The organism is Kineosporia babensis, assembly GCF_021129305.1.
In the GTDB taxonomy this organism is placed as follows: domain Bacteria; phylum Actinomycetota; class Actinomycetes; order Actinomycetales; family Kineosporiaceae; genus Kineosporia; species Kineosporia babensis.
Window position 1 is genome coordinate 1 of sequence record NZ_JAJOMB010000028.1, and the last position, 115,343, is coordinate 115,343.

The following is a 115,343-nucleotide window of genomic DNA, read 5'->3' on the forward strand; positions in this document are numbered from 1 at the left end:
GGTCGCAGGTGGCTGCTGGTCGAAGGCAGTTGGGGTAGGTGCACGTCTGATATCGGGCGATGACCTGCCGGGCCAGGTCGCTACTGGGCCGATAGCGGTTGGCCTGAGGCGAGGTGTGCTCGGGGTGCTGGGCCGGGGAAACAGGCAGGAGCACGACGCTCGTGGCCTGGGATGCGATACGCCGGGCCTGATCGGCTGAGATCGCTCCGTACCCTTGGAGGTATCCGAGGGTTTCGCTGCGCCCCTTGAGCGTCTGGTCGGTGAGCGTGACCACGGCAAGTGTCTGGCGGCCGCTGCGCTGAGGCACCTTCGACAATTCCCAGAAGGCAGGGATGTGCCCCACTGGCACCGCGTTCAGCCCGAACCCGCTGAGGGAGCGTCGATCAGCCTCTTCCTGCGCCTGGGCCGCACGCTCCAGGCGGTCGATCAGATCTCGCCTTGCGCAGGAGGAACATTCGGCCTCACCGCCGCCATCGGCCAGAGAGCCGCCAGTCTCGGTGCCACGGGCCTCGGCGCCACCCGTCCTCGCGCCACCGGTCTCGGCGCCACGGACCTCGGCACCGCCAGTCTCAGCGCCGCTGGTCTCAATGCCGTCGGCCTCCGTCCTGCCGGCCTCGGTGCCGCCAGTCTCGGCGTTGCTTCTGCTGGAGCCGGGCGGCCCGCTGGCGCCAGCCGGATGCCGGGGCGGCTCGCTGGCCGGGGCGACGGAGGACACTGCGTCCGCTGAATCTGCCGAGTCGTCCTGAGCGAACTGGCGCGGGTCACGGGCCAGGGGGACGTCAATGCCCGCGGCCAAGGCGCCGAAGACCGCGATCAGTGCATCGGCCCGGCGCTGGTGCTGGGTGCGGGAATCGGATCGGCCCTCTGCTCGGGCGGCGTCGCGGTCGGCATCGGCCAGCGCGTCCAGCACCCCGTCGATGATCTGGACCTTGTCGGCAGGAAGGTTGGCCCCCAGGGCCGCCATGCCGTCGGGCAGGATTTCGGTCCAGACCCGGCGGGCGTCGTTGGCCTGCCGATGGCGCTCGTTGGTATCGGCCGGGCGCAGCCCTTCCAGTAACCGCCTGATCAGCTCTTTCAGTTGCGGGTAGGCCAGGGACGGAGCCCGCACCACGATCGCGGACTGCACGATCGCCCACTCCTCGCAGCCGGGCTTGAACCATTCCAGGCCGGGCGCCGGGTTGTGCATCCGCCGGGCGATCAGTTCGGCCCGTTCCCAGTCCAGACGACCAGACTTCACCAGCGCCATCACAGCCGGCAGGTTCTCGCTCAGGTGGCAGGCCGTGGCTACGACGTGATGCATGCGCTGCGGATTACGGGTCAGCTCCGGGGCCAGGCGATGCACCACCATGGTCCGCGAACCGATCTGCTCAGCGCCGTCCTGGTCGTCACCTGCGTTGCCTTCGCCGGCGCCGTTCTCACTGTCGCCGCCCTCGTCTGGGTCTGGAGCACCCGGATCGGTGGAACGGCCGGGACGAGGGCGACCGCGGCGGGCCGGGGCGGTTCGGGAGACCATCAGGGCAATGGCTTCGGCCTGGCGAGAGGCGACCTGCCGCAGGATCAGCTCGGACTCCAGCACCGCCTTCAGGAGGTCGGGATCCGAGAGACTCTCCAGGTTGACAGGCACCGCTGGAGGACCGTCCGGAGAGCACGACCAGGCAGACAAGCTCTGGGACCGGAAGACGCCCTCACTCAACTGACTCAAGCCAAACACCCCCGTATGGCAATGCCTTTCGCAGTCCCCCGACTGCTGAAACCAGGATAGCTCGCACCACCGACAGTCTTGGCCAACTGCCGCGGTACCGGCGAAGGGAGCAAACCGCCCGCTGGGAAAACCCTCGGTCGTCGCGAAACGAGGATGCCTCGAGACGCCGGTGCCACGAGACGCGGATTCCCCGGAAGAGGCTGCCGTGAGGGGCGGCCTGAGGAACGTTTACAGCTCTGGCCGATCCGGTGCGGCGAGCGCTGCTGGAGAGACGGGCTGCAATGCGAAAAGGCTGCAAAGCCGGCAGGTACGAACGGCCCGGCACGCACGAACGACAGCGCCGGAGGGTGAAGGTGGCGAGGGCCGAAGATGGCGATCGGACCGCCCGTACCGTGCGAGCCGTCCGGATCGGCACCGACGGGCAGGCCAGCGATGTGACGGTCGCTGCGACGAGCAAGCCAGACGCTCTCGAATGCGGCGACCACGAACCTTGACCGGTTCCACGCCAGGCCGCCCAGTCCAGCAGCGGATGAACAAAGAGCGCTGGGGCAACACCAAGTTCACCCGGTACCGGATCCGGCAGATGTCCGAAACACCGCAGCTAAGAAACATCGCAGCAAGTAGACAAACCGAAGAACTGGAACAGCGGCAGGGAAGCAATTCATCGGCTTCCGGCTGACACACCGGCAGAGCAGGGCGATCAGCAGGAGCACCAAGACGGCGAGTGCGACCTGGGCTACTGAGCGACCGCTTCGATGTTGCCTCTTCCGTGCTGATGCTGAACCTCTCCGCACCGCCCGAGGCTGTGATCGATGCTTCCGTGTGGTATTCCCTGAGGGTGCCTTTCATCGATCTTGCCGGTCACGCCACGTACCACGAGGTCACCGGAACCGGTGCGCCCCTCGTCCTTCTGCATGGCGGCTTCTGCTCGATGGAGGTCATGCGCGAGATCGGCGACGCCCTGACCGACCGCTTCGAGGTGCACGCCTGTGAACGACCGGGTCACGGGCGCACGGCCAGTGACGGCGCACCGTTCGCGTACGACGCGATGGTCCAGCACACGCTGACTTATCAGGACGCGCTGAACCTCCCGAAGGCACACCTGGTGGGCTTCAGCGACGGCGCGATCACCGGGCTTCTGCTGGCCCGCGACCATGCCGATCGGGTCGCCTCGCTGGTCTCGATCAGCGGCAATCTCGATCCTTCCGGGTTCGTCACCGGCGACGAGGTCTCGGAACCGACAAGCGCAGAACAACATCAACTGCTTGAGGACGAGTACGCGCGGCTTGCGCCGGAGGGCTCGGCTCCCGCCCAGGACGTGGTGGAGCAACTGGTTGAACTATGGAAGCAGGAGCCGCATATCGGCGCCGAATCACTGAGAACCGTTGCCGCACCGACGCTGGTGATGGCCGGTGATCGTGATTCGATCGCGTTGGAGCACACCGCACTGATTGCGCGCAGCATTCCCGGCGCCCAGTTGTGCATCGTGCCCGGCGCCGGCCATCTGCTGATCCGCCAGCGCCCCGGTTTGATCGCCCGGATCGTCGGGGAGTTCCTCGTCTAGACCGGTATTCGGCCCAAGGTTTCGCTGTGTGCTCCGCTTGTCGTCTCATGAGTGAAGCCTGCCAGAGGCCACCGACAATCTTGCGAAAATGGCCATGAGCAGGGGCGATCCGCTCTTCGACCAAACCGTCGACCAACTTTCGTGAGATGCCGGCGGCACTGGCGCACACCGTCCATACTTTGTGCCGTGGCCCTTGGTTGCCCAGAGACTGCTAGCGCCCGGCCTGGTCGGCGATCTCGTGCCACAGGTCGCGGATCGACGGGCTCGTGTCGGGCAGGCCGGCTGCTTCGGCCATCAGGAGCAGCGCGGTCGAGGCCAGATGCTTCGCCATGGCCGAGGCGGCGCGATCGGGGGCAACCGCGTGGATGGCCTCGACTATTGGCCGGTGCTCGGAGCAGATCGCCGCATGCGTCCGGTCCGTAGGTTCGCCCAGAAGACTGGTGGTCTCCCGCAGGCCGGCCACGATCCGGGCCGCCCGCCGATTGCCGCCGCCAAGCAGGATCAGCTCGTGCAACTGCCGGTCCTGCGCCCAGAACTCCTCGTCGGTCGAGGCCTGCTCCATGGCGTTCATACAGGTCATCAGCGCTTCACCGGATTCCGCGGAAGCAGCGCAACGGCGGGCGGCGGGCACTTCCAGGGCCAGCCGGACAGCGAAGATCTCGGCCAGATCGCGAGGCTGCGGCAGGAGTACCCGAAAGCCCCGATTGCGGTTGATCTCGACCAGACCGGCCTCGGCCAGTCGCAGCATCGCCTCGCGCACCGGGCTTCGGGAGAAGCCCAAGGCCTCCGACAACTGGTAGACCGAGTAGACCTCGCCCGGCACGTACCTGCGCTTACGGATTCCGTCCCGTACCTCCGCGACAACTTGGTCGGCCAGCGATGCCATGAGTAACATGTTACTCATGGCCAGCATCGCCCCTCCACCCGCCAGCCGCACCGGCCTTGAAACCGGCCTCCAAACCGGCGCAGAAACGTCCTCAAAGGAAGTTTCGGCCGCACTGCGTCAGGCCGGTCTCGAAGTTCGCGACGACGCGGGCACCAAGGCGATGTACGCCACCGACGCCTCGTTGTACCGGATCCCGCCACTGGCCGTGGTGCGTCCCCGTCATGTGGACGAGGTCGCCGCCACCCTCGACATCGCCCGGTCGCTGGGCGTTCCGCTGACCTCACGCGGGGGCGGCACGTCGATCGCCGGTAACTCGATCGGCCGCGGCATAGTGCTCGACTTCAGCCGGCACCTGAACCGGGTGCTCGATGTCGACCCGGTCGCCCGCACCGCCCGGGTCGAGCCCGGCACCGTGCACGCCGTGCTGCAGAAAGCTGTGCTGCCGCACGGCATCCGCTTCGGCCCGGACCCCTCCAGTCACCCGCGCTGCACCATCGGCGGGATGATCGGCAACAACGCCTGCGGCAACCGGGCCCTGGGCTACGGCCGTACTTCCGACAACGTGCTGGCCATGACCCACCTGCTGGCCTCGGGCGAGACCCTGCGCACCGGTTACGGCAACGAAGGCACTGCCTTCGCCGACGGCCCGGCGACGCTGCTCGACGGTCTGCGGGCGGCAGCCGGCCGGCACCTGAAGGCCGCGCGTACCGAGTTCGACCTGTTCGGCCGTCAGCTCTCCGGTTACGCCGTCCAGCACCTGCTGCCCGAGCGTTTCGACGTCGGGCAGGCGCTGATCGGCTCGGAAGGCACGCTCGGCATCCTGACCGAAGCCACGGTGCGGCTGGTGAAGGATCCGGATCACCGGGTGGTCGTGGCCATCGGCTTCACTGACATCGTGGCGGCCGGTGAAGCAGCGCCCACCGTGGTCACTTTCGGGCCGACGGCCTGCGAGGGCATGGACGAACGGCTGGTGAACGTGTTGCGCGCCCGGCGCGGCGACAGCGCGATCCCGCCGATGCCCAAGGGCGGCGCCTGGCTGTTCGTCGAGATCGCGGGCGATGACCAGGCCGAGGTGCTGGACCGGGCCCAGGCGCTGGCCAATGCCGGGCTGGGCCTGGAATCTCTGGTCGTGCAGGACAAGGCCACTCAGGCCCGGCTCTGGCGGATTCGGGAGGACGGCGCGGGTCTGGCCGGCCGGGCGCCCTCGGGCAAGCCTGCCTGGCCCGGGCTGGAGGATGCTGCCGTACCGCCTGAGAAGCTCGGCGCCTACCTGGCCCGGTTCGACGATCTGGTGTCCGAGTACGGCATGACCTCAGCGCCGTACGGACATTTCGGCGACGGCTGCATGCACGTGCGCCTGGACTACCCGCTGGACCGGCCCGACGGCCTGGTTGTGCTGCGTGAATTCCTCACTGCGGCAGCCGGTCTGGTTTCCGAGTTCGGAGGGTCGATCTCCGGTGAGCACGGTGACGGCCGGGCCCGGGGTGAACTGCTCTCACTGATGTACTCCCCCGACGCGATCAAGCTGTTCGGCGCGGTGAAGCAGGCCTTCGACCCCTCGAATCTCCTCAACCCCGGCGTTCTGGTCGATCCGGACCCGTTCGACGCCGATGTGCGGGCGGCCGGGGTCAGCTACCGCAAGGATCTGGCCTTCATCTACGAGCACGACAACGGCGACCTGTCGCAGGCTCTGCACCGCTGCACCGGCGTGGGCAAGTGCCGCGCCGACAACTCCGCCGCCGGTGGCGTGATGTGCCCGTCCTACCTGGCCACCCGTGAGGAGAAGGACTCCACCCGCGGCCGGGCCCGGGTGCTGCAGGACGTGGTGCGCGGCGACCTGGACTGGAAGCACCCGTCCGTCGCCGACTCGCTCGACCTGTGTCTGTCCTGCAAGGGCTGCGCCTCCGACTGCCCCACCGGCATCGACATGGCCACCTACAAGTCAGAAGCCCTGCACCAGAAATACAAAGGACGCTTGCGGCCCCGATCGCACTACACGCTGGGTTGGTTGCCGCGCTGGGCGCGTCTGGCCGGGCGCACCCCTCGACTGGCCAACCTGGGCATGACCCTGCCCGGCCTGAAGAAGCTGGCGCTGTTCGGCGCGGGCGTCGATTCCCGTCGCTCGGTACCAGAATTCGCCCGCACACCGTTCCGTCGTTGGTGGTCCCGTCAGAAATTTGAGACGGCCGATCAGAAACTTGGGACGGGGGGCACGCCAGTGATGCTGTTCGTGGACTCGTTCTCGGATGCGTTCTCGCCTGCTGTGGCCGAGGCCACCGTGCAAGTGCTGCGAGAGGCCGGCTACGAGCCGCGCCTGCCCTCAGCCGGAACCTGCTGCGGCCTGACCTGGATCACCACCGGCCAGCTCGACGCCGCCCGCAAGATCCTGGGCTCCACGGTCACCGAGCTCGCGGCCGCGGCCCGGGCCGGCATCCCGATCGTGGGCATCGAGCCCTCGTGCACGGCCGTGCTGCGCACCGACGCCGTGGAACTGCTGGGCACCGACGACGCCCGGCTGGTGGCCCGCAGCACCAAGACCCTGGCCGAGCTGCTCACCGAGACCGAGGGCTGGAACCCGCCCGACCTGAGCGGCACCACGATCGTGGCCCAGCCGCACTGCCACCACCACGCCGTGCTGGGCTGGAACACCGACAAGGCCCTGCTCGCCCGCACCGGCGCCGACGTTCAGACCTTGGCCGGTTGCTGCGGTCTGGCCGGCAACTTCGGCGTGGAGATCGGTCACTACGAGGTGTCCCTGGCCGTCGCCGACCAGCACCTCATGCCCGCGCTGAAGGCCAAGCCCGACGCGGTGATCCTGGCTGACGGGTTCTCCTGCCGCACCCAGGTCTCCGACCTGGCCGACCGGCCTTCGGTGCACCTGGCCGAGCTGCTGACACGTCGTGGACCGGGCCAGTCATAAGTCCTGGCCAGTATTAGATCGGGCCAGTCATAGATCGGGCCAGTTGTAGTCCTCCGGGTAGGCCGACCAGCCTCGGAAGAACCAGTCGGCCAGGTCCTGCAGCCGTTCCAGGCAGTCGGTGTAGTACGACTCGGGCTCCGGACGGGGGAAGTTGGGGTGCGCCGTCCAGTTGGCCACGTCGTGCGAGAGTTCGTAGAAGCCCTCGGCCAGCCAGCGCGGCAGTTCCTCGGCGCCCACCGATTCGGCGCACACCTCGCGCAGGGCCTGCTCCAGCCGGGTGAAGGCTGCGCGGTTCCAGGACAGGTCGGTGCGCATCGCCAGCAGGAAGCTCTCGTCCTCGGCGTCGAACTCGCTGCGCAGCACCGCCAGCACGTCGTCGGTCATCACCGGTAACGGTAATGGATCGGCCTGCTCGACGGCGTGGCGGGCAGCATTGGCGTACTGGAGCAGAACCGCCGCTCAAGGCCGGCCAAGGCTTTGCCGATGGGTCTGGGGAAGAGCGCCACCGCCACCTGGAACGGGGAGTCCAGAATGCGTATCGAACCCGCTTTCGCCGCCAGCAAGGCCACTCTGAACCTGCCCAGCAACCAGGCTGATGAAGCCGCGCAGGACTCCGACTCGGGCGTGGAGAAGCTGTCCAACGGCTCGATCGTGGTGCAGGCACCGGTGCTGAACACCACTGCAACGCTCAACTCGATCGCCGGCGACCAGGCTCTCTCGGCCGCCTTCCTGAACATTGCCGACGAACCGGCCGAAGCGACTTCCGCGGCCGAGGAACTGGCCCCGCGCGCGCTTTCCGGCGAGCGGGGGGACCCGCTGGTCGAGCACCTCACCGAGGCTCAGCGGGGCGCCTTCGACGCGCTGTACAGCGTCGAGATCGCCGAGAGCGGCGAGATCCTGTCTCCGGTCGAGATGCAGGTGAACGAGTACATGGCCGTCACCTCCGCCGCCGGGCAGCTGGCCTCTGACCAGGCCAACGACCTGATCGAGCCGGCCGATGTCACGCTCGAGGACATCGACAACCTGGTTCAGAACTTCCAGGCCCGGATCGAGCAGGACCTGCCGCTGTTCGAGGAAGCTGTCTAGTCCTGCTGTACCCCACTCACTGCTGGGCCCAGTCGTCCCGGTAGCTGGCCCAGTCCTGGTCGGTGGCGTCGAAGTCGACGTAGAGGGACACGCCGATCGGGCGGTCGCGGGGCACGCCTTCCAGCCCCTGCTGCACCCCGGCGATGTTCGCGGCCATGGTCTCGGCGCTGTCCCAGCGGTAGATCTTCTGGTCGTGGTAGGCCGGGGCACCGATCAGCAGGTCCACGTCGGCGGGCACTGCGTCGAGGGCCAGCTCGGTCTGGCGCCGGATGTAGCCCTGGTAGGCCTTTTCGCTGGGCAGGAACGTGTCGTAGGACATGATCGCGACCTGGTCGACGTGCTCGGAGACCTGGCGCAGATAGTCCTGGCTCCACAGGGCCTGCATGGGCAGCCAGTCGACGGGCAGGCGGAACCACTGCACGGGATGCAGCTTGGGTGTGGCCACGGAGAACTGGGCCTCGGCGGCCTGGGTCTTGGCGTGGGTGGCCTTGAGCAGGTCCAGGAAGGGCTGGTCGTTGTTCAGGGCCGGCTCGAAGTCGTAGTGCACCCCGTCCCAGCCCTCGGCCAGGATGTCGTCGACCCCCTCCAGCACCTTGGTCTGGGTGACGCCGGAGGTCAGGCGCATCCGGTCGTCGGCCAGGACGTTGCCCAGCCAGGCCTGTACCCGGACCTCGGGCGCAGCGGTGTGCAGAGCTTCGAGCAGCCAGGTGGCCTTGGGGCGCAGCGCCGGGTCGAGGGTGCCGTCGTCGGCGTAGGGGCCGGCGTGGATGTACAGGTCGCGAATGCCGCTGCCCTCGAGTTGGGCGGCCAGGGCATCGACGTCGGCCTGGACCTTGCGGCCGTCCACCCAGGCGTGGCCCAGCCAGTACGCGTCGTGGCCGGTGCTGCGGATCGAGCGGTCCACTCCCCCGGTGGCGTTCACCGCGAACGAGGCGACGTAGGTCACTGGGAGCGCCAGCAGGAGGACCAGCAGGGCGGCCAGTACCCAGGGCCATCTTCTGCGCCGGCGCCTCGGGGCAGCACCCGGAACCGCAGCCTGCTCATGGGAGGCCAGTTCCGGTGCGACGGTGTCGTCCATTCGATGATCATGCCCTATCCGGGCAAAAGCGGCCCGCTCAGCCTGTTGTGGGCGAATCGCTTCGCAGCGTAAGCACTCCTGGCAGACTGCAGAGGTGACCAGCTTCCAGGATGTGAATCTGAAGGACGCCCGGTTCCGGGACGTCGAGGTCCGCAACGCCAGTTTCTGGAAGGTCCGGATGCGGGGCGTCTGGATCGGCGAGGTGGAGATCGACGGCGAGGTCCAGGGTCTGCGGATCAACGGGGTCGACGTGGCGCCGCTGATCGAGGCCGAACTGGACCGGCAGGATCCGCAGCGGGTCAAGATGCGCCCGCAGGACGTGGCCGGCTACCGCGAGGCCTGGGACATCCTGGACGCCTTGTGGCGCACCACCGTCGAGAAGGCCCGGGCCCTGCCGCCGGAGCTGCTGCACGAGCGGGTGGACGGCGAGTGGTCGTTCATCGAGACCCAGCGGCACCTGATCTACGCCACCGACATCTGGGTCAGCCGCGCCATTCTCGGTGAGCCCCGCCCCTGGCACGCCCTTGCGCTGCCGTTCGACGAGATGGACCCCGAGCCGGGAGTGCCCTGGGACAAGGCGGCCCGCCCCAGCCTGGACGAGGTGCTGGCCCTGCGAGCCGAACGCAACACGACCGTCCGGCGGGTCATCGACGGTCTGACCGAGGAGAGCCTGGCCGCGCACACCGAGCCGGTCGAAGGGCCGGGTTATCCCCCGGCCGATCGATATCCGGTGGCCGAGTGCCTGCGGACGGTGCTGAACGAGGAATGGCAGCACCGGCTCTACGCCGAGCGGGATCTGGCTGTTCTCACCGCAGGGACTCTGAGCGGCCCAGGGGCAGCCGGACGGTGAAGGTGGTGCCGTGCCCCAGCCGGCTTTCCACGGTGATCGTGCCGCCGTGCAGATCTGCGATCTGACGGGCGATCGACAGTCCCAGCCCACTGCCGCCACTGGCCCGGGTGCGGGACTCGTCGGCCCGCCAGAAACGGTCGAAGACCTTGGGCAGGTCGTCCTCGGCGATGCCGGTACCGGTGTCCTCGACCTTCAGCTCCAGCCAGTTACCGATGGACGTGGTGGTCACCTTCACGACGCCGCCGCGGGGTGTGTAGCGGATTGCGTTCGAGACCAGGTTGCCGATCAGCTGGCGCAGGCGGACGGGGTCGGCGGTGATCGTGCTCTCACCCTGCACGGCGGCGCCCAGGGCCACCCCGGCGGCCTCGGCCGGACCGACGTGAGCGTCGCGCACCTGGGCCAGGACGTCGCTCAGATCAACGGGTTCCGGGTTGATGTGCAGCGTTCCGGCGTCGGCGGCGGCCAGGTCGGCGAGGTCGGCGATCACGTGCTGCAGCAGCATGGTCTCGTCGTGCAGCAGGTCCAGCAGGGCCCGGTCGGTCGGGGTCAGGCCGTCCTGCGCCGCCTCCAGCCAGCTGCGGATGTTGGTCAGCGGGTTACGCAGCTCATGAGCCACGTCGCCGACCATGGCCCGGCGCTGCGCCTCGGCCCGATCGCGGCGTTCCCGGGAGTCGTTCAGTACCTGGGCCAGATAACCGATCTCGTCGCGCGTGGAGATGTTCACCGGCTCCTGCCGGGCCGCCGCCTCGGTGAGCGCTCGCAGCGGGCGCACCAGCCGACGTCCCAAAAGCACAGTCATCAGGATCGTCAGCAAGAGGACGCCCCCGGTCACCCAGGCGATCCGGGCCACGTTGGATCCGGAGAGAGTGAAAGTGGTTCCGGCTTGGCCGGTATCCGGATCGGTGACGAAAAGCTGCACCGGCGCAGCCGGATAAGGACGCAACTGGGTGCGCCGAGCCTGCTCCAGACAGGTACGGGCCTCACGGCTGGAACCACCGGTGAACCAGCTCTTCTGGTCCTCGAGCACGCTGGAAGCCAGCGTCGACTTCGGGACCGTGACAAACGTCCGTTGCTCGCTGCCAACACATTTCGCAACCAACCGGCCCAGCTCGCGCAGCGCCCGACGCTCAGCGGGGGCGATCGGGCTGGGGTTCTTGCCCAGACAGATTGCCTCTTGGCCGGATGAGTCCTCACCCGTCACCCGGGCCATCGGACGACCGCTGGACGCCGTGACCATCTCAGCCTCGACCCCGTCGAACGTCATGCACCGCAGCGCAAGAGCCGCACTCTGCTCCAGGTCCCGGGCCTCGTCGGCCGGGATCTGATATGGCCCCAGCACCCGGCTGTCGATCTTGTCCGTGCCGCCGGTCAGAGTGAGATCCAGTTGCAGCGGATCGATCGTGGCCGAGGGCTGGGTCTCGGCCAGGTCCGGGCCGGTGGACGATTCGGCCACGATCTCAAGGTCTTCGGTGGTCAGGGTGATCCGCCGGCCCAGCTTGCCGGCGTACTCGGCCAGCAGCGGCTGCACGCCGGACCAGTCCCGCTCGGTGGCGGCGTGGTCGATCAGCGCATCGTAGAGCGCCTTTTCGTCGGACAACGAGCGGCCCTGCTCCTGCCGGATCGCCTGCGTGGCGGTTCGGGTGGCCAGCCAGGCGGTGGCCGCGACCGCGAGCACGGCGATCAGCACCGAGATCACCAGCAGCCGGGTGACCAGACTGTGGCGCAGAGCAACCCGGCTCATGCCTGATCGGCTCGGGTCTGATCAGCTCGGGCCTGATCGGCTCGGGTCTGATCGGTGGTGAGCCGGTAACCGATGCCGAAAACGGTGAGCAGGTACTCCGGTCTGCGGGGATCCTGCTCGATCTTGCGGCGCAGGTTCATCACGTGCACGTCGATGGTGCGCTCGGTCGAGCTTCGGTCCAGGCCACGGGTATGGACGAGCAACTGGGCTCGGGTGAGGACACGTCCGGGTTGCTGGGCCAGGGCTTCCAGGATGGCGAACTCACCTGGCGTGCAGTCGATCTCGGCGCCGTTCAGAGTTACCCGGTGATGGTCGGGGTCGATGGCCAGAGCGCCGACGTTGTGGGCCCGGGTCTTTGCTGCCGCGACCGCAGCCGAGCGGCGCAGCAAGGTGCGCACCCGGGCCATGAACTCGCGTGGGCTGTAGGGCTTGGTCAGGTAGTCGTCGGCGCCCATGTCCAGGCCCTGCACCAGATCGTCCATGGTGGATCGGGCGGTCAGCATCAGGATCGGCAACTGGGTCTCCTGGCGCAGCGTCCGGCAGACCGTAAGGCCACTCAGCCCGGGCATCATCACGTCCAGCACCAGCAGGTCCGGTTCGTGCTCACGGGCCTGGTCCAGGGCGCTGCGGCCGTCGTGGACGACCGTCGCCGAGTAGCCGTCCGCCTCCAGGTACCGACGCAGCACCTCGGCCTGGCGGGGGTCGTCCTCGGCGATCAGAACATGTGCAACCACTCGGCCGATGCTAGAGCCCTTCTGGGCGTCGGCGGTGCCGTGGGCCGAAACCTGACAACTTCCTAAAAACTCTTCAGCACGCTGAGCCCATGTTCAGTAGGTCCCGTGCGCCGGTTGATCCCGATGTGTTCCCTTCCACCCCGCGAGCCCGCCGGACCGCCTTGTGGACCACCGCGTCCATTGTCGTGGTCGTCGTCATCGCCGCCGGCTCGTTCCTGTTCCTGCGCCCCGACCCCGAGCCACCCGCAACGCCGAGCGCTCCGGTGGGGGCCAGCGCGCAGATCGAGCGCCGGGATCTGTCCACCGAGCAGACGCTGTCCGGCGAGGTCGGGTACGGCACCTCGACCGAGCTCAGCGGACGGGTGGAGGCGACCGTCACCTGGTTACCCAAACCCGGCCGCAAGATCCAGCTGGGCCAGCAGCTTTACCGGGCTGACGATCGTCCGGTCTCGCTGTTCTACGGAAAACTGCCGCTGTACCGGCCGATTGCGGGAAAGAAGCTCGTAGGACGTGACGTGCGGCTAGTTTCCGACAACCTCAGCGCGCTCGGTTATGACGTAGGTGCCACCTCGCTCGAGCCGGTCCGGGACGGCAAACCGTTGCGCAGCGGGGAATCTGCGCTGACCTCCGATCTGGTGAAGGCGATCAAGCGCTGGCAGGAGGACACCGGCCGCGACGTGACCGGCCGGGTCGAGATCGGGGACGTGCAGGTGCAGCAGGGTCCGGTGCGGGTGGATTCGGCGCTGGTGCAGGTCGGCGCCTCCACTGATCAGCCGTTGCTGACGGTCACCGCCAACCGCAAGGTCGTCACGGTTTCGGCCTCGATGAGCCAGGCCGGCTCGATCAGCAAGGACGATCGCGCGACGGTTTCGCTGCCCGACGGTACCGAGATCCCGGCCCGGGTGCGGTCGAAGGGCCGTACCTACTCCTCGCAGGAAGGCGTTCAGGAGGAGGAGCAGAAGCTGGCAGTGACGATCGTGGTGGACAAGGCGAAGGCGCTGAAGGGCATTGATACGGCCGAGGTTCAGGTGAAGTTCGTAGCCCGGACGGTGAAGGACGCGCTGGTGGTTCCGGTGGAGGCGCTGGTCTCGTTGCGGGAGGGCGGGTATGCGATCCAACGGACGGACGACGGCGGTTTGGTCGCGGTGGAAACCGGTATGTTCGCGGACGGTTTGGTCGAGATCACCGGGGACGGCCTGGAACCCGGGCTCTCGGTGGTGGTGGCGTCTTGAGCACGACGGTTCTCGATGTTCGCGGCGCCGGAATGGTTTATCCGGGCGGGGTTGCCGCTCTGTCCGACGTTTCGCTCCGGATTCACTCGGGCGAGTTCGTGGCCATTGTCGGGCCTTCCGGATCGGGCAAGTCAACGCTGCTGCATCTCATGGGCACGCTGGAGCGGCCGACCAGTGGTCAGGTGCTGGTGGCCGGGCAGGACGCGTCCCGGCTGGGCGATCGGGCGCTGTCCCGGCTGCGAGCGCGTTCGTTAGGGTTCGTGTTTCAGCAGTTTCACCTCACCGTCGGTCTCAGCGCCGTGGGTCAGGTCGAGACCGCGCTGCTGTACGCCGGTGTCCCCCGCCGCAGGCGCCGGGCCTTGGCTCTGGAAGCGCTCGACCGGGTGGGGTTGGCTGCCCGGGCCGGGCATCAGCCGCAGCAGCTTTCGGGCGGTGAGCGGCAGCGCGTGGCCATCGCCCGGGCTTTGGTGAACCGGCCCGCGCTGGTGCTGGCCGACGAGCCCACCGGAGCGCTGGACACCGCCAACGGCCAGGCCGTGCTGGAACTGCTGCGCGAGCTGAGCCGGGAAGGCACCACGATCGCCGTGATCACCCACGACCGTGAGATCGCCGCTGCTCTGCCTCGGCAGGTCGAGATCCGTGACGGCCGGCTGATCCACGACAGCGGAAGGGTCCCGGTATGAACCCGCTCGATGTGCTGTCTTTGGGCACCCTCGGACTACGCGTACGCAAGGCCCGGGCCGGGCTGTCGGCACTGGGTATCTCGATCGGCATCGCCACGATGATCGTGGTCACCGCCATTCCCGCCTCCAGCCAGGCCGACCTGATGCAGCAGCTCTCGGCCCTGGGCACGAACCTGCTCCAGGTCTCTCCGGTGCCCGATCAGGATCCGCCCGCGCAGATCCCGGCCGAGGCGGCTTCGATGACGGCCCGGATCAGCCCGGTCACCGAGGTCAGCGCCGTGGCCAACACCCACACCACGTTGCGCCGCAACGACCAGCTTCCGGCCAATCAGAGCCCGGATCTGGCGGTGCTGGCCGCTCAGCCCGGCCTTTTGCCGGTTGTGGGCGGTTCTCTGGCCCAGGGCCGCTGGCTCGACCCTGGCCTGCCCACCACGGTTCTGGGCTTTGAGGCGGCCGCCCGGCTGGGCATCACCAGCCTGGGCTCGTCTCCCCTGGTCGTGATCGGCGAGCAGCAGTTCACCGTGGTCGGCATCCTGGACCCGGTGTCGCTGACCCCCGACCTGGACTACGCAGCGCTCGTGGGCTGGGACATCGCCGCCTCCGCCCTGGCCTTCGACGGCCATCCCAGCGCGCTCTACATCCGTACCGACGAACCCCAGCTGGAAGCCGTGCGTTCGGTCCTGCCCGCCACGGTGGCGCCGGAAAGCCCAGGCTCGGTGGTGGTCAGCCGACCTTCCGATGCCTTGGCCGCCAAACGAGCCACCGAGGAGAACTTTTCCGTGCTCTTCCTCGGTCTGGCCGGCGTGGCACTGGTGGTCGGCGGCATCGGCGTGGCCAACACCATGGTCATCTCCGTGCTCGAACGCCGCTCCGAGATCGGCCTGCGACGAGCGCTCGGCGCCACCCGCAGCTCGATCCGCAGCCAGTTCCTGACCGAGTCGGTGGTCCTGTCCGGGCTCGGCGGCCTCTGCGGCACTGCCCTCGGCGTGGCCGCCACCGCCGGCTACGCCACGTACCACGACTGGCCCGTAGTGATCCCCGTGGAGTCTGCGCTGGCCGGAGTGGCGGGTGCTGTCGCAGTTGGCGTGCTGGCCGGTCTCTACCCCTCGGTGCGGGCATCCCGGCTCACCCCCACCACCGCCCTGGCTGCTACCTGACCGGCAAAACGAAGGTGCGGCAGCCGATCACGGCCGCCGCACCTTTCCGTGGCCAGAACTACTTGGCCGCCACGACCTCACGTTCACACTCGGGTGTCAGCTCCAGGCCCATGGTGACCGAACGCTGGTCATTGTCCTTGCCGCCGTAGGCCAGGCTGACGCCGTCCTGCGAAACCTCCACGTACTCAACCCCCTTCTCCTTCAGGCAGGCCAGCACGTCACGGGCGAAGTCCCGGGCCTCGGGGTTGCTGGAATCACGCTCCCAGGCCGGCAGCGGCAACAGGTTCTCGCACTTGGCGTTCGCCTGCTGCGCCTGGTCCGAGTCCTTGGCCGCCTGGCGATCGCCCAGCACGTCCACCCCGTTCTCCTTCATGCAGTTCAGGTAGGGCTGCTGCAGCGCCTCCAGTTCGGCGTCGGTCATGCCGAACCGCTCGCGCGGCTGGCCGGAATCCGGTTCCTGCGCCGCAACCGTCTCCGCGCTCTGCGTGGTCAGCGAGGCCACCGACGGGCCGTCCTGCGGCTGCGCGGTATCGGACGACTCGCCGGAGCAGGCAGCCAGTCCTGCGACGAGGAAGAGAGCTACGGCAGTGGATCGAAGAGCAGTGTTGCGCAAGGGAAGACGCCTCCAACACGAATGTGCCCGAGACTTTCCCGGGCATACGCAGAAGCCTTCCGAGAACTTTTGAGATTCTTGTCAGGAGCGCTTCACCCGGCTCAGCGAGCGCGTAATCCGTTCAGCATGATGTCGAGGTAGTGACGCCCGGCAGCCACCTGGGCATCCGGCGTATCGGCGGGGTGCATGCGGGCGGCGAAGGCGACGCCGCACATCAGGGGGGTCAGGTCGGCCTGGGTAACTCCGGGCGCCAGTTGACCAGTTGCTTCGATCCGGGCGAACAGCCGGCCGAACAGCGAGGTCAGGTGGCCGCGGGCCTCGGCGGTGCTGGGCAGGGCCGTCTCGGGAGCCGCGAGGACCGGAGAAAGCGAGGCGTCCCGTAGTTGCGCGTCGACGGCCGTGGTGAGGAAGTCGTGCAGGGCCGCCCAGGGGTCTTCGCAGGTCAGGGCCTGTTCGGCGGTGGCGGCCAGGGACTCCAGCGTTGCCTGGGCCACGGCTTCGGTGAGGGCCTGCGGGGTGGGGAAGTGCCGGTAGACGGTGGCCACCCCGACGCCGGCCGTGCGGGCGATGTCGTTCAGCTGGATCGGGGTGCCCTGGTCGACGCAGGCGCGGCCTGCGTCGAGGATGCGCTGCCGGTTTCGGGCTGCGTCCTTGCGCAGTGCGGGGGCCGTCATGGGCCGAGCATAACCGGATAGCGGCTCCACTTGCCCGGGGGCGTCCGGGTGGCGGCCGTTCCGGTGATCAGCGCCGCCGAAACGGATAGGTCATCCAGAGCGTGCTAACTTCAGCCAAGCGGATAGGTAATCCGTTTGATCACGAGCGCTGGAGAGAACTCAGTGAAGACCAGTACCGTCGGAACCGGCCAGGCCGGCCCGAGCACCAGTTTTGCCAACCGCGCGCTGATCGGGCTGCTGAACCTGGCCGGGGTGAAGAAGCGCCAGTTCGACCCCGCCCGGTTCACGCAGATGATCGCCAACCCGAAGCCGCCGAAGCTTCGGGGTGTGACGGTCCGGCCGGAGAGCTTCGAGGGCTGGCCGGTCTACCGTCTCTCCACCGGCCGGGCCGAAAAGTTCGCCGTCTTTGTGCACGGCGGGGGTTGGGCCGCCCCGATCACCGCGCAGCACTGGGCTCTGGCCGCCCGCATCGCCCGGGAATCCGGCCGCGAGGTCGTGGTACCGCTCTATCCAAGGATCCCCGAGGCCACGCACGACGACGTGCTGCCGGTGATGCTGCGCCTGTTCCAGCACGTGCGCAGCCAGGGGCCAACCGCCCTGATCGGCGATTCGGCCGGAGCACAGATCGTCCTGACCACACTGCAGGCCCTGGGAACCAGCGCGCCGCAACCAGACACGTCCATACTTGTTTCCCCGGCCCTGGATCTGACCTTCAGCAACCCGGACAGCGCAGCCGCCGAACCCCGCGATCCCCTGCTGAACCTGCAGCACATCACCGTGCTGGGCAGACAGTGGTCGGCCTCGAACAGCCTGGCCAGCCCGCTCAACGGACGCCTGGACCGCCTTGGCCCGGTGCACGTCTTCGCCGGCACCCGCGACCTGCTCTACCCCGACGCGCTCATCCTCGAAGCCAAGGCCGAAAAAGCCGTAGGTACCGAGCTTCACCTGCACGTCGGCGAAGGCATGCTGCACGACTGGCCGATCATGCCTACCCCCGAGGGCCGTCGCGCTGCCGCGGAAATCGTTGCCCTGCTCAGGTGAGCAGCGCGGAGATCGCGATCAGCACGGGCATGCAGCCGACCGTGGTCAGCAGAGCCACGTCGCGGGCGATGTTCTCGCCTCGGCCGAACCAGATTGCGTAGGTCTGAACGTTTTGCGCAGTAGGTAGGGCGGCCATGGCGACTACGGCGAAAAGGGCTGCGCCTTCAAGGCCGAGCATGAAAGCCACCCCGTAGGCCACCAGGGGCATGAACAGCATCTTGATCACGGTGGCGGTGAGCACGGGCGGGAGGTCGGCGTCGGCGAGCGGGCGCCGACCCCACAACGTGATGCCGAAGGCCATGAGCATGAGCGGAACGGCTGCCCCGCCAAGGATCTCCAGGGGAGCGCTGATCACGTTGGGCACGGTGACGCCGGTGACCGAGACCAGCACACCCGCGACCGTGCCGACCACGAGCGGATTGCGCAGAGGGATCGTGAGGACACCCCAAACGTCCATTCGTCCCCGCACTCCCAGTTCGAGCGCCGCGGTGACGGCGGGCGCCAGGATCACCAACTGGAGCATGATCAGTGGCGCAGCCGCGGACGTGTCCCCGACCACGTACGTCGCAACGGGCAGACCGATGTTGGCGGCGTTGGCGTACGAGGAAGCCGTTACGCCGATGGTCGTTTCGGCCAGGGGACGGCGGAAGAACAACCGGGAGAGCAGAATGAAGAACGTGGCGCTGATCGCCGCAGACGTAAGGGCCACGACCGCGGCCTTGGAGGCGAGCACCGAGGGATCGCCGTGGGACATGGTCATGAACAGCAGGGCCGGACTGGCCACCGCGTAGGCGGTCTTGCTCAGGTAGCGCGCGCCCTCGCGAGGGATCACGCCGGTCGCGGCCAGGACCATTCCGGCCAGGATGACGATCAGGATGATGGAGAAGCCGGTGACGACACCCGTCACGATGTGAAGCCTTTGCTGATTACGTGAAGAACAGGACGACGGCAACGACGCCGGCGAAGACGACAATGGTCCAGCGCAGGACCTCAGAGGGAAGCTTGCGGGCCAGCCGGGCGCCGGCGAAACCGCCGATCACCGTGGCCGGGGCCAGGATCGCCACCGTGAGCCAGTCGACCGGGCCGAAGATGCTGTAGACCAGCACGGTGGTGGTGCCGACGATGGCGGCGAAGACGTTGCGCAGGGCGGTGATCCGGCGCAGCGACTCGTCCAGCACCAGCGAGAGCCCGGCGATCGCCAGCACCCCCATCGCGGCGTTGAAGTAGCCGCCGTACAGGCCGCAGACGAAGAAGACCAGCTGCACCAGGTAGGGGTTGCCACCGCTGGGCGCGCCCTCCTTCGGGCCGCCGGCCAGGGCCTTGAGCTGCTTCTGGAAGGCCATCAGGCTGGCGGCTGCGAGCAACAGGAACGGCACCACGAACTCGAACGCCGAGCGCGGGGTGAGCAGCAGCAGAGCACTGCCGCAGAGCGTCCCGGCAATGATCGTCGGGATCACCGAGAGGATCCGGCTCTTCTGGCCGACCAGATCGGGACGGCTGGCCACCGCGCTGGAGATGTAACCGGGAGCTACCGAAAGGGCATTGGTGACGTTGGCGGCCACCCCCGGCAGCCCCATCGCCACCAGTAACGGGAACGTGATCAGCGAGCCGCCACCGGCGATCGCGTTCACTCCACCGGCCAGCAGACCGCCGCCGAACAGGGCGAAGACCTCCCACAGCTGCATTCGAGGCCACGCCTTTCAACGGCCACCGAACGATGGCAAGGATCGATGACGCCTGCGCGCCGATGCACATCCTCGGCCCTGTCATTCGCCTGAGGCAACAAAGCGTGGCGAGGCCCACCACACTTGACCCCATTGGCTAATGCCACTAGCTTTTAGCTACACGAACTAGCCAACCCCGGAAGGACGACATCATGACGCAGCATCTGGCTCTTGAGCACGGCACGATCGCCTACGAGGTGCACGGGCAGGGCCCGCTGGTGGTGCTGGCGCACGGCATGGGCGACAGCCGCCAGGCCTACCGCTTCCTGGTCCCGGAACTGGTCGCCGCCGGGTACCGGGTGGCCGCGACCGACCTGCGCGGATGCGGCGAATCGAGCGTGGGCTGGCCCAGCTACACCCGCACCGACATCGCCGGCGACCTGATCGCCCTGGTCAAGCACCTGGGAGGCCCGGCGGTGCTGGTCGGGCACTCGATCTCGGGCGGTGCGGTCACGATCGCGGCCGCCGAAGAGCCGGAACTGGTGACGTGCGTGGTCGAGTTGGCGCCCTTCACCCGTAAGCAGGAGTACGGCTTGGGTGACTTCAAGCAGGCCCGGTTCCGCAAGGGCCTCGTCCGGCTGGCCGGGGCCGCGTTCCTGGGCAGCGTCGGGTCGTGGAAGCGGTACCTGGACGTCGCCTACCCGGGGCGCAAGCCCGCGGACTGGGAGGCCCGGCAGGCGCAGGTCGAGACGATGATGCGCGAAGAGGGCCGGATGAAGGTGCTCCAGAAGATGGGCTCGAACCCGCCGGTCGACGCCGGTGAGGCGCTGGCCCAGGTGCAGTGCCCGGTGCTGGTGATCGAGGGCAGCGAGGACCCGGACTGGGGATCACCGCAGGCCGAGGGCGAAGCGGTGGTAGCCCGGCTGAAGCACGGCCGGCTGGCGATGATCGAGGGAGCGGGGCACTACCCGCACGCGCAGTACCCCGCCGAGACCCTCGCCCTGATGCTGCCGTTCCTTCAGGCCGAGGCCAGGAACTCGTCGATCTCCTGAGTGGTCGGAGCGGTGGCCGGGCCGCTGCGGGTGACCGCGATCGCCGCGGCCGCGTTGGCCCGGCGCGCAGCCTCAGCGACTTCGAGCCCGGACGCCAGCCCGGCCAAGAACACTCCGTCGTGGGCGTCGCCCGCGCCGTTGGTGTCCCGGGCCTCCACGTCGAACCCCTTGACCAGGAACGTCTCTCCCTGCGGGGAGGAAACCCAGCAGCCGGCGGAGCCGTCGCGCACCACAGCCAGGACATTCCACCGACGGGCGAACTCGGCTGCTGCCTCACCGGAAGTGAGTCCGGGTGCCATCAGCAGCGCCTCGCGGCGGTTGGTGGTGAGCACGTCGGCCCGGCCGAGCACTGCGTCCAGTACCTCAGGAGCAATGGACGTCACGAGCGGGCCGACGTCGAGAGCCACCCTTACGCCGGTAGGCAGGTTGGGCACCCACTCCGCCAGCGCGGCGGCGTTGACGGGATGCACCAGGCCGTAACCAGAGACGAAAAGCGTTTCCCCCGGCTGCAGCTGGACCCGGTTCAGCTCCTCGGTACCGAGTTGCCCCTCGGCGCCCACGTGAGTGACAAACGTCCGTTCGCCCGAATCGTCGACGATTGCGAAGCAGTGGCCCGTGTCGACGCCCGCGATCTGCGGCTGGATCGTCTCGATGCCGTTGTCCCGCAACGCCTTGCGCGCCAGGTCACCGAAGGTTCCGGTGCCGTGGGTCCCCGCGTAGGCCACCTCGGCGCCGTCCCGCCGGGCGGCGACCATGGTGTTCAGGCCGCCGCCGACCAGGATCTCCGACTTCGAGGCGATCACGTCGCTGCCCGGTTCGGGGACCGAGGGCACCCACATCACCAGGTCGACGATCACGTTGCCGACCGAGACGAACCTCGACATCAGACCTTCTCCAGCGTCTTGGACGACTTGGCCCCGCCCAGGGCGGCATAGGCGCCGGCGGCGACCAGGAAGGTGACCACCCAGCCCAGACCGTTGCTGCCGACCCAGGAGCTGGCCAGCGGACCGGTGAACACCGGGTCGTCGCCACCCACCTGGACGGTGGTGAACAGGTAACCGACGACGATCGCGGCGGCCCAGGAACCGGTGGCGCGCCAGGCGATTCCGCCGGAGTACCAGTAACGGGACGTCGGGCGCAGGTCGAGCAGGGCGTCCGGGTCGTAGTGGTGGCGGTGGATCATGTCGACGATGAAGACGCCCAGCCACGCGGTGATCGGCACCGCCAGCAGCGAGATGAAGGTGATGAAGGGCGAGTAGAAGCCGTCGGCCACCAGCATGAAGAACAGCGAGCCGACGAACGTGACCAGGACGTCCACCACGACCGCCCACACCCGCGGCACCTTCACGCCCAGGGTCAGGGTGGTCAGGCTGGCCGAGTAGACCGACAGGTGGTTCGACAGCAGCAGACCGCCGAAGGCCGCGATCAGGTACGGGATCGCCATCCAGCTGGGCAGCAGGTCCCGGATCGCCGCGACCGGGTCGCCGGCCGAGGCCAGGCCCGGGTCACCGGCGGCCAGCAGCGAGCCCAGGCCGACCAGCAGGACCAGCGGGATACCGGCACCGACCGCGCTGGCCCCGATCAGGGCGCCGGCCTTGGTGGTGGTGCGGGAGTAGCGGGCGATGTCGGCGCCGGCGCTGGCCCAGCCGATACCGGTGCCGGCCGCGATGGTCCCGATACCGATGATGACGGCGCTGACCGGGCCGGCCGGGGTGTTCAGGACCAGGTCCCAGTCCACCCGGATGACCAGGAAGATCGCCACGAAGATGTTCAGCGCACCGAAGATCCAGGTGGCCCAGCGCTGCACCGCGACGATCGCACCGTGGCCGAGGCCGGAGATCAGGATGGTGGCGGCCACGAAGATGACGATCGCGACGACGGTCAGAATCGGGTAGCCCTTGGCCGTGATGTCCGCACCGGAGACGATGGCGAACAGCGACAGCAGCACGAACGCGGCCGTGGTGGTGTTCACCGTCTCCCAGCCCAGCCGGGACAGCAGCGAGATGAACGTCGGGCCGATGTTGCCGCGCACCCCGAAGACGGCCCGCGAGAGGGTCAGGCCCGGGGCGCCACCGCGACGGCCGGCCACCGAGATGATCCCGACCACCGCGAACGAACCGGCCGAGCCGATGATCGCGACCAGCAGGGCCTGCCAGAACGCCAGGCCCTGGAACGCGACCAGGGTGGCGCCGAGCGGCAGGCCGAGGATGGAGATGTTGGCCGCGAACCAGACCCAGAACAGGGCGCCGGGTTCACCGGTGCGCTCGTTCTCCGGAACCGGCTCGATACCGCGTTGCTCGACCTGGGTGAGGGTGCCCCCACCGGCGTCATTGCTGGTCGTCATCGTGCTCTACCTCTTACGTCGTCGTTTTGGGCAGGGGTGTGGCGTGGAAGCGGCTTTTCGGGGTTCAGCCGCGCAGGGTGAGGAGCTCTTCGGAGAGTTTCCGCAGGGGAAGCTGGTTGACGTCGTGGAGCTGGCGGACGGCATCGGCGGGCCAGGCCTGCTCACCGTGGACCGCGCCGAGCACGGCCCCGGCCATGGCCGCGATGGTGTCCGTGTCACCGCCGAGACCGGCCGCGATGCAGATCGTTTCGAAAGGTTCGAGGTCCAGGGCGACCAGGGCGAGCGCGGCCACCACCGATTCCTGCGAGGCGACCGAGGTGCCGATCACCTCGACGACGGTGGCGATCTGCTGGTTCCTGGGCAGGCCAGGCAGATACTGGCGAGCCCAGAGCAGTTTGGCGGCGATGTCGGCCCCGGCGATCCAATTGCCGCGCTGGGCGCCGATTTCGGCGGCCCGCAGGGCCAGGTCCAGGGCTTCAGAGCGGCTCGCGCCGTCGAGTCCGGCGCTCACCGCGGCCGCTACCGCCGCGGCGCCGGCCACGCCCAGGCCGGTGTCGTGGGTGAGTCGGCAAGAGTCGTGCACCGCGGCGACGAAGGCTTCGAGATCGGCTGTAGTGTAGGCGATCCCGACCGGAGCGATGCGCATCGCGGCGCCGTTGGTGGTGCCGCCGGAACCCGCTTCCTCCACCGGAACGCCGTCCAGGATGCGCTGCACGGCTGCCTTGGTGCTGGGGCCGAGCAGGTCGAGCGAGCCCTTGGCCGCCATCGCCCGCTCCCACTCCAGCAGTGACTTGGCGAACCGGTCGGGGTCGATCCGGCCGTTGCCCTGGATCAGCAGTTCGGCCACCAGCACGGCCTGTTCGGTGTCGTCGGTGATGCTGCCGGCCGGCATGCCCGCGGCGATCCGCTGACGCGGCCCGGCATCGATCAGGCCGGTGATCGTGCCGTAGTCCTCGGCGATCTCGGCCGGGGACATCGACTGGGTGGGCATGCCCAGCGCGTCGCCCAGGGCCAGGCCGGTCAGTGCCGCCTCGGCCCGCTGCAGAAGGTCGCTCACAGTTCACTCCCGAAACGCATGTGAAGACGGAAACGGCCGGGAGTCAGCAGACTCTCGACGCTTTCCACGAAGTCGCCGGTCTGGGTGTGCGAGACCCGGCGTGAGTGCAGGAAAGGAGTACCGGCCGGCTGGCCCAGCAGCTCGGCGTCGGTGGCGTCCAGCGCCAGCACGTCCACCCACTGCTCGGCGCGGGCGGGCACCAGCCCGGCCCCCTCCAGCGTGGTGGTGATCGAGCCCTCGACCAGGCCGTCGTCCAGCACCGAGACCAGCACTCCGGAACAGGGAATCCGGCTGCGCTCCAACGAAAGAGCCGTACCGTCGGCGAGCTGGCGCAGCCGGTCCACGGCGATGAAGCTGGAGGCCGTCGCCCCCACCTCGGCGGCCAGTGACGCGTCCTCAATCTTCTCGATCCGCAGCACCCGGGTGCTCACCTCGACGCCGGTGGCGTGGATCGAGCGCGCCCAGCCGGCCCGCGGATCCAGGGCCGCGCCGTCGAAGGTCACGATCGAGCCGATACCGCCCCGGGTGTCGATGTACTCCAGGTCGGCCAGCTCGGCCAGCGCCGCCCGGACCGTGCCCCGGCTGACCGCGAACCGCTCGGCGAGGTCGTGCTCACCGGGCAGGCGGGAACCGGGGGCCAGGCGGCCGGTGGTGATCTCCTGACGCAGCGCGTCGACCACGAGCTGGCGCTTCGTTGAGCTGGGCACGATCAGGACAGTACCTGTACAGAACCTGTTCAATCAACGAGTTCACCCGATCGGGCCGCTCCGGCACCCTTGCGCGGTCAGGGCACCACGGTCAGCGACTTCGCCAGATCCACCAGGTTCGGGCGATGGCGGCCGGCCGCGACCAGATCGAGGTAGCTGGTGGACAGGAAGACCCCGAAGTCACCCTCGCCGTCGGACAGCCGCCAGACGAACATCTCGTGCTCCTGCACCAGCTCGTACTCCGGGTTCACCGGAACCCGGTACCGCTGGACCAGGTGAGTGGCCGGGCCACTGGCGGTCTCGAGTTCGTCCTGCTGGGCCGGTTGCTCCAGCATCTCCTCCGGCAGCCGGATCTCCTCCAGCAGATCCTCCAGAGTGATGTCGGGCGTCAGCATCTCGGCCCGCACGCTCACGCTGCAGACCGCCGGCTCGTCGGCCTCGGGCATCAGGAAGAGCACCATCAACGGCGGCACTTCTTCCTTGCGGGCCGCGGCCAGCGACACCATCAGGACCTCGGCGAGCAGGCCGGCCTGATCTTCCGGAAGCTCCGTCTCCTCCTCGTGAGCCCGGCGCCGGATCGTCTGGTGGGCCCACTGGTGGGGTTCGGCCTCCAGATCGGCCAGCACCCACTCGTCGGAGTAGTCGAGCTCAACGGACGCCATCACGCACCTCTTCTCGCCAGCGCAGCGACCCGGCGATCGCCTCGAACAGGAACAGCATGGGGTCGGCCACGACGTCGACCGGGGTGCGGAACGACAGCAGCAGGATCTGCGACCGGTCCGGGAACGGCGCGTAGACGTCCAGGCCGGAGACGGTGGCCCGAGGCTGCGGCTCGCCCGGCTTCTCGGCCGGGAAGTACTGGACCTGACTGACTTTCAGGGCCGGTACGTCCTGCCCGTCGATGCTCACCGTCCGCGGCTCGGCCTCCGGGCCCTGGACCAGGACCCGGGCCAGGATCTCGGGGTCGACGTTCGCCGGAAGCGACTCGGGCAACACCGTGACCACGCAGCTCGCCGCCAGCGGCAGACCGCGCATCACGTCGCTCAGCAGGTAGAACTCCACAGCGCCGCGGTCGTGGGCCTGGTCGGCGAGGGTCAGCAGCTCACGTTCCATCTCGCGGCGCAGACCGGCCCCCTGGTCCCGGGACACCGTGGCGAAGGCCCGGCCGATCAGGGCCGCCACCTGCTCCTGACGATCGCGGGCCAGCCGGATCCTCGACCAGGTCGTGGGCACCATCAGCGACCAGCCGGTCTGCCTGTTCTCAGCTTGCAAGGTACGCATACCTACCGAAAGTCGAGCCCTGCTTGGACGGTTTGAACATGTCGGTCTCCGGAAGGTTGCCCAGCGAGACTCCCATCGAGATCTTCGAGACCAGAGCGTCCTTGCCCGCAACCTTGTCAAGGGCCGCCATCGCCTCGTTCGCCGGGTCGTACCCGGGCTTCATCAGGTTCCGGACCCCATCGAGACCGGACTTGGTCATCACGATCTCGGAGTCCATCCCCAGGTACTTGCCGACCCGGGTGCTGCCCCACTTCTCCATCGTCGGGTTCATCCGGTTGAGCTGGGCCGAAGCTTTGTCGAGCAACGGCTGGGCGACCTTGTCGACCCGGGACTGGGCCCGGTTCAGCAAGGGCCAGTTCTCCAGGCTCGGGCTCTTGAGCTTGCCCCCGGCCGCGGCGGCGATCTTCTTGTCGGCGTAGAGGATCTGATCAGCCACGCTCTCGCCCCGCTTGCGGGCCTCACGCTTGAGGATGTCCTTGGCCGATCCCTTGAGCGCCTGCTGAGCACCCCGGATGCCGCCCGCCGCCACCCGGCCGTAGCCGAAGGTGGCCAGACCGAAGAGGTCCAGGGCGACGTCCGCGATCGAGGCGTCACCGGAGAACGTCATCAGGATGTTACAGACCAGGCTGACCAGGGTGAGCACGGCGGCCGCCGCGAACAGCACCGGGGCCAGCGCGTTGACCCCCGGGATCAGGGCGATCACCATCCCGGCGACACTCAGGGCGGTCCCGATGTAACCGGCCCACTTGGTGATCTCTTTCATCATCGGGGCCTTGCTGTGCACCCACTCGACGAACGAGTCCCAGTTCTTACCGGTCCAGTTGCTGGTCTTGTCCCACCAGGTGTCGCGCAGGCCGTCGTTGTCGATCGCCTCCCGGACCCGTGAGGCAGCCGCCCGCCCGGCGGCGTCCTTCTGGTCGATCGCCCGTTGCATCCGGCTGCGGGCACCGGCCAGCGCCTGATTCATCACGTCGGCCTGGTTCTGGTCCGAACCGTCAGCCGCGGCGCCGGGCTTGACGCCCTCGGCAGCGGCCGCGGCGTTCCGGGCCCGTTCCTTGGCCTGCTCCTCGGCCTCGATCTGCTTGGCCTGGGTGAGCGCCGCGTCGGCCTCCTGCTGGGCCGCCGTCAGACCGTTCGCGTAGGTGCTCAGCGCCGCACTGACCGACTCGTAGCGGCTCTTCGCCTTGCGGAGCTGACCAGCCAGTTCGGTGCCGGTGGAGGCGAAGACGCGACCGGCGTCGGCATCCCAGTACTCGTCGCTCGCCAGCCGGGTCAGCGTCGTGGCCTGCTGCTCGAGTTCGTCCGCGAACGCCTGGTACCGGCGGCTCATGCTCCGGATCCCGTACTCGTCGCCCGGCACCGGATCGGCTGCCGCCAGCGGTGACCAGTCGGCCGGACGGCTCACTTGGCTCCCCCCGACTCCGGCGTGATCGCCTCGGTCAGAGCCTTCTCGAGCTCCTCGTACTTCCCGACGGCGAAGGTGACGAAGCGATGTGCCCCCTCGGTCGCCCTGGTCAGGCTCTCCCGGTTGGCCTTCCAGTTGTCCGAGAACTCCCCCAGCGCCGAGGCCAGATCGGGCTGGGACACCATCCAGGCGTCGTAGTTCGCCGTGTTCCGGGCGCCTTCCAGCTGGTTCTTGACCCGCGCCAGGCCGGCTGCGCTCTCCCGCAGTCGCTCCAGCTTGATGTCCACACCGTCGGACACGTCTTACCCCCACCTCGAACTTCCAGCCACATCCCCGGCCCGGTCTCCCCCCAGGCCGCCGTCGGCCACCATACCCAGCTTCGTGGAATCACCAGAACCTCAGCACTCCAGGTAATTACGTGACTACACAGAGCACTACCTGTCCTCAGGTCTTGCGGGCCAGGCCGCTCAGACCAGCCGCCAAGAGGGTGGTTCCGGCGTAACCGAGGACGGTGGACAGGTACAGCCAGTCGCGCAGCGCCCGGTCGGCGAACGTGGTGGAGCGGGGCTGCCAGTGGTCTCGCTGGTGCAGGTTGAGGATCGGGACCACGCTCTCCAGCGAGTAGGCCAGCGGCGCCAGGCAGGGGTACTGCGGGCCGCAGTGCGACGAGGTCACGGCCGGCTGCGGGGCGATCTCGCCGGTCTGGATGAACGCGTCGGAACGGGCGCCGAGCACCACCGCGCCCAGCGTGAGGAGGTAGAGCGCGACCAGGAACCAGGCGGCGCGGGCCGGGCGGTAGCCGTGGCCCAGGCTGCGCCCGATGAACCAGTTCCAGGCCTTGGCCGCGAACCCCAGATCACCCCGGCGGCGCAGGTCGTCCTGCTGGGCCATGGCCACGGTGGTGGCCTCGGCGAGCTGGCCGTTGCGGCGGTAGACCTGCGCCAGCTGCTGGTACGGCTCGGGCATGAACCCCCGCTGGCGGCGGATCCAGCTCAGCCGCTCCCGCGGCGAGCTGGGGGCCCGGGCGCTGAGCCGGTCGTAGGTGAAGCCGTCGATCAGCAGGCCACCCCATTCCGGCCAGCTGCTCTCGTCGTCGTCGATCTGCCCGACCTGGGCCCGGCGCAGGTCCACCCGGCGTGGGCGGTGCGGGGACCGGGCCCAGCTGAAGTTGCCGGCCAGGGTCATCCCCCGGGCGCTGAGTTCTCCGTCCAGGGTGCTGGCCATGAAGCTGAAGTCGCCCTGGATCCGGCTGCGCAGCAGGCTGAGAGTGCCCTGCACGGTGGTGTTCCCGGTCATCCAGAGGTTTCCGCCGATCTGCGCGTCGGCCAGATCGAGGGCCAGGCCGTCGGGGCTGATGAACGAACCACCCACGCACACCACCGAGCCGCCGACCCGAGCGCCGGAAAGGCAGACGTCCCCCTGGGCCCGGAAGTGATCGCTGGTGGCCTCGTCGTCGAACCGGACATCGCCGCCGACCGACAGGTTCGCCGCCTGCAGGGCCGGACCGCCCGGATTGGCCAGGGTGGCGCCGTCGCCGTCCAGGCTGCCGTCGATCCGGGCGTTGTCGAGCTGGATCCGCCCGGACGAGCGGAACCGGCCGCGCATCAGGAGATCACCCTCGACCTGAATGCCGTTGGCCTGGATGGCATCCCCGCTCGCCGCGCTGTCGAAACCGCCGTGCGAGCATTCCAGGTTGCCGCCCACCCGGGCCCCCGACAGCCGGACCCGGCCCAGCGCGCTGAACCGGCCCCGCATCAGCAGCGCCCCGCCCACGCTGACCCGCTCGGCGGTGAGGGCGTCACCCTCGGCGTTGCTGAAACTGCCGCCGTCGCAGCTGAGATTGCCCTCCACCCGGGCGCGGTTGAACGCCACCCGCCCTTGCGCCTCGAACCCGTTGGTGAGGTGGACGTTTCCCTTGACCTCGGCGTCCGAGACGGTAAGGGCGCTGTTGCCGGGGTTGAGGAAGTGCCCGCCGGAACACTGCAGGCTGCCCCCGATCCGGACGCCGGAGAGGTTGACCGCGCCCTCGGCCCGGAACCGGTGCTCCAGGTTCAGCGAACCGGTGGTGCGCAGCCGGTGTGCGTCGATCGCGAATCGGGTTCGCTGGTGCCGTTGGGAGGCCTCTATCCGGGCGCCGGAGAGCACCACCTCGCCGTCCACCGATGCGTCCTTCAGCTGGATCGACCCGGTGAACACGCTTCGGCTCAGCCGCACGCTGCTGGCACTGACCAGGTGCTCGGCGGTGAATCCGGGGACCCGGCAGCGCACCAGGCTGAGGCCGGTCACCGTGGCGTGGTCCAGGTGCACAGGCGCGTCGAGCGCGCAGTCGAGCAAGTCCAGCGGAACACGCAGGTGCTGCCACTCCCAGTCGATCTCACCGACGATCCGGGCGCCGCGCAGACGAACACCCCGCGGATGGACGTCCTTGGTTGCGGTCAGTGCGGCCAGCAGGGACGCGGCGCTCACCTCTCGGTCGGACGGCCAGACGACGTCTGGTTTGCGGGCGTCGAACTGGCCCGGGCCCACAAGATCCAGCTGTTCGCCGCATTGTGCGGCTGCGAGTACTCGGTCCGGCATGCCCCTTACCCGCCGGCCCCGACGCTGTTGTCCGGGGCGTTGTCCCCGTGGATGTCGCCCCGCGTCACGGTTTCGTCGGGCGCATCTCCGGGAGTGCTTTCGGAGACGGCTTCGGGAGCGGCCGGAAGTATGGCCTCCACTTCCTCGGCCGTCGCCGGGCGGGCCTGCTCGGCGGCGGTGCGCAGCAGATCGGCGTTGGCTGCCTTCCCGCTCACCCGCACCAGGACGTCGTCATGGGCCACCGCGAATTCGTTCCGGTCCCCGGAAACCCGGCTCCAGCCTTCCCCGTCGCGGGTGCACTTCACTTCGGCGTCGAACGGTTCCGCGGCCGGGATCGGCAACGCCGCGCAGGAGCGGTCGTCGAGCGAGCGCCGTTCTACGGTGAGCCGCAGGTCGTCGCCGCTGGGTGAGGCGTAGATGGTCTGGTACCCGTCGGCGCCGTAGACCCCGCTGCCACCGGCCACCACCTGGTACCCCTCCAGCGCGCTCACGTAGACCAGGCCGACGTCAAAGCCCGCCGCCAGCGCCCGTTCCTGCTGCTCAGCCGTGGGCGGCTCGTTCGACCCGGCCGATTCACCGGCCCCCGAAACTGCCTCCGCACCGCACCCTGACAAGCCCAGCGCCAGCGCCGTCAGCACGGCCGCCTCGGCAGTCGGCCACCGTGAAACCCCTGTCCCCATGTCCACACCGTAGGGGGTGATCGCTTTCCGGTGACACTCGGTCCGTGAGCTGCTCGGCTCTGTGACCAATTACCTGCGCCTATGCACTAGCCCGGCGATGCGGGTTCGTGGGACGCTGCTGGCTGGCACCCGGGAAGAGAGACGGTGCCGGCTGGTTCCACGGAAAAGGTCAGTCGAAAAAACTTTCGATGAGAACCGAGAGGAGTCACTGCGATGAACGTATGGTCCTTCGCCATCGCGAGCCGGTACCGCCTGCTCGCCGATATCGAAGATCGTATGCGACGTCGCCGGACGGACTCCCTTTCCGGAGTCCGCCGGTATCGGTGCCGCAACATCTGAGGTGATGAACGGCCAGGACGGATCCTTTCCGTACGGGTCCTGGCCTGCACCTCACCGGATCTGAACCACTCTCACCGGGTTGAGCCTCGCACTGAAAGTCGCGGCTGGACAATCACTTCGACCGGCTGGGCCCGGTCCTCCGCGGGCACCCGCTGCCCCTGTTCCAGCATGCGCTTCTCCAGCAGCTCGACGATGTTCTCGGCCAGTTCCAGCTTGCCCGGATCAACGCTGGTCAGCGAGGGAACGGTGTACTGCGCCTCGTCGATGTCGTCGAACCCCACCACCTGAACCTGTTCCGGCACAGACATTCCCAGGTCGGCCAGGGCCCGCATCGCCCCGATCGCCACCACGTCGGTGACCGCGAAGATGCCGTCGAACTCATGGGAGGCCGCCAGTTCCAGCACAGTCCGATGTGCGCTGGGCAGATCCAGCGCGCCCGGATGCACGATCAGCTCGTCGGGAGCCCGCAGGCCCGCCGCGGTATGCGCGTCCCGCCAGCCCTGGGTGCGCAGTGTGCCCAGGTGCTGCCGCGTCCGATCGGTGCTGCCGCCGACGATGGCGATCCGCCGGGCACCGCGCTCGATCAGGTGCGCGGTGGCCAGCCGCGCGCCCTCGACGTTGTCCATCTTCACGTGGTCGAACGAACTGGGCACCGGGCGCTCGCCGACCAGCACCACCGGCGTCATGAAACTGAGTTTCTCCAGGTCGTCGATCTCCAGGCCGACCACGGTGACGATCACCCCGTCGTACATCCGCAGCCGGGCGAAAGCGGTTGCCGCCAGCTCACCTTCACGACTGGCTCCGGAGCGTTGCAGAACCAGATGACGTCCGTGGGCCTCGAAGCGGTCGGCCAGCCGGGTGGCCAGCTGGCCGAAGTAGGGCCGGTCCAGCTCGGGCACCAGCAGACCGATGGCGTCGGTCCGTCCGGAGCGCAGGTTCCGGGCCGTGGGATTGATGTTGTAACCCAGCGAATCCACCGCTGCGAGAATCCGGGTGCGGGTCTCCTCGGCCATACCGGGGCGGCCGTTCAGCGCGTTGGAAACGGTGGCGGTGGAGACGCCCGCGGCCTTGGCCACCTCCGAGATGGTCACCGCCACGCCGGCCCGAGATCCCTTGCGCCTGGCCCGACCCGCTGCGGGGCGGGTGGGCTTCACCTCGCTCTCGGCCCGGGCCCCGCCACTGCCTTCAATTCCGGCGCCACTCTCAAGCCCGGCACTGCCTTCGGTTCCGGCACTGCCTTCGGTTCCGGCACTGCTTTCGGTTCCGGCGCTCTCCCCTGGCCCGGCGCTCGGCTGCGCTGCTGCTTGCGCACCGCGCCCAGAGCTGAGCCTGGAGCCGCGCCCGGCGACCGCGTCCGTCGCCACCTCGTCCGTGCTGTCCACGTTCGCCTCCATCTTCCCGACCGACGCCCGCCAAGCATGGGTGCCCAGAGCGTCTCAAATTCACTTCTTGACAAAGACACGCCGGAGGTTAATCGTTTTAGTCGATCACGAGGACGCGATCAGCCGCTCGGCGGGCCGGCGCTCCTTACGGATGTAAATCGATTAAGGGGTGCCCGTGAGCTCCACCGAAGCCAGGATCGTCATCGACCTGGACCTGCCCGGCCCGACGATCAGCCGGCACCTCTACGGCCACTTCGCCGAGCATCTCGGCCGGTGCATCTACGGCGGCTTCTGGGTCGGTGAGGACTCCCCGCTGCCCAATGTCAACGGCATCCGCAGCGACGTGGTCGAGGCGCTGAAGACCCTGCGGATCCCCAACCTGCGCTGGCCGGGCGGCTGCTTCGCCGACGACTACCACTGGCGCGACGGCATCGGACCGCGCGCCGAGCGTCCCCGGATGGTGAACTCGCACTGGGGCGACGTGGTCGAGGACAACTCGTTCGGCACCCACGAGTTCATGGCGCTGTGCGAACTGCTCGGCGCCGACCCGTACATCAGCGGCAACGTCGGCTCCGGCACGGTGCGCGAGATGTCCGAGTGGATCGAGTACCTGACCCGCGGCGACGACTCCCCGATGGCCTCGCTGCGGCGGGAGAACGGCCGCGACGAACCGTGGAAGGTGCCCTTCTGGGGCCTCGGCAACGAGGCCTGGGGCTGCGGCGGCGGGATGCGCGGCAACGCCTTCGCCGACCTGGCCCGGCAGTATGCCACCTACGTCCGCGAGCACGGCGGCAACAAGGTCTACCGGATCGCGGCGGGCGCCAACGCCGACGACTACACCTGGACCGAGTCGCTGATGAAGTCGCTCGGCGAGATCAAGAAGTGCAGCAACCCGCCGTACCAGGCGATCTCGTTCCACTACTACACGATGAGCGGCGACTGGGCCGACAAGGGCGACGCCACCAGCTTCACCGACGAGGAGTACTACACCACGCTGGCCCAGGCCTACCGGGTCGAGGAGATGCTCACCCGGCACTCCACGGTGATGGACCAGCGCGACCCGCTGCGCCGGATCGGCCTGGTGCTGGACGAATGGGGTACCTGGTGGAACGTGGAGGAGGGCACCAACCCCGGTTTCCTGTACCAGCAGAACACCATGCGCGACGCCCTGGTCGCCAGCCTGCACTTCGACTCCTTCCACCGGCACGCGGACCGGCTGGTGATGGCCAACATCGCGCAGACCGTCAACGTGCTGCAGGCGATGGTGCTCACCGACCCGGACTCCGGTGCCCTGGTGCTCACCCCGACGTACCACGTGTTCGAGATGAACACCGGCCACCACGACGCCGCCTCGCTGACCACCCACGTCCTGGACGCCGAGCACCGCGAGGATCTGCCGCTGCTGTCCGCCTCGGCCTCAACCACCGGCGACACGGCGCTGATCAGTCTCTCGAACCTGGACGCCGGCCAGGCCCGTTCGGTGGTGCTGGACCTGCGCGGCCGTTCGCTGCAAGGGCACTCCGCCCGCATCCTCACCGCCGGCGCCCTGAACGACCACAACTCCCCCGAGCACCCGGACACCGTGCGCCCCCAGGCCTACGACGGCGTCCGTCCCCATGCCCGTGGACTCGTCGTCGATCTGCCGGCGCACTCGTACCTCACCGTCTCACTCCAGCTCGGATCCTAAAAAACCCATACTGCCAGGAGGTTTCAACGATGAAGCTGACCCAGAAACTCTCGATCCTGATCACCGCGGGTGCGGTGCTGGCCACCACCGTGGCCTGCGGCGGCGGTAACGACGCGGGCGGTGACGGCGCCACCGGCACGATCACCTTCACCTGGTGGGGCGGTGACGACCGGGCGGTGAAGTACAAGGAGGCGATCGCCCTGTTCGAGGCCGCCAACCCGGACATCAAGGTGAAGACCTCGTTCACCGACTTCCCGAACTACTGGACCGCGCGTTCCACCGAGGCGGCCGGGCGGGCGCTGCCCGACGTGATGCAGATGGACCTGTCCTACCTGCGCGAGTACGCCGAGAACGATCACCTGGCGGATCTTTCCGGGCTCTCCGACATCGACACCTCGGGCTTCGACGAGGGGCAGCTCAACGCCGGGAAGGTGGACGAGAAGCTGCTGGGCCTGTCGGCCGGCACCAACACCTTCGCCCTGTTCGTGAACCCGGCGGTGGTGGAGAAGGCCGGGGTCGAGCCGCTGGCCGAGGACTACACCTGGGAGGACTGGAACGCCTGGATCCTGGACGTCCAGAAGGCCGGGGCCGAGCAGAAGGGCCAGCCGATCACCGCCACCGCGGACTACCGCGGCACGCTCTGGATCTTCATCCAGTGGCTGGTCCAGAAGGGCGTCGACCCGTACACCGCGGACGGCAAGATCGCCTTCACCCAGGACCACATCAAGGAGTTCCTGGCCCTGGGCGACGGCCCGAACCAGGCCAAGGCGTTCTCCAGCGCCAACCGGATCACCCAGCTCAAGCCGAAGAGCCCGTTCCTGGTCTCGGAGCAGGCCAGCGAGCTGAACTGGGACAACTTCACCGCCACCTACGTCACCGACATGGACACCGAGATCCAGCTGCTGCCCCCGCCCAGCGGCGCCGACGGCACCAAGGGCATGTTCTGGAAGCCCTCGATGCTGCTGTCGGTGGCGAACAACTCCGAGCGCAAGGTGGCCGCCGCCAAGCTCACCGACTTCCTGCTCACCGACCCGGAGGTGGGCAAGATCTTCGGCAACTCGCGCGGCGTGCCCAGTAACACCGCCCAGCGCGAGGCCGTGGTCTCCGAGGAGGGCAGCCCGGACGCGCTGACCACCGCCTACGAAGAGGCGATGACCGAGCACGTGACCGCCGAGACACCGGTCCCGATCAAGGGTTTCGGCACACTCGAGGCGACCTGGCTGCGTCTGGCCGAGGACCTGTCGTACGGCAAGATCTCCAACGACGAGTTCGTCGAGCAGTGGTGGGCTGAGGCGGAGATGGCCACGCTGTGAGCGTCCTGGAGAAGCCGGCTGCCCCGGCTGCGGCGGCACCACCCCAACCGCCGAAGCGCTGGAAACGCCATGAGGTGATCGCCGGCTACGGGTTCCTGACCCCGTGGCTGATCGGGTTCTTCGGCCTGACCGCGGTGCCGATGCTGGCCTCGCTGTACCTCTCGTTCACCCGGTACAACCTGTTCGGGGCGCCGGAGTGGATCGGCCTGGACAACTACCTGCTGCTGTTCGAGGACCCGCAGTTCCGGCAGGCGGCCAAGGTCACCCTGATGTACGCGGTGATCGGAACCCCGCTGAAACTGGCGGCGGCGCTGGCGATCGCGATGCTGCTGAACAGCAAGCGGCGGGGCCAGGGCTTCTACCGCTCGGTGTTCTACGCGCCCTCGCTGATCGGGGCCTCGGTCTCGATCGCCATCGTCTGGCGGGCGCTGTTCATCGACGACGGCATCGTCGACCGGATCGGCTCCGGCGTGGGCCTGGACTGGGGCGGCTGGATCGGCAACCCCAGCCTGGTGATGCCGATGTTCGTGCTGCTGACCACCTGGCAGTTCGGCGCCCCGATGGTGATCTTCCTGGCCGGCCTGAAGCAGGTGCCCAACGAACTGTACGAGGCGGCCGCGGTGGACGGGGCCGGGCGCTGGCGCAAGTTCGTCAGCATCACCCTGCCGATGCTCTCGCCGGTGATCTTCTTCAACCTGCTGCTGGAGGCCATCCACTCGTTCCAGATCTTCAGCTCGGCCTTCATCATCTCCAACGGCACCGGGGCGCCGGCCGGGTCCAGCCTGTTCTACACGCTGTACCTGTACCTGCGCGGTTTCCAGGACTTCCGGATGGGGTACGCCTCGGCGATGGCCTGGGTGCTGGTGCTGGTGGTCGGCGCGCTGACCTTCGTGATGTTCAAGACCTCGAACGCCTGGGTTCACTACGGAGGTGACGAGCGGTGATCTCGAAGAAGACCCTGGGTTCGATCGCGTGGCACCTGGGTGCCCTGGCCATCGCCGTGGTGGTGCTGTATCCCGGTGCCTGGATGCTGCTCTCGGCGTTCAAGCCGACCAACCAGATCGTCGGTTCGGTCAGCCTGATCCCGCACGACGCGAGCTTCGACAACTTCCGCACGGCGCTGAACGGCATCGCCGGGGTCTCGTTCTGGAGGTTCTTCCTCAACAGCGTGATCCTGGCGGTCGGGGCCGTGGTGGGCACCGTGCTGTCGGCCTCGGTGACCGCCTACGCCTTCGCCCGGATCGACTTCCCCGGCCGCAAGCTGTGGTTCGCGCTGATGATCGGCACGCTGCTGCTGCCGTTCCACGTGGTGATCATTCCGCAGTACATCATCTTCAACAATCTCGGCCTGGTCGACACCATGGTGCCCTTGCTGATCGGCAAGTTCCTGGCGGCCGAGGCATTCTTCGTGTTCCTGATGGTGCAGTTCATGCGGGGCCTACCGCGCGAGCTGGACGAGGCGGCGTTCCTGGACGGCGCCGGGCACGTGCGGATCTTCCGCTCGATCACCCTGCCGCTGATGAAGCCGGTGCTGGCCACCGCGTCGATCTTCGCCTTCATCTGGAGCTGGAACGACTTCTTCGGGCCGCTGCTCTACCTGAAGAACTCGGACCTGTACCCGCTTCCGGTGGCGTTGCGGTTGTTCGTCGACCAGACCTCGACGTCGGACTACGGGGCGCAGATGGCGATGGCGGTGCTGGCCCTGGCTCCGGTGATCATCTTCTTCCTGGTGTTCCAGCGCTACCTGATCGGTGGCGTGGCCACCACGGGACTGAAGGGATGAGGCGTCCTTCGTTCTCGAGGGCCCGGCGGGACCAGACCCTCGCCGGCCCCTCCCCCGCCTTCGCCCTGCTGGGCGAGACTTTGGTGACGGGTGTGCTGGTGGCGGTCGCGAGTTTCGGGGTGGTCACGGCCGTGCCGGCCCTGGTCCTCGCGGTCCGCCAGCTGCGGGCACACCTGAACGGCGAGAGTTACAGCTTGAGGACGTCTCTGCGCGAGTTTGTTCCTGCGGTGAGGGCTTTCGGTGTGGTCGGGACGCTGGCCCCGGCGGTGCTGCTCGTGCTCTGGCTCAACCTGATGATCGTCGAGCACGTGCAGTTGCCGGGCGCGGCACTGGTTTCCACGGTGAGCTACCTGGGCCTGTTCTTCGTGACGGTGCTGATCCTGCGGATCGTGGGCTCGACCACCTCGGCCGAGTTGCCCTGGCTGGAGCAGATCCGGGTGGCCGCCCGGCGTACCGCGAACGATCCGGTCGGCACCGCGCTGCTGCTGGGCGCGGCGGCCATGGTGGTGGCCATCACGCTGATGCTGCCCGCGCTGTTCATCGTGGTGGGTGGATTGCTGGCGCTGGCCGCGCTGGCCGTGGAAGCCCGCTCATAGGCCGGTTCCCAACGGCAGCGTGAAGCCGGCGTGGTTCAGCAGGCGCGGGTCGTGGGTGGAGGTGATCACCAGCGACCCCGCCTCCACCCCGGCCAGCACCGCGTCGATCACCCGGCGGGCGTTGTCGTCGTCCTGATGCGCGGTCGGCTCGTCCAGCACCACCAGCGACGAGTCGAGCAGCAGGGCCCGGGCCACGGCCACCCGCTGCTGCTCCCCGATCGAGCCCTGCCCCACCGGACGCTCGGCCAGCACGTCCACCCCCAGCCGGTCGAGAATCTTTTCGGCCTGGGTGGTCTCGACCGCGAGCCGGGCCGCCAGCAGCAGGTTCTCCACGGCGGTGAGCTGTTCCAGCAGGGCCAGCCGCTGCGGCACCACGGCGATCTGCCGCCAGTCGGTGATCTCGGCGGTGGGCCGGCCCTCCAGCGTCACCGTGCCCTGCTCCGGGCGCTCGAAGCCGGCCAGCAGGTGGCACAGCGTGGACTTCCCGGAACCGGAGTGCCCGGTGAGGGCAACCAGCGTTCCGGAATCTGCGCTGAGTTCGACGTCTTTCAGTACGCCATGGCTAACGTCCCGGACGCTCAGCACGGATTCTCCTCCGGGGCCTTGAGAACCACTTGGCCGTCGACTATCTGCATCCGCGCCCGGCGGGCCGGGAACAACTTCAGCGCTTCGGGAGACAGCTGAATCCGGCCGGCCGAGTCGATCACCGCGTCGGCCTGCCGGGGTTCGGCCGGCTCAGAGCCGGAGCGCTCGGCCGAGAGCACGCCGTGGCGTAGGTGCAGCACCCGCGGCAACCGGCGCAGCGCGCGCGGATCGTGGCTGGACAACACGCAGGTGGTGCCCTGAGCGGCCACCTTGGTGAGCGCCTGCAGTACCCGCTCGGCATTGCCGTCGTCCAGCTCGGCGGTGGGTTCGTCCGCGACCACCAGATCGGGCGCGTGGGTCAGGGCCGCGGCCACCGCCAGACGCTGCTGCTCACCTCCCGAGAGGCGGCTCGGCGGTGCGTCGGCGCGGTGGGTCAGGCCCAGCAGGTCCAAGGCTGCGACCGGCTCCAGGCCGCCGGTGCGGCCCCGGATCTGAGCGGTCTGGTACAGGTTCTCGATCGCTGTCAGGTGCGGGAAGAGGCCGTGGGTGGGGCGCTGCGGAACCCACGCGATACTGCTGCGCCGCAGCCGTTTCAAGGTCGAGTCCCGGGCCTCGGTGACATCGGTACCGAACAGGGTGACGGTGCCGGCACTGGCCCGGTCGCGCAGGGCCAGGATCGACAGCAGCGTGCTCTTGCCACCGCCGGACGGCCCGGCGATCGCGGTGATTCCGCCGGGCGGGAAGTCGACGTCCACCCCGCGCAGGGCATGTACCTCGCCGGAGACCGCACGGTAGATCCGGACCACGTTGCGTAGGCCCGCGGTACTGGTTTCATTGGTCATCGCGCAGTACCTCCGCGGGTTTCAGGGTGGCGGAGCGACGAGCTGCCACCCGGACCGCCGCCGCGGTGACGACCGCAGCGGCCAGCACGCTGAGCAGCAAGGGGCCGATCGGGAGCTGCATGCCCAGGGCTGGGGAGAGCGTGGGACCGGGCTCCACCAGTCGCGGCAGCAGAACCATCACCAGGCCGAACGGCACGACCAGGACCGCGAGGGCGGCCAGACAGGTCAGGACGAGTTCGACGGCACGCAGCCGGATCAGCCGCGCGGGTTTGACCCCGAACCGGCGCAGCACCAGATCCACCGGGGCGGCCCGTGCCACCCGCCGGTCCACAGCCACCAGCACCGCCAGCCCGGCCAGCGCGAGCGCGGCCACGCCGAGCACCGTCTGATAGGTGGCGGCCCAGCCGCTGGAGGTGAGCGCCGGGGTGGCCTCGGCCTGCTCGATCGAGGTCACCGACAGCGGGGTGATGTGCAGCCCTTCGAGGTGGTTCTCCAGGGCGTCGGCCGGGCGGGTCGACCAGAGCCAGGTGCTGAAGGTATTCTGGTCACCGTCGAAGGTGCCCTCCACGAACAACTTCCCTTCCCGGTCGGCGGCGATCCTCGGCAGCAGTGACCGGGCGTCGAAGACGATGGCTGAACGGGTCGCCCCCGGGAACGCGGCGGCCTGCCCGTTCACAGCGAACTCGATGTTCCGGTTACCGATCGCGACGGTGCCGCCGCTACCGGGTTCCCGGCCGGGCAGGCCGACCATCAGTGCCGGGACGAATCCGACCACGGGTTCGTCGAACACCGACAACGCCTGCCGGGCCTCGGCCAGTTCGGCACCTTCTCCCCAGAGGGCCACCTCAGGAAAGGTTTCCGGGTTGATCACCAGGACATCGACATTGGCCCGGCCCGGCCGCAACAGGCCCGGGGCGCGCCAGAGCACCGACAGGTCCTCGCTCAGTTCCGGATCCAGGCCGTCTGCGCCGCCCAGGGCCCTGGAGCCCGGGATCTGGGCCGCGCTCACGGCTCCGGCCAGCACCGAAGTCTTGTCGTGCACGGAAGCGTGGACCACGCTGGCCGAGACCAGGCCGTAGGCAAGCACTCCCACCCCGATCGCCAGGATCACCACCAGGTCGGTCACCGCCACTCCGGTGTCCCGCAGCCCACGCAGGACCAGCCGGTCGACGCTACGGCCTTGGGGCCGGGCCCGGTTCAGGGCCTTCGTGACCAAGGGAGCCAGCCGCACCAGCAGCAGGCTGCCGCTGGCCAGGATCAGGATCGGCAGGACGGACGAGAGCGGGTCGGTGTAGGAGGCCCGGCGGTCCCGGGCCAGCACGTCGAGCACCGCCAGCGCCGTGGCTCCGATCAGCAACGGCAGCCAGGGCCCGCGACCTGCCGCCCGGCCGGTGAAGGATTCGCGCCCGGCCAGCCGGCGGCTGATCGAGCGGGCCTGCAGCAGCGTGACCACCGCGTTGCCGACCAGGGTGAAGGCGACGACGAGAGCGACCGCCCCGACGGTGTCGACCAGCGCCCCCAACCCCAGATTGCGCTGCGGGCCGAAGATCTCGAAGGCGAGGTAGGCCACGGCACCACCGGTAGCAGCCCCGATCACGGCCGGTAGCGTGAGCTCCAGGGCTCCGGTCAGGACCACTCGGTGCGGCGGGGTTCCCAGCCCGACCAGCAACTCGGTCTCACGGCGACGACGCTGGGCCAGCGCCCGCAGGGCCATGACCACCGCCGCCAGTCCCAGGGTCGCCCCGGCCAAGGCGATACCGCGCCCCTGCTGAGCGGCGGCGCGGGCATCGTCCTCAGCCTGGGCCTGCAACTGCGGCAGCCCGGTCTCGACCCGGGCAACTGCGCCCTGACCAGTCACCGCGACCCGCAGATCGCCCGTCGGGTCGGACGCACCACGCTGCAGATCCGCGGCCGCGGCCGCTGCGTCCCGGAGGCGCTCCGGCAGGCGCCCGGAAGGGTCGAGCCCCGCGAAGAAGGTCAGGTACTTCAGCTCGTCGGCGGCGGTGAGTGCAGCCTGCACCGTTTCCGGGTCGCCGATCATCAACAGGGCCGGGAACGGGCACCCGGTCGGATCGCTCGGCAGCCGCGAAGCAATGGACGAGAAGTATCGCCCAGCCGGCAGTCGGCCGTCCGCAGCGGTGCGGTAGGTACCGGCCAGGACGACTGCCGACGCCCGGGTGGGCGGGACACCCGGCTCATCCTCCGCCGGGATCGATTCGCAGGGGGGTACCTCGCCCGCGAACGTCTTACCGACCTTGAACTCGTCTCCTGGCTTAAGCGCGAAGTCTTCGGCCACGCTGTCGGGCAGCCACAGCCCCTTGGCCCCACGCTCGCCCTGCACCACCTCGAGCGCCTCGATCGCGCCGGTGCGATGGAAGACCATGGCCGGCCGGCGCTGGCCGTCGATTTCCAGGAAAGGAAGCGGATTACCTTCCTGGAGCTGGTAGCTCGCGGGCCACACCGAGGTGCCCGTCGGGCCCAGCCAGGGCACCTCTTCCAGAAGTCTGACGACCTCGGGCCGGGTCTCGTCCCAGATCCGGCCGGTCAGCACGATGTTCACGGCTGCCTGCCGGCCGGCCGAGGAGTTGGCCGGCACCGTCGCCAGCTTGCGCTCCAGCGAACCGGCGGCCGTCGACCGCTCGAACAACGGCCCGGCCGCGACCAGCCCGGCCAGCAGAGCCACGCTGGTGGTGATCATCAGGGCCAGGGAACCGCTGCGCAGCAGGCGCCCCGGCGCGCGGCGCAGCAAGGGCCAGTTGCGCCGCATTCGATCTTCACCTCGTCATCGGCTGTCTACGTTGCCTTTGTCGGGCAAGTAGAACAAAACGACTCGACGATCGGCATCGCTTATGCGAATCGTTACCTCTTTCAAGGGTTTACGGCACCCTTCTTCACCTTGCCGTACGTTTTTCACTCCCACCGCAAGTGCGGATACGAGCAGGAACAGTGGACGTTGGGCGCCCGTTTGTTGACAGTTGACATGCCTGGTCCGCAGCATTAGGGGTTGCCCTAGGCCAGGTGCGGTGCCCGACCACCGCCGGACGAGGATCATTTTTCCGTGAACGACACGAAGCAGGCCCGGCTCGACCGCGAGAGCACGTTCTCCCGCCGCACCGAAACGGTCCTGCGCGACATGATCCTCGACGGCCAGATGGCCCCGGGCGAGCGGATCAACGAGGTCAGCCTCTCCCAGGCACTGGGCATCAGCCGGGGCCCGCTGCGCGAGGCGATCCAGCGCCTGGCCGCCGAGGGCCTGCTCACCGTGATCAGCCACCGCGGCGCGTTCGTGCGCACCTTCGAGCAGTACCAGGTCGAGGAACTGTACGAACTACGCACCGCGCTGGAATGCCACGTGGTGCGCCTGGTCTGCGAGCGCGCCTCGGATGAGGACATCGAGGGCCTGAGCGACCTGGTGCGTGAAACCGACGAAATGCTCGCCGCCGCCCCCGACTCCGCCTACCCCGCCGATCACGACCTGCACTCGCGACTGATCGCGCTGTCCGGGAACGAGGCGATCGGCCGGGCCACGCTGGAGGCCCAGCGCCAGATCCTGCTGGCCCGCCGGATGTCGGCCAAGGCACCAGCCCGGGCCCGCGACGCCCTCCACGAGCACCGCGCCCTGGTCAAGGCCATTCAGAAGCGCGACGCCGACCAGGCCGGCAAGGCCATGGCCGCACACCTGGCCGCCGCCCGCCGGGGCGCCCTGGAGGCCCTCGGCTTCACCAGCGACTGACCTTGCCCTGACAAGCCCACCAGGCCGCCGGCCGGTTGACCCCACCGGTCGCTCGACCCCGCCGGTTGATTGGCCCCTCCGGTCGCTCGACCCCGCCGGCCTTGACGACCTGTCCGCGGATCTGCCACCCAACCTTGGCGAGACCGTGCCAGCCCAGTCCTCCCCACCCCCTGGCTGCTACCCGGGCGAGTTCACGACAACGCGTAAACAAAGTGTCTATGGCAGCACTTTGTTTACGCGTTCCCTGGAATCGCCCGCACAGGACCCGACCAACGAACCGCTCACGATGTGCCCAGGTGGTCCACCTGGTACCAGGCGTACACATCATCTGAATGTCCCCGCCCAGCAGCAGGCCTGCTCGCTTGGCCTCACCGATCGGTGGCGCACCACCCCTGGCGAGCCACCTCTGGCGAGCCACCTCTGGGCTCCGCCGTACCGAGGCACCGTTGTACCGAGATCCCCTTGTGCCAACGCTCCCTTGTACCGAGCCTTCCTTGTACCGAGACTCCGGTGCGCCCGGACTTCCGGGCCGTTTGCCCTCGTTCTCCCGTTCCTTCCAGAAATCGAGACTTGTCTCCCGCCCCAGACCATCGCCGGGCCGATCCACCCGTTCGCAAAATGTGTACACCTGGTACTGCTTGCACCGAAGCGACACCTGCGTGGGGCTATCCCCCGGCTCGGCACCCCGAATTGGGCCTGGACGGGGCTTGATCATCGGGCACGCCCTCAGGATCGCCCCCGGATCGGACGAGGTTCTTCACGCAACCGCCGTCGACCGTCACCCGAACAGAAGCACTGCCATGACTTCCTCCCGCAACAACCCCCGCGAATTGGGGGCATCCGTCCGGATTTGCCAGGCGGAAATGACCGTCGGTCGTAACGTGCGTGTTGCGCGTCACCGCAAACTGTTGACAGTTGTCAGTCGACGGTTGAGTATTGCCGCACGGCAGTGACGCCGCCCACACAGTGGGAGGCGGCTGCCACCGGATTCAGATCAGGCCGGCGCCGCGCTTGATCCAAACCGCCCGAGGCGGAACGGATCACGCGTGGCACGGGACTAAGGACGGATCGATGACGACCACACGCCGACTGCGCGATTTGCTCGGTTCCGAAGGCCCGCCGCTGATGCTTCCGGGCGCCCCCAACGCCCTGACCGCTCGCGTGGTCGAGGAGGCCGGTTTCGAGGCGGTCTACGTCTCCGGCGCCGGGCTGACCAACACCTATCTGGGCATGCCGGACCTGGGCCTGCTGACCCTCTCCGAACTCACCGCCCACGTCGCGGCGATCGCCGACACGGTGGCGATCCCACTGGTGGTGGACGCCGACACGGGTTTCGGGAACGCGCTCAACGTCCAGCGCACCATCCGGATGCTGGAACGGGCCGGAGCCGCCGGGATTCAGCTCGAGGACCAGGTAAGCCCCAAGAAGTGCGGTCATTTCGCCGGTAAAGAGGTGATCACGCAGCAGGAGATGGTGGGCAAGATCCACGCCGCCGTCGACGCCCGCAAGGACGACGACCTGGTGATTGTGGCTCGTACCGACGCGATCTCGACCGAAGGGCTGGGCCGGGCCCTGGAGCGGATCCAGGCCTACCGCGACGCCGGCGCCGATGTGCTCTTCGTCGAGGCCCCGGGCGATCACGAGCAGATGGCCGCGATCGTGCGGACGGTGCCCGGCGTCCACATGGCCAACATGGTCGAGGGCGGGCTGACCCCGATCACCTCGCGAGAAGATCTGGAGAAGCTGGGCTTCCGGGTCGCGCTCTACGCCAATGCCACCATGCGCGGCGCGGTGGCCGGGATGCGCACCGTGCTGCAGCACCTGGCCGAGCACGGCGACACCCGCGAGGCCGGCGAGCTGATGATCAGCTGGCAGGACCGGCAGGCGCTGGTGCGCAAGCCCGAGTTCGACCGTCTGGAAGCGCTTTACGCCGCTGGCGAGTCCGATACCCGAGGAGGAGCCGCATGACGATGACCTACGACCTCCGGCTGCACGGCGGCCAGGTGTTCCTGCACGGCAACGGCCTCACCAAGGTCGACCTGCTGATCCAGGACGGCCGGATCGCGGCGATCGTGGAGCCCGGCTTCGAGGCCGCGGCCCGCGAGACCGTGGAACTGAACGGCAAGCTGGTGCTGCCCGGCGCGATCGACCCGCACGTGCACCTGGGCAAGGACATCCGGGTGCCCAAGGACAGCGACGACGCCCTGCTGGAGTCCGCCTCGGCGGCGGCCGGCGGGATCACCTCGATGCTCGTCTACCTGATGAGCGGCGAGTCCTACAACGGCGTGGTGCCCGGCGCCCAGCAGGTGATGGAGAGCGACTCGCACGTCGACTTCGGCTTCCACATCTGCGTGGGCTCGCAGGACCACGTCAAGGAGATCCCCGGCTACATCACCGACTACGGCATCTCCAGCTTCAAGTTCTTCATGAACTTCCGCGGCGAGGAGGGCGCGTACCTGGGCCTGCCGGGCAACGACGACGGCTACATGTACGACGTGCTGGGGATGGCCGCCGACCACGGCGCGATGATCAACCCGCACCCGGAGAACATCGAGCTGGTCTGGAAGCTCAAGGGCCGGCCGATCGACGAGAGCCGGGGCCCGCTCGCCGCCTGGAACGCCTCGCGCCCCTCCTTCGTGGAGGCCGAGGCCGTGCAGCGGGTCGCCTACATGGCCTCGGTGACCGGCGCCTCGGTCTACGCCGTGCACACCAGCAGCACCCTGGCTCTGGAGGCGATGCGCCGCCAGCGGGAGAGCTACGGCAACCTGTTCGTCGAGACCTGCACCCACTACCTGACTCTGACCACCGACTCCCCCGCCGGTACCTACGGCAAGGTCAACCCGCCGCTGCGCGAGACCGGCGACCTCGAGAGCCTCTGGGAAGCACTCGCTTCCGGTGAGCTGGACACGGTCGGCTCGGACCACAACGCCCGGCACCGCTCCTTCAAGGAGAAGGACATCTGGAAGGCCAGCGCCGGCTTCCCCGGCACCGGCGGGGTGCTGCCGCTGACCCTGGCCGAGGGCCTGCGCCGCGGGATCCCGCTGGAGCGCCTGGTCGATGCCACCTCCACCCGCTCCGCCCAGCTGTTCGGCCTGTACCCGCGCAAGGGCACGATCCGGGTCGGTTCCGACGCCGATCTGGCCGTGGTCGACCTGGACGGCTCCTACACGATCAACGCCGAGACCCAGCATTCCGGCGCGGAATACACCCCCTGGGAAGGCACCGAGGTGCCGCTGCGCATCGTCCACACCATCGTCCGTGGCCACTTCGCCCTGCGCGACGGGGTCCTGTCCGAGACCACCACCGGCACTTACTTGCGCCGTGAGACCAGCGGGGCCACCGCACTCGCCACCATCGCGAAGGAGGACCAGCAGTGACCGAGGCGACCACACCGTCCGTAATTGATGATCTGACCAGAAAGCGCTATGAAGCGGCCGGTTTCGGACGCCCCGTAGGCCTGGGCAGGCGTCCCGGTCTGATGATCATTGACGTGCAGTACCGCACCGTGGGCACCGAGCCCCGGCCGTTCGACGAAGCGCTGCAGGAGTTCACCACCAGCTGCGGCGAAGAGGGCTGGGCCGCGGTGCCGCAGATCCAGCAGCTGCTGGAGCTGTTCCGGGCCAAGGACTGGCCGGTCTTCTACCCGCACGTGGCCCCGAAACAGAGCTACGACCAGGGCGCCCTGGGCGCCAAAGTTCCTGGCATCATGAACATCCCGGCCAAGGGCTACGAGTTCGTCGCCGAGGTGGCGCCGCGCGAGGGCGACGTGCTGCTGCCCAAGCGCCACCCCAGCGCGTTCTTCGGCACTCCGCTGGCCAGCTACCTGGTCCAGTCCGGGATCGACAGCCTGGTGGTCACCGGCTGCACCACCTCGGGCTGCGTGCGCGGCAGCGTGGTGGATGCGTTCTCGCTGAACTACAAGGTCGCCGTGCCCAGCGACGCGGTGTACGACCGCAGCCCGATCGTCCACGAGGTCAACCTCTTCGACATGGGCCAGAAGTACGCCGATGTCTGCACCACCAGCGAGCTGATCACCAAGCTGGAGGCGCTGTGAGCTACTGGGCCGCCTTCGGCGAGCTCCCCGAAAGGGAAGTGCTGCCGGGCAACTTCCGCACCGCGGTGGCCGGCCGGGAGATGAGCATCAACCAGATCCGCTGGGTGCACCCGAGCGTGCTGCCCGAGCACGACCACCCGGACAACGAGCAGGCGATGGTGGTCACCAGCGGCCGGATCTCGTTCACCGTGGCCGGTGAGGAGACGGTGCTGGAAACCGGTTCCGTGGTGATCATCCCGCGCGGTGTCCGGCACTCGGGCCGGAGCATCGAGGGTGAGGCCACCTTCGTGGAGATCTTCGCCCCCGGCCGGGTGGAGAACCTGCTCGGCTTCCTGGCCGGCCCGACCATGCCTGACCCTGAGGAGAACTGATGGCCCTGCAGCAGGTCAGCGAGCACGTGCACGTCGAGATCGCGAATCTCGGCAGCAACAACTCGATCATCGTCGGTGCCCGGGGCCTGGCCCTGGTCGACACCCCGCACCGGCCCACCGACGCGATCGCCTGGCGCCAGGTGGCGGACGGCTTCGGCCAGACCCGTTACGTGGTCAACACCGACCATCACCCCGACCACACCATCGGCAACTACTGGATGGGCGGTGAGGTGGTCTCGCACCGCGGCACCCGCGAGCGGCTGACCGTGGACGCCCCCACCGACCAGTACCTGGCCGACCTGATGGCCCGGATCGACCCGGACGCGCTGCCGCTGATGGCGCAGTACCAGGTCCGCCGGCCGGAGGTGGTTTTCGACTCGAAGCTCGAACTGCACCTGGACGACGTGCACCTGGAACTGACCTTCCAGCCCGGGCACACGTCCAACAGCCTGATCGCCTACCTGCCCCAGGACGGGGTGGTGTTCACCGGCGACATCGTCTGCGAGGCGGGTCTGCCCTCGTTCCAGGACTCCCGGCTGTGGAACTGGTTCGACGCGATCGACGCGGTGGCCGCCTACGACTTCCAGGTTCTGATCCCCGGGCACGGCGAAGTAGCCGACCGTGCCGTCCTCGAGCAGTACCGCTCCCAGGGCCGTGAAGTGGTCGGCGACGTCGCCGCCGCGATCAAGGCCGGCCACAGCCAGGAGCAGGCCTGTGACGAGATCCGGTTCCCCGACAACATCCACGTCGACACCGAGGACTACGTCGGCTACCCCGACGACCTCATCGAGATGTTCCAGCGACGCTCGATCTCCCGCATCTACGAAGACCTCCTCGAGCGTCCCGACCTGGCCTCCCGCTAGGCCGCTCCCGCACCACAGTCCCGAAACAGCTCTCTGCCCGGAGTTTTCTGCACACATCGGAGTGTCACCATGCGCATCAACAAGGCAGCTCTGGCCGTCGTCACCGCGGCCGCCCTCTCCCTCACCGCCTGCGGCGGAGGCAGCAGCGACGCCGGATCGACCGGCGGCGGCGACTCCGCCGACGGCCAGGCCAAGGTGGAGGCGGCGCAGAAGATCATCGACGCCGCCAAGGCCGTTCCGGCGACCAACGACCTCGGCGCCCCGATCGACGTCAGCGCGCTCAAGGGCAAGACGATCTACTCGATCCCGATCGACAGCAAGGCCGAGTTCTACACCGCCGGTGAGAAGGCGATGAAGGAGGTCGCGGCCGAGGCCGGGGTCAACTTCGTGACCTTCCCGTCGGACGGCAGCCAGACCTCCTACCAGCAGGGCATCGCCCAGGCGATCAACGCCAAGGCCGGCGCCATCCTGCTGAACGGCCCGCTGCCGACCACCCTGGGCCCGCAGATCGACGCCGCCAACAAGGCCGGGGTGCCGGTGATCCCGCTGCACCTGACCGACAAGGGCGACCCGTCCGCCGAGGGCGTGGAGTACGAGGCGTTCGCCCCGTTCAACGAGGCCGCCGAGCTGATGACGCTGAACGCGGTGGTCGGGGCCAAGGGCGAGCCGGTGCACGCCCTGGTGATCCAGTCCTCCGAGACCGGCCCGGCCAAGGGCATGGTCGACACGGTGGCGAACACCCTGAAGGAGAGCGCTCCTTCGGGCTCGAAGTCCACGGTGATCAACGTGGCCGTGCCGCAGTGGTCGCAGCAGATCCAGAGCCAGGTGCAGTCGGCCCTGCTGAAGGACCCGAAGATCAACGCGGTGCTGCCGATCTACGACTCGATGGCGCTGTACGCGGCCCCCGGCATCAAGCAGGCGGCCTCCAACCGTGAGGTGCCGATCTACACGTTCAACGGCACCCCCTCGATCCTGTCCATGGTCAAGGACGGCACGGTGGCGATGGACGTGGCCGAGAACCCGGACTGGGTGGCCTACGTCAACATCGACACCGCCTACCGGGCGATGCTGAAGGCCGACCCGATCGAGGCCGCCTCCGGCCCGGTGCGGGTGATCGACTCCACCAACGTGGACGAGACCGGCAACCCGCCGGCCAGCGGCAAGGGCTTCGGCGACGAGTACAAGAGCGCGTACCTCGAGCTGTGGGGACTTTCCTGATCATGACTCAAGCGGTGAACACCGCCGGCGACAGCGGGGCGGCGACGCTCGCCCCGCTGTTGCGGGTCAAGGGGCTGAAGAAGTCGTTCAACGGGGTGCCCGCCCTGCACGGCGTCGACATCGACGTCCGGCCGGGTGAGGTGCACGGGCTGCTCGGTGCCAACGGCAGCGGCAAGTCCACCCTGATCAAGATCCTGGCCGGTTTCCACGACGCCGACGGCGGCACGGTGACCGCCCACGGCAACGAGGTGAGCAGCCCGTTCGGACCGCGCGGGCTGCGTGACCAGGGCCTGGGTTTCGTGCACCAGGACCTCGGGCTGGCGCTGAGCAACACCGTGCTGGAGCACATGGCGCTGGACCGTGAGGGCACCTCTCAGGGCTGGGCCCGGGTGGACTGGAAGGCCGAGCGGGCCCGGGTGCAGGAGCTGCTGGACCGGTTCGAGATCGACGTGGATCCCTCGGCCACGATCGACATGCTCACCCCGGTGCAGCGGGCGATGGTCGCGGTGATCCGCGCCGTCGGTTCCCAGGAGCGCACCTCCAAGGACCGCAGCCCGGGCCAGATCCTGATTCTGGACGAACCGACCGTGTTCCTGCCCCGGCACGAGGTCGGCCTGCTGTTCAACGTGCTGCACCGGCTGCGCGACCGGGGCGACGCGGTGCTGCTGGTCTCGCACGACCTGGACGAGATCCTCGAGGTGACGAACCGGGTCACGGTGTTCCGCAACGGCCGCACAGCCGGCACCCGCTCCACGGAGGGCGCCACCCGGGACGACCTGGTGCAGCTGATCCTCGGCGCCCGCGACGAGCACGTGGCCAAGGGGAAGGCGGTGATCCGGGACGACAAGCCCCCGCTGCTGGCCGCCCGCAAGATCCGCGGAACCCGGGTGCAGGACCTGGATCTGGACCTGTTCTCCGGCGAGGTGGTGGGCATCACCGGTCTGGCCGGCTCCGGTTTCGAGGAGCTGCCCGACCTGCTGTTCGGCTCCAAGGCCCTGGTCTCCGGATCGCTGGAGCACGGTGGTCAGGCGGTCCGCAAGCCCTCCCCGGTGAAGTCGATGGACGCCGGCGTGGTGCTGATCCCGGCCGACCGCAAGAGCCAGGGCGGTGCGCTGGAACTGTCGGTGCTGGAGAACATGTCGGTGCCCTTCCTGGCCAAACAGGCCAAGGGCTGGCGGGTTCCGTGGGGCGCGCTGGGCAAGCAGGCGCAGGACACCTGCCACCGGCTGAACGTGGTGCCGCCCAACCCCCAGGCGATGTTCGGCCACCTCTCCGGCGGTAACCAGCAGAAGGCCCTGCTGGGCAAGTGGATGGACACCCAGCCGCTGGTGATGCTGCTGAACGAGCCCACTCAGGGCGTCGACATCGGCGCCCGGCGGGAGATCTTCAAGCTGATCCGGGCCGCGGTCGCCCAGGGCATGGCGGTGCTGTGCGCCACCTCGGACTACGAGCAACTGGTGGAGATGGCCGACCGGGTCCTGGTCGTGGACGAGGGCCGGATCCGGGCCGAACTGACCGGCGACGACATCACGAAGGACGCGCTGGCGTCCGCCGTTTACGCGGAAGAGGCATCATGAGCACCACCGAGAAGGCGCCGCCGGCCACCCGTGCGGTAGCGAAGAAGCCCGCCGAGCCGGAACGTTTCGCCCTGCTGGGTGTCTGGGCCGTGCTGATCGTGGCGTTCTGCGTGATCGTCCCGGAAACGTTCCCGACCACCGCGAACATCTCCAACATGCTCGGCTCGCAGGTCACCCTGCTGATCCTGGCGCTGGCCCTGCTGGTGCCGCTGCGGGCCGGTGACTACGACCTGTCGGTGGCCAGCACGCTGAACCTGTCCACCGTCGTGGTGGCAGTGTTGAACGTGAATCACGGCTTCAACATCTGGCTCTCGGTGCTGCTGGCGATCGGCGCCGGCGCGCTGGTCGGCGTGGTCAACGGCACCATCGTGACCAAGTTCGCGATCGACCCGTTCATCGTCACCCTGGGCATCGGCACCGTGGTGCAGGGCCTGATCTACTACCTGTCCGACTCGATGACGATCAGCGGGATCGACCGCAAGCTGTCCGACGTGGTGCTGACCCAGCCGTTCCTTTCCATCCCGATCGGCTTCTACTACGCCCTGGCCCTGTGTTTCGGGGTCTGGTACGTGTTCGACCACACCGCCTTCGGCCAGCGCCTGCTGTTCGTCGGGCAGAGCCGCGACGTGGCCCGGCTCAACGGGGTCAACGTCAACGGCCTGCGCTTCACCTCGCTGGTGATCTCCGGTGCCCTGGCCGGTCTGGCCGGTGCGGTCTACGCCGGCACCACGGCCAGTGCCGACCCGGTCTCCGGCGCGGCCTTCCTGCTGCCCGCCTTCGCCGCCTGCTTCCTCGGCTCGACCGTGCTGAAGATCGGCCGGTTCAACCCCTGGGGCACCCTGATCGCCGTCTACTTCCTGGTCACCGGCATCACCGGCCTGCAGCTGATGGGCGCCCAGCAGTACGTGCAGCAGCTGTTCTACGGCGGTGCCCTGGTGATCGCCGTCATCCTCTCGAAACTCGTCCGAGCCCGCGGTGAGCGCAAGCGCCGCGCCCAGATCGCCGCCTGAGTCCTGGCAGAAGGAGCCGTAAAGATGCGTATCCGCGGAGCAGTCATCCACGAGGTCGGCAAGCAGTGGCAGGTCCAGGACCTGGAGCTGGGTGAGCCCGGCCCGGAGGAGATCCGGGTCAAGGTGATGGCCTCGGGCCTGTGCCACTCCGACGACCACTTCGTCACCGGTGACATCCCGGTCACCCTGCCGATGGTCGGCGGCCACGAGGGCGCCGGCATCGTCGAGGCGGTCGGCGAGAAGGTCACCCGGGTCAAGGTCGGCGACCACATCGCCACCCTGTTCATCCCGGCCTGCGGGCGCTGCAAGTACTGCGCCACCGGCCGTTCGTACATCTGCGACAACGGCGCCGGGATGGAGCACGGCCGCTCGCTCGACGGCACCGCCAACTTCTTCGATCTGGACGGCAACGAGATCGGCGGCGTCACCCGGCTCGGCACCTTCGCGAACTACCTGATCTGCCACGAGAACCAGGCCGTGAAGCTGCCCGAGGACATCCCGTTCGAGCTGGCCTGCCTGGCCTCCTGCGGGGTGGCCACCGGCTGGGGCGCCGCGGTCAACGGCGGCCCGGTCCGCCCGGGTGACGTGGTGCTGGTGGTCGGCCTGGGCGGCGTGGGCGCGAATGCCGTGCAGGGCGCCAAGCACGCCGGAGCCGACCACATCATCGTGGTCGACCCCAGCCCGTACAAGCAGGAACGGGCGGCCGACTTCGGCGCCACCGCGGCCTTCGGCTCGCTGGAGGAGGCCTCGGAGCGGATCGCCCACCTGACCAACGGCCAGGGTGTGGACGTCGGCATCGTCACCGTCGGCCGGGTGGACGGCGACATCATCGGCCAGGTCTTCGAGAAGGTCGGCAAGGCCGGGCGTCTGGTGCTGGTCTCGGTCGGCTCGTACGAGAAGCAGCTGACCATCAGCCCGCAGGACCTGACCAACTTCGCCAAGTCGATCCAGGGCGTGATGTACGGCAACTGCAACCCGGTGGTCGACATCCCGCGCCTGCTGAACATGTACAAGAACGGCACGCTCAAGCTCGAGGAGCTGGTCACCCGGCGCTACCGGCTCGACGAGATCAACGACGCGGTCGCGGACATGCACGCCAGCCGCAACATTCGCGGCGTCGTGATCCACGAGCACTGAAAAGCTTTCGTACCAGAGGACGCCCGCCGCGGCGGGCGTCCTCGGCCCACCATCAGCGAGGAGCACTTTTCGATGAGCGAGATCGAGTTCACCCGCCTGCACATCGGCGGCGAGTGGGTCGACGCCCTCGACGGCGCCGAGTTCGAGACGATCAACCCGGCCACCGGTGAGGTGATCACCAAGGTCGCCGAGGCGAAGGCGGCCGACGTGGACCGCGCGGTCAAGGCCGCTCGCGAGGCGTTCGAGAACGGCCCGTGGTCGAGGATGAAGCCCAAGGAGCGCGCCGCCGCGATCTGGCGCCTGGGCGATCTGCTGGTCGCCGACCAGGACGAGATGGGCCGGATCGAGACCCTGGACCAGGGAAAGCCCTACAGCGCGGCCCGTAACGGCGACGTGCCCACCGCGGCCGGCCTCTTCCACTACATGTCCGGCTACGCCACCAAGATCGAGGGCGAGACCATCCCGATCTCGGCCCCCGGCGAGTACCACACCTTCACCCGCCGCGAGGCGCTCGGCGTGGTCGGCCTGATCGTGCCCTGGAACTTCCCGCTGACCATCGCGGCCTGGAAGGTCGCCCCGGCCCTGGCCGCCGGTAACACCATCGTCCTGAAGCCCGCCGAGGCAACGCCTTTGAGCGCACTGCGGCTGGCTCACCTGGCGCTGGAAGCCGGTATCCCGCCCGGCGTGATCAATGTGGTGCCGGGCTTCGGTTCCACCGCGGGCGCCGCGATCGCCGCGCACCCGGGCATCGACAAGGTCTCGTTCACCGGCTCCACCGCCACCGGCCGCCGCATCCTCGAAGGGGCCGGCGGCAACCTCAAGCGGGTCACCCTGGAACTGGGCGGCAAGAGCGCCAACATCATCTTCCCGAGCGCCGACATCGAGGCCGCGATCGCCGGTTCCACCAGCGGCATCTTCTACAACGCCGGTCAGGCCTGCGCGGCCGGCTCGCGGCTGTACGTGCACGAGGACGTCTACGACCAGGTGATCGCCGGGCTCAAGGCCGGCGCCGAGAAGATCGTGGTGGGCGACGGTTTCGACCCGGCCAGCGAGATCGGCCCGGTGGCCAGCAAGGAGCACTTCGAGCGGGTCAGCTCCTACCTGGAGATCGGCAAGGCCGAGGGCACCGTGGTCACCGGCGGCGGCCGGGTCGGCGACAAGGGCTACTTCATCCAGCCCACGGTGATCTCCGACCTCGCCGAGGACGCCCGGGTGATCAAGGAGGAGATCTTCGGACCGGTGGTGGTGGTCACCCGGTTCAAGGACGAGGACGACGTGATCCGCCAGGCCAACGACACCCGCTACGGCCTGGCCGCCGGGGTCTGGACCGGCAACGTGGCCCAGGCCCACCGGGTGGCGAACAAGCTGCAGGCCGGGACGGTGTGGGTGAACACCTACGGGATCTTCGACCCGAGCATGCCGTTCGGCGGCATGAAGGAGTCCGGCTGGGGCCGGGAGATGGGTCACGAGGTGCTGCACGACTACACCGACGTCAAGACGGTGTGCATCAACATCGCCGACTGAGATGTCCGGCGACCAAGGGGCCTTCGCCGGGGTGGTGCCGATCGACCGGAGCAACCTCACGCTGGCCGACCAGGTGGAGGCCCGGCTGCGCGAGCAGATCGTGCAGGGGCACCTGCCGCCCGGGTCCCGGCTGAGCGAGGGCGAGATCGCCCAGTCGCTCGGTACCAGCCGGGGCCCGGTGCGGGAGGCGCTGCGGCGGCTTTCGCACCACGGCCTGGTGACCCAGGAACCGCACCGCGGCGCCTTCGTCCGCTCGCTCGACCTGGCCGAGGTGCGTGAGCTTTTCGAGGTCCGGATCGCCCTGGAGAGCGAGGCGGCCACGCTGGCCGCCGCGCGCCTGGAGCGCTCCGGCGCCGAGCAGCTGCTGCAGCTGCAGGAGCAGGCCGACCGGGAGGTCGGCGAGCAGCAGCCGAGCCCGGTGTTCGACCGGCACGACCTGCACGTGCTGATCGTCCAGCTGGCCGGCAACCAACGGCTCGCCCAGGCGGTGAGCCAGATCAACGTGGAGCTGCGGCTGGCCCGTTCCCGCTCCGGCGCGACCGGCCTGCGGGCCCGGCACGCCACCGCGGAGCACCGCCGGCTGATCGAGCACCTGGCCGCCGGGGACAGCGCCGGCGCGGCCCTGGCGATGCGTGAGCACCTCACCGCGTCCCTGCAGAACACGATCGCGCTCCTCTACCGCGGCAATGCCCAGGAGACCTGAATGAGCAGAACTATTTTCGAGCCGTGGCCGCTCGGCCGGATCACCCTGGCCAACCGGGTGGTGATGGCCCCGATGACCCGCAACCGGGCCGACGTGGCCGGGGTCCTGCCCGCCTCCGCGATCACCTACTACGAGCAGCGGGCCGGAGCCGGGCTGATCGTCAGCGAGGCCACCCAGCCCAGCGCGGCCGGGCAGGGCTACCCGGGCACGCCCGGGATTCACGACGACGCGCAGCAGGCGGTCTGGGCCAAGGTCGCCGAGGCCGTGCACGCCCAGGGCGGGCGGATCTTCTGCCAGCTGATGCACACCGGCCGGATCGGGCACGAGAGCCTGTTGCCGCCGGGCGGCCAGGTGGTCGGCCCGAGCGCGATCCGCGCCGACCTCGAGGTGGCGACCGCCGACGGGCAGATGGTTCCGTGCCCGATGCCGGTCGAGATGACCACTGCGGTGATCAAGCAGACCATCCAGGACTTCGCAGACGCCGCGGAACGGGCCGTCGCCGCCGGGATGGACGGTGTGGAGATCCACGGCGCCAACGGATACCTGCCGCACCAGTTCCTCTCCCCCGGAACCAACCAGCGCAGCGACGAGTACGGCGGATCCCCCGAGAACCGCGCCCGTTTCGTGGTCGAGCTCGCCACCGCGATCGCCGAGCGGATCGGCGCCGACCGGGTGGGTCTGCGGATCTCGCCCGGCGGCCAGTTCAACGACATGGCCGACAAGGGCAACGACGACACCTACGTGGCCCTGATCCAGGCGCTCGCCCCGCTGAAGCTGGTCTACCTGCACACCCTGCGCCGCCGTTCCTCGGCTCTGCACGAGCACCTGCGCGAGCTGTGGCCGACCACCTACGTGATGAACACCGGCTACCTGGGCAGCAGCGAGATGGACGATCTGGAGCCGATTCTCGCCGAGGGCCAGGCCGACCTGGTCAGCGTCGGGCGGCTGTTCATCTCCAACCCCGACCTGCTGCAGCGCTGGCGCAACGACCACCCGCGGGCCACCTGGGACGAGGACACGTTCTACACCGGTGGCGACAAGGGCTACATCGACTACCCCGTTTCGCAGAATTCGAAGGAGAAGCAGCGATGACCGAACCATTTGAGGGCCGCGTCGTGGTGGTCACCGGGGCCGCCTCCGGGATCGGCACCGCCACCGTCGAGGTGTTCCGCCGGCAGGGCGCCACCGTGGTCGGCTGGGACATCGCCGGCACCCCCGAGGCCGGCCCGGTCGACCTCACCGACCCGGCCGCCGTGAAGGCCGCCGCGGCCCGGGTCAAGGAGCAGCACGGACGGGTTGACGCGCTGGTCAACTGCGCCGGGGTGATCACCGAGAACATCCAGGCCGACCAGGTCGACCCGGCCGACTTCCAGAAGTGCTTCAGCGTCAACGTGGTCGGCACCCTGAACGCCAGCCAGGCGCTGTACCCGGCGCTGGCCGAGGGCAAGGGCGCAATCGTGAACGTGGCCTCGCAGGCCGCCCTGGTCTGCCTGCCCAGCCAGTCGGCCTACTCCGCGTCCAAGGGCGCGGTGGCCGCGCTGACCCGCTCGCTGGCGATCGACTGGGCCTCGGCCGGGGTCCGGGTCAACGCCGTGTGCCCGGGCTTCACCCTGACCCCGATGGCCAAGCAGCAGATGACCCCGGAGCTGGACGCCGCGGTCTCCCGCCGGGTGCCGCTGGGCCGGATGTTCGAGCCGGACGAGATCGGCAACGTGATCGCCTTCCTGGCCTCGCCCGGTGCCTCCGCGGTGACCGGCGTGGTGATGGCGGTCGACGGTGGCTGGACCGCCGGTGAGCCCGCGCTGCCGATGGGAGGCGAGAAGTGACCGTCGCCTACGTGACCGGCGCCAGTTCCGGCATCGGTAAGGGCGCCGCGGTGCGCCTGGCCCAGGACGGCGCGAAGGTGGTGCTGCTCGGCCGTAACGAGAAGCGGCTGGCCGAGGCCGTGGCCGAGTGCGGGCCGCAGGCCGCCTACGCCGCGTTCGACGCTGCCGACCCGGCCGAGGTGAACAGCCACCTGCCGGCGCTGATCGAGCAGCACGGCAACCCGGACGTGGTGGTGCACGCCGCCGGGATCACCGTGGTGGGTGCGCTGGACCAGCTCACCCCGCAGGAGTGGCACCAGCAGATGGACGCCAACCTGAACAGCATCTACTACCTGAACAAGCACCTGTGGCCGGCGATGGCGCTCAACGGTGGATCGATCGTCCTGGTCGCCTCCACCGCCTCGTTCGCCGCCTTCCCGCAGGACGCGGCCTACGTCGCCTCCAAGGGCGCGGTGCTGGCGCTGACCAAGGCGATGGCCCTGGACGGTGCGGCGCAGGGGATCCGGGTGAACGCGGTCTGCCCGGGCTTCATCCTGACGCCCAACCTTCAGGGGTATTTCGACGCCCAGGCCGATCCGGCGGCGGCAGCCGGAGGTGCGGCCGCCGCGGCACCTCTGAACCGGATGGGCACGCCCGAGGACGTGGCCGGGGCGGTGGCGTTCTTCGCCTCGCCCGACTCGTCCTTCGTCACCGGCACCTCGATCCTGGTCGACGGCGGGCTGATGGCTCGCGTGCCGGGCTGAGCCAAGACTGTCGGACCCGGCTGGTAGAAAAGCTTTACGGCAACGCGGGAGGGAAAATGGCAACAGAGAACGATGTTGACGTGGTGATCGTCGGTGCGGGCGGCGGTGGGCTGGTGGCCGCTCTCGCGGCGGCCGACCGCGGCGCCTCCGTGGTGGTGCTGGAGAAGCTGAACGAGGCCGGCGGCAACACCGGCCTGTCGACCGGCTCGATCCCGGGCGGCGGCTCGGCCCAGCAGAAGGCCGCCGGGGTGAACGACGACCCGGAGCGGATGTTCACCGACCTGATGCGCCAGAGCGGCCCGCACGAGGCCGAGCACCTCACCCGCCGGCTGGCCGAGACCTCGGGCGCGCTGGTCGACTGGCTGGTGGACAAGCACCACGTCCGACTCAAGCTGATCCTCGACTACAAGCACGTCGGGCACTCGGTCAACCGGCTGCACGCCCCGGCCTCCCGCCGGGGTGGAGACCTGGTCGCCGACCTCCTGGCCGCCTGCGAGAAGGCCGGTGTCGACGTGATTCTCGGCAACCCGGTGGCCGGGCTGATCGTCGAGGACGGCGTGGTGCGCGGCGTCAAGGTCGAGGGCGAGCGGATCGAGCCGTACGAACTGCGCGCCGGGGCGGTGATCCTGGCCGCCAACGGCTTCGCGGCCAACCGCGACCTGGTCACCAGGTGGGCGCCGGAACTGGCCTCGCTGGAGTATTTCGGCGCGCACGGCTCCACCGGCGAGGCGATCGAATGGGGTCTGCAGGTCGGCGGGCACCTGAAAAATGCCGCTGCCTTCCAGGGCTACGCCGCGGTCGCGTACCCGCACGGCAGCATCCTGTCCTGGACCACGGTCGAGAAGGGCGGCGTGCTGATCGATTCCACCGGGTCCCGGATGGGCGACGAGATCGTCGGCTACTCCGGCTTCACCACCGAGGTCACCGGCGGCCAGCAGCCGATCTGGGCGCTGTACGACACCCGGATCCGCGACATCACCCTCCGCGAGGACGAGTACCGCGAGCTGGTCGAGATGGGCGGCGCCAAGGAGTGCGCCGACGATCAGGAGGTCGCTCAGGTCACCGGAGTTCCGCTCGACGCCCTGCGCGACACGCTGGAGCAGTACGCCAGCGCCAGCCGGGGAGATCGCCCGGATCAGCACGGCCGCACCGACTTCGGCGCCGAGCCGCTGCGCCCGCCGTACGTGGTCTCGCGGGTCACGCCCGGCCTGTTCCACACCCAGGGCGGCCTGGATGTCGATACCGAAGGACGCGTGTTGCGCGGCGACGGCTCCGAGGTTCCGGGGCTGTTCGCGGTGGGTGGCGTCGCGGCCGGTGTCAGTGGCCAGACCGGAGGGCGCGGGTACTCGTCGGGGAACGGCCTGCTCACCGCGGTGGGTCTCGGGCAACTGGCGGGAGACGCGGCGGCCGACTTCGTGGGTAGCGGAGACTGATCCGATGGTAGACGAAACTGTCTGGCAGGCCTGGCGCTCGGCCCTCATCGAGCGTCTGGACCGGCTGGCCGGAGGTCTGCCCGACGACGTGCGGCGCAAGGCCTCGCTGGTGCTGGTGGACGATCTGGCCGCGATGGTGGCCGGGCATGAGCACAGCGAGGTCGCCGCCTTCACCGGAGCTCTCCGGGGCACGGGAAGCAACGGTGAGGCAACGGTTCTCGACGGCTCGCGGGCCGCCCGGGACCGGGCGGCGGCGGCCAATGCGGTCGCCGCCGGCTGGGACGAGCTCGACGAGGGCTACCGCCCGGCCACCTGCCACGGCGGGCTCTACGCGATCCCGGCCGCCCTGGCGGAGGCCGAGGCTAACCAGGCCGGTCTGGACGAGCTGCTCACGGCCGTGGTCGCCGGGTACGAGGTGGCCACCGCCGTGGCCCGGCTGTTCCCGGCACCCCGGCCGCTGGTGCTGCACCCGCACGCCACGCTCTCGCCGATCGGCGCCGCCGCAGCCGTGGCCTGGCTGCGCACCCGTTCCGGATCCGGCGTACTCGCCGCTGCCGACGTTGCCGCCACCACCTCGATGTCCGGCCCGTTCCGCCACGCCACCGCCGGTGCTCAGGTACGTAACCTCTGGGCCGCCTCCGGGGCCATGTCCGGGTTCCTCGCCGTCGACGCCACCCACGCCGGGCTCACCGCCGACGAGTCCACCCTGCTCGACGTGTTCGCCAACGGCTACGACTACCCGCTCAACGAGGCCGAACTCACCGCCCGGCCGGAGCAGTTCGCGATCCTTGACGGCTACCACAAGCTCTACGCCACCTGCCAGTACGCGCACTCGGCCCTCGAGGCCGCCCGCGACCTGGCCACCGCCGGCGGCTGGGACGCGTCCCAGATCTCGCAGGTAACCGTGGCCACCCACCCTCTGGCCATGCCGCTCGACTCCACCGCTCCGGCCACCGCTCTGGGTGGCAAGTTCTCGCTGCCGCACGTGGTCGCCGCCGTGCTGGCCACCGGCCGGGACGACGCCGAGGTGTTCTCCGGGCGCCGCCTGAACGATCCAGCGGTTGCAGCCCTGCGCCCCAAGATCAGCCTGGTGCCCTACGAACCGCTCCCCGAAGCTCCGCACGACCGGCCGGCCCGCGTCGAGGTGTCGTTCCTGAACGGAACCAGCCGCAGCGCAACCTGTCTGAGCGCGATCGGCGGCCCCGACCGTCCGTTGTCGGAGGCTCAGGTGCTCGCCAAGGCCGGCGACCTGACCGCCGAAGCCGCCCCACGTTTCGCTGCCGTGGCCACCGCCCTGGTCGGCGGCGAGCTGGACGCAACCCGCCCCTGGGCGGACGTTCTCCACGATCTGATCGCCAAGGAGCACTGAATGACCTCGCTGTCCCAGCGGCTCGCCGACGCAGCGGTGAGCGCGGCCGCCGACATCCCCGCCGAGGTCGACCGCTCTGCCCGCCTGCACCTGCTCGACAGCCTGGCCGTCGGCAGCCTCGGCGCGGCCCGAGGACCGGTGCGAGGCCTGCGCAGCCTGCCGAAGGGCGAGACCGGCAAGGCCACCGTGATCGGCTCCTCGGCCAGCGCCAGTGCACCCGAAGCCGCGCTGCTGAACGGCTCTTTCATTCATTCGCTGGAGTACGACGACACCCACGTGGCCTCGGTCATGCACGGCAGCGCCACCCTCACGCCCGCAGCGCTCGCAGCCGCCGAGACCGCCGAGGTGGGTGGCGCGCGGATGATCGCCGCCTACGCCGTCGGCTGGGAGGTACTGATCCGGATGGGCCTGGCCAGCCCGGGAACGCTTCAGGCGCAAGGCTTTCAGACCACTTCCGCGGCCGGCCCGTTCGCGGCCGCCCTGGTCTCGGTCCTGGTGCAGGGCGACACCGAGCACGCCGTCAATGCGCTGGGCATTGCCGGTAGCCAGCCCGGGGGCACGTTCGCGTTCCTGGCCGGCGGCGACACGGTCAAGGCGGCCCAGCCGGGGTGGGCCGCTCACAGCGGGCTCTGGGCAGCCGACCTGGCCCGGCACGGCGTGACCGGCCCGAGTGGGGTGCTCGACGGCGACTACGGCTTCTACCGTCTGTACGCCGACGACGAGCGGGCTCCGCAACGGCTCGGCGCCGAACTCGACTCCCTCGGTCACACCTGGCACCTGCCCGATGCCGCGTTCAAGCTGGTGCCCTGCTGCCACTTCATCCACCCCTACGTCGAGGCCGTCCAGCAGTTGACGGCCCAGGGCCTGACCTGGGAAAACGTGGCTTCGTGGCGGGTCAGGGTGGCGCCCGGGGCGGCGCCGGTGATCGCCGAGCCGTGGAGCACCCGGCAGTTGCCGGCCAAGGCGCACGACGTGCGGTGGAGCCTGCCCTACGTGATGGCCGCCCAGTTGGTGGACGGCACGGTGGGCCTGGATCTGTTCGAGGCGCCGATCGGTGGGGCGAGGGCAGACCTGGCTGCCCGAATGACCTGCGAACCCTGGGCGGACAGCGGATTTCCGGCTCGTTTCCCGGCCTGGGTGGAGGTCAGCACCACCGACGGCCGGCAGTTACAGGCCGAGGTGAACGACGTGCTCGGTGGCGCCGGCCGCCCGGTGCCGGAAGAATCGGTACTCGCCAAGACCCGCACCTGCCTGGCCGAAGCCGGCCTGCCCAGTTCGGCGATCGAACTCATAGTGACGATGGTGCTCGACGAGAAGGACTTCGACCCGGCCGCCCTGGGGGGCCTGCTGCGTCTGCGGCGCTGAATCCGAACCGTCACCGGCAGGCGACCATCCGTTTCACACAGGTAACACACAGCCACCTCCTAGAACACGATCGGGTCTCCTTGGTCGCTTTTGCGTGGTTATGACACAGTCGTCATCTTGACACTCCCGTAGCCAGGCATGACTGTTCCGCTTAGCAGAACGACAAGCGTCATGCGCAACAGCAGAAAGCACCTTGGTGCATTTGGAGGAGCCGTCGTCCCGGGCGGCTCACTGACTGTGAGGGAGGCCGTCGCCGATGGCCAAGACACCGGATAAACAAGACAGGCAAGAGACCGAACCGCCCTACGAGCCCAGTTCGCTGCACGAATCCAGCAAGAGCACGCATCTGCCCACCGACAAGGTGGTCTTCGGGGTGTCGGCCGCACTGGTCGTCGCCTTCATCATCTGGGGCGTCGCGGCCACCGACTCGCTGAGCGAGACCGCCTCCACCGTGCTGGGCAAGGTGATCGAGGGCGGCGGCTGGGCCTTCGTCCTCACCGCCAGCGCCTTCGTGGTCTTCGCGCTGTGGCTGGCGTTCAGCCGCTACGGCAAGATCCCGCTCGGCCAGGACGAGGAGCAGCCCGAGTTCAAGGCGATCTCCTGGATCGCGATGATGTTCAGCGCAGGCATGGGCATCGGCCTGATGTTCTACGGTGTGGGCGAACCGCTTTCGCACTACATGACGCCGCCGCCCGGGACCGCTGAGGCCGAGACCCCGGCCGCTCTCGAGACGGCGATGTCCACCACGCTTTTCCACTGGACGCTGCACCCGTGGGCGATCTACGCGGTGGTCGGCCTGGCGATCGCCTACGGCACCTTCCGTAAGGGCCGGCCGCAGCTGATCAGCTCGGCGTTCATCCCGCTGTTCGGGCGCAAGCGGGCCGAGGGGGCTTTCGGCCGTGCGGTCGACATCCTGGCCATCTTCGCAACGCTTTTCGGCTCGGCCGCCTCGCTCGGCCTGGGCGCGCTGCAGATCGGGGCCGGCCTCACCGAGGGCGGTTTCATGAACTCGGTCGGCACCTCGCTGCTGGTGGTCATCATCGTGGTGCTGACCATCGCGTTCATCGCCTCGGCGGTGTCCGGGGTGTCCAAGGGCATCCAGGCCCTCTCGAACATCAACATGGTGCTGGCCGGGGTGCTGGCCCTGGTGGTGTTCGTCGGCGGGCCGACCATCCTGATCCTCGACCTGCTGCCGACGATGATCGGTGACTACTTCGCCAACCTCTCCGAGATGGCGGCCCGGACCGCGGCCACCGGCGGCGACGCCACTGCCGCGTGGCTGTCCGGCTGGACCATCTTCTACTGGGCGTGGTGGATCTCCTGGACGCCCTTCGTCGGCATGTTCATCGCCCGGATCAGCCGGGGCCGCACGATCCGCCAGTTCGTGGCCGGCGTCATGCTGATCCCGAGCACGGTCAGCCTGATCTGGTTCGCGATCTTCGGCGGGGCCGCCATCCAGGCCCAGCGCAACGGCAGCGACCTGGCCGACCGGGCGATCGAGGGCCAGCTCTTCGGCCTGCTCGACACCCTGCCGCTGGGCGCGGTGCTCGGCGTGATCGCGATGCTCCTGGTGGCGATCTTCTTCGTCTCCGGCGCCGACGCGGCCTCGATCGTGATGGGCACGCTCAGCCAGCGCGGCACGATCCACCCCTCCCGCGGTGTGGTGGTGTTCTGGGGCGCGGTGATGGGCGCGATCGCGGCGATCATGCTCCTGGTGGGAGACGGCGGCGGCGATGCGCTGTCCGGCATCCAGAACATCACGATCATCATGGCCCTGCCGTTCATGCTGGTCATGGTCCTGATGTGCGTGGCCCTGGTGAAGGATCTGCGGCACGACCCGCTGATCCGCCGGGACATCCGGGCGATCGAGGCGATCGAGGCCGCGGTCGACTTCGGCCGGGAGAACTACGGCGACGACTTCTTCATGCCGGTCAAGCCGGTGGACGACGCCGACCAGGTGGGCCGTGAGGTCCCCAACGGGAACGGCAACAGCAACGGCACCAAACCCGAGGCCGCCGAGAAGGCGGCCAAGGCCGAGAGCTGATCTGATCCCACAACGGCTCCCGGGTCCTCGGACCCGGGAGCCGTTCTCAGATCATCTCGGGATCGCCCAGCGTTACCGCGAGGAGAGGTACGAGGTGACGAACGTCAGCATCACGGCCACGACCGCGGTGTTCAGCACGAACGAGAGGATGCCGTGCCGTAGGACGTGGCGCCGGATCCCGCGGCGGGTCACCGTGACGTCGGTGGCCCCGAAGCTGGTGCCGATCCCGAAGGCGAAGTAGGCGAAGTCCCCGATGTCCGGCTCCTGGTCACCGGGGAAGTCCAGACCGCCCGCGTGCACGTACTCCTCGATGTAGATCGACAGGTAGCCCAGGTGGGTGACGATCCACGAGGTGACCACGCCCACCAGGCACACGCCGATCACCACCTCCTGCGAGAACGGCTTCTCGTCGGCCTGCGGCAGCACCCACAAGGTCGCCGCCATGGCCATCAGCGAGGCCGACTCGGTGAGGTCCTTCGGTGAGAGACCCATCTGCTCGCCCAGCCGCTTACGCCGCCGCGAGCGCTCGACCACCAGGCGCAGCTCCTGCGGTGAGCGATTGTGCAGGGCCAGCCAGCTCAGACCCAGGAAGGCGATGGCGAAGGCGTCCCAGCCGGCCAGCGTCTTCAGCACGATGTCGCCGGACATCAGCGACGACACCACGACCGTGGGGATCAGGCTCAGCAACGCCCGATACGTCTCCACATGCCACCACTTGGCCCGCCACTGCCCAGCCACCCGCATCCTCCCGCCTCCGAGCCCAACCGCACCAATCGTCCCCTGATTGCTGGTTTGTGCACTCCCATCACCAGAAGGTGAAGCTGGGCTTGCCGGGGAGCTCGGTGGTGTAGGCGGCGCGGTACTGCTTGAGGTAGGGGGCGGGCTTGCCCTTGGTGGCGACGTCGTCGGACGGGTCGTCCAGCTGCAGTTCCAGGGCGGCGGCGCTGACGTCCACGTTCTGGCCGGTCGGGCTGGCCAGCCAGTCGGCCGAGGTCGGGATACCGGGCTGCACGGTGCCGATCTGGACCGCGAGCTGGTGCCCCTTCTTCAGAACCCAGTCGGTGGAACGCATCTCGAACGCCGCCTTGCCCTCGCGCAGCTGCGAGACCTGCTCGTCGAACATCACGGCCTGGCCGTCGGGCGCCACGTCGTAGAGCTTCACGTGCACATTGGCATCGCGGCCGGCCTCCAGCGAGACCCGGGGCGTTCCGGTGATCCGGGTGTCCCGTTGCACCGGCTGCGAGTGCCTGACGAAAGTTGCCTTGGCCGCGTCGGCCGACTCCATCCCGTCGTCCAGGTACGAGCCTGAGCCCAGGGCCACCGAAGACGCAGCATCCGCAGTGGGCCAGGCCTTCATGCCGCGCCACTGGCCGTTGCTGTCCTGCACCGCGAACGCCGGGTATTCGGTGGCCGGCTCGACGCCCTTGAGATGCTCGTCGTAGAAGGCGAAAAGCTCCTTGAACCAGCCGCCCCGGCCCATCTTGAGATCGCCGTTCTCGAACCGGTCGTTGCCGCGCACGTGGTCCCACGGCCCGAGCCAGCCACGCTCCGGGCCCTCGTGGTTGTCCAGGAACTGCTGCATGCCCTCGGCTTCGGTGTTCCATTCGGTGAAGCCCTGGGTGACGAACAGCGGGGTGTTCGTGCCCGCCGCCTTCTCGGCCAGGTCCCGGTCCTTCCAGAACTGCGAATCATGGCCGGCGATCTGGTACTGGCCGAGCTGCGTCAGGCTGCACTCGGGGTTTCTGGTTTCCCAGGCGGCATTTTCGCGGTAGCGCTCGGTGTCGTCGGGCATCTGCGGCGAGTTCGCGATCGTCGAATACTGGTTGGCAACCGACGAGATGGTCGCCCTGGGTACGCCGTCGGAGCGGAAGTTGCGGTACGGCTCCCACAACGGCTCCATCGCCACCACGGCCTTCAGCGCCTCGTGGTCCAGGTTGCTGCCGATCAGCGCGGTGCTGGCGTCGTAGGATTTTCCGTACATCGCCACGGCCCCGCTCGACCAGGACTGCTTGGCCGCCCAGTCCACCGCGGCCTTCACATCGGCCTGCTCCCCCGGGCCGAACAGGTCGTGGCAGCCGGTGGAGCCGCCGAAGCCCCGCGAATCCACCATCACCAGGGCGTAACCCCGCTCCAGCAGTTTGCCCTCGTTGATCAGGTCGTTGAAACGGGCCGAGGGGCCGGTCTTCTTGAAGCCCTCCACGCCCATCTGACCGGAATGACCGAAGTACGGGCCGACCGCCAGCACCACCGGAACCTTCTGGCCCGGCTTCAGTTTCTCCGGGAGAAGGACATCCGCGTGCAGTTCTACGCCGCCGGTCGAGGGAAAGTAGCGCTCGGTCCAGGCGGCACCTTTGGGCACCCGCTGGTTCTGCGCGTGCGTCACCGGGTCCTTCACCGAGGCCGCGCTCGCTGCGCCGGCCGGGACCGTCGCGGTGACGAAACAGGCCGCCACCACGGGCGAGAGAGCGAAGACGGCCTTGCGGTTGCTCTTCACGGGATTCTCCTCCAGGGCTGTTTGCCGACCGGAACACAGAACACCGTGACGCTGGGGCACACTCCACTCGAGATCCTCGGCAGCCGATGTGAACTGGGTCACTCCCCCGTGGGCGATTGTCCATGCTTTTCTTTCACGGTAAAAATAAACCTGCCGAACGACGTCCATCCGCAACGGAGCCAGCTGTGCCGAACCAGCCGAGCAACACCCGTCCCCCAATCCATTTCCGGGCCGCCGGGGTGAGTCTGGTGATCGATCTGGAAGGGCCGGTCCCGACCGTCCTGCACTGGGGCGCCGACCTGGGCGAACTCAACGGGGACGGGCTCCGGGCGCTGGCCCTGAGCACTCCCACCGAGATCACCAACAACGGCCCCGACCTGCCGCGCCGGCTCACGCTGCTGCCTTCCGAGCGGGACATGTGGACGGGCACGCCCGCCGTCGCTGGTCACCTGGGCGGGCGGCGCACCTCGCCGCGGCCGGTGATGAAGGACGCGGGGGCGCAGGTCACGCACTCCGATGACTTGGGCAGCACGCTCGAAGCCGAACTGGCCGACGAGATCACCGGCCTCGAGTACACCCTGCTGGTCCGGCTTACCCCGCAGGGCCTGGTGCAGGTACGCCACCGGGTCCGCCGCCCCGCCGACGACCAGGACGCGGAGCAGCCGTACGACCTGTCCGCCGTCACTGCGCTGATGCCGCTGCCGCCGCGCGCCACCGAGATCCTCGACTTCACCGGCCGCTGGGCCCGCGAGCGCCAGCCGCAGCGTCTGCCCGTGGTCGATGGCTCGCATCACCGGCACGTCCGCCGCGGTAAGCCGGGCCCGGACTCGCCGTACCTGACCCTGGTCGGCACCGCATCGTTCGCCAACCGCTCGGGTGAGGTCTGGGGCTACCACCTGGCCTGGAGCGGCGAGAGCCACTGGCGGGTCGAGCGCCTCCCTGAGGGCTCGGGGGGCTCCACGTCGGTGATCGGTGGCGGCGAAGCACTACGCCCGGGCGAGGTCCGGCTGCTTCCTGGCGAGGAGTACGTCTCCCCCGACGCGTTCTTCGCTTGGTCCGGTCAAGGCATCGACGGCGTCTCCGACCGATTCCACGCGTACCTGCGGGCGCGTTCGTCGCACCCGGTCCGGCCCCGCCCGGTCATCGTCAACACCTGGGAGGCGGTCTATTTCGACCACACCCTGGACCGGCTGAAGGCTCTGGTGGACAAGGCCGCCGAGGTCGGTGCCGAGCGTTTCGTGCTGGACGACGGCTGGTTCCTGGGCCGCCGCAACGACACCACCAGCCTGGGCGACTGGCAGGTCGACCCCCAGGTCTGGCCCGACGGCCTGTCGCCGCTGGCCGACCACGTCCGGGCCCGGGGCCTGGAGTTCGGCCTGTGGTTCGAGCCGGAGATGATCAGCCTCGACTCCGAGACCGCCCGCAAGCACCCGGAGTGGATCCTGGCGCCTTCGCAGGGCGAGGGTGCGCCGATGCGTCAGCAGTACGTCATCGACCTCACCAACCCCGAGGCCTTCGCCTACCTGCTGGAGGAGATCAGCGCCGCGGTGGCCGCGTTCGGCGTGGCCTACATCAAGTGGGACCACAACCGTGAGCTGCAGGAAGCGGTCTCGCGCGGGCGCGGTGACGTGGTCGCCGTCTCGGCCCAGACGCACGCCAACTACGCCCTGATGGATGCGCTGCGCGAGCGTCACCCCGGCCTGGAGATCGAGTCCTGCTCCTCCGGCGGCGGCCGTGTCGACCTGGGCATCATGGCCCGCACCGATCGGGTCTGGGCCTCCGACTGCATCGACCCGGTCGAGCGGATCATGACCGACCGCTGGACCATCGCCCTGCTCCCGCCGGAACTGGTCGGCGTGCACGTCGGCTCCTCCCCCGCCCACACCACCAGCCGGGAGACCGACACCACCCTGCGCTTCGCCGGCGCCCTGTTCGGCCACGCCGGTGTGGAGTGGGACCTGACCAGCCGCAACGACGAAGAGCTGGCCGCCCTGAAGGCGTTCATCGACTTCCACAAGAGCGTGCGCCCGATGATCGCCCGGGGCCGCGTGGTCAACGCCGACGTCGCCGACGAGGCCACCACCCTGCGCGGCGTGGTCGACACCGACGCCGCTCGGGCCGTCTACATCTGGGCCCGCACGGTCACCTCCGCCGCCACCCTCTCCGGCCAGGTGCAGTTCCCCGGCCTGGACCCGGCCCGCAGCTACACCGTGCGCATCGTCAGCGAGTTCGGCCTGCCCTCGTTCTCCGGCCGGATCCACTCGGCCTGGCTGCAGCAGGCCATCGACGGTGAGCTCGTGCTGCCCGGCTCGGTACTGGCCACCGTCGGCCTGCCGATGCCCACCCTGGCCGCGCAGCAGGCGCTGGTGCTGGAGCTCACCGCTCGCTGAGCTTGAGGGGATGCCCCGGCCCAGGGGCATCCCCGTTCACCTGATGAACTCGATCAACCTCACCCTGCGCACCCCGCTCTACCGCGGCGCTGTCCTCGCCCTGCTCCTGTCCGGGATCGGCTTCTCCGCCGCGACCCCATTCATCTCGCTGTTCCTGGTCGAGGAACTGAACGCCTCGCTGCGCACCGCCGGCCTGTTCGCCCTCACCAACGTCACCGCGCCGATCGCCGGTTACCTGGTCGGGGTGCGCTCCGACCGCAGTGGCGACCGCCTGGGTCTGTTCCGGATCTGCGCGCTCGTCGGATTCCTCGGCTGGGCGAGCATCGCGATCTCCACCCAGCTCTGGGTTCCCGTCGTGATCAGCACGCTGGTCCTGGCTTTCGCCGGGGCCGCGACCGCCCAGTTGTTCGCCGCGATCCACGACGAACCGGCGCCCGGCGTCGACGGGGTGGTCGCGGTGGCCCGGATGGCGCTGGTCGGCGGCTGGGTGATCGGCCCGGTGCTCGGCTCGCTGCTGACGGCCGTGACCAGTCTGCGGTTCATGTTCTTCGCCACCGCGCTGTGCCTGCTGGCCCAGATGCTGCCGCTCGGCCGGCTTCGGACCCGGGCCCGTTCGTCGGAACACGAGCACGACCGGCGCGCCCCGGGTCTGCGCGAGATGCGGCCGCTGCTGGTCTTCACCTTTCTGACCGTGCTCCTCTACGCCTGCGACACGGTCAAGTTCGCCTACCTGCCGATCCATCTGGACCGTGACCTGGGACTGCCCTCGGGAGTCAGCGGCGCGATCATCGGCACCCAGCCCGCCTTCGAACTGCTGTTCATCCCGTTGGCGATGGCCCTGGCTCACCGCGCCGGGGCCCGGTGGCTGCTCGTCCTCGGCGGTGTCCTCGCGATCGCCGGCAACGTCTGCTTCGCCTTCAGCACCACCGCCGTGGGCCTGTTCGCCGGGCAGGCCCTGATCGGCGGACTGTGGGGTATCTTCGGGGGCCTCGGCATTCTCGTGGCTCAGCGACTGCTGCCGTCCGCGGTCGCGACCGCCTCGGCCGTCTTCATGAGCGCCGAACCGCTCAGCGCGGCCGTCGGCGGTCTGGCCGGTGGCCTGACCGTGGAGCCGCTCGGGATACCTCAGATCTTCCTGGTCCCGGCAGCGCTGTCGGTGGTGGCCACGATCGGTCTGCTGATGATGGGCCCTCGACCTGCGCTGGGACCACTGCGTTCGGCCGCAGCCGATCACCGGGCTTGATCGAGCGGTGCTCAGCGTTGTGAGCGGGCCACGGCGATCAGGATGCGGGCGCCACGGCGGGCCAGGCGCCAGCCGGCCTGGGCGACCAGGGTTCCCACCGTGCCGGCCACCGTGCCGGTGACGAAGGTGGTCATGGCCACTCGCTCGAAGGTGAAGCCGAGGGCGGCGTCGGGCCAGGAGACGACGCTGACGTTGGTGATCGAGGCCCGGGGCAGGTCGGACTCGTCGTAGTCGGCGGAGGGCTCGGTGACCAGGCGGGCGGTGAGCAGGTGCTCCCCCGCGGCGCCGTCGGCCAGCACCACGTAGCGGCCGGAGCGGGGTACCGGGAACCGGGCCTGGGCCACGTAGACCGGCACCGCGTCCAGGTCCAGGTGCACCTGCTCGGTGCCGTTGCCGCCGGTCATCTCCACGTCGAACTCGATCAGGCCGTCGCCGGGCACGATCCGCAGCACCTGGGCGGCGGCCGGCGAGCGGGCGCTCAGATGCATCTCGGCGCTGGTGATCCGGCTGGGCCGGGTGATCATCGGGACCTTGCGCCGGGCGCCGAACAGGCGGGGCAGGTCGGTGCGGCGGCGCAGGACGAGGGGACGCTTGCGGCGGCGCGAATGGTACGAGGAGGAAAGGCCTTTGACGTCGGCGCCCTGCAGCGGGGACCAGCCGAAGCCGACGCCGCGGTGGGCCTCCCGCACCGACAGGGCGTACCAGTCCACGGCGTAGAGATGGGCACCGGAGATGGCCTCGACGAAGGTGGGCTTGAGGGCCAGGCCGCCGTACAGCGACACGTCGACCACGTCGGACAGGCCGGGTTTGCGGCGGTAGGGGCGGCCGAACACCGAGGCGTAGGAGTCGACGAACGGGTGCTCGTCGTCCCGGCCGGGCTTGATCCGGGGTAGCACGACGTCGATCAGGTTGGCGGCGCCACTCAGCCGGCTGATCCCGTTCTCCGGCGCGTCCAGCAGCGTGACCTGGTGCGGGCGACGGCCCAAGGCGGCCGAGGCGTGCACCGCCACCGCACTGCCGTGACTGTGCCCGATCAGGTGGAGCCGGGTTTCCGGGGCCGACATCGACTGCTGCAGGGCCATCGCGAGCCGGCGTCCGTTGATCTGGGTCGCCTGCCGGGAGCGATAGGCCAGCATGACGTCCAGGTCCGTCGCCGATTCGTCGATCCAGGAGTAATAGAGGACGTCGTGGTCGCCGCCGATCGCGGTCAGCGCCTCCAGCAGATGAGCGTGGTACGAGTGCAGCGAGCGCCCCAACGGGTCCACCAGCCGGGGGTCCCAGGCGGGCAGGGCGGGTACCAGATCACCGATCGCGTGCATGCGTTCCAGCAGGCGCAGGCCCGGTTGCCAGCCGTGGATGAACACATGGACGTTCGGGGCGGTGATACTGCCGGGTTCGACCGGGTGGAAGCGGGCACCGTCAAAACGGCTCAGGCGCCGCAGGGGATTGTCCCAGGCGCCGGTGACACCGAAGTAACGTGCTCTCACAACCGTCCATCTTGGCACTGTTTCCTACCCGGGACGGTCGGCCTCCCGTTGCGAGGCTCACAGACCGGCCGACCGTCACCGGGTTCGTCCGGGTGCCTCGCAGTCCGGTGCCGGCCTGATCACCGGGACTGCGACGAGCTACTGGTTCAGGTGCGGGCCGAGCAGGCTGAGGTCGGCCGGGGAAAGGCGCTCGCTCGCGGTGGCGGCCTGGTGCCAGTGCGGGTAGCGCAGCGGCACCGCGCTGACCTTGTCCAGACGCGAGCGCTCCTCGTCGGTGAGCACCAGGTCGGCCGCGGCCAGGTTGTCCCTCAGCTGCTCCTCGGTGCGGGCGCCGATCACCACCGAGGACACGCCCGGCCGGCCGAGCAGCCAGGCCAGCGCCACCTGAGCGGCCGAGACACCGTGTGCCTCACCGGTTTCCACCAGCACGTCGACAATGTCGTAGAGCTTGCCCTCGTCGTGCACCGGGGGCTCGTTCCAGTCGGTCAGGTGCCGGGAGCCCTCGGGGGCGGTGACGTCGCGGCGGTACTTGCCCGACAGCAGACCTCCGGCCAGCGGGCTCCAGACCAGGATGCCGAGTTCCTGGTCGAGGGTGAGCGGCACCAGTTCGTCCTCGGCGTCGCGGGCCTGCAGGGTGTAGTGGATCTGCTGGGACACGTACCGCTGGTAGCCGTGCGCGTCGGCCACCGCCAGCGCCTTCATCAGCTGCCAGCCGCTGTGGTTGGAGGCCCCGACGTAGCGGATCTTGCCCGAGCGGACCAGGGTGTCCAGCGCCTCGAGGGTCTCCTCCAGCGGGGTCTGGCCGTCCCACTCGTGGATCTGGAACAGGTCGATGTAGTCGGTCCGCAGGCGCTTGAGGCTGCGCTCGACCGAGCGGATCAGGTGATGCCGGGAGGCCCCGCCGTCGTTCGGGCCGTCCCCGGTGACCATCCGGGCCTTGGTGGCCAGCAGTACGTCCTCCCGCCGGCCCGCCAGCACCTCGCCGGTGATCTCCTCGCTGAGCCCGTCCGAGTAGATGTCCGCGGTGTCGACCAGGTTCACCCCGGCCTCCAGGGCCAGATCGATCTGGCGCTTGGCCAGCGCGACGTCGGTCTGGCCGACCGACGCGAACCCGCCCTTCCCGCCGAACGTCATCGTCCCCATGGTCAGCGTCGAGACCCGCAGGCCCGAGCGTCCAAGTCGTCGGTATTCCATGCCCCGACGCTACCCCGGACCGGGCCGACCGGCTACGGAAGAAGCAGGGCCTTGCCCACGACCCACCGCTCCTCCATGGCCCGGTGCGCTGCGGCTGCTTGTGCCAAGGGAAGTTCCAGCCCGATCACTGGCTGAATTCTCCCGGCTGCCAATGCTTCCAGAGATTCACGGCCGTACCGCGCCGCCTCGACCGGGCCGAACTGCAGGTCAGCGATTCCGCGGACGGTAAGGCCTCGGCGAGTTGCGTCCGCCGAGTCGATCCGCGCGAACTCACCGCTGGGCGCCCCGTGGGCGGACACACGTCCTCCATCGGCCACCAACCCGACCGCAGCGGAACCCAACGCTCCTCCGACACCGTCCAGCAACACGTCTGCAAGGTGTCCGTCGAAGGCCTCGCGCACCTGGTCCAGCCAGCCGCCAACGCTGTAATCCACTGCTGCGGCGCCAAGTTCACCCACCAGCGCCAGCTTCACCTCACCCCGGACCGCTCCCACCACCTGCGCGCCCGCCTCGATCGCCAACTGGACCAGCAACGTCCCCATGCCACCGGCCGCCCCCAGGACGAGCACCCGCTCCCCCGGCCGGACACCGACGCCCTCCAGCACACCGAAAGTTGTTACCCCGTCGACACTGATCGCGGCAGCCGCTTTCAGATCCACCTCATCCGGCACCGGACCGACCTTGGCCAGATCTGCCTTGACCAGTTCGGCGTAGGAGGATCGCTCCTTGGCCACGACCCGGCGGCCCAGCCAGTGCGACGGCACCTCGGCACCCAGCGCCACCACCGTGCCCGCCGCCGCGCTACCGGGAACGTACGGCACGGTGATCCCGAACAGATCGGCCCGGAAACCGCGCCGGATGTCGGTTTCCACGAAGATCGTGTCGATCACCGCGGCCTCGACCACGAGCTGACCCGGCCCGGGAACCGGGTCGGGCAGCTCGACCGCCCGTAGTACCGACGGATCCCCGAACTCGCTCACCTGAATCGCTCGCATGGCCCATCCCCTCCTGACGATGTCCGCGAGGTTAGAAGCTCAAGTTCGGTTGAGGTCAAGCGTCAGCTGGTGCGGGAACGGTGCAGCAGCCAGACGAAGTACGGCGCCCCGATGATCGCGGTGACCAGACCGGCCGCGATCTCCGAAGGTGCGATCACGGTCCGCCCGATCAGGTCGGCCACCACCACGAGCACCGCGCCCAGCATCACCGCGACCGGGATCGAGCGCGCGTTACGCCCACCCGCCAACGCCCGCGCGGCATGTGGCGCCACCAGACCGACGAAGCCCAGCGCACCCACCGCACAAGCTGCGGCAGCGGTGAGAATGGCTGCCAGCAAGCAGAATCCGACGCGAACGGCGGTCAGGCGCACCCCGAGGATCCGGGGCACGTCCTCGTCGAGGGCCAGCAGGTCGAGGGTGCGGGCGGCGTACAGCGTCAGCGGCAGGCCGATCACCAGGGCGATGATCACCGGTATGGCCTGGCTGCTGCTGCGCCCGTAAGTCGAGCCGGACAGCCAGGTCAGGGCCAGGTTGGTGTCCCACGGCGAGTAGGCCACCACGATCAGCGTGGTCAGCGCCGTGGCTCCGGCACTCACCCCGATACCGATCAGCACCAGCCGTTCCGAGGACAGGCCGCCACCTGACGCCAACCAGAGCACCAAGCCAAAGGTGAGCAGGGCCGCCAAAGTGGCCAGGCCCATCATCGGCCAGACCCCCAGCCCCGGGGCCAGCACGACCACCGCGACGGCACCGACCGAAGCGCCGGGTGTGACGCCGAGCAGACCGGGCTCGGCCAGCGGATTACGGCACACCGCTTGCACGATCGCGCCGGCCAGAGCCAGGGCAGCACCGCCGGCGAGCGCGACCAGAACCCGGGGCCACCGCTGGTTGAGCACGAAGTTGACCTGAGTCCCGGCCTGATCCCGCAGCCAGTTGCTCACGTCGCCGAGCAGCACCACGCGCTCGCCCATCAGCAAAGCGCCGATCGATCCGAAAACCAGTGCGATCACCAGGATCATCCAGATTCCGGCGACCCAGCGGCCGGAGCGGACCGTGCCCCGTGCGCCCTTGGTCCCGGAGCCGACCGCGCCCCCGCGCAGCCGTCGCGCCAGCCAGACCAGCACGCTGGCCCCGACCAGGGTGGTCACCACACCGGTGGGGATGGCGATCGAGACGCCGGCGGGCAGGAAGAGCCGTAAAAGGACGTCTGCACTCACCACTACGAGCGCGCCCAGTACTCCGGCGAGAGGGAGCAGAACCAGATGACGTCCGAGGCCAGGTAGCTTGCGAGCGGCGGATCGGGCGGCGACCCCGGCGGTCAGCCCGACGAACCCGATGGGTCCGGTGACCGTCACCGCAGTGGCGGCCAGCAGGACCGCCAGCAGTACCGCGTAGAGACGGCTGCGGCGCACGTCGATGCCGAGGACGCGGGCCGAATCGTCACCCAGGGCAAGCACGTCCAGCCGGTGGGCGAGCAGCAGCAGACCGGCCACGCCCAGCGCGATCAGCGGGATGGCGAGCTTCACCTGATGGCCGCCGGACTGCACGGTGGTACCGCTCTGCCAGGCGAACAGGCCGGTGGTCTCCTGGGCGAACAGCATCAGCAGCACGTAGCTGAGGCTCGAAAAGGCCAGGGCGATCGCGGAACCGGCGAGAACCAGCCGGGTCGGCCCAGCGTCTCCGCCCTGGGCGACCAGCAGCACCAGGCCTGCGGCGGCAATACCACCGGCGAACGCGACCAGCCCGCTCAGGTAGAAGGGCATGCTGAAACCGAAGGCGGCCACGGCCACCACGGTCAGGTAGGCTCCGGCGTTCACGGCCAGGGTGTCCGGGGAGGCCAGCGGGTTTCGGGCCACGGACTGCAAGGTCACGCCGGCCACCCCCAATGCCAGCCCGATCAGCAGCGCGGCGGCCAGACGAGGCACCCGGCTGGCGATCAGAACGGCGGCCGCGTCGGACTCGTGTCCGGCCGGCAGCAACGCCTGGAACAGTTCGCGGACCGGCAGATCGGCCGTTCCCTGCGTCAGGTGCACCGCCGACAACGCGGCCAGCACCACCAGCAGGACCCCGAAAACCCCAAGAACAACAGCAATGGACGAGGGGCGCCCCGGTGACGCGGTCTGCGTCACCGGGGCGGCCTGCGTGCTCGTGTTCACAGCGCGGTAGTGATCAGCTGGCGGTGATGTTGCTGACCAGCGTGTCGATGTACGCCTCGGCCGCCTTCGGGCCGCCGAACATCCAGATGCCGTTGTCGATCGGCTTGACCTTCCCGGCCTCGACGAAGGGCAGCTTCTTCCAGATCGCGTTGTCGGCCAGGGAGTCCACGAAGGTCTCGCCGGACGCCGCCCCCGCCACGTACAGGAAGGTGCTGTCCGCGTTGTCGACCTTGGTCAGGCCCTCGACGTCGATCGTGGCCAGGCCGTACTCCGGGTCGCCGCCCTCGGTGTACTGGTTCTCCAGGCCCAGTTCCGCGGCGATCGCCCCGAAGAACGAGCCGGGGGTGTACATCCGGATGCTCACCGTGCCGGACTGCACCCAGCCGTCGGACATGGTGAACGGCGCGTTCGTCTTACCGGCCGTCTCCAGCGCGGTCTTGGCCTCGGCGACCTTGGCGTCGAAGTCGGACAGCAGCGTGGTCCCGGCCTCGGTGGTGCCGGTGACCTCGCCCAGCGTGTTCACCGTCTTGCGCATGTAGCCGATCGGGTCCTCGCCGTCCGAGCCGGCCAGCACCAGCACCGGGGCGATCTCCTCGAGCTGGTCGTAGACCTTGTCGTCCAGGCCGGTGACCGAGACGATCAGCTCCGGCTCCAGCGCGGAGATCGCGTCCAGGCTGGGCGTGCCCCGCTGGCCGACGTCCGGGGTGCTCGCCTCCAGCGGGACCACGGTGTCGTACTCGTTGTAACCCTTGACGTCGGACGCCCCGATCGGGGTGACGCCGAGCGCCAGCAGGTTCTCGGTCAGGCCCCACTCCAGCGAGACCACCTTGCTGGCCGGGGCATCGAGCTTGACCTCTTCGCCGCGCTCGTCGGTGACCGTCACCGGACCGCTGGCGGCCGCCGGGCTGGCCTCGGCGTCGGTGGTGGTGTCGGCTTCTTCGGTGGTGCCGCAGGCGGTCAGCAGCAGCACCAGGGCAGCGGCGGAGGTCGCAGCCACCTGGGTGGTGCGAGCGCGGCGCAGGGCGGTGAACATGGCAGTCCTTATGATTTTTCGGATGGTGGGACGGAATTCCGGCGCGTTTTTCAGGCGGGCCGGGGGGTGAGGGTCTGCCCGGCGGTTCGGCCGGTGGCGGGCCGGTGGGTGTGCCGGCCGACCGGGCTGGTGCGCACCCGGCCGTGCTCGTCGGTACCCACGTCGATCCGCAGCCCGTAGACCTCGCTGAGCAGTTCGGCCGAGAGCACCTCGTCGGGGGTGCCGGTGGCGCGGACCGTGCCCGCGTGCAGCAACACCACGTGGTCGGCCACCGCCGCGGCCTGGTTCAGGTCGTGCAGCACCACGCCGATCGCGACGTCGTGCTCGTCGGCCAGGTCGCGGATGATGTCCAGCGTCTCGATCTGGTAGCGCAGGTCGAGGAAGGTGGTCGGCTCGTCGAGCAGGACGATGCCGGTGTCCTGAGCCAGGCAGGTGGCCAGCCAGACCCGCTGCAGCTCGCCGCCGGACAGTTCGTCCACCGGACGCTCGGCCATCCCGGCCACGCCGGTCCGCTCCAGCGCCCGCTGCACCACCGCGGCGCCGCCTTCGTCACCGGCTCCGAACCGGCCGCGGTAGGGATGCCGGCCGTAACCCACCACGTCCCGCACCCGAACGCCTCCCGGGGTGGGCCGCGACTGGGTGAGCAGGGTTACCTGCCGGGCAAATTCCTTGGGGTGCAGGGCCAGCGCATCGATACCGTCGCCGAGCGTGACACTTCCGGCGCTCGGCGTGTGCAGCCGGGCGAGAGAACGCAGCAAGGTGGACTTTCCGGACCCGTTCGGGCCGAGCAGGGCAGTCACCCGGCCGGGCCGCAGGTCGATGCCGGCCCCGTTGACGACGGCATGCCCGTGGTATCCCAGGGTCAGGTTGGCCCCGGTCAGCGCGGGCACAGATAAGGGCAGACTCACAAAGGTAAGGCTAGCCTATTCAGCAGCGTGTTTGCCCCGGAGTACCCTGTGATCTGCCTTTGATGACGGACTGGGTCACCGGTTCGGCGTATGTCCGCGCTTTTACCGGCTCGCCCACCCGGAACCCGGATTAGACTCGGCGCGCGTGAACATCCTCGGCCTCCACCCGCTGCCCGCCCCCGCGAGCCGCGTGATCCGCCGAGCCTTCTCAGCTCTCGTTCAGGACGCGACGCCGCAGGCCCTCAGTAATGTCTGACCAGCCCGGGCGCCGCTCCCGCCGCCCGCGCACCGAGGATCCGAGCGCCGAACCGTTGACCAGCTTGCCCGAAATACCTGCCAACGATGGCATTACGCCCACAAGTGCAGCATTTAAGGACGCTCTGGGCCCGTTCACCGGCGGAGACCTGGGTGGCGTAGACGGTTACGGGGGTGCCGACGGCCCGTTCCGCCCTCGGGGAAGACGATCTCGCGGGCCGGAGCCGGCCCGCAGACGTGACCGGTCGAACAGACCCGCCTCGACCGACAGCCTGAACCAGCCGGCGGAAAATACTCAAAGACCGGAACCGCAGCAGATATCGGGATATGACGGCTCCCTCGGTCTCGATTCCCCTGGCACCTCCAGCTCTCTCGATCATCCGCCTTACTCCGCTTCTCTGGATGATGCTGATTCCACGGGCCACTTCGACTCGCTGAGCGTTGCCGACAGATCAGACTTTCCGCCCCCGTCCGATCGCCGTGACCGATCAGGCCGCCGCCCCTACCGCCCCAGCCGAGCTGACCGTCCGAGCCAAGCAGAGCGCGTGAACTGGCCTGTGGCGTCAGATCAGCCAGATCGGGGGGACGCTCCCGCATCAACTTCCGAAAGATTCGATACCGCAGCCCCTTATGCATCTGCGCCTCAGACGCCCGCCTCGCCCGCTCCGCTGAGCCGCCGTGCTCGTCGCGAAGCCGAAACCGCCCAACTACGCCTGGCCGAAGCCGCCGAACTCAGCCGAGCGGCAGAACAACCCCGCGCAGCAGAGCAGGCTCACTGGGCGGACCAGGCCAGCACAACCAGCGAGGCTCGCGATGCAGAATGGGGGCACGAAACCGCGCTTGTCCGCAACGCCGAGTTGGCCCGCCAGACAGAGCAGGCCCACCGAACCGAGCTGACCCACAACGCCGAGCTGACCCGCGAGACCGAGCTGGCCCACGAGGCTGAACTTGCGCGTGGAGTTGAACGGGCGCGCGAAGCTGAGTTGGCGCGCGAGGCGAAGCGCAGACGCGAAGGCGAATGGGCCCGCCAGGCCGAACTGGAGAACGCGCACCTGAACAGCCAAGCGCGTTTGGCAGAGGCTGCGCGCACCGAAAATCGGGTGCCAATGGCGGATCCGGCGCGCTCGGCAGACCAAGTACGCGCAGCAGACCAAGCCGGCGAGACAGAACCAACACGTGAGGGAGGATGGAGCCGCGAGGGAGAGTGGAGCGCCGAGGGACAATGGACTCGCCCGAACACGTTTGAGCACACCCGCTCGGTAGACCAGACGCACCTGGCAGACGAAGCAGGATCAACGCCCGAGACGCGGTGGCAGCGTGAGGAGCAGCGTGGCCACCCAACCGGGCTAGATCATGCTTTCCCGGCAAACCAAGTAGCGGCAACAACGACCGTCGCGTCGGCTGTGCATCCGGCCGATGAGAAACACACGGCCGACCACACGCACGCCACTCACGAGGCGCACGCGGCTGGGTCAATCCGCGATATGGGCCGGCAGAGCGAGCAACCGTGGGCTCGTGAATCCGAGCTGGAGCGTGCCCGGTTAGCCGAGGCATCGCCGCGCACAAGCACTATCGCGATTACGGGCATTCCCGCCGGCTCGCATGCCGGCATGCCGGCCCGCCGCGACCGCGCCGCTCTCCGCTCCCATCCAGACCGGCCAGACCTACCGAACCTGGACGTTCGGTCCAACCCCGACAACTACCTCGGCGACCAGTCCGGCTCCGACCGCCCCTTCGGCGACCAGGCCCGTCCACTGCCCGGTTCTGAAAACTATGCCCTCAACCACGGCGGCGCCGACTACCTCGGAGGTAACCCAAGCCGTCCACTGCTCGGTCCTGAAACCCAGGCCCTCAGCCACAGCGGCGCCGACCACCTCGGAGGCGGCCCAAACCGTCCACTGCTCGGTCCTGGAACCCAGGCCCTCAAACACAGCGGCGCCGACCACCTCGAAGGCGGCCCAAGCCGTCCGCCTATCGGTTCTGACCCAGTCAGCCGCAGAGGCGCCGGGCCGGACCCCGGCGACCACGAGCGTCCGTTGCTTGGTCTTGACCAGAACCCGGGCGGCTACGTCGGTACCGAAATCCTCGGTGGTGACCACGAGCGTCCGTTGCTGGGTTCTGGCTCTGACTCGACCACGAGCGCAGGCGAACCGACCCGCGTCCGTAGGCGTTCTGAGCGCCGCAACGCCCTTCTGGAGGACGACCGGGCATTTGCCGAGCAGCACCGCGAGCTCACGAACCGGCTCGTGGACTGGGATCAGCAGCCGGAAACTCCCGAGGAGACCGGCCCGCAGACCATGGCCATCGCGTTCCGGCAGCCGAAACCGGAGGAGAAGAGCCGCCGTCCGGTGATCGTCGCCGCGGTGCTGGCCGTGCTCGCCCTCATTGCCGGGGTCACGTTCGTGATCGGGTTCACCGGGGATGAGCCGTCCGGTTCGCCCGCGAGCAACGATCTGGTCAGCGAGCGCACGGCCGAAGAGCAGGGCGGCAGCGGTGAGGCCGACCAAGAGCCGGCCGCCGAGCCGACGTCGGGAGCCGCGGCGGACGTCAAGGTCGGGGTCTTCAGGGGGACCAAGCCGGCTGAGGTGGGCGAGTTCGAGGAGTGGCTCGGGCGCGATATTGCTTACGCGGTGGACTATTCCAACCGCGATCAGTGGGACGACGTGGCGAATCCGACGTACATGCTGCAGGCCTGGGAGGGCAGCGGGTACCGGATGGTGTACGGAGTGGTGATGCTGCCGGCGCACGACGACAGCGCCACGCTGGCGGCCGGAGCGGCCGGGGACTACGACGACTACTACCGGACGCTGGCGCAGAACCTGGTCGAGTACGGGCAAGGGGATTCGATCATCCGGCTGGCCTGGGAGTTCAACGTGCGTAAGGGACGCTGGAACCTGCAGGCCGCGGACCGGGACGACTTCGTGGCCTACTGGCGCAACATCGTCACCACGATGCGTTCGGTGCCGGGCGCCGAGAAGCTCGAGTTCGACTGGAACGTGAACAACGGCGGCGAGACCTTCGACTCGACGGTCTACTACCCCGGAGAGGAGTTCGTGGACTACATCGGGGTGGACGTCTACGACATCGCCTGGACGGAAGGCTCCTACCCCTACCCGTCCGGCTGCAACACCGCCTGCCGGAAGCTGCATCAGGAGGTGGCCTGGGACAGCATCACGGACGCGGGGTACGGCCTGGACTTCTGGTCGGCCTTCGCGGCGGAGCAGGGCAAGCCGCTGTCGATGCCGGAATGGGGGTTGTGGGACCGCACCGAGACCGACTCTCAGGGCGGGATGGACAACCCGTTCTTCATCCAGCAGATGTTCGAGTTCATCGACGACCCGCAGAACAACGTGGCCTACCAGGCGTACTTCGACGTGAACCCCGAGGGCAAGGGCAAGCACCAGCTGGCCGACCTGCCCCGCGGCCAGGCCCGGTTCAAGAAGTTGTTCGGCAGCGGCGGGTAGACGGCGGGGCTTCAGGCGGGATTCAAGTCGATTTTGGCAGACTGCCGGGGTGCGAGTGCTGGTGGTCGACGATGAAGCGCGTTTCGCGGAGGGCATCAGCCGAGGGCTTGTCGCCGAGGGGTTCTCGGTGGACGTGGCCGAGAACGGGATCGACGGGCTCTGGCGGGCCCGCGAGGTGCAGTACGACGCCATCCTGCTCGACGTGATGATGCCCGGCCTGAACGGTTATGCGGTCTGCCGGGCGCTGCGTGAGGAGGAGAACTGGACGCCGATCCTGATGCTCACGGCCAAGGACGGCGCCTGGGACCAGATCGAGGGCCTGGACACCGGGGCCGACGACTATGTGGTCAAACCGGTGGAATTCCCCGTGCTGCTGGCCCGGCTGCGGGCGCTGGTGCGGCGCGGGCGGCCGGAGCGGCCCACCGTGCTGACCATCGGCAGCCTGGTGGTGGACCCGGCCACCCGGGAGGTCCGGCGCGGCGGGACGCCGATCACCCTGACCAGCCGCGAGTTCGCGGTGCTGGCGTTCCTGGCCCGCAGCGCCGAGTCGGTGCGCTCGAAGCTGGAGATCCTCAACGGGGTGTGGGACGACGACTTCGAGGGCGACCCGAACATCGTCGAGGTGTACATCGCGCACCTGCGGGCCAAGGTGGACCGGCCGTTCGGGGTGGAGACCATCGTCACCATGCGCGGGGCCGGTTACCGGCTGATCGCCGATGAGTGAGCGGGCCGGCTGGTGGTCGCTGCGGGTCCGGATCACCAGCGCCACCACCGCGATCGTGCTGGTGGTGCTGGCCTGCGGGGCGGTCGGCCTGGTCTGGCTGCTGCGCTCGAACATGGTCGAGTCGGAGGCCACCACGGCCGGGCAGCAGGCCGCGCAGATCGCCTCCGAGGCCGAGACGCTGGGCTCGCTGCCGCCGTTCGAGGCCGACGAGGTGATCATCCAGCAGCAGCGGAACGGCCGGGTGGTGGCGGTGGCCGACGACGACTTCGTCGGGGTGCCGCCGCTGCCGGTCTCGGACGAGCTGCAGATCGTCGAGGTGCTGGACCAGGAATGGGCGGTGCGCTCCAGCCCGGTGATGCTGCAGCCGGGAGTCCGCCAGCACGTGGTGGTGGGGCGCTCGCTGTACGGCGCGCACGAGGCCACCGAGTCGGCCACGATCCTGCTCAGCGGCGCGGTGCCGGCGGTGAGCCTGTTCGTGGCGGTGATGACCTGGACCGTGGTGGGCCGTTCGCTGCGACCGGTGGAGCAGATCCGCTCGGTGGTCGAGAACATCGGCAACGACGTGACCGGGCGGATCAGCGAGCCCCGCGGCAAGGACGAGGTGGCGCGGCTCGCGGTGACGATGAACCGGATGCTGGAACGGCTGGAGAAGTCGCGCCGGGCCCAGCAGCGCTTCGTCTCCGATGCCTCGCACGAGCTGCGCTCCCCCGTCGCCGCGATCCGCCAGCACGCCCAGGTGGCGCTGCTGCATCCGGAGGCGGTGACCTTGCCCGGGCTCGCCGAGGTGGTCGACGCCGAGGCCGCGCGGCTGGAGGAACTGGTCAGCGGTCTGCTGCTGCTGGCCCGGATCGACGAGCGCAGTGCCAGCGTGCAGCAGGAGATCGACCTGGACGACCTGTTGCTGGCCGAGGGAAAACGGTTGCGGGCGCTGGGGGTCCGGGTGGATCTGACCAAGGTCGGGCCGGCCCGGGTGGTCGCCGACACCGCGCTGATGACCCGCGCGGTGCGCAACGCCTCCGAGAACGCCCGGCGGCACGCCCGTTCCCTGGTGGCCTTCGAGCTGACCGACAACGGGACGACGGCGGTGCTTCGGGTGGACGACGACGGTCCCGGGGTGCCGGAGGAGGACCGGGAGCGGATGTTTCACCGGTTCGAGCGCCGTGACGACGCTCGCGACCGGGACAGCGGTGGTGCGGGTCTGGGCCTGGCGATCATTGCCGAAGCCGCCCGGCAGGCCGGAGGGACGGCACTGCTGGACACCTCGGCGCTGGGCGGTGCCCGGCTCGAGATGCGCCTGCCCTCAGGAAGCTGAGTCCTTCTTGTCGGTGGCCTGAGCATAGGCCTCGGCCGGGGTCATCGAGACCCCGTTGTACTTGACCGTGTTCTGGGTGCTCACCGGCACGCACTCGGACTTCGTGGCGGCGCGGGCGTTGGAGTCGGCCAGCGCCTCCTGCCGGTCCTTCTTCGTGCTCTTGGGATAGGTGTCGCCCTCGGTCCAGTCCTGGCCCAGTACCAGCGTCACCGTGTCGGTATCGGTGTCCTTGGTCAGCAGCGAGGAGGGCATCTTCAGGTCGGCGGCGAGCTGCTGCGCCTGATCCACCTGGCCTTTTCCGTAGATGATGGACGTCCGAGTCTCCAGATCCCCGGCGGAGGCGTCGGTCTCGGCGTCGTACCCCTGATCGGCCAGCAGCGCGGTCATTTCCCCGGCCCGGCCGTCGGCGCCGCCCCGGTTGCGCACCTGCACCTCGAAATCCCTTCCGGGGCTGGCTTTGCTGGTGGACGGAGAGGGCGTGCTGGTCTCGTTCGGGCCCTTGGACAGTGACTGGTCCTCGATGATCGTGGCGAACAGCTTCTGCGCGGCCTCGGTCGGGACCACCCGGTTCGGATCGGTCGGCGCCGGGGCGCTCTGCATGGTGGTGAAGGTGATCCGCTTCGTGTCCACCTTGTTCAACTCGGTGGCCAGATCGATCAGCTTGGGAATGCTGTCCAGTCCCTCGTCCACGGTCAGCGCCTTGGTGGCGGCGTCGGCCACCCCGTACAGCTTGGTCGGGTTCAGCAGCGTGCCGGTGTCTTTCATCGACCGGATGGCCGCCGAGAGGAACGCGTGCTGACCGTAGGTGCGGCCCAGGTCACTGCCGTCGCCGAAACCGTGCCGGGTGCGCACGAACTGCAGCGCCGCCTCGCCCTTCAGGGTATGGCTGCCCTTGCTCAGCTTCAGGTGCGAGTAGTTGTCGTAGACGTCGTCGGTGACACAGACGTCCACGCCGCCGGTCGCGTCCGACATCGCGATCACCCCGGCGAAGTCGACCATCACGAAGTGGTCGATGGTGATCCCGGTGAGCTGGTGGATCGCCGCCACGCTGCAGCCCGGCCCGTACACCAGGCTGCCGTTGATCTGGCCGTAGCGCTCCGAAACGCTCTGCCCGGTCTCGGCGTTCTCGCAGCCGGGCATCTGGGTCAGGGTGTCGCGCGGCACACTCATCGCGGTGATGTTGGTGCGGTCGGCCGAAAGGTGCACCAGGATCTGGACGTCCGCGTTGGCCGCGGTGTGGTCGCAGGCGCCGCCCAGCTTGCAGTTCGCCTCGGACGAGCGCGCGTCCGTGCCGATCACCAGCACGTTGATCGGGAACCGGCCCTGCTCGTCGGCCTTCTGCACGCCCGCGTCGCCGGTGGTGCCGGAGAACAGCGCCGAGGACTCGATGTTGCCGTTCAGCCGCTGGTACATGTACGCCCCGCCGCCGGCCGTGCCCGCCATCAGCACCGCCACCGTGCCCAGCGCGATCTTGCCCCAGGGGGTCAGCCGCACTCGGCCCCGGGCGTGCCGCACCGGACGTTCGTGGGTTCGGTTTCGTGTCACGATCGGCCGTTCCGGCAGCACACAGCGAGGACCACGATCAGGATGATGCTCGGCCACCCCTGAACCAGGCCTGAATGAGCCTCGCCGGGCTGACAAAACACCCTGTGAGGTTGCTTTGTCAGCCCGGCGATCACACCGTCCTTGCGCTACCCGGCCTGGGCCCGGTGCAGCGCGGTGTAGCGCCCGCCCCGGGCCAGCAGCTCGTCGTGCGAGCCGATCTCGGCGATCCGGCCGCCCTCGAGCACCACGATCCGGTCGGCCTGGCGGATGGTCGAGAGCCGGTGCGCCACCACCAGCGTGGTGCAGCCGCCCATCAGCTCCGAAAGCGCCTGCTTGACCTGGGACTCGGACTCCGGGTCGAGTGCACTGGTGGCCTCGTCCAGCAGCAGGACGCGCGGTTTGCGGATCAGTGCCCGGGCGATGGCGATGCGCTGGCGCTGGCCGCCGGAGAGCCGGGCGCCGCGTTCACCCACCACTGTGTCCCAGCCCTGCGGCTGGGTCTGGATGATGTCCAGGGCCTGGGCGTCGCGCATCGCGTCGAGCACTTGCTCGTCGGTGACGTCCTCCAGCCCGTAGGCCACGTTGTCGCGGATGCTGCCCTCGAACAGCACCGGCTCCTGCGGCACCACCGAGACGAAGCGGCGCACCGTGCGCAGGTCCAGCTCCTGCATGTCCTGCCCGTCGACCAGGATCCGGCCCTGGGTGGGCCGGATGAAGCCGAGCACCAGGTTCAGCACCGTGGACTTGCCCGCGCCGGAGGGTCCGACGAAGGCCACGGTCTCGCCCGGCCGGATCTCCAGGTCGATGTCGTGCAGCGAGTCCACCTTGGCGTCCGGGTGGCGGTGGCGCACGCTCTGCAGGCTCAGCGTGCCGGTCACCGCGGGCACCGCGCGCTTGCCCTCGTTGTGCTCCAGGTCGGGCTCGGCCAGCACCTCGGCGATCGAGCGCACCGACTCCACGCCGCGGGCGGCCACCGGCAGCAGGCCGAGCAGCTGGATCAGGCCCTGGGTGAGCAGGGTGAAGTAGGTGGACAGCAGCACCACGTCGCCCGGGCCGATCGGCAGCGTGCCGGTGAGCGAGAAGACCGCGGCCAGGGCCAGGCAGAGCACGCCGAGGAACTGCATGCTGACCCACGACATCGAGGCGGTGTGCCCGTTCAGCATGTCCAGCTTCAGCGCCTCGCGGCGGACCTTGTCCACGCCGGTGGCCACCCGGTCGACCGCGGTCTGCTCGAGGCCGTGCGCGCGGGTGACCGGGATCAGCGAGGCCATCTCGCCGACCCGGGCGGCCAGGCCTTCCATCTCCAGGCGGAACCGCTCGTTGCGGGTGCGGGACCGCTTGGCCACGGTGAACCGGATCAGCAGGGCCAGCGGCACGGTGAGCAGGTAGACCGGCAGGAACTGGGGCACCAGGATCGCGGTCATCGTGGCCGCGCCGCCGACCACCATGGTGGCCGACAGCAGTGGGTGGGTGACCTGCTGCAGCATCAGCTCAATGTTCTCGACGTCGCGCACCACCTTGTTCTGCACCACCGCCGAGGTGGAGCGGGCGTGGAAGCCGATCGAGAGGGTCTGCAGCCGCATCGCCAGGACGTTGCGCAGCTCGGCCCCGGTGTCCCGGACCACCATCATGAAGTTGCGGGTGTAGACGAGGTGGTTGGGGTAGTTCTGGGCCAGCAGCAGCACGGCGAACAGCAGCCAGCCCACCACCGAGCCGATCTCACCACCCTCGGCCACGGTGTCGATGATCGCCGCGGTGATCACCGGGAGCATCCACATCGGGATCTCCTTGAGCACGAACGCGCCCAGGGCCAGGGACATCCGCCCCGGCCGGCGGGCGAGCAGGCGCACCAGTGAGCGCACCGGGTGCTCGGGGTCGATGATCTGTGGAGGGTGTTCCCGCGCGGGGGAAAGCGCTTGCCCAGGCATTGGTTCAGTGTAGGCCGAGTTGGGAGGGCCGGACACACCCGACCGGCAGCGCCCGGCCGGCCAAAGGGCCGGCCGGGCTGATCACGCGGCCAGAACCTGTTCCCAGGTCGGCTCGAAAGGCCTGATCTGCAAAGGCATTCCTGCCTCGGCCGGGGTGCGGTCGCGCTTGCGGTGGTTGCACCGCTGGCAGGCCGCCACGGTGTTCAGCCAGGAGTCCGACCCACCGCGGGAGCGCGGAAGCACGTGGTCGACCGTGCTGGCCCGCGCCCCGCAGTAGGCGCAGGTATGGCCGTCCCGGGTCAGCAGCGCGCGGCGCGACCAGGACGGCCTGGTCCGGTGCCGCCAGCGCATGGCCACGTACCGCAGCAGCCGCACCACCTTCGGCCGCGGCCACGGGCCCAGCGCCCGGCCGGCGGCAACCTCTTCCACCACCGCCACCTGCCGGACCAGCATCCGCACGGCATGCGGCAGGGACACGTAGTGCAGACGCTCGTAGGAGGCGTTCAGCACCAGGACCGTGGTCATCGGACACCTCCTGATTCGAGTCGGATCAACGGGAAAGCGCTGCTGTCTCCCGGGAGAGTTTCACGTGGCCGGTTCGGCCCGCCACGGCTTTTCCGATTAACCATCTGCTTAAGTCACCGTTGACAGCCTCGTCGCCGACCGGCCCCAATGAGAGCCGGCGGCGACGAAGGGATCGACGTATGCAGGTTCCCGGGCAGTTCGAGTACCAGCGCGCCACCAGCGTGGAGCACGCCATCGGCCTGCTGGACCGGCTCGGCGACACGGCCCGGCTGGTGGCCGGCGGGCACAGCCTGCTGCCGATGATGAAGCTGCGGCTGGCCAACTTCGACTACCTGATCGACATCAACGACCTGCATGCCGACCTCGGCTACATCACGGCCGAGCCGCAGCAGATCCGGATCGGGGCGATGACCCGGCACCGCGAGCTGCTCGAATCAACTTCTCTGAAAGAGCATTTCCCGATCTTCGCCGACGCCGAGCGGGTGATCGCCGATCCCACCGTACGCAATCGGGGCACGCTCGGCGGGTCGCTGTGCCAGGCCGATCCCTCCGAAGACCTTTCCGCGGTGTGCACCACTCTGGACGCCAGTTGCGTGATCCAGGGCAGCGCCGGCACCCGCGTCGTGTCGATGGAGGACTTCCACCGGGGTCCGTACGAGACCGCCGTCGGCGAGGCCGAGATGCTGATCGAGGTCCGCTTTCCGCTGCGGCCGGGCGGATCCAGCGCCTACGAGAAGGTGGAACGCCGGGCCGGTGACTGGGCCGTCGTCTCGGCCGGGGCTGCCCTCTGGCTGCGCAACGGCGTGATCAGCGACGCCCGGGTAGGCCTGGCCGCGGTCGGCCCGAACACCGCCGGTATTCCGGAGATCTCGGCTCTGCTGCGCGGCCAGGAGCCGTCCGAGGAGCTGTTCGAGCAGGCCGGTGACATCGCCGCCCGCAGCTGCGAACCGGCCACCGACACCCGCGGCGCCGAGGGCTACAAGCGGCATCTGGCCAAGGAGCTCACCCGCCGCACCTTGCGCAAGGCTGTGGACCGGATCGGCGAAAGGGCTCAGGCGTGAAGGTTTCGATGATCGTCAACGGTGAGGAAGTCACCCGGGAGATCGAGGGCCGGCTGCTGCTGGTCCACTTCCTGCGTGAGGAGCTCGGCCTGACCGGCACGCACTGGGGCTGCGACACCAGCAACTGCGGCACCTGCGTGGTCTGGCTGGACGGCGAGCCGGTCAAGTCCTGCACCGTGCTGGCCGCGATGGCCGGGGGTCACGAGGTGCGCACCGTCGAAGGCCTGGAGCGCAACGGTGAACTCGACCCGGTGCAGCAGGGCTTCATCGCCTGCCACGGCCTGCAGTGCGGCTTCTGCACCCCCGGCATGATGATGACCGCGCGGGCTCTGCTGGACCGCGATCCCGACCCCTCGGAAGCCGATATCCGCGAGGCGATCTCGGGCCAGATCTGCCGCTGCACCGGTTACGCCACGATCGTTCGTTCCGTGCAGTGGGCCGCCGCCACGGAGGCTGCGAAATGACCACCATCGAGAACGACCAGAAGCCGGTCGGCCACGGCCGGATGCTGCGCAAGGAAGACCCCCGCTTCGTCCGGGGGCGCGGCCGCTACTGCGACGACGTGCAACTGAACGGCATGCTGCACCTGGCCATCCTGCGCTCCCCGGTGGCCCACGCCCGCATCGTCAGCATCGACACCACCGCGGCCGAGGCCATGCCCAAGGTGAAGGCCGTGGTCACCGGGGCCGCCCTGGCCGAGCAGGGCCTGGCCTGGATGCCCACCCTGTCCAACGACGTCCAGGCGGTTCTGGCCACCGACAAGGTGCGCTTCCAGGGGCAGGAGGTGGCCTTCGTGGTCGCCGAGGACCGGTACGCGGCCCGCGACGCCCTGGAACTGATCGACGTCGAGTACGACATCCTCGAGCCCGTCGTCGACGTCCGTACCGCGCTGGCCCCCGACGCCCCGGTGATCCGCACCGACCTCGAGGGCAAGACCAACAACCACTGCTTCGACTGGGAGACCGGAGACCAGAAGGCGACTGAGGACGTCTTCAAGCGGGCTGACGTCGTGGTCACCGAGGACATCGTCTACCCCCGGGTGCACCCCGCCCCGATGGAAACGTGTGGCGCAGTAGCTGACTACGACCGGATCGACGGCAAGCTCACGCTCTGGTCGACCACCCAGGCCCCGCACGCCCACCGCACCCTGTACGCGCTGGTGGCCGGGCTGCCCGAGCACAAGATCCGGGTGATCTCCCCCGACATCGGCGGCGGCTTCGGCAACAAGGTCCCGATCTACCCCGGCTACGTCTGCGCGATCGTCGCCTCGATCGTCACCGGCAAACCGGTGAAGTGGATGGAAGACCGCTCGGAGAACCTGATCAGCACCGGCTTCGCCCGCGACTACATCATGCGGGGCGAGATCGCGGCCACCCGCGAGGGCAAGATCCTGGCGATCCGGACCAACGTGCTGGCCGACCACGGCGCCTTCAACGGCACTGCGGCCCCGGTGAAGTACCCGGCCGGCTTCTTCGGCGTGTTCACCGGCAGCTACGACCTGGAGGCCGCGTACTGCTCGATGACGGCCGTCTACACCAACAAGGCACCTGGTGGAGTGGCCTACGCCTGCTCGTTCCGGATCACCGAGGCGGTGTACCTGGTCGAGCGGATCGTCGACTGCCTGGCCTACGACCTGGGTATGGACCCGGTCGAGCTGCGGCTGAAGAACCTGCTGAAGCCGGAGCAGTTCCCGTACACCAGCAAGACCGGCTGGGTCTACGACTCCGGCGACTACGAGCCCACCCTGCGCGAGGCCATGCGGATCGCCGGCTACGAAGAGCTGCGCCGGGAGCAGGCTCTGAAGCGGGAACGCGGCGAGCTGATGGGCATCGGCGTGTCGTTCTTCACCGAGGCGGTCGGGGCCGGACCGCGCAAGGACATGGACATCCTCGGTCTGGGAATGGCGGACGGGTGCGAGCTGCGGGTGCATCCGACCGGCAAGGCGGTGGTCCGGCTCTCGGTCCAGACCCAAGGCCAGGGTCACGAGACCACTTTCGCGCAGATCGTGGCCGAGGAGATCGGCATCCCACCGGCCGACATCGACGTGGTGCACGGCGACACCGACAACACGCCGTTCGGGCTGGGCACCTACGGCAGTCGCTCCACCCCGGTCTCCGGCGCAGCCGCCGCTCTGGTCGCCCGCAAGGTCCGGGACAAGGCGCGGATCATTGCTTCCGGGATGCTCGAGGTCTCGGTCGCCGACCTGGACTGGGTCAAGGGTGCCTTCCAGGTCAAGGGTGACCCCGGCAAGTCGGTGACGATCCAGGACATCGCGATGCGGGCGCACGGCGCCGGTGATCTGCCCGAGGGTCTGGAAGGCGGCCTGGAAGCCCAGATCTGCTACAACCCGTCCAATCTGACGTATCCGCACGGCGCCTACATCTGTGTGGTGGACATCGACCCGGGGACGGCGGTGGTCAAGGTCCGGCGGTTCGTCGCGGTGGACGACTGCGGCACCCGGATCAACCCGATGATCATCGAGGGCCAGGTGCACGGCGGCCTGACCGACGGGGTCGGGATGGCGCTGATGGAGATGATCGGCTTCGACGAGGACGGCAACTGCCTGGGCGGATCGCTGATGGACTACCTGATCCCGACCGCGCTCGAAGTGCCCGACTGGGAGACCGGATTCACCGTGACGCCTTCGCCGCACCACCCGATCGGGGCCAAGGGCGTCGGCGAGTCGGCCACCGTCGGATCTCCCCCGGCCGTCGTGAACGCTGTGGTGGACGCGCTGAAGCCGTTCGGGATCCGGCACGCCGACATGCCCCTGACCCCCTCGCGGGTCTGGGAAACCATGCAGGGCAACCACACTCCGCCGATCTGATGTCGGTGCCGGAGCGAGCCGTCGAGCTCAGTGCCCAGCGGGTGCCCTTCGTCCGGGCCACGGTGGTGCGGGCCCAGGTGCCCTCGTCCGCCCAGGCCGGTGACGAGGCGCTGGTGTTGATGGACGGATCGATCGAGGGTTTCGTGGGTGGGCAGTGCGCCGAGAGTTCGGTGCGGGCGGCTGCCTTAGGGACGCTTGCGGCCGGCGAGACGTTGTTGTTGCGGGTTCTCCCCGAGGAAGTTGGGTTCCCGGAAACACCGGGCGCGCAGGTGGTGGTCAACCCGTGCTTGTCGGGTGGAGCACTGGAGATCTTCCTGCGGCCGGTGCTGCCGCCGCCGTTGGTTCAGGTGATCGGGCAGACGCCGGTGGCGCGGGCGGTGGTGGAGATGGGTGAACTGCTGGGCTACGACATGCAGACCACCAGTCCTTCGCCGGTGCCCAAGGCTTTGATCATCGCCAGCCATGGCCGGGATGACGAGGCCGGCGCAGTGAGAACCGCACTGGACGACGGCGTGGGGTATGTGGCTCTGGTCGCCAGCCAGAAGCGCGGTCAGGCGGTCCTGGACGAACTTGGCTTGAGCCCGGCCGAACGTGAACGAGTCAGCAGCCCGGCCGGTCTCTGGATCGGGGCCCGGACCCCGGGCGAGATCGCCCTCTCGATCATGGCCGAGGTGGTTGCGGCTCTGCGACTCAACACCCGGCCGGGCCCAGCTCTCCTCGAACCAAGCATGTCCAAGGAACCGGCCGCTCCACAGGGCACCCCCAATTCAACGCTCGCGATTGATCCGGTGTGCGGAATGCAGGTGGTCACGACCCCCGGCACTCCCCATGCCGAGGTGAACGGTACGGACATCTGGTTCTGCGGTGAAGGTTGCCGGGCTCACTACCTGACCGAGCAGGACGTTCCAGCCGAAGCGCACGCCGAATGAGTTCTCCGTTCGCTGATGTCACCGAGGTTAGGAACGCCCTGGACCGCCATGACCATCTCGTCGACGAAGGTCTGGCCACCGCGGTCTTCCTTGCCCTCACCCTGGAACAGCCCCTGCTGCTCGAGGGCGAACCGGGGGTGGGCAAGACCGCTACCGCCAAAGCCCTCGCCAGCGCCTTGAACACGCCCTTGATCCGGCTGCAGTGCTACGAGGGCCTGACCGCGAACGAGGCCCTGTACGAGTGGAACTACCAGCGCCAGCTTCTTGCCATCAGGCTCGCCGAGACCGGCGGCGCAACCATGAGCGAGGCCGACCTCTTCACCGAGCGGTTCCTGCAGGAGCGACCGGTGCTGAAGGCGTTGCGCCACCGGGGACCTGCTGCTCCGGTGCTCCTGATCGACGAGATCGACCGCGCGGACGACGAGTTCGAAGCTCTGCTGTTCGAGTTCCTGGGTGAGGGCGCGATCACCATCCCCGAACTGGGCACGTTCACCGCGGAACGCAAGCCCGTGGTGGTGCTCACCTCGAACCGCAGCCGAGAACTGCACGATGCCCTGCGCAGACGCTGCCTGTATCACTGGATCGCCTTCCCCGCGCCGGAGCAGGCGGCCGAGATCCTGCGGCGTCGGGTGCCCAGCGCATCCGAGCCCTTGATCGGTTCGGTCACTCAGTTCATCGCGGCCGCTCGCGGGCTCGAGCTGGACAAGGCACCGGGAATGGCCGAATCCATCGACTGGCTGGCTGCTCTCAGCGCGCTGGGCGCCGCCGACCTGGTCCGGCCCGACGTGATCCGCACGCTGGGTGCGGTGGCCAAGACTCCCGACGACGTCTCGGCCGTGGCCGAGGCCCTGGACACGCTGCTGGAAGGGACGCCATGAAGATCGATCACGAGTTCACCGTCGGCGCATCCGTGGACGAGGCCTGGAGAGTGCTCACCGATCTGGAAGGGATCGCACCATGCATGCCGGGGGCCCGCTTGACCGGGGTCGAGGGCGATGTCTACTCCGGGCGGGTCAAGGTCAAGGTCGGGCCGGTGATCAGTGAATACGCAGGCACTGCGCGGTTTGTGGAGAAGGACGACGCGGCGCACCGGGCGGTGATCGACGCCAAGGGCAAGGACTCGCGGGGAGCCGGGAACGCCTCGGCGAAGATTCAGGCCGGGCTGCGGCCGGACGCCTCGGACGCCGCCCGTACCGTCGTCACGGTCAGCACCGATCTGAGCATCAGCGGCAAGATCGCCCAGTTCGGCAGCGGCATGATCAAGGACGTCTCGACCAAGCTGCTCGGCCAGTTCGTCGAGAACCTGGAAGCCAAGCTGCAGGCCGAGTCCCAGGCCGCGCCGGTGATTCAGGAACCGCCGGAGACCAAGCCACAGCCGATCATCCGCGCAGTTCCGGCACCCAGCCCAGCGCCGCCGTCCCCGAACGACGACGAAGCACTCGACCTGCTCAGTCTGGCCGGAGCCTCGGTGCGCAGAAGGGCGATCGCTGCCGGTGCCGGAGCGGCCGCGCTGGCCGCCCTCATCGTCTATTTCGTGATCAAGTAGCCATGCTGCGGGGCGTCGACACCGCGGCCTTCGTGGTGTCCCTCGCCGTTCGTCTGCACTCACGAGGCGCCTCGGTGGGCTTAACTGCAATTGAGGACGCGTCACGGGTACTCGTTCTCCGACCGAGCCTTTCGCGGTCCGAGCTGTATTGGACCACCCGAGTCACACTGATCCGCCGGCACGATGATCTGGCCGTGTTCGACCGGGTCTTCGCGGCCGTGTTCGACGATGCCGTCCTGGCGATCACTCCCCCGGCCCGGCGTTCGGCACCGGTGAAGCAAGGCGCGAACGCCTCTGTACAAGGCCAGAACGGTTCCGAGGAGCACGGTTCCGGACTGCCGTGGGCAACCCTGCCACCCGCGATCGCCGAGGCCGACAACTCCGACGCACCCCAACGCGTCCCCCATCGGTTACCCAGCCACCTGAGCGAGTCGGCCGAACAGCCCTTTGAACAGCTCAGCGAAGTCGACCTACGGCAGCTCGGCGCCTGGCTGGAGAATGCGATCACGCGCTGGCCCACCCGCCGTTCCCGCCGCGTCGAACCGCATCATGCCGGGCACCGCATCTCGCTACGCCGCACCATCGAGCAAGCCAAACGCACCGCCTGGGAACCGGTGCACCTGGTGAAGGTCCGGCCGAGCGACAAGCCCCGGCGCGTCGTGATGCTCTGCGACGTAAGCCAATCCATGCAAGCACCGTCGGTGGCCTACCTGCATCTGATGCGCGCGCTCGTCCGCCGGACCCACGCCGAAGCGTTCGCCTTCGCCACCGAACTGACCCGGCTGACCCGCGTCCTGAAGCACCGTTCGGCCGAGGAAGCGTTCGAGCGGGCCAACGAGGCCGTGGCCGATCGCTTCGGCGGAACCCGGATCGCCACCAGCCTTCAGGCTCTGCTCAGTTCGCATCACCGGAATCTCCTGCGGGGCGCGGTGGTACTGATCGCCAGCGACGGCTGGGACAGCGACCAGCCCGAGGCCATGAGTGCCGCGATGGCCCGCCTGCGCCGCCGGGCCCATCGCGTGATCTGGCTGAATCCCCGGGCCGAGGCAGCCGGTTTCGAGCCGAAGGTCGCGACGATGGCAGCTGCACTGCCGCACTGTCATGCCTTGCTTCCCGCCGGTTCGTTCGCCTCCCTGGCTCGGGTGATCGCCGAGGTTCCGGAGATCAGCTCCAGAGGGTGACATGAATCGAGGGCCGGAAGCGCCCGGCCGTGACGCCCGCACCCCGCAGCATCGCCTGCGCAGCCCGGGGCGTGCTCACGAAACGGCTCAGCTCAGCGGCCTCCGGCACCGCGCCCGCACCGGTCAGCGACATCACACTCCAGGTGCCCTGGCCGGGCGCAACGTGATGATTCAGCCGGACCAGATCACCCCGGGCAATGTCCTGCCCGACCGCGAAAGCCAGGGCCAGGGTCACTCCTTTACCGCGTTTCACCTCTTCCAGCGCGGCCGAATGGCTCTGGAAGATCTGCTGGTTCGGCTCCGGCACCCGCAACCGCCGCAGCATGCCGGGCACCACGCCGATCCGGCCGATCGCCGAGGGCCCGAGCAACCAGGTCTGCTCGCGCAGCTGGGCCGGGGCCGGCTTCAGGTCGCAGAGCGGATGTTGCGCCCCGACCACCAGCGCCACCTGGAAGTTCAGGAACGGCTGGTGGCTGATCGCCTCGTGCAGGCCGGGCGGTTGCGGGCCGATCGCCACGTCCGCCGCCCGGGTCAGCAGCATCTCGCCGAACTCGCGCGGGCTGTGCACCCCGAGCTCGACATCCAGGTCCTTGGCCCGGCCGGCGAACAGCTCGAGCAGTCCGGGAGCGGCGTATTCGGCGAACAGGCTGGAGGCGGCCACCCGCAGGAATCGCCGTCCGCTGCTGGCCCGGCTCACCTCCAGGACAGTGCGATCCTGCAGCCCCAGCAGTTCGGCCGAGCGGCTGGCCAGGCGCAGCCCGCCCGGTGTGAACGCCAGGCCGGCCGAGGTCGGGGTGAAGAGCTTGTCGCCGAGTTCCTTGCGGAGCTGGCCCACGTGCGCCGACACCGCAGCCTCGCTGACGCCCAGGTCGGCGGCCGCCTTCTTCACGGAACCGAGCCGCACAATGGCGGCGAACGCGCGCAGCTGTGTTGGCGTCACGACCGGACATCTCCCCGCGAGTCCCCCGATGGGCTGCGGACAAACTAACCCAGGCCGGCCCAGCGCTTCCCGGCCAAGAGATGCCTACCCCACCTCGCCTGCGGGCATTCAGCGCCTATTGATCCGCGTTTGCGTCAGACCAGGGGTAAATCAACCGTTCGACGCCAGGGCGATTCGCACCGCCCGACGCGCCTCAACCATCCCGGAAGCATCACCGCCCGCAGTGAGAACCACAAGCGTCCCCTCGTAGATCAGATGCACGTGCGCGCCCACCGCACTGTCCCCGGTGAGATCGTCGAACAACGCCCGCATCCATGCCTTCTCCGCACGGATCACCGGCACGGCGGGATGATCCCCCTCACCGAGTTCTGCGTACGCATTTACAAAGGCGCACCCACGCAGCTGGCCGCCCATCCACGTCTCCAATGCATCGAACACAGCCAGCACCGAGTGCTCAGGTGACCGCGCCGACGCCGGCAGCTCAATCCGCTCCAGGAGGAAACTTCGCCACTGGTGCGCACGGTCCAGCAGGTACAGCGCCACCAACGCGTCCTTGGAACCGAACCGGTCGTACAGTGTCTTCTTCGTAGTCCCCGCCGTCTCGGCGATCAGATCTACCCCGACCGCGCGCACTCCCCTGTTGTAGAACAGCTCCCCCGCGGCCTCCAGCAAACGGGTACCCGCGCTGGTCAACGTAGGCAGAGGTTGCAGCACCGGTCGCAGCCCCTCGGGGGTAGACGAATCCAGCGTGGTCAGCACAAGGCCTCCTAGGTAGGTGCACTGCGAGTATACCGACCGGTGTGGTTACCTCCAGGGATGGCGAACAAACTGGGGACGCTTGCGGGCCCGCAGCTGCGTGGGTCCGCTTTGGTGGTGGCGTGGAGTTCGGGCTTCATCGGCGCGGAGCTGGGCGCTCGTCACGCCGGACCGGACACCGCGCTGACCTGGCGTTTTCTGCTCACTGCGGTGGTCCTGCTGCCCTGGGCGCTACCGGCGTTCGCGCAGTTCGGCCGCCAGGAGTGGCTCCGGCAGGGCGTGCTGGCGCTGCTGTGCCAGAGCTTCTACCTGGGTGGCGTGTTCTGGGCGGCGGACGAGGGCATCCCGGCCGGAACGTCTGCTCTGATCGGTTCGCTGCAGCCCGCGCTGGTGGTCTTCCTCAGCACGAAGGGCCTGAAGGTCAGCCACCTGGCCGGGCTGGCCCTGGGAACCGCCGGGGTCGCACTCACCGCGGTCGGAGATCTCGGTGCGGGGGTCACGGTCTTCGCGCTGGTCCTGGCCCTGGGCGCGATGCTCAGCCTCAGCGCCGGAACTCTGCTGCAACAGCGCTGGCCCGCACCACTCCTGGCCCAGACCCTGGCCGTGCAGGCACTGTTCTCGGCTGCGTTCTTCACCGTCTTCACGGCCGGCGCCGGCACCCTGGCCCCGCCCATGACCACGGGTTTCTGGACGGCCGTGGTCTGGGGTGTCGGGGCCGGGATCGGCGGCTACGGCTTCTACTACCTGGTGACCACCCGCGACGGCGCAGCCCGGGCCAGCACCTTGCTCTACCTGACCCCGGCCGCTACCGCTGTTTGGGCGGCCGCCATGTTCGCCCAACCGATTCGCCTCGCCACCGTGCTCGGGCTGCTGATCAGCGCCGGCGCAGTGTTCCTGCTCCGGACCACCTCGACCGCACGGCCCGGCTGACTCAGACCAGCGAGGCACCCCACTTCTCCGCCCGCTCCAGTTCTCCCGCCGCGGAAGGACCCTCGGCCGCGACCACCAGGAAGCTCTCGGGCTCGGCCACGTCGTCGATCACCCGCACCAGCTTCTTCTGGATCTTCTTGGCCGCCGAGCCGTTCCAGAAGGTCGTGCCGGAAACGCTGTCGAACGCCGCCGCCTTGCCCTGGTACCCGTACTTGGGCAGCTCTTCCAGCCACTCGGCCACCCCGGTCGCGGGCGGGTTGGCCCCCTGCGTCACGGCGAGCCGACGGGAGGCCGGACCCGGCAGCCCCCGGTTGTGCGTGGGCGCGCCGACCAGCAGCAGATCCACCCCCTGCACGTGCTCCGGCCTGCACTCATGGGCCTTGACCACCGAAACCGTGGCCCCACGCGAGGTCAGCCCGTTGGTGACGGCCTCGGCGACCTGGGCGGTGTTGCCGAAGCAGGTCTCGATGACGATCAGGACGTTCACTGTGCTCGCTCCGTAGTCCGGGCCGTGAGGCAGGCTGTCTTCGATGACTCACCCTGGCGCTGTCCGGACATCCGCCACAGGTCCAGAGGTCCCGCCGAACACGGACAGTTCGTCCCGGATACACCGCTCCCCCACCCGGCGCGTCGCCACCGGTGCGTGCAGGCCAGGCGGGAAGATCACGCGCATGACCGCCATCAACGGCTTGCTGGCCGCTCTGTCCTCGGGCGAGGTCGAGATCATCGACATCACCGCCCCGCTCTCGCCGCAGACCCCGATCCTGCAGCTGCCCCCGCCGTTCGCCAACACCATCCCGATGTCGCTGGAGAAGGTCAGCGACTTCGACGACGACGGCCCGTTCTGGGGCTGGAACAACATCCACACCGGCGAGCACACCGGCACCCACCTCGACGCCCCGGTGCACTGGGCCAGCGGCCGCGACGGTCTTTCGGTGGACCAGATTTCCCCGGCCCGGCTGATCGGCCCGGCGGTGATCCTGGACTTCACCGCCGAATCCACTGCCGACGCCGACTTCCTGCTCGAGCCCGCCCACCTCGAGGCCTACGTGGCCGAGCACGGGCCGCTGCCGGAAGGCGCCTGGCTGCTGCTGCGTACGGGCTGGAGCAGTCGCGGCGGCGACCCGGTGGCCTTCGCCAACGCCGACGAGAACGGCGCGCACTGGCCGGGAGTTTCGGTGGCCGGGGCCGAGTGGCTGGCCAAGTCGCCGATCTCCGGGTTCGGGGTCGAGACCGTGGGCATCGACGCCGGCCAGGCCGGTGGGATGGAGCCTGCTTTCCCGGTGCACTACCACCTGCTGGGTGCCGACAAGTACGGCCTGACGCAGCTGCAGAACCTGGACCGCCTGCCGCGGACCGGCGCCCTGCTGGTGGTCGCGCCACTGCCGATCGTGGGCGGAACCGGCTCGCCCGCGCGTGCTTTCGCCATCGTGCCGAAGTGATGGGTTCAGTCGCCGAGCTGGTCGCCGAGGTCCTCGCGGACCTCGGCGTCGGCCGTGCCTTCGGCGTGGTCGGCAGCGGGAACTTCCACGTCACCAACGCTTTGAGGACGCGTGGGGTCCCGTTCGTGGCAGCCCGCCACGAGGGTGGCGCGGCCTCAATGGCAGACGGTTACGCGCGCCTTTCGGGGCGGCCGGCGGTTCTGTCGGTGCATCAGGGCTGCGGGCTGACCAACGCGATGACCGGGATCGGCGAAGCGGCCAAGAGCCGGACCCCGCTGATCGTGCTGGCGGCCGACACCGCGGGTTCGGCTGTGCAGTCGAACTTTCGCATCGACCAGGACGCATTGGTCACGAGCGTGGGCGCCGTTGCTGAGCGGGTACATTCGGCGTCCAGCGCAGTTGCTGACGTCACGCGGGCCTACCGGACCGCCGTTGAAGGCCGTCATACCGTCGTGATCAGCCTTCCGCTCGACGTGCAGGCCGCCCCCGCGCCACCTTACCCTTCCCCCATCGCACTCGACTCGAGTGCAGGCCGGCCGCGTTCGCCCTCGTCCTCGGGTTACGCATCCCCCGGATCGCCTGCACCGGCGAGTTCGGCTGCGCCCAACGCCGGACCGACTCTCCCCTCTTCGCCACTACCGGTCCGCCCAGCCCGCGAAGCGGTCCTCGCCTTGGCCGCGCTACTCGACGCCGCCCAGCGTCCCGTCTTCGTCGCCGGTCGCGGCGCCCGCCACGCAGGACCCGAGATCGCCTCCCTCGCAGCCAAATCCGGTGCTCTCCTCGCGACCTCCGCCGTGGCCAACGGGCTCTTCCGCCACGAAGAGTTCGACCTCGGCATCTCCGGCGGTTTCTCCTCGCCGCTCACCGCGGAACTCATCTCCGACGCCGATCTGATCATCGGCTGGGGCTGCGCTCTGAACATGTGGACGATGCGGCACGGCTCCCTGATCGGCGCCCACGCCAAGGTCGTCCAGATCGACGACGACCATGCTGCCCTGGGCGCCCACCGCCCGGTGGATCTGGGAGTGCTCGGTGACTGCCAGGCCACCGCGCTCGACCTGAACGAGGCCCTTCCGCGCACCAAACCGGGCTATCGGACGTCTCAAATTTCGGATCGTCTGCAGCAAAGTCGTTGGTGGAACGACACCCCCACGCCGGATCTGTCCACCACCACCCAGATCGACCCGCGCGTCCTCAGTTCTGCTCTGGACAGCCTGCTTCCGGCCGAGCGCGTGGTCGCGATCGACTCCGGCAACTTCATGGGCTACCCCTCGGCCTACCTACGGGTGCCCGACGAGAACGGCTTCTGCTTCACTCAGGCGTTCCAGTCGATCGGGCTGGGCCTGGCCAGCGGGCTGGGCGCCGCCCTGGCTCAGCCCACCCGGCTGGCGGTGGTGGGCACCGGCGACGGCGGTTTCCTGATGGGCATTTCCGAACTGGAGACGGCGGTACGCCTCGGAATCGCTCTCGTGGTGGTCGTTTACAACGACGCCGGGTATGGAGCCGAGGTACATCACTTCGGCGACGAAACCGATCTGGGTGCAGTCACCTTCCCGGATACCGATTTCGCCGCTCTAGCTCGCGGCTACGGTGCTACAGGCGTAACCGTACGCGGACTCGACGATCTGGCGCTGGTGGCCGAATGGCTCAAGCAGCCCACCGGAGTGCTGGTGATCGACGCCAAGATCGCGAGTGACGGCGGGGCCTGGTGGCTGGCCGAGGCGTTCAAGGGCCACTGATGCTGCGGCTTGCTAGGGCTGAGCCAGAGCCTGCGGCTGGACGGCACCGGTGGGGAGGATGCGGCCGACTGCGGTGATGCCGATGGCCGCCGCGGTGGCCAAGCCCGCCACGGCGAGCCAGGGAGCGGCGTGGTTGATCGCGAACAAGGCGGTGAAGGCGCCGGGTACAACGATGTTCGCGATGGCGAAGCCGTACTGGAAGGCCGCCAAGTAGGTGCCGCGGTGCTGTTCGGGAGCAGAGTCGGCCGCCAGGGCGTTGGCCACCGGTACGTGGATCATCTCGGCCAGCACCCAGATCAGGGCCAGCGCCACCAGCATGATCGACGACAGCAGCAGCGAGCCGAACGGCAGCAGGGCCATCAGCGCGGCCCAGACCGCCCAGATCAGACCGGCCGCGGCCAGAGCGCGGGTGCGGGGGATGCCGCCGAGCCGCTTGGTCATGAACAGCTGGGACGTGGCGATCACGAAGGTGAGCATCGCCAGCACCGGACCGAGCATCGCCACGTGCGCGATCCCGCCCTCCTTCACCGCGATCGGCAGCCCGATCATCAGGGCGTCGCTGCAGATCGCGAAGCCCGCGTCGACTCCGATCAGGCACAGGAAAGCCTTGTCCCGCAGCAGCACCCGAAGGCCGGACGTACGTTCCTGGGTGGCGACGCGGGCCAGCAGCGGAACCTGCAGCAGGAGGACGACCGAGATCAGGTACGAGGCCACGTTGACGATCAGCGCGACCTCGAAGAGCCCGGTCGAGCCGTGCGCCACCAGCAGTCCGCCGACCAGGGCCCCGAGGCCGAAGCCGATGGCCTGGACCATGCCGGTGACCGCGAACAGCCTTTCCCGGCCGGTGCCCGCGGGCAGAGGCAGGGCCGAGAGCATGGTGAAGTACGTGGACCAGAACACCCGCAGCCCGGCCGCGGTCAGCACGAACGAGGCGAAGACCAGCGCCGGCTCCCGCGCCACCAGGAACCCGGCGAACCCCACGGCCTGGATCACCTGACCAGCGATGACCAGGGTGCGAGGCGACAGGCGGTCGGCCAGCGGCCCGGCAAAGGCCGGCACCACGAGCCCGCAGACCGCGGCCGCACTGGCCAGCGCGCCGACCTGGGCCAAGGGGAGGTCGGCGACGAGGTGGAAGTAGAGCAGCACGATCGGCCCGAACATCCCCGAACCCAGTGCGTCGATCAGCAGGGCCAGCAGCAGGGCCGGATGAACTTTGGGCACGACGGACGAGGGTAACGTCGCCTTCGCGGGTTTTGAACCTATTTTTCGCCCAGTGCGATCTCTTCGCACCGCGTCACGCAGCGCTTCACCGAGGCCCGGTCCAGCCCGAGCAGAGCCGTCAGCCACAGCCCGTTCTGCAGCACGTCGATGTCGGCGGCCCGCCGCGCGCACTCCGCCCGGCCGAGCTCAGGCCGGGCGTCACGGATGAGCACGGCCAGGCGGTCCCGATAGGTCTTCTGCGCCGCGGTGTTGATCTGCTCGTACTCCGGGTGGGCCTGGGCCAGAGACCACAGCTGCAGGCGGAGCGAAAGGTGTTCCGTAGTCAGGTATCGTGGCGCAGCCACCCGCCGCAACGCCGCCCGCAGCCGCTCGACCGGGGTGAGCTCGGCCTCGCCGTCGAGCAGCGTCAGATCCTGCTCGCCGATCCGGTTCAACGCCGCCGCAATCAGACCGGTCTTGTCGGCGTAGTGATAGTTCACCAGCCCCAGACCAACCCCCGCCTCCCGGGCCACCGCACGAATACTCACCCCAGAGATGCCCTGCTGGCCCAGCAGCCGCAGCACCGCCTCAAGAATGAGCTCCTGCTTGTCGGTGGTCGTACTCACGGCGGCCTGCATGCCAGCAGGCTACGGCGTCGGGAGAGCAACTCCGTGGGGCAGCTACATGGCCACACCACAGGCACGCAGCACCTCGGCCAGGTTCCCCTCCGACGGGTGGACGACATGCACGTCGTCGACGGTCACCACGAAAACCGTGTTGGCCGCGCCGTGGGGAGTCAGAACCCAGACGTTGTCACCGGCCCGGGTGGCCTTCAGTGCGTCGACATCGAAGGTGGCCTGGTAACCGTTCGCCTTGGCCCATTCGTTCGCCAGCAGAAAAGCTTCGTCCTGATCCATCACGTTCTCCATTGTGTCTCCCCTGGTCGGCGGTAAAGGGAACCGATTGCCGTAATCCGGGTCCCGTAGACCGGCGGCCAGCCGGCATAGGTACCCCATTGCGCATCGGCCCAGCGCAGGCCCTGGTCGGTCACCTCGGCGTTGAACCAGTGCGCGCCCTGATCAATGCGCTGGTCCCCGACCTTGAGATCCTCCCAGCGCACCCAGACAAGTGCCACAGTGCCGGCCGGCTGCTGCTTCACCTGGTCAGCAACATGCTGGTAGGCCTCGTCCTGAAAGTTGTCCAGTTCCTCGGGATCGCTCTGCGAAATGTGGTTGGCAACGGGAACCCCGGTCCACTCCCACATCTCGGACGGGGACTCCCCCAGTCGGGAATCCCCGCTGGCCGCCGCGACCCGATCGGACTGGACGGTGGTGGCGAAGGCACGCGAGCAGTCGCCACAGTTGGTCCTGAACTCAGGCCCTTGATTCAACCGGGGATTGACAGCACCGATCCACTCAGCGCTGTTCTCACGACCGCACTCCTCCACCTTGCGTTCCAGAGCGCGCATGTCGCCGAGATTGAAGATGTAGCGCTCGGGCTCGAGGTAAGCGCGGTCGATCCCTACGAACGGATACGGTTCACCACGGGTGACAACAGAACTGGCCGGCTGCCGGCCGTCTGAGGCTTTTCCGGAACCGTCTGCTCTTCAATACCTGGCGCCGTCAAGGACTTTGACAGCATTCTCCAACGAGGTGACCAAGGCAGCGGTGTCGGCCGAGACCGTCTCCAGGGCGTTCTTGACCCGAACCACCACCTCAGCCAGGCCATCGGCTCCCACCTCAGCCAGAGCGTCTGACGTTGTTTCTACGGAATCAATCACTGAGACGAGCTGGGCAACAGCAACTTCGTATTGACCCTTGACACCATTGATGTTTTCGACGAGTCCGTCGATAGCTGTCATTGTTCAGCCTTCCGCCGCATCCGGCCAAAGCTTAGTAGCGGCACGGCGCAACCACCACCAGTAAGCTGATGAGAAGCCCGACTCTGGGTTCGTCAGCGTTTCTTTGCTAACCGAACGCTTCGCCCGGAGCATGGTCCAGGAGTTCGTCGCCGTGTTCGTCGATCCAGGCGCCCAGGGCCTGCAGCGGGCCGTCGAGCAGGCTCTGGCCCAGGGGTGTGAGCTGGTAGTCGATCCGCAGGCCGGGGCCTTCGAGGCGGGTGAGCAGGCCGTTGCCGGTGAGGCGGTGCAGGGTCTGGGTGAGCATCTTGTCGCTGATTCCGCCGATCTGGGCGCGCAGTTCGCGGCGGCGCAGCGGGCCGTCGCGCAGGGCCGCCACCACCACGACGTCCCAGGTGTGGGCGAAGAGTTCGGTGGCGGCGCGCAGGCGGCAGTCGGCTACGAAGTCGTCGCAGTGCTCCTGGCTCATCGGGCCATGGTGGCATCTGGGCGCGCACCGATCGGTGCGTATCGGCTGCCTAGCGTTCCGGACATGAGAATCGGGATTCTGGGTACGGGGACGTTGGCCGCGGCTTTGGCGGCGGTCTGGGTGCGGGCCGGGCACGATGTGACCGTGGGTGGTCGTGATCGGGCCAAGGCCGACGCATTGGCCGCCTCGCTGGGGGCACGGGCCACGAGTCTGGAGCAGGCGGTCGCCGGCCAGGAGGTGGTGCTGCTGGCCGTGACCTGGGATGCGGTGAAGGACGTACTCGCCGCGGTGCAGTGCGATCTGGACGGCAAGGTGCTGATCGACCCGACGAATCCGGTCGCGCACGGTGAAGGGGTGGTGCTGGTGGAACCTGGGCGCTCGGCGGCGCAGGAGATCGCCGAACTGGCTCCGGGCGCGCAGGTGGTGAAGGCTTTCACGCTGTTCCCGGCTTCGGAATGGGGCACCGGCAGCCAGGTCACGGTGGCCTTGTGCGGCGACAGTGCACCAGCAACGGACGTTGTGGGCGCCTTGATCGCAGACGCGGGCGGGGTGCCTGCGCACCTGGGTCCGCTGAGCCGGGCGCGGCAACTGGAAGAGGTTGCGGGGTTTGTGATCGGCCTGGCGTTCAGCGGTCTTGATCCACGCAACGCAGTTCCGCACGTTCCGGCCCGTCCTTGACCGGCGTGCTGCGGCGGCGCTCCAGGATCATGCCCAGCGCACTGGCCAGAACCATGACGGCACCAGCGGCCAGCAGCGTGCGCGGTCCGAGGCCCATGGCCACGCCCGCCGCCGCAGCACCACCGGCCGAAGAGCCCACCTTCAAAGCGCCCATCGTCACGAACACCTGGGCGCGGGCCTCGGGTGGCGAGTAGCGGGACCGGGCGGCCAGGGTAGCGATGAAGTACGGGGCGTTGGCCGCGCCCAGCAGCAGGAAGGCGATCACGGCGAGCGGGTACCCCGGTGCCCCGGCGCACAGGGCGAAGGCCGCCCCGACCAGCGAAACCGTTATGACGACGGTGTTTTCTGGTTCGCCCGGCAACGGCCAGGCGATCAGCACCAGCGAACCGAGCAGGTAGCCCAGACCGAACACTGCGGTGAGCAGGCCCGCGGTACCGGCGGAGACCTGCAGATCGTCGGCCAGGGCAACCGCGATCACCGCCACCGCCCCGCTGGGAAAGGCGGTGACCAGCATGGCTGCCATCACCCGGCGCAGCGGACCGGGCGCGGTGAACAGGCTCAACGCGTTACGCAGGGGCAGCACCTGATCGGCCGGAACCGCGCTCCCAGCGGGTGGCAGGCTACGGATCAGCACGGCCGCGATCAGCGTGGTGAAGGCCAGGACCAGCAACGACGCGCGCGGTCCGGTGAACGTGGCCAGCAACGCCACCAGCGCTGCCCCGGCCGTACCGCCCAGCCCGTAGCTCAGCGAGTCCAGGCCCTGGGCCCGGCGCTGGGCCTGCTCATCCGGTGCCGCCAGTTCGCTCAGCCGGCTGCTCAGCCCACCGGTCAGCAGTGGCCCGCCCGCGCCCGCGATCACCACCAGCGCGAACACCAGCGTCAGTGGTGCGTGCCCCAACGCGAGCGCGGCCCCGGCGATCAGCAGCCCATACCCGGCGCAGACCGCCGCGATCAGCTGCCGACCGTCCCGGGAGCGGTCCAGCCACCGCCCGACCAGTGGCCCGAGCAGGTGCGGCAGCATCAGGCAGGTCACCAGCAACGCCCCCACCAGTTCCCGCCGCTCCAGGCCCGCGGCGGTGGCCGCCAGCAGGACGAATCCCACTGGGGCACCAGCATCTGCGCTGCGCGCGAGGGTGGCTGCGACCAGGTAACGCACCAGCGTCATCCGCATCGCACAGTTCTACCGCCTGGACGGCAGAAGCCGCAGAAACGCTCAGCGCGTGCGGTAATACGCGTAGATCAGCCCGCTGGCGAAAGCGCGCTGTTCCACCAGTTCCAGGTCCAGCCGCACACCCTCCGGGAAGAAACGCTTGCCCCCGCCGACCACACTGGTCGTGGTGAACAGCACGTACTCGTCCACCAGTCCTGCCCGGATCGCCTGCGCCGCCAAGGTAGGGCCGTCAATCGTCAGATCGTGCTCCGACTCGTCCTTCAGCCGGCGTACCGCCTCGGCGTCAAAGGTCCGCTCGAGCCTCGTTCGAGCGCTGGACACCGACTCCAGTGTGCTCGAGTAGACGACCTTCTGCGCAGCCTGCCAGTCCCGGGCGAACTCCACCACGAACGGCGGCGCCTCGGGCGCTTGGTCCGCCGTCTCCCAGAAGACCATCGTTTCGTACATCCGCCGCCCGTACAGGTAGGTGCCCACCAAACGGAACCGGTCCCCGATGAAGGTGTGCACCTCCTCGTCCTCGGCGCCGTGCCCGAGGTCGCCCTCGGCCGCCTCGGCGTAACCGTCGAGCGAGGTGATCATCGAGTAAATCAGCTTGGCCATGCAGTACTGACTTCCGCCGGGTCAGGAACTCATCGTGACCGACCCGGCCGACGAAAACGCCGCCGCGAGAGATCAACTCGCGGCGGCGTCCGTCATCAGGCAGTTCAGTCAGGCAGTTCAGTCAGGCACTTCGATCAGGCGGTTCAGCGACCGGACAGGCCCGCCTCGATCGCCTCGATGATGCGCGGGCGCATCTCCTGAGCGCTGACGATCGCGTCGACCGAGCCGACCTCGACCGCCCGGCGGATGCTGTGCACCTGGTCGAACTCCGCAGCCACCTCGGCGAGCTTCTCGGCCCGGACCGAGGCCTGCACCTCGACCAGGCGGCCGTTCACCGCCGCCCGGTCCGGAGCACTCGCGGCCAGGAGCTCGGCCTGCAGTTCGCTGACCCGCGGGTCGTTCGTCGTCCGCTTGTTGACCTCGCTGGTGAACACCACCGCGGCGGCGGGCGCACCACCCAGCACCGAGGCGAACGAGCCCTCCAGCGCCAGGACGGTCATGTTCGGGTTCAGCCGCTTGGAGAAGACCACGAACGCCCCACCGTGGTACCGCGAGATCACCGTGAAGATGATCGGGCCCTCGAAGTTGACGATGGCGCGGCCGATCTCGGCGCCGTACTCCAGCTGCAGCCGGCGCATCGACTCGGGCGAGCCGTCGAAACCGGACAGGTTGGCCAGCACCACCAGCGGGCGGTTGCCCGAGGCGGCGTTGATCGCCCGCGCGGTCTTCTTCGACGACTGCGGGAAAAGCGTTCCCGCGGTGTAGGTGTCCGGGCCGTCGGTGGGCGGGAAACCGCGCCGGGCGACCGAGCGGGACTCGATCCCGAGCAGGCAGACCGGGCGGCCGCCGATGTGCGCGTCCTGCACCACCGAGGTGTCGGCGTCGGCCATGCCCGCCCAGCGCTCCAGCACCGGGTGGTCCTGGTCGGACAGCGCGCGCATCACCGTGCGGATGTCGAACGGCTTCTTGCGGTCGGGGTTGTGCTGCGCCGAGAAGATCTCGCCGACCGTGGCGAACTCCTCGCCCGAAGGGTGCGGGAAGGAACGGATGTCGCGGTCGGCCGGGTCGGTGGTGGGCACTGCGCGCGGGCCGGACTCGCCCGGGGCGATGTAGGCGTGGTCGTAGTGCGCCATCAGGATGTTGCGGGCGCCGCCCAGGTCGGGCGCCCAGTACTGGGCCTGACCGTTGGGGCCCATCACCCGGTCGTAACCGCCGATGCCGAAGTTGTCCTCGGCCGAGACCCCGCCGGAGAAGTCCAGCGCCTGCTTGCCGGTGAGCACCATGGCCGAGTCCGGGGTCATCACCAGGATGCCCTTGGTGTGCATCAGCATGGTGGCCTCGGCGTTCCAGTACGGCTGGGCACCCACGTTGATCCCGGCCACCACGATGTTGATCTCGCCGCCGGCCTGGGTGAACTGGACGATCCGCTTCAGCGCGGCGGCCACCCAGTCCAGGTTCTCGCTGCCGGAGGTCATCGAGATCTTGGCGCCGGCCGAGAGCGAGTACCACTCCAGCGGCACCTGCATCTGCTCGGCCAGGTCGATCGCCGCGATCACCCGGGCGCACTCGGGCTCGGACAGCGAGCCCAGGGCCTTGGTCGGGTCACCGAGCAGCAGCACCCGGGTGACACCCTGCGGGTGCCGCTCGGTCGGCGTGGTGACCACCCCGGCCACGATCCCGGCGGTGTTGCCGCCCGGGTCCCGGTCGACCGGGACCAGCTTGCCGTCGGCCAGGTCGTGCTCGGTGAAGGCGCCGAGCATGCCGGTGAGTTCGTACGGGTACACGTTGCCGCGGGCGGCGGCCCGCAGCACCTTCTGCCGGTAGTCGTCCAGCGGCTGCACCGGCTCGGTGGAGGGCTCGCCGACCTCCAGCTCGGCCCCGCGGCCACCGGGCGCCGGGATGATCCGCACCTCGATGTCGGCCAGCTCGCCGGCCTCGTTGCGGCGCCGGGCGATGAACCGGACCTCTTCCAGCCCGGCCCCGACCACGGCCGGCAGCACCCGCTTGACCAGCATGCCGAGTTCCGGGTCGGTCAGGTCGGTGACCGGCCAGACGTACATCATGATCCGGTTGGTGGCCAGCCGCCGGTTCTGCGGGGCCCGGGTCTGCGCGGCCCGGATCGCGTCGACCGCGTTGATGATCGCGGCCTCGACGTTGGGCAGGGCGATCAGTTTGCCGTCGGCCTCGCGCTGCGGGGTCAGGTCGCGCACCTGGCCCATCACGAAGAGCCGCTCGTCGGCCGGGTTGCTGTGCGCGACCGCCTTGTAGAGGTAGATCTCCTCGTCGGCCGAGGGCAGCCGGGTGAGGTGGAACTCGCGCAGCCGCTGCAGCTGCAGACGCTGGGCGATCTGCGGGTGCAGGCCGCGGATCAGGCGGTCCTCCACCAGCCCCTCGGCCGAGGGCCGGAAGGTGAAGTGGTGGTGCATCACGGCCCCGGCGCGACCGGCGATGGTCACCGTGATCCGCCGCACCGCAGCCGGAACTTCCTGCGCGGTGAGGATTTCGGCCAGGCGCGCGGCGATGGCGTCGGTCTCGGGCAGTTCGTCCCAGGCCACGTACAGGTCGGCGACCAGGCCGCGCTCGGCCTCGTCGGCGGCCAGGCCGAACACGCCGCTCAGCGCGTCCGGCAGGGTTTCCAGGTCGGCCACCGTGGTGACGACCGTGGAACGACGCTCCGGACCGGTGTGCTCCGCCGTGACGAAGCGGCGCCCACCGACGTCCTTCGTTACAACTGCGCCGACCAGACCACGGTTGCCGTAGTAGCGGCGGGTGAGCACTTCCAGCAGCGCACTGTGGTCGACACCGTCCCGGCCGATGCGTCGGCCGATCAGCCGGACCAGCGGCTCGGGCCCGGCCACCATGGCCTGGATCCGCTCGGGCCGGTCGGGGGCGTCGGGCATCCGGTCGAGGTAGCGCAGGTCCTCGCTGACGGCGGCGTAGACGGTGGCGCGGTTACGGCGGAACAGGGGCTGGGTGAACCAGCGGAACACCACGCCCCGGGCCAGGTCCGACACCGCGGGGTAGCGCACCTGGGTGGCCTCGACCAGGTGGCGCAGCGCCGTACCGGCCCGCTCCCCCAGCTCCTTGTCCGGCGCCGACCCGGCCAGCCACTCCCGCAGCAGACCGGAGATCACCGTGGCCGACGACGAAAGCCGTTGCTGGGCCAGGAAGATACGGAAGACCGCGGCCTCCAGCTCGGGGGTGCGCTCCAGGTCGGTGACGTCGTAGTAGCCGAGCACCTGGGTCAGCCGGGCCTGGAAGACCGGGCTCACCCCGGCCCGCTCCACGTCCAGGCTCTGCAGGTAGCTGTGCAGGTACTCGCGCGGGCTGTGGACCAGGCTGCTGGCCTGCACCTCGACCCCGGTCTGGGGCCGGTTGCGGCTCAGCTCGGACAGGTCGGCGAACACGGTGAGCAGTTCGATCTCGGCCGGCAGCGGGCGGTCGGCGATCTCGGCGCGGGCGGCCAGGTACTCCTTGAGCACCGCCGGGCCGTCGGCCGGGGTGACGTCGAAGCCCAGCAGCAGACTGCGCAGATCGCGCAGCGCGCGATCGGCCCGCTCCTGCGCCGAATGGCCGGAAAGCTCGGCGGGCAGGTCGATCTCAGCCACCGCGGGCTCGGCCTGAGCCTCTTCGGCGGAGTCGGACAGCGGCTCCAGGCGCATCAGCGCGGCACCGGTCTCGACCTGGCTGCCCACCGACACCGGCAGCTCGCGCACCCGGGCCCGGAACGGCGCCCGGAGCACCGTCTCCATCTTCATGCTCTCGAGCACCAGAATCGGTGCGCCGGAGTCGATCTCGTCGCCGACCGCGACCGGCGTGGCCACCACCAGGGCCGGCGCGGGCGAGCGCACCACGCCACCCTCGTCCAGGCTGATCCGGTGCGCCACCCCGTCCACCTCGACCAGGTGGATCGGGCCGTGGGTGGCGGTGACCAGGCGGAAACGCTCGCCGTTGACCACGATCCGGCTGCTGTGGGCGTCGAAACGCTCGATGCTGACCTCGGCCGGGTGCACGTCGCCGCCGCCCGAGATCCCAACCTGGAAACGGGTGGCCCCGGTACGCGCCACCGCCACCCGGTAACCGACGCCCCGCAGCTTCAGGTCCAGCGGGCGTCCCGAATCGTGCTGCACCTGCGGACGGCCACCGTGCGCGGTGGTCAGCAGACGCTGCCGGCTGACCGCCTCCTCGCTCTGGTAGGCCTCGATCGCCGCAGCGGCCAGGGCGACCGCGGAGTGCCGCTGGGCGACCAGCCGGCCCTCGCCCCGCACCCGGTCGATCCAGCCGGTGTCGGCGCTGGCGTCGATCACCTCGGGCTGGTCGAGCAGGTCGATCACGAAACTCTTGTTGGTCGAGCCACCCTCGATGATCACCACCGTCTCGGCCATCGCCCGGCGCAGGCGGGCCAGGGCCTGCTCGCGGTCGCGGCCGTGGGCGATGATCTTGGCGATCATCGAGTCGAAGTCGGCCGGGATGGTGTCGCCCTCGCTGACCCCGGTGTCCACCCGGATGCCGGGGCCGGCCGGCAGCAGCAGGCGGGCGATCCGGCCGGGCGCCGGGGCGAAGTCCCGGTCGGGGTCCTCGGCGTTCAGCCGGGCCTCCACCGCGTGGCCGATCTCGGCCGGCGCGGAACCCTCCAGCCGGCCGCCCTCGGCCACCTGCAGCTGCAGGCGCACCAGGTCGGTGCCGGTGGTGATCTCGGTGATCGGGTGCTCGACCTGCAGCCGGGTGTTGACCTCGAGGAAGGCGAAGAGCTTCTCGGCCGGCTGGTACAGGAACTCGACCGTGCAGGCGCCGCGGTAGCCAACCTTGACAGCCAGGCGCTCCGCCGAGGCCTTGAGTTCAAGGGTCTGTTCCGCCGAGAGCACGGCCGAGGCCGACTCCTCGATCACCTTCTGGTTGCGCCGCTGCACCGAGCAGTCCCGTACCCCCAGGGCCCAGGCCGTGCCCTGACCGTCGGCGATCACCTGGACCTCGACGTGCCGGGCGCCGGTGACCAGGCTCTCCAGGAACAGCACGCCCGAGCCGAACGCCCGCAGCGCCTCGTCGCTGGTGCGCTGGTAGGCCTCGGTCAGTTCGGCGCCGTTGGCGACCTTACGGATACCGCGCCCGCCACCACCAGCGGTCGCCTTCAGCATCAGGGGGTAGCCCAGCCGCTCTCCGGTGGCCAGCGCGTGCTCCAGCGACTCCAGCGCGCCGCCGCTCCAGGGGGCGACCGGGACGCCGACCTCCTCGGCGATCAGCTTGGCGCCGATCTTGTCGCCGAGCCGCCGCATCGCCTCGGCGCTCGGGCCGACAAAGGTGATGCCGATCTTCTCGCACAGCTCGGCGAACGCCGGGTCCTCGGCCACGAAGCCCCAGCCGACCCAGGCCGCGTCGGCCCCGGTCTCGGTCAGGGCCTGCTCCAGCAGGGCCAGGTTCAGGTACGGGCGGGCCGAGGCCGGGCCGAGGTTGTACGCGATGTCGGCCTCGCGCACGAACGTCGCGTTGCGGTCGGCGTCGGTGTACAGCGCGACCGTCTCGATCCGCGCCCCGCTCTCGGCGGCCAGATCGCGGACGGCGTGGATGAGCCGCATCGCGGCCTCTCCACGGTTGACGATGGCGACACGACTGAACACCGGTGAAGTCCTCCCAGACACCTCATGAGCAAGGACGATCTCGACAGTCAGATCGTCCAGCGTCTTACTCTTACCGGGATGGAGGCCGCGCGCCATGTGCGCGAGGGGGTGGACACCGGGCTCGCCTTTGTAGCCTTCCTACAAAATCACTCACGGTAGAGACGGTGTAGCCGGACCGCGGTGATGCCTTCGGCCAAGGACGGGGCGATCAGCACGTCCGGCTCGGGCCGCGGGGCGAACGGCCGGCGTCGGTAGCCCAGTTGCTGCACAGCGTGATCGGCCTCGGCCTGGTCGGTGGTGTACAGATGGTCCTGCCGTTCCGGATGCCACAGCCGCAGCAGGCGGACGCTGTCCGGAGTCCGGCCGCCCGGGAGCACCCACAGCGAGTCAAAGCGTAGTTCGTCCCGGTAGCCCAGCCGCTGGATCGAGCGCCGCACCTCGACCGGGTCGGTGGTGTACAGGTGGTCCTGGGCCTGCGGGTGGTACAGCCGGTGCAGGGGTACGGCGTGCACCCCGGCATGAAGCAACGGACGCGGGAACACGTAGATCGGTGATGTCGCCTCGGTCTCGTCCCGGTAACCACGGACGATCGCGGTGCGTTTCTCGGCGAGGTTCGTGGTGTAGAGGTGGTCGGCTCCCGTCGAGGACAGACCACCTCTCGCCGAGGGTAGTCCGAGCAGGCTTCGGCGGGCCAGGCTCACAGCGGCTGCCAGACGTCGCTGAACTGGTACGGCGCGGCCGCCTCGGTGACCTTGGCGGTGAACACGTACGGCGCCGGATGCTCGACCTGCAGTTCGTACCCGTGCCGCATCGCCTGCTCGGCCACCGGCCGGCTGATCGTGCGCAGCTGCAGCCCCCGGCGTTCGTTCCACAACCGCATGAGCTGGACCGAGCGGGCCGGGGCCTCGGTCGGGTCGGTCACCGGGATCACCCAGACCGGTTGCTCCTCCTCGTACCCGCTGTTCTCCAGGGCGTAGGCGGCCTCACCCGCGTGAGCGGTGTAGAACCGGCGGCCGGCCCGGTACAGCCGGTGCAGACGGATCGCGCGGTGGCCCTCGTAGTACGTGGATTCCTTGAACACCCAGGTACGGACGGGGGCGGGCCACCTGCGCTGCGGAGGTGGGGCGGCGAGGGCACCGGTACCGCTGGTGGTGACCAGGCCGGAGGCGGCGGCGGTGACCGTGCCCAGACGTAACGCGGTCCGCCGGGTGGGCGTGGATTTGATCATGGCCTTCTCGGTGCTGGATGCATGGGGAAGCTCCGCCGGGCCCGAAGATCATTGCCCAGCAGCTGCTTCCGTCACCATCCCACCTACCCACCGGTCAGTCAGCCACCACGCCGCCCCTTTCACAACCGCATCTGCTGCACCTGGGCGGAGAGGCCGCCGTCGAGCACCCAGAGCTGGCCGGAGGCGTAGCGGGCCTCGTCGGAGGCCAGCCAGGTCACCAGATTGGCAACATCGTCCGGAGTGCCGTAGCGGCGCAGCGGATGGGCGTTGCGCGCAGCTTCTTCCGCCTGCTCCCGGCTCCAGCCTTTACGCCCCACGCTGTCGAAGAAGCTCTGCAGCATCGGGGTGTCGATGAACCCGGGGCAGACCGCGTTGACCCTGATCCCCTCCGGACCGTGGTCGACCGCCATCGCCCGGGTCAGCGCGTGCACCGCCCCCTTGGTGGCGCAGTAGGCGGCCAGCCGCGGATCGGCGATGAACCCGTCGTAGGAGCCGAAATTGATCACCGAGGCCCCGGTTCCGGCCGCGACCGCCCGGCGCAGGGCCGGCAGGGCGTACTTGGACATCAGGAACGTGCCGGTTACATTCACCGCGAACGAGTGGTTCCACTCCTGAAGCGACGTCTCCTCGATCGTCTTCTCCAGTTCGATCCCGGCCGCATTGACCAGGATGTCAAGAGCGTCCAACTGCTGCGTCACCGCACGCACCTCGTCCTCCGCGGTGACGTCCAAACGCAGTGTCCCCGAAACCAGATCGGCCGCCAGCACGGTGGCCCCTTCCCGCTCCAGCCGGGCCACCACCGCCCGGCCGATGCCCCCGCCCGCCCCCGTCACCAACGCGGTCCTACCCTCGAGCAGCATCCCGGCAGCCTCCGCAGCATCGGCGTAACCTGAACGTTCGTCCAGACATCTTGAACGATCGTTCAGGGCAGCCTACCTTCGGGGAATGACTTCCGTCACGGTCCAGGACGTCACCGACATCGCCTCGGGCTTCCACCCCGACGCCGCCCGGTCCATGTCTCTGCGCTCGGCCGCCTACACCGGGGCGCAGTGGCTGCAGGCCGACCTGACCGGCATCTTCGCCCACACCTGGCAGCTGGTCTGCCATGTCGAGAAGCTCCGAGCACCAGGCAGTTACGTGGCCGCCCAGGTGGCCGACCGACCGGTGGCCGTGGTTCGCGACCGCGAGGGTGGACTGCGGGCCTTCTACAACGTCTGCAAGCACCGGGCTCACGAGCTGCTGTTCGGATCGGGCACCACCAACAGCATCATCTGCCCGTACCACGCCTGGAACTA

General features: G+C 69.1%; 102 protein-coding genes (1 of these 102 running past the window's edge). 50 read left to right on the top strand and 52 right to left on the bottom strand.

The features are described 5' to 3' along the window. A partial coding sequence (locus tag LR394_RS35450) for a DUF222 domain-containing protein (RefSeq protein ID WP_231449060.1) occupies nt 1–1,624 on the bottom strand: 1,624 nt, incomplete at its 3' end. A gap of 853 nt (nt 1,625–2,477) precedes the next feature. Here LR394_RS35450 and LR394_RS35455 point away from each other — a divergent pair. Beyond that, complete coding sequence (locus LR394_RS35455) at nt 2,478–3,266, top strand: alpha/beta fold hydrolase (RefSeq protein WP_231449176.1); 789 nt, start codon at nt 2,478–2,480, stop codon at nt 3,264–3,266. Between the two features lie 211 nt (nt 3,267–3,477). Here LR394_RS35455 and LR394_RS35460 read toward each other — a convergent pair whose 3' ends face one another. After that, the gene (locus LR394_RS35460) at nt 3,478–4,152 is read right to left on the bottom strand and encodes a GntR family transcriptional regulator (RefSeq protein ID WP_231449061.1); all 675 of its coding nucleotides are present in this window, start codon (nt 4,150–4,152) and stop codon (nt 3,478–3,480) included. Nucleotides 4,153–4,168: 16 nt separating this feature from the next. Between LR394_RS35460 and LR394_RS35465 the strand changes: the two genes are divergently transcribed. Then, nucleotides 4,169–7,072, top strand: a complete 2,904-nt coding sequence (locus LR394_RS35465) for an FAD-binding and (Fe-S)-binding domain-containing protein (protein WP_231449062.1) — start codon at nt 4,169–4,171, stop codon at nt 7,070–7,072. 27 nt (nt 7,073–7,099) lie between these two features. Here LR394_RS35465 and LR394_RS35470 read toward each other — a convergent pair whose 3' ends face one another. After that, on the bottom strand, nt 7,100–7,456 hold the full coding sequence (locus LR394_RS35470; RefSeq protein WP_231449063.1) for a hypothetical protein: 357 nt from the start codon (nt 7,454–7,456) through the stop codon (nt 7,100–7,102). 147 nt (nt 7,457–7,603) lie between these two features. Between LR394_RS35470 and LR394_RS35475 the strand changes: the two genes are divergently transcribed. Continuing rightward, a complete protein-coding gene (locus LR394_RS35475) occupies nt 7,604–8,158 on the top strand; it encodes a hypothetical protein (RefSeq protein WP_231449064.1) in 555 nt (184 codons plus the stop codon). Nucleotides 8,159–8,174: 16 nt separating this feature from the next. On the opposite strand, the gene LR394_RS35480 is transcribed toward LR394_RS35475, so the two are convergent. After that, nucleotides 8,175–9,236: a glycoside hydrolase family 18 protein gene (locus LR394_RS35480; protein WP_231449065.1), complete on the bottom strand. Its 1,062-nt coding sequence runs from the start codon at nt 9,234–9,236 to the stop codon at nt 8,175–8,177. Nucleotides 9,237–9,330: 94 nt separating this feature from the next. On the opposite strand from LR394_RS35480, the gene LR394_RS35485 reads away from it, so the two are divergent. Beyond that, nucleotides 9,331–10,086 (top strand): DinB family protein, encoded by a 756-nt coding sequence (locus LR394_RS35485; RefSeq protein ID WP_231449066.1) that lies wholly within the window; start codon nt 9,331–9,333, stop codon nt 10,084–10,086. Here the strand turns inward: LR394_RS35485 and LR394_RS35490 are convergent. Both LR394_RS35490 and LR394_RS35495 read right to left on the bottom strand, forming a co-directional pair. Beyond that, on the bottom strand, nt 10,043–11,827 hold the full coding sequence (locus tag LR394_RS35490; protein WP_231449067.1) for a sensor histidine kinase: 1,785 nt from the start codon (nt 11,825–11,827) through the stop codon (nt 10,043–10,045). The genes LR394_RS35485 and LR394_RS35490 overlap by 44 nt on opposite strands. After that, nucleotides 11,824–12,561: a response regulator transcription factor gene (locus LR394_RS35495; protein ID WP_231449068.1), complete on the bottom strand. Its 738-nt coding sequence runs from the start codon at nt 12,559–12,561 to the stop codon at nt 11,824–11,826. Before LR394_RS35495 ends, LR394_RS35490 begins: the two co-directional genes overlap by 4 nt. A gap of 89 nt (nt 12,562–12,650) precedes the next feature. Here LR394_RS35495 and LR394_RS35500 point away from each other — a divergent pair, with 89 nt between their 5' ends. Genes LR394_RS35500 through LR394_RS35510 form a run of 3 tightly spaced genes read left to right on the top strand, consistent with a single transcriptional unit; the run spans nt 12,651 to nt 15,633 of the window. Then, nucleotides 12,651–13,793 carry an efflux RND transporter periplasmic adaptor subunit gene (locus LR394_RS35500; protein ID WP_231449069.1) on the top strand — a complete coding sequence of 381 codons (1,143 nt, stop codon included), beginning with the start codon at nt 12,651–12,653 and terminating at the stop codon, nt 13,791–13,793. A gap of 32 nt (nt 13,794–13,825) precedes the next feature. After that, a complete protein-coding gene (locus LR394_RS35505) occupies nt 13,826–14,476 on the top strand; it encodes an ABC transporter ATP-binding protein (protein ID WP_407937189.1) in 651 nt (216 codons plus the stop codon). Beyond that, nucleotides 14,473–15,633, top strand: coding sequence for an ABC transporter permease (locus LR394_RS35510; RefSeq protein WP_231449071.1), 1,161 nt, complete (start codon nt 14,473–14,475; stop codon nt 15,631–15,633). The genes LR394_RS35505 and LR394_RS35510 overlap by 4 nt, the downstream gene beginning before the upstream one ends. 58 nt (nt 15,634–15,691) lie before the next feature. Here the strand turns inward: LR394_RS35510 and LR394_RS35515 are convergent, their stop codons facing one another. Further along, the gene (locus tag LR394_RS35515; protein WP_231449072.1) at nt 15,692–16,246 is read right to left on the bottom strand and encodes a hypothetical protein; all 555 of its coding nucleotides are present in this window, start codon (nt 16,244–16,246) and stop codon (nt 15,692–15,694) included. A gap of 101 nt (nt 16,247–16,347) precedes the next feature. Continuing rightward, nucleotides 16,348–16,920, bottom strand: coding sequence for a TetR/AcrR family transcriptional regulator (locus LR394_RS35520; protein WP_231449073.1), 573 nt, complete (start codon nt 16,918–16,920; stop codon nt 16,348–16,350). 162 nt (nt 16,921–17,082) lie between these two features. Here LR394_RS35520 and LR394_RS35525 point away from each other — a divergent pair, with 162 nt between their 5' ends. Next, nucleotides 17,083–17,961, top strand: coding sequence for an alpha/beta hydrolase (locus LR394_RS35525; RefSeq protein ID WP_231449074.1), 879 nt, complete (start codon nt 17,083–17,085; stop codon nt 17,959–17,961). Here the strand turns inward: LR394_RS35525 and LR394_RS35530 are convergent. Together LR394_RS35530 and LR394_RS35535 are read right to left on the bottom strand one after the other, a co-directional pair. Beyond that, the gene (locus tag LR394_RS35530) at nt 17,954–18,868 is read right to left on the bottom strand and encodes an AEC family transporter (protein ID WP_231449075.1); all 915 of its coding nucleotides are present in this window, start codon (nt 18,866–18,868) and stop codon (nt 17,954–17,956) included. The two genes, LR394_RS35525 and LR394_RS35530, sit on opposite strands and share 8 nt — an antisense overlap. Nucleotides 18,869–18,887: 19 nt before the next feature. After that, nucleotides 18,888–19,646, bottom strand: coding sequence for a sulfite exporter TauE/SafE family protein (locus LR394_RS35535; protein WP_231449076.1), 759 nt, complete (start codon nt 19,644–19,646; stop codon nt 18,888–18,890). 191 nt (nt 19,647–19,837) lie between these two features. Here LR394_RS35535 and LR394_RS35540 point away from each other — a divergent pair, with 191 nt between their 5' ends. After that, on the top strand, nt 19,838–20,677 hold the full coding sequence (locus LR394_RS35540) for an alpha/beta fold hydrolase (protein ID WP_231449077.1): 840 nt from the start codon (nt 19,838–19,840) through the stop codon (nt 20,675–20,677). Here the strand turns inward: LR394_RS35540 and LR394_RS35545 are convergent. The 11 genes from LR394_RS35545 to LR394_RS35595 form a co-directional block, all read right to left on the bottom strand. Continuing rightward, nucleotides 20,644–21,561 carry a PfkB family carbohydrate kinase gene (locus tag LR394_RS35545; protein ID WP_231449078.1) on the bottom strand — a complete coding sequence of 306 codons (918 nt, stop codon included), beginning with the start codon at nt 21,559–21,561 and terminating at the stop codon, nt 20,644–20,646. The genes LR394_RS35540 and LR394_RS35545 overlap by 34 nt on opposite strands. Then, nucleotides 21,561–23,021 (bottom strand): purine-cytosine permease family protein, encoded by a 1,461-nt coding sequence (locus tag LR394_RS35550; RefSeq protein ID WP_231449079.1) that lies wholly within the window; start codon nt 23,019–23,021, stop codon nt 21,561–21,563. Before LR394_RS35550 ends, LR394_RS35545 begins: the two co-directional genes overlap by 1 nt. 64 nt (nt 23,022–23,085) lie before the next feature. Continuing rightward, entirely contained in the window at nt 23,086–24,078 is a 993-nt protein-coding gene (locus LR394_RS35555) for an ADP-ribosylglycohydrolase family protein (RefSeq protein ID WP_231449080.1), read from the bottom strand. Then, the gene (locus tag LR394_RS35560; RefSeq protein ID WP_231449081.1) at nt 24,075–24,785 is read right to left on the bottom strand and encodes a GntR family transcriptional regulator; all 711 of its coding nucleotides are present in this window, start codon (nt 24,783–24,785) and stop codon (nt 24,075–24,077) included. The genes LR394_RS35555 and LR394_RS35560 overlap by 4 nt, the downstream gene beginning before the upstream one ends. A gap of 77 nt (nt 24,786–24,862) precedes the next feature. Continuing rightward, nucleotides 24,863–25,447, bottom strand: coding sequence for a hypothetical protein (locus tag LR394_RS35565; protein ID WP_231449082.1), 585 nt, complete (start codon nt 25,445–25,447; stop codon nt 24,863–24,865). Continuing rightward, complete coding sequence (locus LR394_RS35570; protein WP_231449083.1) at nt 25,434–26,066, bottom strand: hypothetical protein; 633 nt, start codon at nt 26,064–26,066, stop codon at nt 25,434–25,436. Before LR394_RS35570 ends, LR394_RS35565 begins: the two co-directional genes overlap by 14 nt. Continuing rightward, nucleotides 26,047–27,471: a WXG100 family type VII secretion target gene (locus LR394_RS35575; RefSeq protein ID WP_231449084.1), complete on the bottom strand. Its 1,425-nt coding sequence runs from the start codon at nt 27,469–27,471 to the stop codon at nt 26,047–26,049. Before LR394_RS35575 ends, LR394_RS35570 begins: the two co-directional genes overlap by 20 nt. Further along, nucleotides 27,468–27,770, bottom strand: a complete 303-nt coding sequence (locus LR394_RS35580) for a hypothetical protein (protein WP_231449085.1) — start codon at nt 27,768–27,770, stop codon at nt 27,468–27,470. The genes LR394_RS35575 and LR394_RS35580 overlap by 4 nt, the downstream gene beginning before the upstream one ends. 145 nt (nt 27,771–27,915) lie before the next feature. Then, on the bottom strand, nt 27,916–30,048 hold the full coding sequence (locus LR394_RS35585) for a hypothetical protein (RefSeq protein WP_231449086.1): 2,133 nt from the start codon (nt 30,046–30,048) through the stop codon (nt 27,916–27,918). A gap of 5 nt (nt 30,049–30,053) precedes the next feature. Continuing rightward, nucleotides 30,054–30,728, bottom strand: coding sequence for a hypothetical protein (locus LR394_RS35590; RefSeq protein ID WP_231449087.1), 675 nt, complete (start codon nt 30,726–30,728; stop codon nt 30,054–30,056). A 410-nt stretch (nt 30,729–31,138) separates the two neighbouring features. Next, nucleotides 31,139–32,449 carry a substrate-binding domain-containing protein gene (locus LR394_RS35595; RefSeq protein WP_231449088.1) on the bottom strand — a complete coding sequence of 437 codons (1,311 nt, stop codon included), beginning with the start codon at nt 32,447–32,449 and terminating at the stop codon, nt 31,139–31,141. Nucleotides 32,450–32,624: 175 nt separating this feature from the next. Between LR394_RS35595 and LR394_RS35600 the strand changes: the two genes are divergently transcribed. The 5 genes from LR394_RS35600 to LR394_RS35620 are packed head-to-tail and all read left to right on the top strand — an operon-like array spanning nt 32,625 to nt 37,828. Continuing rightward, nucleotides 32,625–34,136 carry an alpha-N-arabinofuranosidase gene (locus LR394_RS35600; RefSeq protein WP_231449089.1) on the top strand — a complete coding sequence of 504 codons (1,512 nt, stop codon included), beginning with the start codon at nt 32,625–32,627 and terminating at the stop codon, nt 34,134–34,136. Nucleotides 34,137–34,165: 29 nt separating this feature from the next. After that, nucleotides 34,166–35,449, top strand: coding sequence for an ABC transporter substrate-binding protein (locus tag LR394_RS35605; RefSeq protein WP_231449090.1), 1,284 nt, complete (start codon nt 34,166–34,168; stop codon nt 35,447–35,449). Then, nucleotides 35,446–36,393 carry a carbohydrate ABC transporter permease gene (locus LR394_RS35610; protein ID WP_231449091.1) on the top strand — a complete coding sequence of 316 codons (948 nt, stop codon included), beginning with the start codon at nt 35,446–35,448 and terminating at the stop codon, nt 36,391–36,393. Before LR394_RS35605 ends, LR394_RS35610 begins: the two co-directional genes overlap by 4 nt. Continuing rightward, on the top strand, nt 36,390–37,232 hold the full coding sequence (locus tag LR394_RS35615; protein ID WP_231449092.1) for a carbohydrate ABC transporter permease: 843 nt from the start codon (nt 36,390–36,392) through the stop codon (nt 37,230–37,232). The genes LR394_RS35610 and LR394_RS35615 overlap by 4 nt, the downstream gene beginning before the upstream one ends. Beyond that, nucleotides 37,229–37,828 carry a hypothetical protein gene (locus tag LR394_RS35620; protein ID WP_231449093.1) on the top strand — a complete coding sequence of 200 codons (600 nt, stop codon included), beginning with the start codon at nt 37,229–37,231 and terminating at the stop codon, nt 37,826–37,828. The genes LR394_RS35615 and LR394_RS35620 overlap by 4 nt, the downstream gene beginning before the upstream one ends. On the opposite strand, the gene LR394_RS35625 is transcribed toward LR394_RS35620, so the two are convergent. Genes LR394_RS35625 through LR394_RS35635 form a run of 3 tightly spaced genes read right to left on the bottom strand, consistent with a single transcriptional unit; the run spans nt 37,823 to nt 42,022 of the window. Further along, nucleotides 37,823–38,413 (bottom strand): ATP-binding cassette domain-containing protein, encoded by a 591-nt coding sequence (locus LR394_RS35625; protein ID WP_231449094.1) that lies wholly within the window; start codon nt 38,411–38,413, stop codon nt 37,823–37,825. The two genes, LR394_RS35620 and LR394_RS35625, sit on opposite strands and share 6 nt — an antisense overlap. Continuing rightward, nucleotides 38,407–39,255, bottom strand: a complete 849-nt coding sequence (locus tag LR394_RS35630) for an ABC transporter ATP-binding protein (RefSeq protein ID WP_231449095.1) — start codon at nt 39,253–39,255, stop codon at nt 38,407–38,409. Before LR394_RS35630 ends, LR394_RS35625 begins: the two co-directional genes overlap by 7 nt. Then, the gene (locus LR394_RS35635; protein WP_231449096.1) at nt 39,245–42,022 is read right to left on the bottom strand and encodes an ABC transporter permease family protein; all 2,778 of its coding nucleotides are present in this window, start codon (nt 42,020–42,022) and stop codon (nt 39,245–39,247) included. Before LR394_RS35635 ends, LR394_RS35630 begins: the two co-directional genes overlap by 11 nt. A gap of 291 nt (nt 42,023–42,313) precedes the next feature. Here LR394_RS35635 and LR394_RS43440 point away from each other — a divergent pair, with 291 nt between their 5' ends. The 19 genes from LR394_RS43440 (at nt 42,314) to LR394_RS35730 (ending at nt 64,225) form a co-directional block, all read left to right on the top strand. Further along, nucleotides 42,314–42,988 (top strand): GntR family transcriptional regulator, encoded by a 675-nt coding sequence (locus tag LR394_RS43440; RefSeq protein ID WP_231449097.1) that lies wholly within the window; start codon nt 42,314–42,316, stop codon nt 42,986–42,988. Between the two features lie 1,071 nt (nt 42,989–44,059). Further along, nucleotides 44,060–44,956: an isocitrate lyase/PEP mutase family protein gene (locus LR394_RS35645; protein ID WP_231449098.1), complete on the top strand. Its 897-nt coding sequence runs from the start codon at nt 44,060–44,062 to the stop codon at nt 44,954–44,956. Further along, nucleotides 44,953–46,365, top strand: coding sequence for a dihydroorotase (locus LR394_RS35650; RefSeq protein ID WP_231449099.1), 1,413 nt, complete (start codon nt 44,953–44,955; stop codon nt 46,363–46,365). Before LR394_RS35645 ends, LR394_RS35650 begins: the two co-directional genes overlap by 4 nt. A 101-nt stretch (nt 46,366–46,466) precedes the next feature. Next, nucleotides 46,467–47,042, top strand: a complete 576-nt coding sequence (locus LR394_RS35655; protein WP_231449100.1) for an isochorismatase family protein — start codon at nt 46,467–46,469, stop codon at nt 47,040–47,042. Continuing rightward, nucleotides 47,039–47,413 (top strand): cupin domain-containing protein, encoded by a 375-nt coding sequence (locus tag LR394_RS35660; RefSeq protein ID WP_231449101.1) that lies wholly within the window; start codon nt 47,039–47,041, stop codon nt 47,411–47,413. The genes LR394_RS35655 and LR394_RS35660 overlap by 4 nt, the downstream gene beginning before the upstream one ends. Next, entirely contained in the window at nt 47,413–48,276 is an 864-nt protein-coding gene (locus LR394_RS35665; protein WP_231449102.1) for an MBL fold metallo-hydrolase, read from the top strand. Before LR394_RS35660 ends, LR394_RS35665 begins: the two co-directional genes overlap by 1 nt. A 69-nt stretch (nt 48,277–48,345) precedes the next feature. Continuing rightward, entirely contained in the window at nt 48,346–49,494 is a 1,149-nt protein-coding gene (locus LR394_RS35670) for a sugar ABC transporter substrate-binding protein (RefSeq protein WP_231449103.1), read from the top strand. Between the two features lie 2 nt (nt 49,495–49,496). Beyond that, on the top strand, nt 49,497–51,071 hold the full coding sequence (locus LR394_RS35675) for a sugar ABC transporter ATP-binding protein (protein WP_231449104.1): 1,575 nt from the start codon (nt 49,497–49,499) through the stop codon (nt 51,069–51,071). Next, entirely contained in the window at nt 51,068–52,081 is a 1,014-nt protein-coding gene (locus tag LR394_RS35680; protein ID WP_231449105.1) for an ABC transporter permease, read from the top strand. The genes LR394_RS35675 and LR394_RS35680 overlap by 4 nt, the downstream gene beginning before the upstream one ends. A 24-nt stretch (nt 52,082–52,105) precedes the next feature. After that, nucleotides 52,106–53,218 (top strand): Zn-dependent alcohol dehydrogenase, encoded by a 1,113-nt coding sequence (locus tag LR394_RS35685; RefSeq protein WP_231449106.1) that lies wholly within the window; start codon nt 52,106–52,108, stop codon nt 53,216–53,218. Between the two features lie 72 nt (nt 53,219–53,290). Further along, nucleotides 53,291–54,742, top strand: a complete 1,452-nt coding sequence (locus tag LR394_RS35690) for an aldehyde dehydrogenase family protein (protein ID WP_231449107.1) — start codon at nt 53,291–53,293, stop codon at nt 54,740–54,742. Between the two features lies 1 nt (nt 54,743). Then, the gene (locus LR394_RS35695) at nt 54,744–55,445 is read left to right on the top strand and encodes a GntR family transcriptional regulator (RefSeq protein ID WP_231449108.1); all 702 of its coding nucleotides are present in this window, start codon (nt 54,744–54,746) and stop codon (nt 55,443–55,445) included. Next, nucleotides 55,446–56,537 carry an alkene reductase gene (locus LR394_RS35700; protein WP_231449109.1) on the top strand — a complete coding sequence of 364 codons (1,092 nt, stop codon included), beginning with the start codon at nt 55,446–55,448 and terminating at the stop codon, nt 56,535–56,537. Beyond that, nucleotides 56,534–57,271, top strand: coding sequence for an SDR family NAD(P)-dependent oxidoreductase (locus LR394_RS35705; RefSeq protein ID WP_231449110.1), 738 nt, complete (start codon nt 56,534–56,536; stop codon nt 57,269–57,271). Before LR394_RS35700 ends, LR394_RS35705 begins: the two co-directional genes overlap by 4 nt. Beyond that, on the top strand, nt 57,268–58,014 hold the full coding sequence (locus LR394_RS35710; protein WP_231449111.1) for an SDR family NAD(P)-dependent oxidoreductase: 747 nt from the start codon (nt 57,268–57,270) through the stop codon (nt 58,012–58,014). The genes LR394_RS35705 and LR394_RS35710 overlap by 4 nt, the downstream gene beginning before the upstream one ends. Nucleotides 58,015–58,070: 56 nt before the next feature. Beyond that, on the top strand, nt 58,071–59,447 hold the full coding sequence (locus LR394_RS35715; RefSeq protein WP_231449112.1) for an FAD-dependent oxidoreductase: 1,377 nt from the start codon (nt 58,071–58,073) through the stop codon (nt 59,445–59,447). A gap of 4 nt (nt 59,448–59,451) precedes the next feature. Continuing rightward, a complete protein-coding gene (locus LR394_RS35720) occupies nt 59,452–60,816 on the top strand; it encodes an MmgE/PrpD family protein (RefSeq protein WP_231449113.1) in 1,365 nt (454 codons plus the stop codon). After that, nucleotides 60,817–62,181, top strand: a complete 1,365-nt coding sequence (locus tag LR394_RS35725; RefSeq protein ID WP_231449114.1) for an MmgE/PrpD family protein — start codon at nt 60,817–60,819, stop codon at nt 62,179–62,181. Nucleotides 62,182–62,437: 256 nt separating this feature from the next. Beyond that, nucleotides 62,438–64,225 carry a BCCT family transporter gene (locus tag LR394_RS35730; protein ID WP_231449115.1) on the top strand — a complete coding sequence of 596 codons (1,788 nt, stop codon included), beginning with the start codon at nt 62,438–62,440 and terminating at the stop codon, nt 64,223–64,225. Between the two features lie 72 nt (nt 64,226–64,297). Here the strand turns inward: LR394_RS35730 and LR394_RS35735 are convergent, their stop codons facing one another. Further along, on the bottom strand, nt 64,298–64,963 hold the full coding sequence (locus tag LR394_RS35735) for a DUF1345 domain-containing protein (protein ID WP_231449116.1): 666 nt from the start codon (nt 64,961–64,963) through the stop codon (nt 64,298–64,300). A 67-nt stretch (nt 64,964–65,030) separates the two neighbouring features. Beyond that, nucleotides 65,031–66,719, bottom strand: coding sequence for a CocE/NonD family hydrolase (locus tag LR394_RS35740; protein WP_231449117.1), 1,689 nt, complete (start codon nt 66,717–66,719; stop codon nt 65,031–65,033). Between the two features lie 185 nt (nt 66,720–66,904). Here LR394_RS35740 and LR394_RS35745 point away from each other — a divergent pair, with 185 nt between their 5' ends. Together LR394_RS35745 and LR394_RS35750 are read left to right on the top strand one after the other, a co-directional pair. Beyond that, complete coding sequence (locus LR394_RS35745) at nt 66,905–69,109, top strand: alpha-galactosidase (protein ID WP_231449118.1); 2,205 nt, start codon at nt 66,905–66,907, stop codon at nt 69,107–69,109. 10 nt (nt 69,110–69,119) lie between these two features. Further along, the gene (locus tag LR394_RS35750) at nt 69,120–70,352 is read left to right on the top strand and encodes an MFS transporter (protein WP_231449119.1); all 1,233 of its coding nucleotides are present in this window, start codon (nt 69,120–69,122) and stop codon (nt 70,350–70,352) included. 11 nt (nt 70,353–70,363) lie between these two features. On the opposite strand, the gene LR394_RS35755 is transcribed toward LR394_RS35750, so the two are convergent. The 8 genes from LR394_RS35755 to LR394_RS35790 form a co-directional block, all read right to left on the bottom strand. Beyond that, entirely contained in the window at nt 70,364–71,839 is a 1,476-nt protein-coding gene (locus tag LR394_RS35755; RefSeq protein ID WP_231449120.1) for a hypothetical protein, read from the bottom strand. A 138-nt stretch (nt 71,840–71,977) separates the two neighbouring features. Then, the gene (locus LR394_RS35760) at nt 71,978–73,033 is read right to left on the bottom strand and encodes an aldo/keto reductase (protein WP_231449121.1); all 1,056 of its coding nucleotides are present in this window, start codon (nt 73,031–73,033) and stop codon (nt 71,978–71,980) included. A 32-nt stretch (nt 73,034–73,065) separates the two neighbouring features. Further along, complete coding sequence (locus LR394_RS35765) at nt 73,066–74,028, bottom strand: zinc-binding dehydrogenase (RefSeq protein ID WP_231449122.1); 963 nt, start codon at nt 74,026–74,028, stop codon at nt 73,066–73,068. 62 nt (nt 74,029–74,090) lie between these two features. Then, entirely contained in the window at nt 74,091–76,184 is a 2,094-nt protein-coding gene (locus LR394_RS35770) for an iron ABC transporter permease (protein WP_231449123.1), read from the bottom strand. Between the two features lie 13 nt (nt 76,185–76,197). After that, complete coding sequence (locus LR394_RS35775) at nt 76,198–77,217, bottom strand: ABC transporter substrate-binding protein (RefSeq protein ID WP_231449124.1); 1,020 nt, start codon at nt 77,215–77,217, stop codon at nt 76,198–76,200. 50 nt (nt 77,218–77,267) lie between these two features. Beyond that, nucleotides 77,268–78,125, bottom strand: a complete 858-nt coding sequence (locus LR394_RS35780; protein WP_331283125.1) for an ABC transporter ATP-binding protein — start codon at nt 78,123–78,125, stop codon at nt 77,268–77,270. Between the two features lie 962 nt (nt 78,126–79,087). Then, nucleotides 79,088–79,432, bottom strand: a complete 345-nt coding sequence (locus LR394_RS35785; protein ID WP_231449125.1) for a hypothetical protein — start codon at nt 79,430–79,432, stop codon at nt 79,088–79,090. Nucleotides 79,433–80,044: 612 nt separating this feature from the next. Continuing rightward, complete coding sequence (locus LR394_RS35790; RefSeq protein ID WP_231449126.1) at nt 80,045–80,605, bottom strand: hypothetical protein; 561 nt, start codon at nt 80,603–80,605, stop codon at nt 80,045–80,047. Nucleotides 80,606–80,626: 21 nt separating this feature from the next. Between LR394_RS35790 and LR394_RS43445 the strand changes: the two genes are divergently transcribed. From LR394_RS43445 to LR394_RS35805, 3 genes are read left to right on the top strand one after another with little or no spacing between them, the layout of a single operon-like run. Next, entirely contained in the window at nt 80,627–81,844 is a 1,218-nt protein-coding gene (locus LR394_RS43445; RefSeq protein WP_231449127.1) for a glycoside hydrolase family 26 protein, read from the top strand. A 49-nt stretch (nt 81,845–81,893) separates the two neighbouring features. Then, a complete protein-coding gene (locus tag LR394_RS35800) occupies nt 81,894–82,568 on the top strand; it encodes a response regulator transcription factor (protein ID WP_231449128.1) in 675 nt (224 codons plus the stop codon). Next, complete coding sequence (locus LR394_RS35805) at nt 82,561–83,880, top strand: sensor histidine kinase (RefSeq protein WP_231449129.1); 1,320 nt, start codon at nt 82,561–82,563, stop codon at nt 83,878–83,880. Before LR394_RS35800 ends, LR394_RS35805 begins: the two co-directional genes overlap by 8 nt. Here LR394_RS35805 and LR394_RS35810 read toward each other — a convergent pair. From LR394_RS35810 to LR394_RS35820, 3 genes are all read right to left on the bottom strand, one after another. Further along, nucleotides 83,869–85,425, bottom strand: coding sequence for an LCP family protein (locus LR394_RS35810; protein WP_231449130.1), 1,557 nt, complete (start codon nt 85,423–85,425; stop codon nt 83,869–83,871). The genes LR394_RS35805 and LR394_RS35810 overlap by 12 nt on opposite strands. Before the next feature lie 146 nt (nt 85,426–85,571). Beyond that, complete coding sequence (locus LR394_RS35815; protein WP_231449131.1) at nt 85,572–87,353, bottom strand: ABC transporter ATP-binding protein; 1,782 nt, start codon at nt 87,351–87,353, stop codon at nt 85,572–85,574. Nucleotides 87,354–87,434: 81 nt separating this feature from the next. Next, the gene (locus LR394_RS35820; RefSeq protein ID WP_231449132.1) at nt 87,435–87,878 is read right to left on the bottom strand and encodes an HNH endonuclease; all 444 of its coding nucleotides are present in this window, start codon (nt 87,876–87,878) and stop codon (nt 87,435–87,437) included. 179 nt (nt 87,879–88,057) lie between these two features. Here LR394_RS35820 and LR394_RS35825 point away from each other — a divergent pair, with 179 nt between their 5' ends. The 7 genes from LR394_RS35825 to LR394_RS35855 are packed head-to-tail and all read left to right on the top strand — an operon-like array spanning nt 88,058 to nt 95,422. Continuing rightward, nucleotides 88,058–88,939: an FAD binding domain-containing protein gene (locus LR394_RS35825; RefSeq protein ID WP_231449133.1), complete on the top strand. Its 882-nt coding sequence runs from the start codon at nt 88,058–88,060 to the stop codon at nt 88,937–88,939. Further along, on the top strand, nt 88,936–89,403 hold the full coding sequence (locus LR394_RS35830) for a (2Fe-2S)-binding protein (protein WP_231449134.1): 468 nt from the start codon (nt 88,936–88,938) through the stop codon (nt 89,401–89,403). The genes LR394_RS35825 and LR394_RS35830 overlap by 4 nt, the downstream gene beginning before the upstream one ends. Continuing rightward, complete coding sequence (locus LR394_RS35835; protein ID WP_231449135.1) at nt 89,400–91,766, top strand: aerobic carbon-monoxide dehydrogenase large subunit; 2,367 nt, start codon at nt 89,400–89,402, stop codon at nt 91,764–91,766. Before LR394_RS35830 ends, LR394_RS35835 begins: the two co-directional genes overlap by 4 nt. After that, a complete protein-coding gene (locus tag LR394_RS35840) occupies nt 91,766–92,695 on the top strand; it encodes an XdhC family protein (RefSeq protein WP_269330322.1) in 930 nt (309 codons plus the stop codon). The genes LR394_RS35835 and LR394_RS35840 overlap by 1 nt, the downstream gene beginning before the upstream one ends. Then, a complete protein-coding gene (locus tag LR394_RS35845; RefSeq protein WP_231449137.1) occupies nt 92,692–93,573 on the top strand; it encodes an AAA family ATPase in 882 nt (293 codons plus the stop codon). Before LR394_RS35840 ends, LR394_RS35845 begins: the two co-directional genes overlap by 4 nt. Beyond that, complete coding sequence (locus LR394_RS35850; RefSeq protein WP_231449138.1) at nt 93,570–94,241, top strand: SRPBCC family protein; 672 nt, start codon at nt 93,570–93,572, stop codon at nt 94,239–94,241. The genes LR394_RS35845 and LR394_RS35850 overlap by 4 nt, the downstream gene beginning before the upstream one ends. A gap of 2 nt (nt 94,242–94,243) precedes the next feature. After that, the gene (locus tag LR394_RS35855; protein WP_231449139.1) at nt 94,244–95,422 is read left to right on the top strand and encodes a vWA domain-containing protein; all 1,179 of its coding nucleotides are present in this window, start codon (nt 94,244–94,246) and stop codon (nt 95,420–95,422) included. On the opposite strand, the gene LR394_RS35860 is transcribed toward LR394_RS35855, so the two are convergent. Both LR394_RS35860 and LR394_RS35865 read right to left on the bottom strand, forming a co-directional pair. Continuing rightward, complete coding sequence (locus LR394_RS35860; protein WP_231449140.1) at nt 95,406–96,362, bottom strand: LysR family transcriptional regulator; 957 nt, start codon at nt 96,360–96,362, stop codon at nt 95,406–95,408. The two genes, LR394_RS35855 and LR394_RS35860, sit on opposite strands and share 17 nt — an antisense overlap. 150 nt (nt 96,363–96,512) lie before the next feature. Beyond that, the gene (locus LR394_RS35865; RefSeq protein WP_231449141.1) at nt 96,513–97,121 is read right to left on the bottom strand and encodes a TetR/AcrR family transcriptional regulator; all 609 of its coding nucleotides are present in this window, start codon (nt 97,119–97,121) and stop codon (nt 96,513–96,515) included. Nucleotides 97,122–97,178: 57 nt separating this feature from the next. Between LR394_RS35865 and LR394_RS35870 the strand changes: the two genes are divergently transcribed. Continuing rightward, nucleotides 97,179–98,048, top strand: coding sequence for a DMT family transporter (locus LR394_RS35870; RefSeq protein ID WP_231449142.1), 870 nt, complete (start codon nt 97,179–97,181; stop codon nt 98,046–98,048). Between the two features lies 1 nt (nt 98,049). Here the strand turns inward: LR394_RS35870 and LR394_RS35875 are convergent, their stop codons facing one another. After that, the gene (locus tag LR394_RS35875) at nt 98,050–98,535 is read right to left on the bottom strand and encodes a flavodoxin family protein (protein ID WP_231449143.1); all 486 of its coding nucleotides are present in this window, start codon (nt 98,533–98,535) and stop codon (nt 98,050–98,052) included. A 184-nt stretch (nt 98,536–98,719) separates the two neighbouring features. On the opposite strand from LR394_RS35875, the gene LR394_RS35880 reads away from it, so the two are divergent. Further along, nucleotides 98,720–99,490 (top strand): cyclase family protein, encoded by a 771-nt coding sequence (locus tag LR394_RS35880; RefSeq protein WP_231449144.1) that lies wholly within the window; start codon nt 98,720–98,722, stop codon nt 99,488–99,490. Continuing rightward, complete coding sequence (locus LR394_RS35885; protein ID WP_231449177.1) at nt 99,490–101,229, top strand: thiamine pyrophosphate-binding protein; 1,740 nt, start codon at nt 99,490–99,492, stop codon at nt 101,227–101,229. The genes LR394_RS35880 and LR394_RS35885 overlap by 1 nt, the downstream gene beginning before the upstream one ends. Nucleotides 101,230–101,241: 12 nt before the next feature. On the opposite strand, the gene LR394_RS35890 is transcribed toward LR394_RS35885, so the two are convergent. From LR394_RS35890 to LR394_RS35915, 6 genes are all read right to left on the bottom strand, one after another. Continuing rightward, nucleotides 101,242–102,450: an MFS transporter gene (locus LR394_RS35890; protein WP_231449145.1), complete on the bottom strand. Its 1,209-nt coding sequence runs from the start codon at nt 102,448–102,450 to the stop codon at nt 101,242–101,244. Between the two features lie 38 nt (nt 102,451–102,488). Then, complete coding sequence (locus LR394_RS35895) at nt 102,489–103,055, bottom strand: TetR/AcrR family transcriptional regulator (RefSeq protein WP_231449146.1); 567 nt, start codon at nt 103,053–103,055, stop codon at nt 102,489–102,491. Nucleotides 103,056–103,109: 54 nt separating this feature from the next. Further along, nucleotides 103,110–103,346 carry a hypothetical protein gene (locus LR394_RS35900; RefSeq protein ID WP_231449147.1) on the bottom strand — a complete coding sequence of 79 codons (237 nt, stop codon included), beginning with the start codon at nt 103,344–103,346 and terminating at the stop codon, nt 103,110–103,112. Beyond that, the gene (locus LR394_RS35905; RefSeq protein WP_231449148.1) at nt 103,346–103,897 is read right to left on the bottom strand and encodes a toxin glutamine deamidase domain-containing protein; all 552 of its coding nucleotides are present in this window, start codon (nt 103,895–103,897) and stop codon (nt 103,346–103,348) included. The genes LR394_RS35900 and LR394_RS35905 overlap by 1 nt, the downstream gene beginning before the upstream one ends. Before the next feature lie 138 nt (nt 103,898–104,035). Next, the gene (locus tag LR394_RS35910) at nt 104,036–104,290 is read right to left on the bottom strand and encodes a hypothetical protein (RefSeq protein WP_231449149.1); all 255 of its coding nucleotides are present in this window, start codon (nt 104,288–104,290) and stop codon (nt 104,036–104,038) included. Nucleotides 104,291–104,396: 106 nt separating this feature from the next. Then, entirely contained in the window at nt 104,397–104,756 is a 360-nt protein-coding gene (locus tag LR394_RS35915; protein WP_231449150.1) for a winged helix-turn-helix transcriptional regulator, read from the bottom strand. Between the two features lie 63 nt (nt 104,757–104,819). Between LR394_RS35915 and LR394_RS35920 the strand changes: the two genes are divergently transcribed. After that, nucleotides 104,820–105,434: an NADPH-dependent F420 reductase gene (locus tag LR394_RS35920; RefSeq protein ID WP_231449151.1), complete on the top strand. Its 615-nt coding sequence runs from the start codon at nt 104,820–104,822 to the stop codon at nt 105,432–105,434. On the opposite strand, the gene LR394_RS35925 is transcribed toward LR394_RS35920, so the two are convergent. The 6 genes from LR394_RS35925 to LR394_RS35950 form a co-directional block, all read right to left on the bottom strand. Further along, the gene (locus LR394_RS35925) at nt 105,382–106,605 is read right to left on the bottom strand and encodes an MFS transporter (RefSeq protein WP_231449152.1); all 1,224 of its coding nucleotides are present in this window, start codon (nt 106,603–106,605) and stop codon (nt 105,382–105,384) included. The genes LR394_RS35920 and LR394_RS35925 overlap by 53 nt on opposite strands. Before the next feature lie 42 nt (nt 106,606–106,647). Then, nucleotides 106,648–107,205, bottom strand: coding sequence for a dihydrofolate reductase family protein (locus LR394_RS35930; RefSeq protein ID WP_231449153.1), 558 nt, complete (start codon nt 107,203–107,205; stop codon nt 106,648–106,650). Nucleotides 107,206–107,348: 143 nt separating this feature from the next. After that, nucleotides 107,349–112,820 carry an ATP-binding protein gene (locus tag LR394_RS35935; RefSeq protein ID WP_231449154.1) on the bottom strand — a complete coding sequence of 1,824 codons (5,472 nt, stop codon included), beginning with the start codon at nt 112,818–112,820 and terminating at the stop codon, nt 107,349–107,351. 146 nt (nt 112,821–112,966) lie between these two features. After that, on the bottom strand, nt 112,967–113,521 hold the full coding sequence (locus LR394_RS35940; protein WP_231449155.1) for a hypothetical protein: 555 nt from the start codon (nt 113,519–113,521) through the stop codon (nt 112,967–112,969). Next, complete coding sequence (locus tag LR394_RS35945) at nt 113,518–114,048, bottom strand: hypothetical protein (protein WP_231449156.1); 531 nt, start codon at nt 114,046–114,048, stop codon at nt 113,518–113,520. The genes LR394_RS35940 and LR394_RS35945 overlap by 4 nt, the downstream gene beginning before the upstream one ends. A 119-nt stretch (nt 114,049–114,167) precedes the next feature. Beyond that, entirely contained in the window at nt 114,168–114,908 is a 741-nt protein-coding gene (locus LR394_RS35950) for an SDR family NAD(P)-dependent oxidoreductase (RefSeq protein WP_231449157.1), read from the bottom strand. An 85-nt stretch (nt 114,909–114,993) separates the two neighbouring features. Between LR394_RS35950 and LR394_RS35955 the strand changes: the two genes are divergently transcribed. Next, nucleotides 114,994–115,343, top strand: partial view of an aromatic ring-hydroxylating oxygenase subunit alpha gene (locus LR394_RS35955; protein ID WP_231449158.1) — the start only. 844 nt of this gene lie beyond the right edge of the window; only the first 350 of its 1,194 coding nucleotides appear in the window; the start codon lies at nt 114,994–114,996; the stop codon falls past the right edge of the window.

What these genes read in the sequence shown, in the direction of transcription:
- LR394_RS35690 (WP_231449107.1), top strand. Translation starts at nt 53,291, where the DNA reads ATGAGCGAGATCGAGTTCACCCGCCTGCACATCGGCGGCGAGTGGGTC.
- LR394_RS35820 (WP_231449132.1), bottom strand. Translation starts at nt 87,878, where the DNA reads ATGACCACGGTCCTGGTGCTGAACGCCTCCTACGAGCGTCTGCACTAC.
- LR394_RS35715 (WP_231449112.1), top strand. Translation starts at nt 58,071, where the DNA reads ATGGCAACAGAGAACGATGTTGACGTGGTGATCGTCGGTGCGGGCGGC.
- LR394_RS35655 (WP_231449100.1), top strand. Translation starts at nt 46,467, where the DNA reads ATGATCATTGACGTGCAGTACCGCACCGTGGGCACCGAGCCCCGGCCG.
- LR394_RS35505 (WP_407937189.1), top strand. Translation starts at nt 13,826, where the DNA reads ATGGTTTATCCGGGCGGGGTTGCCGCTCTGTCCGACGTTTCGCTCCGG.
- LR394_RS35905 (WP_231449148.1), bottom strand. Translation starts at nt 103,897, where the DNA reads ATGCGCGCTCTGGAACGCAAGGTGGAGGAGTGCGGTCGTGAGAACAGC.
- LR394_RS35475 (WP_231449064.1), top strand. Translation starts at nt 7,604, where the DNA reads ATGCGTATCGAACCCGCTTTCGCCGCCAGCAAGGCCACTCTGAACCTG.
- LR394_RS35825 (WP_231449133.1), top strand. Translation starts at nt 88,058, where the DNA reads ATGCAGGTTCCCGGGCAGTTCGAGTACCAGCGCGCCACCAGCGTGGAG.
- LR394_RS35870 (WP_231449142.1), top strand. Translation starts at nt 97,179, where the DNA reads ATGGCGAACAAACTGGGGACGCTTGCGGGCCCGCAGCTGCGTGGGTCC.
- LR394_RS35675 (WP_231449104.1), top strand. Translation starts at nt 49,497, where the DNA reads ATGACTCAAGCGGTGAACACCGCCGGCGACAGCGGGGCGGCGACGCTC.
- LR394_RS35730 (WP_231449115.1), top strand. Translation starts at nt 62,438, where the DNA reads ATGGCCAAGACACCGGATAAACAAGACAGGCAAGAGACCGAACCGCCC.
- LR394_RS35460 (WP_231449061.1), bottom strand. Translation starts at nt 4,152, where the DNA reads ATGGCATCGCTGGCCGACCAAGTTGTCGCGGAGGTACGGGACGGAATC.
- LR394_RS35550 (WP_231449079.1), bottom strand. Translation starts at nt 23,021, where the DNA reads ATGACGACCAGCAATGACGCCGGTGGGGGCACCCTCACCCAGGTCGAG.
- LR394_RS35695 (WP_231449108.1), top strand. Translation starts at nt 54,744, where the DNA reads ATGTCCGGCGACCAAGGGGCCTTCGCCGGGGTGGTGCCGATCGACCGG.
- LR394_RS35520 (WP_231449073.1), bottom strand. Translation starts at nt 16,920, where the DNA reads ATGACGGCCCCCGCACTGCGCAAGGACGCAGCCCGAAACCGGCAGCGC.
- LR394_RS35815 (WP_231449131.1), bottom strand. Translation starts at nt 87,353, where the DNA reads ATGCCTGGGCAAGCGCTTTCCCCCGCGCGGGAACACCCTCCACAGATC.
- LR394_RS35535 (WP_231449076.1), bottom strand. Translation starts at nt 19,646, where the DNA reads ATGCAGCTGTGGGAGGTCTTCGCCCTGTTCGGCGGCGGTCTGCTGGCC.
- LR394_RS35845 (WP_231449137.1), top strand. Translation starts at nt 92,692, where the DNA reads ATGAGTTCTCCGTTCGCTGATGTCACCGAGGTTAGGAACGCCCTGGAC.
- LR394_RS35760 (WP_231449121.1), bottom strand. Translation starts at nt 73,033, where the DNA reads ATGGAATACCGACGACTTGGACGCTCGGGCCTGCGGGTCTCGACGCTG.
- LR394_RS35880 (WP_231449144.1), top strand. Translation starts at nt 98,720, where the DNA reads ATGACCGCCATCAACGGCTTGCTGGCCGCTCTGTCCTCGGGCGAGGTC.
- LR394_RS35855 (WP_231449139.1), top strand. Translation starts at nt 94,244, where the DNA reads ATGCTGCGGGGCGTCGACACCGCGGCCTTCGTGGTGTCCCTCGCCGTT.
- LR394_RS35670 (WP_231449103.1), top strand. Translation starts at nt 48,346, where the DNA reads ATGCGCATCAACAAGGCAGCTCTGGCCGTCGTCACCGCGGCCGCCCTC.
- LR394_RS35850 (WP_231449138.1), top strand. Translation starts at nt 93,570, where the DNA reads ATGAAGATCGATCACGAGTTCACCGTCGGCGCATCCGTGGACGAGGCC.
- LR394_RS35685 (WP_231449106.1), top strand. Translation starts at nt 52,106, where the DNA reads ATGCGTATCCGCGGAGCAGTCATCCACGAGGTCGGCAAGCAGTGGCAG.
- LR394_RS35725 (WP_231449114.1), top strand. Translation starts at nt 60,817, where the DNA reads ATGACCTCGCTGTCCCAGCGGCTCGCCGACGCAGCGGTGAGCGCGGCC.
- LR394_RS35835 (WP_231449135.1), top strand. Translation starts at nt 89,400, where the DNA reads ATGACCACCATCGAGAACGACCAGAAGCCGGTCGGCCACGGCCGGATG.
- LR394_RS35930 (WP_231449153.1), bottom strand. Translation starts at nt 107,205, where the DNA reads ATGGCCAAGCTGATTTACTCGATGATCACCTCGCTCGACGGTTACGCC.
- LR394_RS35950 (WP_231449157.1), bottom strand. Translation starts at nt 114,908, where the DNA reads ATGCTGCTCGAGGGTAGGACCGCGTTGGTGACGGGGGCGGGCGGGGGC.
- LR394_RS35885 (WP_231449177.1), top strand. Translation starts at nt 99,490, where the DNA reads ATGGGTTCAGTCGCCGAGCTGGTCGCCGAGGTCCTCGCGGACCTCGGC.
- LR394_RS35630 (WP_231449095.1), bottom strand. Translation starts at nt 39,255, where the DNA reads ATGACCAATGAAACCAGTACCGCGGGCCTACGCAACGTGGTCCGGATC.
- LR394_RS35775 (WP_231449124.1), bottom strand. Translation starts at nt 77,217, where the DNA reads ATGTTCACCGCCCTGCGCCGCGCTCGCACCACCCAGGTGGCTGCGACC.
- LR394_RS35605 (WP_231449090.1), top strand. Translation starts at nt 34,166, where the DNA reads ATGAAGCTGACCCAGAAACTCTCGATCCTGATCACCGCGGGTGCGGTG.
- LR394_RS35490 (WP_231449067.1), bottom strand. Translation starts at nt 11,827, where the DNA reads ATGAGCCGGGTTGCTCTGCGCCACAGTCTGGTCACCCGGCTGCTGGTG.
- LR394_RS35635 (WP_231449096.1), bottom strand. Translation starts at nt 42,022, where the DNA reads ATGCGGCGCAACTGGCCCTTGCTGCGCCGCGCGCCGGGGCGCCTGCTG.
- LR394_RS35945 (WP_231449156.1), bottom strand. Translation starts at nt 114,048, where the DNA reads ATGATCAAATCCACGCCCACCCGGCGGACCGCGTTACGTCTGGGCACG.
- LR394_RS35720 (WP_231449113.1), top strand. Translation starts at nt 59,452, where the DNA reads ATGGTAGACGAAACTGTCTGGCAGGCCTGGCGCTCGGCCCTCATCGAG.
- LR394_RS35750 (WP_231449119.1), top strand. Translation starts at nt 69,120, where the DNA reads ATGCCCCGGCCCAGGGGCATCCCCGTTCACCTGATGAACTCGATCAAC.
- LR394_RS35680 (WP_231449105.1), top strand. Translation starts at nt 51,068, where the DNA reads ATGAGCACCACCGAGAAGGCGCCGCCGGCCACCCGTGCGGTAGCGAAG.
- LR394_RS35470 (WP_231449063.1), bottom strand. Translation starts at nt 7,456, where the DNA reads ATGACCGACGACGTGCTGGCGGTGCTGCGCAGCGAGTTCGACGCCGAG.
- LR394_RS35465 (WP_231449062.1), top strand. Translation starts at nt 4,169, where the DNA reads ATGGCCAGCATCGCCCCTCCACCCGCCAGCCGCACCGGCCTTGAAACC.
- LR394_RS35915 (WP_231449150.1), bottom strand. Translation starts at nt 104,756, where the DNA reads ATGAGCCAGGAGCACTGCGACGACTTCGTAGCCGACTGCCGCCTGCGC.
- LR394_RS35510 (WP_231449071.1), top strand. Translation starts at nt 14,473, where the DNA reads ATGAACCCGCTCGATGTGCTGTCTTTGGGCACCCTCGGACTACGCGTA.
- LR394_RS35900 (WP_231449147.1), bottom strand. Translation starts at nt 103,346, where the DNA reads ATGGATCAGGACGAAGCTTTTCTGCTGGCGAACGAATGGGCCAAGGCG.
- LR394_RS35620 (WP_231449093.1), top strand. Translation starts at nt 37,229, where the DNA reads ATGAGGCGTCCTTCGTTCTCGAGGGCCCGGCGGGACCAGACCCTCGCC.
- LR394_RS35805 (WP_231449129.1), top strand. Translation starts at nt 82,561, where the DNA reads ATGAGTGAGCGGGCCGGCTGGTGGTCGCTGCGGGTCCGGATCACCAGC.
- LR394_RS35565 (WP_231449082.1), bottom strand. Translation starts at nt 25,447, where the DNA reads ATGGCGTCCGTTGAGCTCGACTACTCCGACGAGTGGGTGCTGGCCGAT.
- LR394_RS35585 (WP_231449086.1), bottom strand. Translation starts at nt 30,048, where the DNA reads ATGCCGGACCGAGTACTCGCAGCCGCACAATGCGGCGAACAGCTGGAT.
- LR394_RS35705 (WP_231449110.1), top strand. Translation starts at nt 56,534, where the DNA reads ATGACCGAACCATTTGAGGGCCGCGTCGTGGTGGTCACCGGGGCCGCC.
- LR394_RS35925 (WP_231449152.1), bottom strand. Translation starts at nt 106,605, where the DNA reads ATGCGGATGACGCTGGTGCGTTACCTGGTCGCAGCCACCCTCGCGCGC.
- LR394_RS35545 (WP_231449078.1), bottom strand. Translation starts at nt 21,561, where the DNA reads ATGTCGAGGTTCGTCTCGGTCGGCAACGTGATCGTCGACCTGGTGATG.
- LR394_RS35665 (WP_231449102.1), top strand. Translation starts at nt 47,413, where the DNA reads ATGGCCCTGCAGCAGGTCAGCGAGCACGTGCACGTCGAGATCGCGAAT.
- LR394_RS35650 (WP_231449099.1), top strand. Translation starts at nt 44,953, where the DNA reads ATGACGATGACCTACGACCTCCGGCTGCACGGCGGCCAGGTGTTCCTG.
- LR394_RS35765 (WP_231449122.1), bottom strand. Translation starts at nt 74,028, where the DNA reads ATGCGAGCGATTCAGGTGAGCGAGTTCGGGGATCCGTCGGTACTACGG.
- LR394_RS35540 (WP_231449077.1), top strand. Translation starts at nt 19,838, where the DNA reads ATGACGCAGCATCTGGCTCTTGAGCACGGCACGATCGCCTACGAGGTG.
- LR394_RS35500 (WP_231449069.1), top strand. Translation starts at nt 12,651, where the DNA reads ATGTTCAGTAGGTCCCGTGCGCCGGTTGATCCCGATGTGTTCCCTTCC.
- LR394_RS35590 (WP_231449087.1), bottom strand. Translation starts at nt 30,728, where the DNA reads ATGGGGACAGGGGTTTCACGGTGGCCGACTGCCGAGGCGGCCGTGCTG.
- LR394_RS35920 (WP_231449151.1), top strand. Translation starts at nt 104,820, where the DNA reads ATGAGAATCGGGATTCTGGGTACGGGGACGTTGGCCGCGGCTTTGGCG.
- LR394_RS35480 (WP_231449065.1), bottom strand. Translation starts at nt 9,236, where the DNA reads ATGGACGACACCGTCGCACCGGAACTGGCCTCCCATGAGCAGGCTGCG.
- LR394_RS35700 (WP_231449109.1), top strand. Translation starts at nt 55,446, where the DNA reads ATGAGCAGAACTATTTTCGAGCCGTGGCCGCTCGGCCGGATCACCCTG.
- LR394_RS35645 (WP_231449098.1), top strand. Translation starts at nt 44,060, where the DNA reads ATGACGACCACACGCCGACTGCGCGATTTGCTCGGTTCCGAAGGCCCG.
- LR394_RS35910 (WP_231449149.1), bottom strand. Translation starts at nt 104,290, where the DNA reads ATGACAGCTATCGACGGACTCGTCGAAAACATCAATGGTGTCAAGGGT.
- LR394_RS35840 (WP_269330322.1), top strand. Translation starts at nt 91,766, where the DNA reads ATGTCGGTGCCGGAGCGAGCCGTCGAGCTCAGTGCCCAGCGGGTGCCC.
- LR394_RS35570 (WP_231449083.1), bottom strand. Translation starts at nt 26,066, where the DNA reads ATGCGTACCTTGCAAGCTGAGAACAGGCAGACCGGCTGGTCGCTGATG.
- LR394_RS35455 (WP_231449176.1), top strand. Translation starts at nt 2,478, where the DNA reads ATGCTGAACCTCTCCGCACCGCCCGAGGCTGTGATCGATGCTTCCGTG.